At 70.4% G+C, this 112,093-nt stretch carries 104 protein-coding genes, 4 tRNA genes and 2 pseudogenes (2 of these 110 running past the window's edge); 61 read left to right on the top strand and 49 right to left on the bottom strand.

What is annotated here, in order from left to right; translation table 11 throughout:
• Positions 1–179, top strand: partial view of a hypothetical protein gene (locus ABD999_RS29450; RefSeq protein ID WP_271275676.1) — the final stretch only. 298 nt of this gene lie to the left of the window's left edge; the window shows 179 of its 477 coding nt (coding positions 299–477); its start codon lies off the left edge, out of view; it ends in the stop codon at positions 177–179.
• Here ABD999_RS29450 and ABD999_RS29455 read toward each other — a convergent pair.
• From ABD999_RS29455 to sigJ, 4 genes are all read right to left on the bottom strand, one after another.
• Entirely contained in the window at positions 164–1,198 is a 1,035-nt protein-coding gene (locus tag ABD999_RS29455) for an ABC transporter ATP-binding protein (RefSeq protein ID WP_271275675.1), read from the bottom strand. The genes ABD999_RS29450 and ABD999_RS29455 overlap by 16 nt on opposite strands.
• Positions 1,195–2,730 carry an ABC transporter permease gene (locus ABD999_RS29460; RefSeq protein ID WP_271275674.1) on the bottom strand — a complete coding sequence of 512 codons (1,536 nt, stop codon included), beginning with the start codon at positions 2,728–2,730 and terminating at the stop codon, positions 1,195–1,197. Before ABD999_RS29460 ends, ABD999_RS29455 begins: the two co-directional genes overlap by 4 nt.
• A 2-nt stretch (positions 2,731–2,732) precedes the next feature.
• Complete coding sequence (locus tag ABD999_RS29465) at positions 2,733–3,776, bottom strand: iron ABC transporter substrate-binding protein (RefSeq protein ID WP_271275673.1); 1,044 nt, start codon at positions 3,774–3,776, stop codon at positions 2,733–2,735.
• A 72-nt stretch (positions 3,777–3,848) separates the two neighbouring features.
• Positions 3,849–4,724: an RNA polymerase sigma factor SigJ gene (gene sigJ / locus ABD999_RS29470; protein WP_271275672.1), complete on the bottom strand. Its 876-nt coding sequence runs from the start codon at positions 4,722–4,724 to the stop codon at positions 3,849–3,851.
• A gap of 69 nt (positions 4,725–4,793) precedes the next feature.
• On the opposite strand from sigJ, the gene ABD999_RS29475 reads away from it, so the two are divergent.
• Together ABD999_RS29475 and ABD999_RS29480 are read left to right on the top strand one after the other, a co-directional pair.
• The gene (locus ABD999_RS29475) at positions 4,794–5,537 is read left to right on the top strand and encodes an SDR family oxidoreductase (RefSeq protein ID WP_271275671.1); all 744 of its coding nucleotides are present in this window, start codon (positions 4,794–4,796) and stop codon (positions 5,535–5,537) included.
• Between the two features lie 44 nt (positions 5,538–5,581).
• The gene (locus tag ABD999_RS29480) at positions 5,582–6,319 is read left to right on the top strand and encodes a class I SAM-dependent methyltransferase (RefSeq protein ID WP_271275670.1); all 738 of its coding nucleotides are present in this window, start codon (positions 5,582–5,584) and stop codon (positions 6,317–6,319) included.
• Positions 6,320–6,396: 77 nt separating this feature from the next.
• Here the strand turns inward: ABD999_RS29480 and ABD999_RS29485 are convergent, their stop codons facing one another.
• The 4 genes from ABD999_RS29485 to ABD999_RS29500 all read right to left on the bottom strand — a co-directional run bounded on the left by ABD999_RS29485 (position 6,397) and on the right by ABD999_RS29500 (position 10,193).
• A complete protein-coding gene (locus ABD999_RS29485; RefSeq protein ID WP_271275669.1) occupies positions 6,397–7,212 on the bottom strand; it encodes an AfsR/SARP family transcriptional regulator in 816 nt (271 codons plus the stop codon).
• Positions 7,213–7,289: 77 nt separating this feature from the next.
• A complete protein-coding gene (locus tag ABD999_RS29490) occupies positions 7,290–7,991 on the bottom strand; it encodes a response regulator (RefSeq protein WP_219546721.1) in 702 nt (233 codons plus the stop codon).
• Positions 7,961–9,082 carry a hypothetical protein gene (locus ABD999_RS29495; protein ID WP_219546722.1) on the bottom strand — a complete coding sequence of 374 codons (1,122 nt, stop codon included), beginning with the start codon at positions 9,080–9,082 and terminating at the stop codon, positions 7,961–7,963. Before ABD999_RS29495 ends, ABD999_RS29490 begins: the two co-directional genes overlap by 31 nt.
• Positions 9,075–10,193, bottom strand: coding sequence for a sensor histidine kinase (locus ABD999_RS29500; RefSeq protein ID WP_271275668.1), 1,119 nt, complete (start codon positions 10,191–10,193; stop codon positions 9,075–9,077). The genes ABD999_RS29495 and ABD999_RS29500 overlap by 8 nt, the downstream gene beginning before the upstream one ends.
• 163 nt (positions 10,194–10,356) lie before the next feature.
• On the opposite strand from ABD999_RS29500, the gene ABD999_RS29505 reads away from it, so the two are divergent.
• The 5 genes from ABD999_RS29505 (at position 10,357) to ABD999_RS29525 (ending at position 13,330) form a co-directional block, all read left to right on the top strand.
• Positions 10,357–10,485: a hypothetical protein gene (locus tag ABD999_RS29505; protein WP_378525309.1), complete on the top strand. Its 129-nt coding sequence runs from the start codon at positions 10,357–10,359 to the stop codon at positions 10,483–10,485.
• A gap of 94 nt (positions 10,486–10,579) precedes the next feature.
• Positions 10,580–11,326 (top strand): SDR family oxidoreductase, encoded by a 747-nt coding sequence (locus ABD999_RS29510; RefSeq protein WP_271275667.1) that lies wholly within the window; start codon positions 10,580–10,582, stop codon positions 11,324–11,326.
• A gap of 112 nt (positions 11,327–11,438) precedes the next feature.
• Positions 11,439–12,056 carry a hypothetical protein gene (locus ABD999_RS29515; protein WP_271275666.1) on the top strand — a complete coding sequence of 206 codons (618 nt, stop codon included), beginning with the start codon at positions 11,439–11,441 and terminating at the stop codon, positions 12,054–12,056.
• Between the two features lie 5 nt (positions 12,057–12,061).
• Entirely contained in the window at positions 12,062–12,421 is a 360-nt protein-coding gene (locus ABD999_RS29520; protein WP_271275665.1) for a MarR family winged helix-turn-helix transcriptional regulator, read from the top strand.
• Positions 12,422–12,529: 108 nt separating this feature from the next.
• Complete coding sequence (locus tag ABD999_RS29525; protein WP_271275664.1) at positions 12,530–13,330, top strand: PQQ-binding-like beta-propeller repeat protein; 801 nt, start codon at positions 12,530–12,532, stop codon at positions 13,328–13,330.
• Positions 13,331–13,341: 11 nt separating this feature from the next.
• On the opposite strand, the gene ABD999_RS29530 is transcribed toward ABD999_RS29525, so the two are convergent.
• The gene (locus ABD999_RS29530; RefSeq protein WP_271275663.1) at positions 13,342–14,565 is read right to left on the bottom strand and encodes a hypothetical protein; all 1,224 of its coding nucleotides are present in this window, start codon (positions 14,563–14,565) and stop codon (positions 13,342–13,344) included.
• A gap of 172 nt (positions 14,566–14,737) precedes the next feature.
• Here ABD999_RS29530 and ABD999_RS29535 point away from each other — a divergent pair, with 172 nt between their 5' ends.
• Both ABD999_RS29535 and ABD999_RS29540 read left to right on the top strand, forming a co-directional pair.
• Entirely contained in the window at positions 14,738–15,655 is a 918-nt protein-coding gene (locus tag ABD999_RS29535) for an NAD-dependent epimerase/dehydratase family protein (protein WP_271275662.1), read from the top strand.
• Between the two features lie 35 nt (positions 15,656–15,690).
• A complete protein-coding gene (locus ABD999_RS29540) occupies positions 15,691–16,530 on the top strand; it encodes a glycosyltransferase family 2 protein (RefSeq protein WP_271275661.1) in 840 nt (279 codons plus the stop codon).
• Here the strand turns inward: ABD999_RS29540 and ABD999_RS29545 are convergent.
• Genes ABD999_RS29545 through ABD999_RS29555 form a run of 3 tightly spaced genes read right to left on the bottom strand, consistent with a single transcriptional unit; the run spans position 16,413 to position 18,852 of the window.
• A complete protein-coding gene (locus ABD999_RS29545) occupies positions 16,413–16,949 on the bottom strand; it encodes a GtrA family protein (RefSeq protein WP_148035218.1) in 537 nt (178 codons plus the stop codon). The genes ABD999_RS29540 and ABD999_RS29545 overlap by 118 nt on opposite strands.
• Positions 16,946–17,692, bottom strand: a complete 747-nt coding sequence (locus tag ABD999_RS29550; protein WP_271275660.1) for a class I SAM-dependent methyltransferase — start codon at positions 17,690–17,692, stop codon at positions 16,946–16,948. The genes ABD999_RS29545 and ABD999_RS29550 overlap by 4 nt, the downstream gene beginning before the upstream one ends.
• The gene (locus ABD999_RS29555) at positions 17,689–18,852 is read right to left on the bottom strand and encodes an NAD-dependent epimerase/dehydratase family protein (RefSeq protein WP_271275659.1); all 1,164 of its coding nucleotides are present in this window, start codon (positions 18,850–18,852) and stop codon (positions 17,689–17,691) included. Before ABD999_RS29555 ends, ABD999_RS29550 begins: the two co-directional genes overlap by 4 nt.
• A 276-nt stretch (positions 18,853–19,128) precedes the next feature.
• On the opposite strand from ABD999_RS29555, the gene ABD999_RS29560 reads away from it, so the two are divergent.
• The 6 genes from ABD999_RS29560 (at position 19,129) to ABD999_RS29585 (ending at position 25,676) form a co-directional block, all read left to right on the top strand.
• Complete coding sequence (locus tag ABD999_RS29560; protein WP_271275658.1) at positions 19,129–20,361, top strand: ABC transporter substrate-binding protein; 1,233 nt, start codon at positions 19,129–19,131, stop codon at positions 20,359–20,361.
• On the top strand, positions 20,358–21,302 hold the full coding sequence (locus ABD999_RS29565; RefSeq protein WP_271275657.1) for a branched-chain amino acid ABC transporter permease: 945 nt from the start codon (positions 20,358–20,360) through the stop codon (positions 21,300–21,302). The genes ABD999_RS29560 and ABD999_RS29565 overlap by 4 nt, the downstream gene beginning before the upstream one ends.
• Complete coding sequence (locus ABD999_RS29570; RefSeq protein ID WP_271275656.1) at positions 21,299–22,276, top strand: branched-chain amino acid ABC transporter permease; 978 nt, start codon at positions 21,299–21,301, stop codon at positions 22,274–22,276. The genes ABD999_RS29565 and ABD999_RS29570 overlap by 4 nt, the downstream gene beginning before the upstream one ends.
• Positions 22,273–23,001 carry an ABC transporter ATP-binding protein gene (locus tag ABD999_RS29575; RefSeq protein WP_271275655.1) on the top strand — a complete coding sequence of 243 codons (729 nt, stop codon included), beginning with the start codon at positions 22,273–22,275 and terminating at the stop codon, positions 22,999–23,001. The genes ABD999_RS29570 and ABD999_RS29575 overlap by 4 nt, the downstream gene beginning before the upstream one ends.
• Positions 22,985–23,668 carry an ABC transporter ATP-binding protein gene (locus tag ABD999_RS29580; protein ID WP_271275654.1) on the top strand — a complete coding sequence of 228 codons (684 nt, stop codon included), beginning with the start codon at positions 22,985–22,987 and terminating at the stop codon, positions 23,666–23,668. Before ABD999_RS29575 ends, ABD999_RS29580 begins: the two co-directional genes overlap by 17 nt.
• Positions 23,669–23,816: 148 nt before the next feature.
• Positions 23,817–25,676, top strand: coding sequence for a glucuronyl esterase domain-containing protein (locus ABD999_RS29585; RefSeq protein ID WP_271275653.1), 1,860 nt, complete (start codon positions 23,817–23,819; stop codon positions 25,674–25,676).
• Between the two features lie 10 nt (positions 25,677–25,686).
• Here ABD999_RS29585 and ABD999_RS29590 read toward each other — a convergent pair whose 3' ends face one another.
• From ABD999_RS29590 to helR, 3 genes are all read right to left on the bottom strand, one after another.
• Positions 25,687–25,977, bottom strand: coding sequence for a DUF3817 domain-containing protein (locus ABD999_RS29590; protein WP_219546732.1), 291 nt, complete (start codon positions 25,975–25,977; stop codon positions 25,687–25,689).
• Between the two features lie 58 nt (positions 25,978–26,035).
• Complete coding sequence (locus ABD999_RS29595) at positions 26,036–26,590, bottom strand: dihydrofolate reductase family protein (protein WP_219546733.1); 555 nt, start codon at positions 26,588–26,590, stop codon at positions 26,036–26,038.
• A 161-nt stretch (positions 26,591–26,751) separates the two neighbouring features.
• Positions 26,752–28,920 (bottom strand): RNA polymerase recycling motor ATPase HelR, encoded by a 2,169-nt coding sequence (gene helR, locus ABD999_RS29600; protein WP_271275652.1) that lies wholly within the window; start codon positions 28,918–28,920, stop codon positions 26,752–26,754.
• A 285-nt stretch (positions 28,921–29,205) separates the two neighbouring features.
• Between helR and ABD999_RS29605 the strand changes: the two genes are divergently transcribed.
• Positions 29,206–29,859: a DUF998 domain-containing protein gene (locus ABD999_RS29605; protein ID WP_271275651.1), complete on the top strand. Its 654-nt coding sequence runs from the start codon at positions 29,206–29,208 to the stop codon at positions 29,857–29,859.
• A gap of 52 nt (positions 29,860–29,911) precedes the next feature.
• On the opposite strand, the gene ABD999_RS29610 is transcribed toward ABD999_RS29605, so the two are convergent.
• The 6 genes from ABD999_RS29610 to ABD999_RS29635 all read right to left on the bottom strand — a co-directional run bounded on the left by ABD999_RS29610 (position 29,912) and on the right by ABD999_RS29635 (position 32,949).
• Positions 29,912–30,472, bottom strand: a complete 561-nt coding sequence (locus ABD999_RS29610; protein WP_271275650.1) for a fasciclin domain-containing protein — start codon at positions 30,470–30,472, stop codon at positions 29,912–29,914.
• Between the two features lie 168 nt (positions 30,473–30,640).
• Positions 30,641–31,072, bottom strand: a complete 432-nt coding sequence (locus ABD999_RS29615; protein WP_271275649.1) for an SRPBCC family protein — start codon at positions 31,070–31,072, stop codon at positions 30,641–30,643.
• A gap of 19 nt (positions 31,073–31,091) precedes the next feature.
• The gene (locus ABD999_RS29620) at positions 31,092–31,433 is read right to left on the bottom strand and encodes an ArsR/SmtB family transcription factor (RefSeq protein ID WP_148035232.1); all 342 of its coding nucleotides are present in this window, start codon (positions 31,431–31,433) and stop codon (positions 31,092–31,094) included.
• A complete protein-coding gene (locus tag ABD999_RS29625) occupies positions 31,430–31,873 on the bottom strand; it encodes an SRPBCC family protein (RefSeq protein WP_271275648.1) in 444 nt (147 codons plus the stop codon). Before ABD999_RS29625 ends, ABD999_RS29620 begins: the two co-directional genes overlap by 4 nt.
• A gap of 83 nt (positions 31,874–31,956) precedes the next feature.
• Positions 31,957–32,325: a hypothetical protein gene (locus ABD999_RS29630; RefSeq protein ID WP_271275647.1), complete on the bottom strand. Its 369-nt coding sequence runs from the start codon at positions 32,323–32,325 to the stop codon at positions 31,957–31,959.
• 9 nt (positions 32,326–32,334) lie between these two features.
• Positions 32,335–32,949 (bottom strand): TetR/AcrR family transcriptional regulator, encoded by a 615-nt coding sequence (locus ABD999_RS29635; RefSeq protein ID WP_148035235.1) that lies wholly within the window; start codon positions 32,947–32,949, stop codon positions 32,335–32,337.
• A gap of 190 nt (positions 32,950–33,139) precedes the next feature.
• On the opposite strand from ABD999_RS29635, the gene ABD999_RS29640 reads away from it, so the two are divergent.
• The 7 genes from ABD999_RS29640 (at position 33,140) to ABD999_RS29670 (ending at position 41,530) form a co-directional block, all read left to right on the top strand.
• Positions 33,140–34,729 carry an MFS transporter gene (locus ABD999_RS29640; RefSeq protein ID WP_271275646.1) on the top strand — a complete coding sequence of 530 codons (1,590 nt, stop codon included), beginning with the start codon at positions 33,140–33,142 and terminating at the stop codon, positions 34,727–34,729.
• 120 nt (positions 34,730–34,849) lie between these two features.
• Positions 34,850–35,824, top strand: a complete 975-nt coding sequence (locus ABD999_RS29645) for a phosphotriesterase family protein (RefSeq protein ID WP_271275645.1) — start codon at positions 34,850–34,852, stop codon at positions 35,822–35,824.
• Between the two features lie 36 nt (positions 35,825–35,860).
• Positions 35,861–36,814: a phosphotriesterase family protein gene (locus ABD999_RS29650; RefSeq protein ID WP_271275644.1), complete on the top strand. Its 954-nt coding sequence runs from the start codon at positions 35,861–35,863 to the stop codon at positions 36,812–36,814.
• 14 nt (positions 36,815–36,828) lie between these two features.
• Complete coding sequence (locus ABD999_RS29655; protein ID WP_271275643.1) at positions 36,829–37,947, top strand: FAD-dependent monooxygenase; 1,119 nt, start codon at positions 36,829–36,831, stop codon at positions 37,945–37,947.
• Between the two features lie 33 nt (positions 37,948–37,980).
• Positions 37,981–38,886 carry an alpha/beta hydrolase gene (locus ABD999_RS29660; RefSeq protein ID WP_271275642.1) on the top strand — a complete coding sequence of 302 codons (906 nt, stop codon included), beginning with the start codon at positions 37,981–37,983 and terminating at the stop codon, positions 38,884–38,886.
• The gene (locus tag ABD999_RS29665; protein WP_271275641.1) at positions 38,883–39,803 is read left to right on the top strand and encodes an MBL fold metallo-hydrolase; all 921 of its coding nucleotides are present in this window, start codon (positions 38,883–38,885) and stop codon (positions 39,801–39,803) included. Before ABD999_RS29660 ends, ABD999_RS29665 begins: the two co-directional genes overlap by 4 nt.
• An 8-nt stretch (positions 39,804–39,811) precedes the next feature.
• The gene (locus ABD999_RS29670; protein WP_271275640.1) at positions 39,812–41,530 is read left to right on the top strand and encodes a CocE/NonD family hydrolase; all 1,719 of its coding nucleotides are present in this window, start codon (positions 39,812–39,814) and stop codon (positions 41,528–41,530) included.
• Position 41,531: 1 nt separating this feature from the next.
• Here the strand turns inward: ABD999_RS29670 and ABD999_RS29675 are convergent, their stop codons facing one another.
• Both ABD999_RS29675 and ABD999_RS29680 read right to left on the bottom strand, forming a co-directional pair.
• A complete protein-coding gene (locus ABD999_RS29675) occupies positions 41,532–43,802 on the bottom strand; it encodes an SCO7613 C-terminal domain-containing membrane protein (RefSeq protein ID WP_271275639.1) in 2,271 nt (756 codons plus the stop codon).
• Positions 43,772–44,188 (bottom strand): hypothetical protein, encoded by a 417-nt coding sequence (locus ABD999_RS29680; RefSeq protein ID WP_345482991.1) that lies wholly within the window; start codon positions 44,186–44,188, stop codon positions 43,772–43,774. Before ABD999_RS29680 ends, ABD999_RS29675 begins: the two co-directional genes overlap by 31 nt.
• A 654-nt stretch (positions 44,189–44,842) precedes the next feature.
• On the opposite strand from ABD999_RS29680, the gene ABD999_RS29685 reads away from it, so the two are divergent.
• Positions 44,843–45,355, top strand: a complete 513-nt coding sequence (locus tag ABD999_RS29685) for an RNA polymerase sigma factor (RefSeq protein ID WP_271280317.1) — start codon at positions 44,843–44,845, stop codon at positions 45,353–45,355.
• A gap of 5 nt (positions 45,356–45,360) precedes the next feature.
• The gene (locus ABD999_RS29690) at positions 45,361–46,455 is read left to right on the top strand and encodes a CU044_5270 family protein (RefSeq protein WP_271280323.1); all 1,095 of its coding nucleotides are present in this window, start codon (positions 45,361–45,363) and stop codon (positions 46,453–46,455) included.
• A 121-nt stretch (positions 46,456–46,576) separates the two neighbouring features.
• On the opposite strand, the gene ABD999_RS29695 is transcribed toward ABD999_RS29690, so the two are convergent.
• A complete protein-coding gene (locus tag ABD999_RS29695) occupies positions 46,577–46,804 on the bottom strand; it encodes a hypothetical protein (RefSeq protein ID WP_271280318.1) in 228 nt (75 codons plus the stop codon).
• A 411-nt stretch (positions 46,805–47,215) separates the two neighbouring features.
• On the opposite strand from ABD999_RS29695, the gene ABD999_RS29700 reads away from it, so the two are divergent.
• The 3 genes from ABD999_RS29700 to ABD999_RS29710 all read left to right on the top strand — a co-directional run bounded on the left by ABD999_RS29700 (position 47,216) and on the right by ABD999_RS29710 (position 48,490).
• On the top strand, positions 47,216–47,671 hold the full coding sequence (locus tag ABD999_RS29700; RefSeq protein ID WP_271280319.1) for a MarR family winged helix-turn-helix transcriptional regulator: 456 nt from the start codon (positions 47,216–47,218) through the stop codon (positions 47,669–47,671).
• A 73-nt stretch (positions 47,672–47,744) separates the two neighbouring features.
• Positions 47,745–48,065 (top strand): DMT family transporter, encoded by a 321-nt coding sequence (locus ABD999_RS29705; RefSeq protein WP_148035246.1) that lies wholly within the window; start codon positions 47,745–47,747, stop codon positions 48,063–48,065.
• A gap of 44 nt (positions 48,066–48,109) precedes the next feature.
• Positions 48,110–48,490, top strand: coding sequence for a DMT family transporter (locus ABD999_RS29710; RefSeq protein WP_148035247.1), 381 nt, complete (start codon positions 48,110–48,112; stop codon positions 48,488–48,490).
• Here the strand turns inward: ABD999_RS29710 and ABD999_RS29715 are convergent.
• Positions 48,483–49,295: a DUF6114 domain-containing protein gene (locus ABD999_RS29715; RefSeq protein ID WP_271280320.1), complete on the bottom strand. Its 813-nt coding sequence runs from the start codon at positions 49,293–49,295 to the stop codon at positions 48,483–48,485. The genes ABD999_RS29710 and ABD999_RS29715 overlap by 8 nt on opposite strands.
• Before the next feature lie 2 nt (positions 49,296–49,297).
• Positions 49,298–49,900: a DUF6230 family protein gene (locus ABD999_RS29720; RefSeq protein WP_271280321.1), complete on the bottom strand. Its 603-nt coding sequence runs from the start codon at positions 49,898–49,900 to the stop codon at positions 49,298–49,300.
• 243 nt (positions 49,901–50,143) lie between these two features.
• Between ABD999_RS29720 and ABD999_RS29725 the strand changes: the two genes are divergently transcribed.
• From ABD999_RS29725 to ABD999_RS29760, 8 genes are all read left to right on the top strand, one after another.
• The gene (locus ABD999_RS29725; protein ID WP_345482993.1) at positions 50,144–57,694 is read left to right on the top strand and encodes an SDR family NAD(P)-dependent oxidoreductase; all 7,551 of its coding nucleotides are present in this window, start codon (positions 50,144–50,146) and stop codon (positions 57,692–57,694) included.
• A gap of 10 nt (positions 57,695–57,704) precedes the next feature.
• Positions 57,705–58,724, top strand: coding sequence for a 3-oxoacyl-ACP synthase III family protein (locus ABD999_RS29730; RefSeq protein WP_271277103.1), 1,020 nt, complete (start codon positions 57,705–57,707; stop codon positions 58,722–58,724).
• A complete protein-coding gene (locus ABD999_RS29735; protein WP_271277102.1) occupies positions 58,721–60,457 on the top strand; it encodes a fatty acid CoA ligase family protein in 1,737 nt (578 codons plus the stop codon). Before ABD999_RS29730 ends, ABD999_RS29735 begins: the two co-directional genes overlap by 4 nt.
• Entirely contained in the window at positions 60,454–61,422 is a 969-nt protein-coding gene (locus ABD999_RS29740) for an NAD-dependent epimerase/dehydratase family protein (protein WP_148035253.1), read from the top strand. Before ABD999_RS29735 ends, ABD999_RS29740 begins: the two co-directional genes overlap by 4 nt.
• Entirely contained in the window at positions 61,419–62,330 is a 912-nt protein-coding gene (locus ABD999_RS29745; protein ID WP_271277101.1) for an alpha/beta fold hydrolase, read from the top strand. Before ABD999_RS29740 ends, ABD999_RS29745 begins: the two co-directional genes overlap by 4 nt.
• A gap of 98 nt (positions 62,331–62,428) precedes the next feature.
• Positions 62,429–63,727 (top strand): family 43 glycosylhydrolase, encoded by a 1,299-nt coding sequence (locus tag ABD999_RS29750; RefSeq protein ID WP_271277100.1) that lies wholly within the window; start codon positions 62,429–62,431, stop codon positions 63,725–63,727.
• 226 nt (positions 63,728–63,953) lie between these two features.
• Entirely contained in the window at positions 63,954–65,342 is a 1,389-nt protein-coding gene (locus ABD999_RS29755) for a glycoside hydrolase family 43 protein (protein WP_271277099.1), read from the top strand.
• 12 nt (positions 65,343–65,354) lie between these two features.
• Positions 65,355–66,974 carry a glycoside hydrolase family 27 protein gene (locus ABD999_RS29760; protein ID WP_345482995.1) on the top strand — a complete coding sequence of 540 codons (1,620 nt, stop codon included), beginning with the start codon at positions 65,355–65,357 and terminating at the stop codon, positions 66,972–66,974.
• Between the two features lie 53 nt (positions 66,975–67,027).
• On the opposite strand, the gene ABD999_RS29765 is transcribed toward ABD999_RS29760, so the two are convergent.
• Entirely contained in the window at positions 67,028–68,350 is a 1,323-nt protein-coding gene (locus tag ABD999_RS29765) for an extracellular catalytic domain type 1 short-chain-length polyhydroxyalkanoate depolymerase (RefSeq protein WP_271277097.1), read from the bottom strand.
• Between the two features lie 11 nt (positions 68,351–68,361).
• Positions 68,362–69,837, bottom strand: a complete 1,476-nt coding sequence (locus ABD999_RS29770; protein WP_271277096.1) for an endo-1,4-beta-xylanase — start codon at positions 69,835–69,837, stop codon at positions 68,362–68,364.
• A gap of 656 nt (positions 69,838–70,493) precedes the next feature.
• Between ABD999_RS29770 and ABD999_RS29775 the strand changes: the two genes are divergently transcribed.
• On the top strand, positions 70,494–71,162 hold the full coding sequence (locus ABD999_RS29775; RefSeq protein ID WP_271277095.1) for a hypothetical protein: 669 nt from the start codon (positions 70,494–70,496) through the stop codon (positions 71,160–71,162).
• On the opposite strand, the gene ABD999_RS29780 is transcribed toward ABD999_RS29775, so the two are convergent.
• The gene (locus ABD999_RS29780; protein ID WP_271277094.1) at positions 71,159–73,192 is read right to left on the bottom strand and encodes an APC family permease; all 2,034 of its coding nucleotides are present in this window, start codon (positions 73,190–73,192) and stop codon (positions 71,159–71,161) included. The genes ABD999_RS29775 and ABD999_RS29780 overlap by 4 nt on opposite strands.
• 199 nt (positions 73,193–73,391) lie before the next feature.
• On the opposite strand from ABD999_RS29780, the gene ABD999_RS29785 reads away from it, so the two are divergent.
• Positions 73,392–74,492 (top strand): PP2C family protein-serine/threonine phosphatase, encoded by a 1,101-nt coding sequence (locus ABD999_RS29785; protein ID WP_345482996.1) that lies wholly within the window; start codon positions 73,392–73,394, stop codon positions 74,490–74,492.
• 94 nt (positions 74,493–74,586) lie between these two features.
• On the top strand, positions 74,587–75,036 hold the full coding sequence (locus ABD999_RS29790; protein ID WP_271277092.1) for a rhodanese-like domain-containing protein: 450 nt from the start codon (positions 74,587–74,589) through the stop codon (positions 75,034–75,036).
• A 72-nt stretch (positions 75,037–75,108) separates the two neighbouring features.
• Here ABD999_RS29790 and ABD999_RS29795 read toward each other — a convergent pair whose 3' ends face one another.
• Positions 75,109–76,479 carry an AbfB domain-containing protein gene (locus ABD999_RS29795; RefSeq protein WP_271277091.1) on the bottom strand — a complete coding sequence of 457 codons (1,371 nt, stop codon included), beginning with the start codon at positions 76,477–76,479 and terminating at the stop codon, positions 75,109–75,111.
• A gap of 36 nt (positions 76,480–76,515) precedes the next feature.
• Positions 76,516–77,961, bottom strand: a complete 1,446-nt coding sequence (locus ABD999_RS29800; RefSeq protein ID WP_271277090.1) for an RICIN domain-containing protein — start codon at positions 77,959–77,961, stop codon at positions 76,516–76,518.
• Positions 77,962–78,324: 363 nt separating this feature from the next.
• Here ABD999_RS29800 and ABD999_RS29805 point away from each other — a divergent pair, with 363 nt between their 5' ends.
• Together ABD999_RS29805 and ABD999_RS29810 are read left to right on the top strand one after the other, a co-directional pair.
• Positions 78,325–79,635, top strand: coding sequence for an RICIN domain-containing protein (locus tag ABD999_RS29805; RefSeq protein WP_271277089.1), 1,311 nt, complete (start codon positions 78,325–78,327; stop codon positions 79,633–79,635).
• A gap of 33 nt (positions 79,636–79,668) precedes the next feature.
• On the top strand, positions 79,669–81,165 hold the full coding sequence (locus ABD999_RS29810; RefSeq protein WP_271277088.1) for an RICIN domain-containing protein: 1,497 nt from the start codon (positions 79,669–79,671) through the stop codon (positions 81,163–81,165).
• Between the two features lie 27 nt (positions 81,166–81,192).
• Here ABD999_RS29810 and ABD999_RS29815 read toward each other — a convergent pair whose 3' ends face one another.
• Positions 81,193–81,570, bottom strand: a complete 378-nt coding sequence (locus tag ABD999_RS29815) for an EF-hand domain-containing protein (RefSeq protein WP_271277087.1) — start codon at positions 81,568–81,570, stop codon at positions 81,193–81,195.
• Positions 81,571–81,955: 385 nt separating this feature from the next.
• Here ABD999_RS29815 and ABD999_RS29820 point away from each other — a divergent pair, with 385 nt between their 5' ends.
• A complete protein-coding gene (locus ABD999_RS29820; protein ID WP_148035268.1) occupies positions 81,956–82,330 on the top strand; it encodes a YciI family protein in 375 nt (124 codons plus the stop codon).
• Positions 82,331–82,349: 19 nt separating this feature from the next.
• Here ABD999_RS29820 and ABD999_RS29825 read toward each other — a convergent pair whose 3' ends face one another.
• The 4 genes from ABD999_RS29825 to ABD999_RS29840 are packed head-to-tail and all read right to left on the bottom strand — an operon-like array spanning position 82,350 to position 85,935.
• Positions 82,350–83,060 carry a DNA alkylation repair protein gene (locus tag ABD999_RS29825; protein ID WP_271277086.1) on the bottom strand — a complete coding sequence of 237 codons (711 nt, stop codon included), beginning with the start codon at positions 83,058–83,060 and terminating at the stop codon, positions 82,350–82,352.
• 17 nt (positions 83,061–83,077) lie between these two features.
• Positions 83,078–84,613 carry an MFS transporter gene (locus ABD999_RS29830; protein WP_271277085.1) on the bottom strand — a complete coding sequence of 512 codons (1,536 nt, stop codon included), beginning with the start codon at positions 84,611–84,613 and terminating at the stop codon, positions 83,078–83,080.
• Positions 84,610–85,110, bottom strand: coding sequence for a GyrI-like domain-containing protein (locus ABD999_RS29835; RefSeq protein ID WP_148035271.1), 501 nt, complete (start codon positions 85,108–85,110; stop codon positions 84,610–84,612). Before ABD999_RS29835 ends, ABD999_RS29830 begins: the two co-directional genes overlap by 4 nt.
• Positions 85,111–85,146: 36 nt before the next feature.
• Positions 85,147–85,935: an SDR family NAD(P)-dependent oxidoreductase gene (locus ABD999_RS29840; RefSeq protein ID WP_271277084.1), complete on the bottom strand. Its 789-nt coding sequence runs from the start codon at positions 85,933–85,935 to the stop codon at positions 85,147–85,149.
• 208 nt (positions 85,936–86,143) lie between these two features.
• On the opposite strand from ABD999_RS29840, the gene ABD999_RS29845 reads away from it, so the two are divergent.
• Positions 86,144–86,749, top strand: coding sequence for a response regulator transcription factor (locus ABD999_RS29845; protein ID WP_148035272.1), 606 nt, complete (start codon positions 86,144–86,146; stop codon positions 86,747–86,749).
• A gap of 375 nt (positions 86,750–87,124) precedes the next feature.
• Here the strand turns inward: ABD999_RS29845 and ABD999_RS29850 are convergent.
• Both ABD999_RS29850 and ABD999_RS29855 read right to left on the bottom strand, forming a co-directional pair.
• Positions 87,125–88,462 (bottom strand): annotated as a pseudogene (locus ABD999_RS29850) (histidine kinase); the annotation flags it as partial.
• Positions 88,463–88,980: 518 nt separating this feature from the next.
• Entirely contained in the window at positions 88,981–89,712 is a 732-nt protein-coding gene (locus ABD999_RS29855) for an alpha/beta fold hydrolase (protein ID WP_271277083.1), read from the bottom strand.
• Between the two features lie 267 nt (positions 89,713–89,979).
• On the opposite strand from ABD999_RS29855, the gene ABD999_RS29860 reads away from it, so the two are divergent.
• Positions 89,980–90,405, top strand: coding sequence for a hypothetical protein (locus ABD999_RS29860; protein ID WP_219550606.1), 426 nt, complete (start codon positions 89,980–89,982; stop codon positions 90,403–90,405).
• Positions 90,406–91,702: 1,297 nt separating this feature from the next.
• Positions 91,703–91,840 carry a hypothetical protein gene (locus ABD999_RS29865; protein WP_222709223.1) on the top strand — a complete coding sequence of 46 codons (138 nt, stop codon included), beginning with the start codon at positions 91,703–91,705 and terminating at the stop codon, positions 91,838–91,840.
• On the opposite strand, the gene ABD999_RS29870 is transcribed toward ABD999_RS29865, so the two are convergent.
• The 3 genes from ABD999_RS29870 to ABD999_RS29880 all read right to left on the bottom strand — a co-directional run bounded on the left by ABD999_RS29870 (position 91,825) and on the right by ABD999_RS29880 (position 94,298).
• Positions 91,825–92,646 (bottom strand): alpha/beta fold hydrolase, encoded by an 822-nt coding sequence (locus ABD999_RS29870; protein WP_148035276.1) that lies wholly within the window; start codon positions 92,644–92,646, stop codon positions 91,825–91,827. The genes ABD999_RS29865 and ABD999_RS29870 overlap by 16 nt on opposite strands.
• A 372-nt stretch (positions 92,647–93,018) precedes the next feature.
• Positions 93,019–93,094: transfer RNA gene (locus ABD999_RS29875), tRNA-Lys, on the bottom strand.
• A 49-nt stretch (positions 93,095–93,143) separates the two neighbouring features.
• Positions 93,144–94,298: an acyl-CoA dehydrogenase family protein gene (locus ABD999_RS29880; protein WP_271277082.1), complete on the bottom strand. Its 1,155-nt coding sequence runs from the start codon at positions 94,296–94,298 to the stop codon at positions 93,144–93,146.
• 93 nt (positions 94,299–94,391) lie between these two features.
• On the opposite strand from ABD999_RS29880, the gene ABD999_RS29885 reads away from it, so the two are divergent.
• A complete protein-coding gene (locus tag ABD999_RS29885; RefSeq protein ID WP_148035278.1) occupies positions 94,392–94,691 on the top strand; it encodes a PspC domain-containing protein in 300 nt (99 codons plus the stop codon).
• Here the strand turns inward: ABD999_RS29885 and ABD999_RS29890 are convergent, their stop codons facing one another.
• Both ABD999_RS29890 and ABD999_RS29895 read right to left on the bottom strand, forming a co-directional pair.
• Positions 94,692–95,966: an MFS transporter gene (locus ABD999_RS29890; protein ID WP_271277081.1), complete on the bottom strand. Its 1,275-nt coding sequence runs from the start codon at positions 95,964–95,966 to the stop codon at positions 94,692–94,694.
• Between the two features lie 109 nt (positions 95,967–96,075).
• A complete protein-coding gene (locus ABD999_RS29895; RefSeq protein WP_378525304.1) occupies positions 96,076–96,426 on the bottom strand; it encodes a metallopeptidase family protein in 351 nt (116 codons plus the stop codon).
• 33 nt (positions 96,427–96,459) lie between these two features.
• On the opposite strand from ABD999_RS29895, the gene ABD999_RS29900 reads away from it, so the two are divergent.
• The 4 genes from ABD999_RS29900 (at position 96,460) to ABD999_RS29915 (ending at position 98,333) form a co-directional block, all read left to right on the top strand.
• On the top strand, positions 96,460–98,019 hold the full coding sequence (locus ABD999_RS29900) for a metallophosphoesterase family protein (protein WP_148035281.1): 1,560 nt from the start codon (positions 96,460–96,462) through the stop codon (positions 98,017–98,019).
• Positions 98,020–98,092: transfer RNA gene (locus ABD999_RS29905), tRNA-Glu, on the top strand.
• An 87-nt stretch (positions 98,093–98,179) separates the two neighbouring features.
• Positions 98,180–98,254 (top strand) — tRNA-Asp (locus ABD999_RS29910).
• 5 nt (positions 98,255–98,259) lie between these two features.
• Positions 98,260–98,333, top strand: a tRNA-Phe gene (locus ABD999_RS29915).
• Positions 98,334–98,864: 531 nt separating this feature from the next.
• Here the strand turns inward: ABD999_RS29915 and ABD999_RS29925 are convergent.
• From ABD999_RS29925 to ABD999_RS29935, 3 genes and pseudogenes are all read right to left on the bottom strand, one after another.
• Positions 98,865–99,697: pseudogene (locus ABD999_RS29925) on the bottom strand (tyrosine-type recombinase/integrase).
• 75 nt (positions 99,698–99,772) lie between these two features.
• Positions 99,773–101,158, bottom strand: coding sequence for an amidohydrolase family protein (locus tag ABD999_RS29930; RefSeq protein ID WP_271277080.1), 1,386 nt, complete (start codon positions 101,156–101,158; stop codon positions 99,773–99,775).
• Positions 101,155–101,916, bottom strand: a complete 762-nt coding sequence (locus tag ABD999_RS29935) for an Atu4866 domain-containing protein (protein WP_345483003.1) — start codon at positions 101,914–101,916, stop codon at positions 101,155–101,157. Before ABD999_RS29935 ends, ABD999_RS29930 begins: the two co-directional genes overlap by 4 nt.
• A 102-nt stretch (positions 101,917–102,018) precedes the next feature.
• Between ABD999_RS29935 and ABD999_RS29940 the strand changes: the two genes are divergently transcribed.
• Both ABD999_RS29940 and ABD999_RS29945 read left to right on the top strand, forming a co-directional pair.
• Positions 102,019–102,873 carry a helix-turn-helix transcriptional regulator gene (locus tag ABD999_RS29940; protein ID WP_271277405.1) on the top strand — a complete coding sequence of 285 codons (855 nt, stop codon included), beginning with the start codon at positions 102,019–102,021 and terminating at the stop codon, positions 102,871–102,873.
• Entirely contained in the window at positions 102,870–103,340 is a 471-nt protein-coding gene (locus ABD999_RS29945; protein ID WP_271277404.1) for an Atu4866 domain-containing protein, read from the top strand. The genes ABD999_RS29940 and ABD999_RS29945 overlap by 4 nt, the downstream gene beginning before the upstream one ends.
• A 130-nt stretch (positions 103,341–103,470) precedes the next feature.
• Here the strand turns inward: ABD999_RS29945 and ABD999_RS29950 are convergent, their stop codons facing one another.
• Positions 103,471–104,712 carry a chymotrypsin family serine protease gene (locus ABD999_RS29950; RefSeq protein ID WP_271277403.1) on the bottom strand — a complete coding sequence of 414 codons (1,242 nt, stop codon included), beginning with the start codon at positions 104,710–104,712 and terminating at the stop codon, positions 103,471–103,473.
• 471 nt (positions 104,713–105,183) lie between these two features.
• On the bottom strand, positions 105,184–105,891 hold the full coding sequence (locus tag ABD999_RS29955; protein WP_271277402.1) for an alpha/beta fold hydrolase: 708 nt from the start codon (positions 105,889–105,891) through the stop codon (positions 105,184–105,186).
• Between the two features lie 80 nt (positions 105,892–105,971).
• On the opposite strand from ABD999_RS29955, the gene ABD999_RS29960 reads away from it, so the two are divergent.
• The 6 genes from ABD999_RS29960 to ABD999_RS29985 all read left to right on the top strand — a co-directional run bounded on the left by ABD999_RS29960 (position 105,972) and on the right by ABD999_RS29985 (position 110,080).
• On the top strand, positions 105,972–106,943 hold the full coding sequence (locus ABD999_RS29960) for a helix-turn-helix transcriptional regulator (RefSeq protein ID WP_271277401.1): 972 nt from the start codon (positions 105,972–105,974) through the stop codon (positions 106,941–106,943).
• A 1-nt stretch (position 106,944) separates the two neighbouring features.
• Complete coding sequence (locus tag ABD999_RS29965) at positions 106,945–107,103, top strand: hypothetical protein (RefSeq protein ID WP_271277400.1); 159 nt, start codon at positions 106,945–106,947, stop codon at positions 107,101–107,103.
• 196 nt (positions 107,104–107,299) lie between these two features.
• Entirely contained in the window at positions 107,300–108,109 is an 810-nt protein-coding gene (locus ABD999_RS29970) for an alpha/beta fold hydrolase (RefSeq protein WP_271277399.1), read from the top strand.
• Between the two features lie 37 nt (positions 108,110–108,146).
• Positions 108,147–109,031, top strand: coding sequence for an AraC family transcriptional regulator (locus ABD999_RS29975; RefSeq protein ID WP_271277398.1), 885 nt, complete (start codon positions 108,147–108,149; stop codon positions 109,029–109,031).
• A gap of 396 nt (positions 109,032–109,427) precedes the next feature.
• On the top strand, positions 109,428–109,688 hold the full coding sequence (locus tag ABD999_RS29980) for a type II toxin-antitoxin system Phd/YefM family antitoxin (RefSeq protein WP_271277397.1): 261 nt from the start codon (positions 109,428–109,430) through the stop codon (positions 109,686–109,688).
• Positions 109,673–110,080: a PIN domain-containing protein gene (locus tag ABD999_RS29985; RefSeq protein ID WP_271277396.1), complete on the top strand. Its 408-nt coding sequence runs from the start codon at positions 109,673–109,675 to the stop codon at positions 110,078–110,080. The genes ABD999_RS29980 and ABD999_RS29985 overlap by 16 nt, the downstream gene beginning before the upstream one ends.
• Before the next feature lie 331 nt (positions 110,081–110,411).
• Here the strand turns inward: ABD999_RS29985 and ABD999_RS29990 are convergent, their stop codons facing one another.
• Positions 110,412–110,957, bottom strand: coding sequence for an AAA family ATPase (locus ABD999_RS29990; protein WP_271277395.1), 546 nt, complete (start codon positions 110,955–110,957; stop codon positions 110,412–110,414).
• A 587-nt stretch (positions 110,958–111,544) separates the two neighbouring features.
• On the opposite strand from ABD999_RS29990, the gene ABD999_RS29995 reads away from it, so the two are divergent.
• Together ABD999_RS29995 and ABD999_RS30000 are read left to right on the top strand one after the other, a co-directional pair.
• A complete protein-coding gene (locus tag ABD999_RS29995) occupies positions 111,545–111,850 on the top strand; it encodes a hypothetical protein (RefSeq protein WP_148035304.1) in 306 nt (101 codons plus the stop codon).
• A 156-nt stretch (positions 111,851–112,006) separates the two neighbouring features.
• Positions 112,007–112,093, top strand: the start of a protein-coding gene (locus ABD999_RS30000) for a hypothetical protein (protein WP_219543003.1). Its footprint extends 123 nt past the window's final position; only the first 87 of its 210 coding nucleotides appear in the window; its start codon is at positions 112,007–112,009; the stop codon falls past the right edge of the window.

A 112,093-nucleotide genomic window follows, 5' to 3' on the forward strand; every position in this document is an offset into this window, starting at 1 on the left:
TGCCGCACAAGCACCGCAGCGTCCGCGACTGCTCCTACCGGTCGGCGAAGAGCTTCTCGTTCACCGACCGCGACGTCTACCAGGTCGAGCTCAAGGTGTGCGCCGAGGGCAAGCGGGCCAAGCCGTCGGACGTCTGCCTGTACGCCGGCACCTGGAAGACCCTCTACCTCTCCAAGTGATCCGCGCGCCACACCCGGCACGCCCCCTCGACCCGCACCGACACGGCCGAGCCGGCCGCGACCGGGACGGCGTGGCCGGGCACGCGGGCGGTGACGCGGGTGCCGTCCGCCAGCAGGAGCGCGACGGTGGCGTCGTGGCCGTGGAAGTCGTGGCCGGTCACGGTGGCGGACACGCCCGCCCCTTCCGTGAGCACGATCTGCTCGGGCCGCACCATGACCGTCAGCTCGCCCGTACCGCCGGGGTTCCGGTCCGCGGTGACCGGGCCGAGCGGCGTCAGCAGGTCGGGGCCGGTCGCCGTGAGGAACACGGCCTCGCCCACGAAGGCCGCCACCCACGGGTCGGCCGGCTCGCGGTAGAGCTCGACGGGAGGACCGCTCTGCAGGACGCGGCCGTCGCGCATCACCGCCACCTGGTCGGCGACGGACAGCGCCTCGTTCTGGTCGTGGGTGACCAGGATGCCGGTCGCCTTGTCGGCCCGCAGCGCGGCCCGCACGTCCCTGCGCAGGTCGGCGCGGAGTCCGGCGTCGAGGGCGCTGAACGGCTCGTCGAGCAGGATGACGGAGGGCCGCGGCGCCAGGGCGCGGGCCACGGCGACCCGCTGCTGCTGGCCTCCGGACAGGTGGTGCGGCATCCGGTCGCCGTACCCGGCCAGGCCGACCAGGTCGAGCACCTCCTCGGCCCGGCCTGAGCGGCGCTCCTCGCGGGTCAGCCCGTACGCGACGTTGTCCCGTACGGACAGATGGGGGAAGAGCGCGCCCTCCTGCGGGACCGTGACGACGTGCCGCCGCTCGGGCGGCGTGTGCGTGCCCGGCCCGGCGACCACGCGGCCGTCGACGGAGATCTCGCCGGCGTCGAGCCGTTCGAAGCCCGCCACGCACCGCAGCAGCGTGGTCTTGCCGCAGCCGGACGGGCCGAGCACGGCGGTGAGCGTGCCGCCGGGCACGGCGAGGTCCGCCCCGCCGAGCGCGGTCACCGCGCCGTAGCGCTTGACGATTCCCCGCAGGTCCAACTGGCTCATCGTGAAGTCTCCGCGGTGAGTATGCCGGTGCGCGCGGTGAGCAGCCACGCGGGCACCGATGACAGCAGCACGAGCAGCGCCGCGTAAGGGGCCGCCGCCGCGTACGCGGCCACGGTGGTGTGCGTCCACAGCTCGGTGGCCAGGGTGTCGACGCCCGTCGGCCGCAGCAGCAGCGTGGCGGGCAGTTCCTTCATGCAGGTCAGGAAGACCAGCGCGGCGCCCGCGCCGATGCCGGGCAGGACGAGCGGCAGCGTCACCGTGCGCAGCACGGCCACCGGCCCGCGCCCGAGCGAGCGGGCCACGTCCTCCAGCACCGGCGGCGCCTGCGCGGCGGCCCCGGTGACGGCGGCGAGGGCGAGCGGCAGGAACAGGGCGGCGTAGCCGAGCGCCAGCAGCCAGGTCGTCTGGTAGATCGGGTACGCGAGCGTGACCCCGAACGACACCAGCGACAGCCCGATCACCACGCCGGGCAGCGCGTGGCTGACGTAGGCGAGCCGGTCGAGCAGGGTCGCGAGCGGTCCCGGCGCCTTGGCCGTCAGCAGGCCGAGCGGCAGCGCGAGCGCCATGGTGAGCGCGGCCCCGGCGAGTGACAGCCAGAGCGAGTTGCCCATGGCGGCGGCCACCTCCGCCCACGCGCCCGGACGGGAGACGCCCTGGAGCATCCGGAGGCCGAGGCTGAGCGCGGTGACGCCGAGCGCGAGCCCCGCCAGGACGGCCAGCGCGGCGGCGGCGGGCCAGCGGGCCCGCCCGAGCCGCTGCCGGGCCGCGGTCCTGCGCGTGCCGCCGAGGTGCGCGTACCGGGCGCCGCGGCGGCGGGTGACGGTCTCCCCCGCGAGCACCAGCATGGTCAGCACCACCAGCACGGTGGACAGCACCAGCGCGCCGGTGCGGTCGAAGCCCAGGTCGAAGGCGACGAACACGGCCCGGGTGAAGGTGTCGGTGCGCACGATCGACACCGCGCCGAAGTCCGACAGCACGTACAGCGCCACCAGCAGCGCCCCGCCGGCGTAGGCGGGCCTGATCTGCCGCAGCGTCACGCCGGTGAACGTGCGCCACGCGCTCCTGCCGAGCGAGCGCGACACCTCCTGCTGCGACGGGTCGGCGTTGACGAGCGCCGCCGCGACGGGCAGGAAGACGTACGGGTACGAACAGAGGGTCAGCACCAGCGCGGCCGCCCAGAAGCCCTCGAACCCGTCCACCGACGACCGCCAGGCGAACGCGGCGATGTAGGTGGGCACGGCCAGCGGCAGCGCCGCCAGCACCGCGAACAGCCGCCTGCCCGGCAGGTCGGTGCGTACGACGAGGAACGCCGACGCCACGCCCAGGACGGTGCAGGCCACGGTCACGACGGCCGCCAGGCCCACGGTCAGGACGGCCAGCCGGGCCGTCCGGGCGGTGAGCACCTCTTCCGCGATCCGCGCCCATCCGGCCTCGGCCGTCCTGACTGTCAGGTAGGCCACCGGGACGAGCGCGACCGCCACCGTCACCACCGAGAGGGCGAGCAGCAGCGGCCGGCGCGTGCGCGTGCGCATCACTACGGGACGAGCCCCGATTCCTTGATCAGCGCGATCGTGGCCTCCAGCTCGTCGAGGTCGTTGAGGTCCACGTCGGGCGCGGTCAGCTGGTCGAGCGGCGGCACGAACGCGGGCGGGGCGACGCCGTCCACGACCGGGTACTCGTACGTCTGCTCGGCGAAGTACTTCTGCGCGTCCGCGCCGAGCAGGTACGTGACGAACGCCCGCACGTCGGGGTCCTCGGCGGCCTTCTTGAGCACGCCCACCCCGGCCACGTTCACCAGCGCGCCGGTGTCGCCGCCGGGGAAGAAGTGCAGCTTGGCCTTGAGCGTGTCCGGCGTGGTGCCGCGCTCCTTGGCCAGCTCGCCCAGGTAGTAGTGGTTGATGAGGCCGATGGCGATCTTGCCTCCGTCGACCTCCTCCAGGATCGGGCCGTTGCCCTCGCGGATCTGCGGTTCGTTGGCCTGGAGCCCGGTCAGGAACTCCTTGGCCTTCTCCTCGCCGTGCTGGACCCGGATCGCGGTGACGAACGCCTGGAACGAGGCGTTGGTCGGGGCCACGCCGACCTTGCCCTTCCACTGCGGCCCGGTGAGGTCGAAGACCGACTTGGGCAGGTCCGCTTCTCGCACGAGGTCGGGGTTGTAGACCAGGACCCGCGAGCGGGCGGTGACGCCGACCCACTCCTTGCTGCCGGCCCGGTACGTCTCGGGCACCTTGCCGGTCAGGTCGTCGGGGAGCGGGGCGAACATGCCCTTCTTGGCCACCGCGCCCAGCGCACCCGCGTCCTGGGCGAAGAACGCGTCGGCGGGCGAGCGGTCTCCCTCCTCCAGGAGCTGGCCGGCCATGGCGGCGGTGTTGCCGTATCTCGCCTCGACGGTGATGCCACTCTCTTGGCTGAAACGTTCCAAAAGCGGTTTGACCAGCGACTCGCTGCGACCGCTGTAAACGGTGATCTTCTTGTCTCCGCCGGAGGCGGGGTCGCTCTCGGGCGCGCCACCACAGGCGGCCGGCCCGAGCATCAACGCGCTCGCGAGCAGCACGGTCAGAGTGAGGGGACGTCTCATGAGCCGTTAGCTTAGCCTCACCTAATTTTCTTGTCGATGGGTGGGGGCACCCGAAACCACCGTGACCTGGCGTCAGACGCCGGGGACCAGCCGCGACAGGCGCTCGGGGTCGGCGATCACGTCGATGGCCGCGATCCGGCCGTCCGTGACGGTGAACGCCATGATGGACAGCGGCCGGTCCTTCGCCACGACGACCACGCCGGCCGTACCGTTGACGAGCGCCGGCCGGACGAACGGCGAGAACCGCCCGAACGTGACCGCCTGCTCCGCGACCGTTCCGGCGCCGTGGAAGACGACCGTGTGGCGGGCGCGCGCCACGCCGCCGTCGGAACGCAGCACGACTTCGGGGTCGAGTACGGAGACGAGCGCGTCGAAGTCGCCGTCACGGGCGGCGGCGAAGAACGCGTTCACCACGTCGCGCTGACGGGCCGGATCCGGGTCCGGCACCGGAGCCTGCCCGCGCACCCGGCGCCGCGCGCGGCTGGCGAGCTGGCGCGCCGCCGCCGGTGACCGGTCGAGCAGCGGCGCGATCTCCTCGAACGGCACCGCGAACATGTCGTGCAGCACGAACGCCAGCCGCTCGGCCGGCGACAGCGTCTCCAGGACCACCAGCAGCGCAAGCCCGACCGAGTCCGCCAGCAGCGCCTCGTGCTCGGGGTCCACGCCCGACTCCGGGCTGATGACCGGATCGGGGATGCCCGCGCCGAGCGGCTCCTCGTCGCGCCGCTGCCGCGAACGCAGCACGTTGAGACACACGCGGCCCACCACCGTGGTCAGCCACGCCGCCAGGTTGGCCACCTCACCGGTGTCGGCGCGGCTCGCCCGCAGCCAGGTCTCCTGGACGGCGTCGTCCGCCTCGCTCAGCGAGCCCAGCATCCGGTAGGCCACCGCGCGCAGACGGCCGCGTTCCTCCTCGAAACACGCCGTCATCAGCTGGCGCTCGTTCACCGTGTCACATTCCTTCCCCGTCAGGTGTCGGCGTAGTGGACCCCACCCGATGGACTACTGGAGCAAACCATGACATCTCTGATTCTGGTCACCGGCGGCACCGGTACTCTCGGCCGCCTCGTCGTACCGCTCCTGCGGTCCGCCGGCCACCAGGTGCGCGTCCTCGGCCGGCGCGGCGGCGACGTGACCGCAGACCTGCTCACGGGCGAGGGCGTCCAGCCCGCCGTGGACGGCGCCGACACCGTCCTGCACCTGGCGGGCGGCCCCAAGAACGACGACGTGATGACCCGCAACCTGGTCCAGGTCGCCGCGCGTGCGGAGGTGCGGCACCTGGTGCACATCTCGGTGATCGGCGCGGACCGCGTGCCGCTGGCCTGGTTCCGCTACCAGCGGGACGCCGAGCGGGCCGTGATGGACTCGGGCGTCCCCTGGACGATGCTGCGCGCCGCCCAGTTCCACGACCTCGTGCTCAAGGCGGTGACGCCGATGGCCAAGCTCCCCGTGGTCCCGGTCCCCGGCGGGCTCAGGTTCCAGCCGGTGGACGCCCGCGACGTCGCCGCCCGCCTCGCGGACCTGACCGTCGGCCCGCCGTCCGACCTGGTGCCGGATCTCGCCGGGCCGAAGGTGTACGGGATGGGCGAGCTGGTGCGCGGCTACCTGGCGGTGGCGGCCAGGGGCAAGCGGCGGCCGATGCTGCCGGTCCGGATGCCGGGCAAGGCGGGCCGCGCCTACCGGGCGGGCGACAACCTGTCGCTGGAGGCCGAGCTGGGCAAGCGCACGTGGGAGGAGTTCCTGGCCGAGCGGGTGCGCTAGAAATCGTTGGACAGCGCGCGGACGAGCGGGAGATCGTGGGCCGCATGCGACAGGAGGACATCTGGGACGCCGAGACCGCCCGGCGCTACGACACGCCGGGCACCGGCATGTTCGCGCCCGAGGTGCTGGAGCCGACGGTCGGACGCCTGGCCGAGCTCGCGGGCGGCGGCCGGGCGCTCGAGTTCGCCATCGGGACCGGCCGCGTCGCCGTGCCGCTGGCCGAGCGGGGGGTGAGCGTCACCGGCATCGAGCTCTCCCTTCCGATGATCGACCAACTGCGGACGAAAGCGGACGAGGAGACCATCCCCGTGATCGCCGGCGACATGACGACGGCCGTCGCCCCGGGCACGTACACGCTGGTCTACCTCGTCTACAACACCATCTCCAACCTGCTCACGCAGGCCGGGCAGGTCGAGTGCTTCCGCAACGCCGCCCGTCACCTCGCGCCCGGCGGCCGGTTCGTCATCGAGCTCTGGGTGCCCGAGCTGCGCAAGCTCCCGCCGGGGCAGCGGGCCACGGTCTTCCACAGCGAGGCCGGCTACATCGGTCTCGACACCTACGACGTGCTGGCGCAGCACGTCGTCTCGCACCACTTCGAGTTCGACGACGGCAGGCAGGCCCGGCTGTTCCGCAGCCCGCACCGCTACATCTGGCCCGCCGAGCTCGACCTCATGGCGCAGCTGGCCGGGTTCGAGCTGGAGAGCAGGCATGCCGACTGGTCCGGCGCCGCCTTCACCGCCGAGTCGCGTTCGCACGTGTCGGTCTACCGCCTTCCCGGCTGACCGCGGATCCGTTCCGGACGATCTCGCCGGAGCCGTCACGCCCCGGCCCGGGGACGGAATCCCCGACCGCTGACCGGTCAGCGCCGGGCGGTGGTGATGACGCGCTCGGTGAGCGTCATGAGCATGGCCGGGGAGGCGAGGTCCAGCGCCGGGTCGCGGCGGAGCACCGCCTCCTGCATCCGGCGCAGCCCCGGCCCCGGCTCGATGCCCAGGTCGCCGACCATGACAGACCGGGTGTCCCGGTAGACCGCGAGAGCCTCCGACGCCCGGGACGCCCGGTACAGCGCCAGCATGAGCTGGGCCCGGGCCCGTTCCCGCAGCGGGTGGGACAGGGTGTGGGCGGTGAGCATCGGCACCAGCGCGCGGTGGTCACCGGCGGCGAGGCGGAGGTCGGCGTGGTCCTCCAGCGCCATGAGGCGCTCCTCTTCCAGGCGTGCGGCCTCGACCTGGGCCCACGGAGCGGTGATGCCGGTCAGCGCGCCGCCCCGCCAGAGCGTCAGAGCGTGCTGGAACAGCCTGTCGGCAGTCGCCGCCTCGCCCCGGGCCCGCGCGGCGCCCGCCCGGCCGCTCAGCAGCGTGAACAGATGGGCGTCGACGTTCTCCCGCTCCACGTTCAGCCGGTATCCGCCGGCGACGGTCGTGATGACCTCGTTCTCCTGGTGCCTGGAGAGCAGGTCGCGGATCTTCGACACGACGATGTGCAGTTGCTTGGCCGCCGTCGCCGCCGTGCTCTGCCCCCAGACGTCTGCCAGCAGCTGTTCGGCGGGAACCACGTGGCCGGCGCTCAGCGCCAGCCGGGCCAGCAAGCCGACCCGCCGCTCACCGGCCACCTTGACCGGTTCGTCATCCGCCGTGACCTCCCATGGTCCGAGGATCTTGATTTTCAGTGCCATCCGGGCCCCCCTGTGTCGGCCGCAGCTTGATCGCAACTCTAGGGAGGCGGGCGGCGGGCCGGTGTCCGGCGAACGCCCTACAGCGTGGCCTCCGTGTGGTCGAGCGTCTGGTTGAGCTCGGCGAGCGTGATGACGCCGTCGTCGATGGCGCGGGTGACGAGGTCGCTCTTGGTGCGGGCGGCCCTGCCGACGTTGGCGTACTTGACGCGTACGCGCGCGATGTAGGTCTCGACGGTCTTGACGGTGATGTTGAGCTTCGCGGCGACGAGGTCCTTGGACGAGGAGACGAACCACGCCCGCAGCACCTCGGTCTCGCGCTGGGACAGGCGCGGCCGGTCCGGGGACTGGTCCGCGGCGAGCGCCCCGGACAGCGACGGCGCGGTGTAGGGCTCTCCCCGCGCCGCGGCCCTGATGGCCGTCACCAGGTGCTCGGGACCCTCCCGCTTGGTCAGGTAGGCGAGCGCGCCGAGGTCGACGCACTTGATCGCGGTGGCGTCGTCGGTGTGCTGGGAGTAGACGACCACGCGCCTGCCGCTGTGGACCAGCCTGCGCAGCTCGCCGAAGTCCGGCCTGCCGGGGACCAGCTCCAGATCGAAGATCACCACGTCGGCGGCGGCGCCCGGCCCGGTCCACACGTCGGCGAGTCGCTCCCCCGCGTCGATGAGGTCGATCGGCGGCGCGGCCTCGGCGCACCAGGCGCTGACGCCCGCGGAGATGGCCGCGTGATCATCGACGATCACCGCGGTGATCACCTCGTCGCCGGCGCGGTGGGCTGCCATCGGACCTCCATCCATACCGTTTCGTCATTGCGCAGCGTCTCGACCAGCACTCCCGGCGTCGCCGGATCCGGCACGTCCACCTCGCCGCTGTCGGCGACGACGCTCACCGACACCAGGTCCGCGCTGCCCACGACGGTGACCCTGGCCCGGGAGGCGGCGGTGGCGAGCACGGTCAGCACCGGCTCGGTGAGATCGCGCCGGACGGCCACGGGGGGCGTCGGCCACTGCCCGCGCGTGTCCAGCTCCACCTCGACGCCCTTGCGGTCGGCGACGTCGGCGCAGTGGCGCAGCTCGTGTACCAGGGGGTCGGCGACGGTGTCGGTCTCGGCGAACAGCCGCCGCATCCGGGCCGCCTCGATGGCGCACAGCCGCTGGACGGCAGGATCGTCCGGCCGGAGCGAGTTGTCGGCGAACCCCTCCAGCAGCGGGATCGTGCTCGCCGATAGCTCGGTGAACCGCTGCTGCCTGCGGCGGTGCGACGCCGCCGCGACGGCTTCCACCACGCGCACCCGTTCGAGCTCCCGCTGGGCGGTGGTCGCCGCCGCGCTGAGGCCGCGGAGCACGGCCGCGCCCACGGCCACGCAGAGCGGAAAGCCGATCACGGTCACCGAGCCGGTGGCGAACCGGGCCAGGGCCTGCCGGTCGGGCTCGTCGAACAGGAACAGGTGGAGCAGGGCGACGAGCTCGTGAGCGGCCAGGAACCCCGCCGAGGTCCGCAACGGGCGGTCGAGCAGCACGGTGAAGCCCGCCCAGTTCGCCGCGCCGAAGATCCAGTCGGTGGTGGTGGACGTCCGCCCGTCCGGCAGCGTCGCGTACGAGAGAGCGGACGCGGCGAGCACCACGGCGACGGCGGCCCAGCGCAGCCGGTTCCACGGGCGCCGCCGGACCAGCAGCACGGCCTCGCAGGCGAGCACGGCCGCCAGCATCGCGAGAGCCACGACCTGGGCGACCGGCCACTCGTACACGTCCCAGTGGCGCATCAGATTGGCGCCGCCGAGACCGCCGGCTATCGCCACGGCGACGAGCAGCGTCGCTATCCGGAGGCCGCGTTTGAGCTGGGCTCCGGTCCGCTCCCCGGCGGCGTCAGTCATGGCCGGCCGGCCATTCGAGCCGCACTCGGGTGCCCTCGCCCTCGGCGGAGACGACGGTGGCCGTGCCTCCGATGCGGGTCATCCTGCCGCGCACGGACTCGCGGATGCCGCGGCGGTGGCCCGGGACGTCTTCCAGGGAGAATCCCTTTCCCTCGTCGATGATGTCGAGCCGCAGCGACTGGGAGTCCCCGCGCAGGCGGACGGTCGCCCGTGTCGTGCCCGAGTGGCGTCGCACGTTGGTGAGCGCCTCGCGCGCCGCGTCGGCGATGGGCGCCGCGACCCCCGCCGGGAGTGGTAAGCGTGCCGGCAGGTCGAACTCCACGGAGAGCTGAGCGGCGTCGAGGTCGGCCCTGAGCAGGTCGACGAGGTCGGCCGGGCGGGGCGTCCGCCTGCTGTCGGAACGCAGCCTGTCGAGGTCGCGGCGGGCCTGCGGGCCGAGCCAGGCGGAGTCGGAGCGCACCTGCCCGGTGCCGACCATCAGGAGGGTCGTCGCGGCCGTGTCGTGCAGGGCGTTGGCGAGCTCGCGTTCCTCGGCGCGGACGACCGCCGCCGCCTGCGCGGCGGCACGCGCCCGGGCGGCCTCGGCCGCCATCCGGTCGGCCCTGTCTGCGGCCTGCCGCAGGAGGGTCCAGGCGGCTCTGGACAGCGCGGCCGCCGGCACCGCCCAGAGGTTGCCTCTGATCACACTCGGGTCCGGCACCGCCATGGCGACGATGACGGCCGCCCCGCCTCCGGCCACCAGAGCCACGGCGGCTCCCACGGGCAGCGAGGTGTGCCACTGCCACGTCACGCACGCGAAGGTGACCAGGAGCCGTGACCAGCCGAAATTGGTGTCCTCAAGGGCGCCGGTCCAGGTGACGCTCGCAGTCAGGGTCAGCAGGACGATCACGTCGGGGGCGAGCAGCGCGTCCCCCCGGCCCCGGCGCAGCCACCATACGTAGCCGCACGTCCACACCGCCGCGACGGCGACCATCGAGGCGGTGGCCGCGAAGTGCTCCGGGGACGCCCTGAACAGGGCGACAGCGCAGATCGGCACCAGCGTCGCCAGGCGCACGGCGGCCGCGTAACGGCGGCCGAACCGCACCAGCAGCCGTGCCGCTTCCTCCGCCACACCGGTCACCTCGCCCCCACCGCACGCGGCCCTCGTCGTGAGGCAGCCTAATGACTCGGCCTGCCCGGCCGGAACACGTCGATCGACAAGGGCGCCGGTTCACGAGCCCGGCATGATCTCGGGGGACGTCCGGAAGATTCGTCGTGATCGCTACGGCTCCGACATGGCCTTCGTCGCCCGCATGGCGCAGCTGGCCGGGTTCGAGCTGGAGAGCAGGCATGCCGACTGGTCCGGCGCCGCCTTCACCGCCGAGTCGCGTTCGCACGTGTCGGTCTACCGCCTTCCCTCCTGACCGCACAATTTCCCCGGAGTTGGCACGGACTGCGGGCTTGCCTTGTCCCAGGGGCGGGAACCCTGGTTCACCGGGGGACAAGGAAGGCGTTGTCATGAAGATCGTGGTAATCGGCGGGACGGGCCTGATCGGGTCGAAGCTCGTGACCAGGCTCGGCGAGTACGGGCACGAGGCGGTGGCGGCGGCGCGGAACACCGGGGTCGACACCCTCACGGGCGAAGGGCTCGCCGAGGTCCTGTCCGGCGCGGCCGTGGTGATCGACGTGTCGAACTCCCCGTCGTTCGAGGAGAGCGCCGTCATGCAGTTCTTCGAGACCTCCACCCGCAACCTGCTCGCCGCGGAGTCCGAAGCCGGCGTCGGGCATCACGTCGCGCTGTCGGTGGTGGGCACCGAGCGGCTGCCGGACAGCGGCTACTTCCAGGCCAAGCTCGCCCAGGAGCGGCTGATCGAGAAGGCGGGGATCCCGTTCTCGCTCGTGCACGCGACCCAGTTCTTCGAGTTCACCCGGACGATCGCCGACGCCGCCTCCACCGACGGCCGCACCGTACGGATCGCGCCGGTGCTCTACCAGCCCATCGCGGGCGACGAGGTCGCCAAGGAGGTCGGCAGGACCGCGGTGGGGTCGCCGCTGAACGGCAGGGTCGAGATCGCCGGGCCGGAGCAGTTCAGGATGGACGAGTTCTTCCGCGACGCGCTCGCCGCCTGGGGCGACCCCCGCCAGGTGGTCACCGACCCGGACGCTCGCTACTTCGGGGCCGAGCTGCACGAGCGTTCGCTGGTGCCGGGCGAGGGCGCGGTGCTCGGCGAGATCCGCTACGCCGACTGGCCGGGCCGCGTGTAGCCCGTCGGCCCTCGTTTCGAGATTTCTCTTAGTGATTGCGGGCGGATGACCGCGTCCCCCAGGCTCTGTGCACAATAGCCATCGGCCGGGCTCGACCGGCGGCTGGGGGACGATGAACGGGTACTCGGAACTGCAACTCGGACCGCTGGACGAGGTCAGGGCGACGGTGGCGCTGCACCCCGGCGTCAGCCTGCTGTCGCTGGCCGCGGGCAGCGTGGGCGGCCGGCCGCACGGTGTGCCCGGTCACTGGCGGCGCGGGGTGGCCGGCGTGATCGGCGAGGACGCGGCCGCGCTGAAGCCGCTGTTCGACCCGTACTGCTCGATCATCCCCGACTGCCTGACGGCGACGGCCACGATGGTCGAGGGCGACGTCGAGACCTATCTGGAGATGCTTGAGGACCTGGACCCGGCGACCCTGATCAGGGAACTGGAGGCCGAGTTCGGGGCCGGGGCGCCGGTCCACTGGCAGCCCGTCGTGGACCGCCCGCGGGCGTGGCTCCGCGTCTACGCGCGGCTGATGCGCAGGCTGTGGGAGGACTTCGCGCCGACGTGGCACCGCGCCGGCGGGCTGCTCGGCAAGGAGCGCGAGCGGGTGGGCGTCGCGGCGGTCACCGGCGCTCTGGAGGCCGTGCTCACCGGCCTGAACAGCAGGTTCAGGTTCGGCGGCACCTCCATCAGGCTGCCGGACCAGCAGGGCCGGCGGTTCGACACCTGGGCGGCAGGAAGCTGACGTTCGTGCCGGTCGTCTCCGGTCACGGCGCGTGCCTGTTCTCCTTCGACCGGCCGGGGCTGGCGTGGATCGGCTACCCCGTGCCCGCCGTGGGCCTGCTCTGGTCCGGCCACGAGGCGGAGAGCGACGAGAAGGACAGCCTGGCCCTGACGGTGGGCCGGGTGCGCGCCACGATACTGAGGGCGGGCCGGGTGCCGCTCACCATGGGCGAGCTGGCCGGCCTCCTGAGCTGCACCCCGGCCACGGCCAGCTACCACTGCGACCAGTTGCAGGCGGCGGGCCTCCTGGAGCGCGAGCGGCACGGCCGCCACGTGCGCATCGGTCTGACCTCACGGGGCGAGGCCCTGGTCGATTTGATGAGCTGACTGTTAGGCGGGTTTCGAAAAGATCGAATACCCCGTGCCTCTTCCCTAGGTTGTGCCATCGACCGGTGCGTACCGGTCGTGACACCACTCTCCCCAAGGGGCACACCCATGCGTACATCCATGAAGACGGTGGCCGTCGTGGCGCTCGGCGGCGCGCTGACGCTCACCCCGGCGACTGTCGCCGTCGCCGCCACGGCGTCCACCTCCGCCACGACCGTCTCCGCCGCCGGCGAGCTGCTGCGGGCCGGCGAGACCCTCAAAGCCGGCCAGTCCCGGCGCTCCCCCGACGGCCGCTACCTGCTGGTCATGCAGGAGGACGGCAACCTCGTCCTTTACCGGCGCGGAACCGGCAAGGGCCTGTGGAGCACCAGGACGACCGGCTCCCGCAAGGGCGCGTTCGCGACCATGCAGACCGACGGCAACTTCGTCGTCTACGACGCCGCCGGCAAGGCCGTGTGGCACAGCGGCACCACCAGGCCGGGCTCGTTCCTGGCCGTGCAGAACGACGGCAACCTGGTCGTCTACAGCAAGGCGGGCGACGCCGTGTGGGACCGCATGTCCGGCCTGGACAACCTGCTGCGCCCCGGCGACACGCTCCGGCCCGGTCAGCTGCGGCGGTCCACCGACCGCCGCTACCGGCTGGAGATGCAGCGCGACGGGAACCTCGTCCTCTACAGCAGCGCGGACAAGGCACTGTGGAGCACCAGGACCACCGGCTCCCGCAAGGGCGCGTTCGCGACCATGCAGACCGACGGCAACTTCGTCGTCTACGACGCCGCCGGCAAGGCCGTGTGGCACAGCCGCACGACCACGCCCGGTGCCTTCCTGGCCGTGCAGAACGACGGCAACGTGGTGATCTACGTCAGGTCGGGCGGCAAGGCGCTCTGGTCCACGCGCACCGGCCGCTGACGCGGGGGCGGCTACGGCTCTGACATGGCTCCCGTCGGCCGGACGGGCTCGGCGGGGCCGGGACGGGGCGGGTTCCTGGGCGGTAGTGCGGCGATCAGGAAGGGGATGACCACGAGCGAGGACAGGGCCCACACGCTGTGGAACTGCCACCAGCCCATCCCGGTGAACATCTGGACGCGCAGGTAGCCGGCCGCCGCCCAGGCGCTGGTCACCGTGATCACCGGCCAGGTGGCGCGGCCGGCGCGGGCCAGGAGGTAGGGCACCGGCCACATCAGGTACTGGGCGCCGAGCCGGTAGGTCAGGATGAGGAAGACGAGCAGCAGGACCAGGGTCAGGTCGACCGGGTCGGCCCCGCGCCACCACCACCCGGCCGCGAGCAGCCCCGCGACCAGCACGAGCGTGCCGATCCTGCCGAGGACGGACGAGACGTCCTGGTCGCCGCCCGTGACCAGGGCGGTCCAGCCCCAGTCGCCCACCACCGGGCGCGTCGACATGATGGCCTTGCCCAGGTCGACGAGCCCGGTGACCGGCGTGTCCAGGAACACCGCGCTGCTGAGCAGCCACAGCCCGGGAACGGCCGCGGTCCAGCCGAGCACCACCAGGCGGCGCGACCCCGCGACGGCGAGCACCACTCCCGGCACGAGCAGCACCGACCAGTTGGTGCAGGCCACCGACAGGCCGACGAGCACGCCGGCCCAGTGGGCGCGCCCGGCGCGGGCGGCGACCAGCGCGGCCACCCCGAAGACCAGGGTGAGCGGCGGGAACTGGCCGTGGATGCCGCTCACCATGATGCCGAGCGGCACGCACGCGTACTGGAAGCCCCGCAGCGCCCCGCGCTCGCCGGCGAGCTTGGCCACCAGCGGGATCAGCGCGAGGTCGGCCAGCACGGGGACGATCCGGCCCGACCAGTTCCAGGAGAGCCCGATGAGGTCGCCCAGCTCCTTCTGGCCCGCCAGCACGTAGGCGAGGAAAGGCAGGAAGTGCCAGCCGCCGTCGCGCATGTGGGTGGTCGGGTTGCGGCCTTCGAGCACCTCGGCGGCCGCCATCGAGAAGTCGTTGGCGAAGTCGTACGGCTGGGCGGGGTCCTGCGCGGCCCAGGCCATCGCGATGATCCGGAGCACGGCCCCGACCGCCAGCGCCGCCCACAGCGGCGGCGCCCAGCCGCGCCGTTGTGCGGCCAGCGCCAGGACCAGGCCGGCCACAAGGGGAGGGCCCACCACCAGAGCTGGGCTCACGTACACTCCTCCAACTGCCTCGCGGTCGGTCGACAGGACGACAAAGACCGTAGCCTACGCAGGGAGTCCAAGCGTTTGCTGGGAATGCCCTCCGCATCGCCAGAACCGATGCGGGTCCACCCTCCGGATGCCGGTATCGTCGCTGGGACCTGAGGGAAAGGAATGCCAGGAGATGCCGGAGGTGGGCGGGGCCCGCGTGCTCGTCACGGGCGGAGCGGGGTTCATCGGAAAGCGGTTGGTGGCGGCGCTGCTCGCCGAGAAGGCCGAGGTGACGGTCGTCGACCTCAACCCGCACCCGGATCCCGGCGTGGTGTCCGTCGTGGGCGACCTGCGCGATCCCGGGGTGCGCGAGCGGGCGGTGACGGCCGGGCTCGACGCGGTGGTCCACCTCGCCGCCGTCACGTCGGTGCTCCGCTCGGTGGAAGACCCGGCCGGAACGTACCAGACCAACGTCGAGGCCACGGCGGGGCTGCTGGAGCTCGCCAGGGAGCGCGGGGTGCCGCGGTTCCTGCTGGCGTCCACCAACGCCGTCACCGGCGACGTGGGCGGCGTCCGGATCAGCGAGAGCCTGGCGCTGCGCCCGCTCACGCCGTACGGCGCGACCAAGGCCGCGGGCGAGATGCTGCTCAGCGCCTATTCCGGCGTCTACGGCATGCGCACGAGCGCGCTGCGCTTCGCCAACGTGTACGGGCCGGGGATGCTCCACAAGGACAGCTTCGTCCCGAGGCTGATGCGGGCCGCCGCCGAGGGTAGGGGGGTCCAGGTGTACGGCGACGGCGCCCAGCTACGCGACTACGTCCACGTCGACGACGTCGTGCAGGCGATCCTGCTCGCCTGGCGCGAGGACCACGACGGTCCCCTGATCGTCGGGTCCGGCACGTCGGTGAGCGTGCACGACCTGATCGACGCGGCGCGGACGGTCACCGGTGCGCCCATCCCGGTCGAGCACGTACCCGCGAAGCAGGGGGAGATGCCGGCGGTCGTGCTCGACATCTCGGCGGCGAAGGCCCTCGGATATCAGCCTCGCCACGATTTGACCTCGGGAATGGCCACAGTATGGCCGGACTTCACGCCATCTGCAGCAGAATGATCTGCGGCTAAAAGCGACAAACCGGAGGAAGACGCATGACGAGCCCGGAGACACCGGTGGACATCGACGCCGCCGCGATGGCGGAGTTCACCTCGGAATACGGCTCGGACCTGCCTCCCATCGCGATCGTCATCGCCGCGTACAACGAAGAGCGCAGCATCGGCGCCACGGTGAACGGCATCCCGGCGGTCATCGACGGGATGGAGACCGCGACCATCGTGGTCGTCGACGGCTCCACCGACCGCACGGCGGCCGAGGCGCGCAAGGCCGGGGCCATGGTCTGCGACGTCCCCGCGAACCGCGGGCAGGGCGCCGCGCTGCGGCTCGGCTACCGTCTGGCCCGCGAGAGCGGCGCCCGCTACATCGTGACCACCGACGCCGACGGTCAGTACGACCCGGCCGACATCAAGCGGGTGCTCGCCCCGGTGCTGCGCGGGGAGGCCGACTTCGCGACCGGTTCCCGCGTGCTGGGGCGGCAGGAGACCCACGACAGGGTCCGCCGCCTCGGCGTGCACGTGTTCGCGTTCCTGATCAGCCGGTTCACCGGCCAGCGGATCACCGACACCTCGTTCGGCCTGCGGGCGATGCGGGCGGAGGTGACCGGGGCGGTCACGCTCACCCAGCCGCAGTACCAGTCGTCCGAGCTGCTGATCGGCGTGATCTCGCGGGGGTTCCGGGTCGTGGAGGTGCCGGCCACCATGCGACTGCGCGCGGCCGGCACCACCAAGAAGGGCGGCAACCTCGTCTACGGCTACCGCTACTCGCGGGTCGTGCTCGGGACCTGGCTCCGTGAGCGCCGCCGGCCGGCTTCGTCGCCCTCCTCTGCGGGCTCGGCGCCCTCCTCACCCGAGCGGGTGTCGGCGAAGACGAAGTAGTGGAACAGGAAGAACTTCGCCACGAACAGCAGCCCGTAGATCCCCAGGAAGACGGCCCCCACGAAGATCACCCGGGGGCCGTCGGTGTCGAAGATCTGGTGTCCCACCCGGTCGGCGACCCCGGTGCCCCATGACGCGATGACCAGCCCCACCACCGCGGTCAGCCAGTACGGGAGCAGCTCGCGCAGCGGCTTGGGCCGGCCGCGCAGCTTCCAGGCCCACCACCGGTTGAGCACGTAGTTGACGACGGCGCCGAGCCCCCACGCGACCACGGAGGCGGCCGACGGGCCGAGAAGCTCCAGCCCGTAGACCGTCAGCAGCGTGATCTCGCTGACCACGCCCGCCACCACCGAACCGATCGCGTAGCGCCCGAAGATGCGCGGGAGAGCTCCCCGCAGAAGACGACGAACCTGGATCACGACGCCGCGTGCCCCCGGTCGCCGGGCACCCGGAAGACGCCGAGGATCGACTGGCCGAACGGGATCGGCAGAACCCGGTCGAGCACCCGGGTGACCGGGACCAGGACCTTGTCGTACAGGCCGACGGCGCCCGCCTTGGGCGAGCCCGCCTTGCCCAGCCGCACCGCGGCCCACCAGGCGATCCCGCCCAGCAGGTTGACCGGGCGGGACAGCTCCACCTCCAGCCCGGCGCGCACCGCGGCGTCCCTGAGCGTGGCCGGGGTGTAGCGGCGGAAGTGACCGACCTTGCGGTCGAAGTCGCCGTACAGGCTCTGGTAGGCGGGCACCCACAGCACGAGCGTGCCGCCCGGGGTGACCGAGCGGCCGAGGAGGGTGAGGAGGGCGGCGTCGTCCTCGAAGTGCTCCAGCACGTTGATGGCGATCGCGGTCTCGACCGGGCGGTCCAGGCTGGCTCCGCAGGCGAGGTCGAACTGGGCCGCCTCCACCTCGCCGCGGCCGGCGAAGCGGGCCTTCATCACCTTGACCGCGTCGGGGTCGACGTCGGTGACCACGAGCCGGTCCAGGCCGGTGAACTGGCTGGCGAACTCGCCCAGCCCGGCCCCCACCTCCAGCACGCTGCGCCCGCAGTGGGGGGCGATCAGGTCGAACTGGTAACGGCGGTAGCGCGGCTTGTCGTGGCCGCCTTCCTCCCGCTCCGCGGTGCGGCCCGTGGCCCGGGCGAACGCGCCTTCCTCAGCGCTCACCGCCTCTCTCCGCCCAGGGCGCCGCGCCAGTCGACCCGGGGCTGCATGGCGTCGAGGTCGACCCGCTCGGCGTAGCGCTTGGTCACGTCGAACAGCGAGGTGATCAGCGTGTCGGAGAGCAGGTGGGGTTCGAGGCCGAGCTCCACCAGGCCGCTGTGGACGACCTTGTAGTAGTGCTCCTCCTTCTCGACCCTGGGGTTGTCGAGGTTGTTGATCGTCACCTCGTCGGGGAAGCTCCGCGCGACGGTCTCGGCGATGTCGGCGACCGACATGGACTCGGTCATCTGGTTGAACACGCGGAACTCGCCGCGCTCGGCCGGGTTCTCGCAGGCGAGCTGGATGCAGCGGACGGTGTCGCGGATGTCGATGATGCCCCGCGTCTGGCCGCCCTTGCCGTAGACGGTGAGGGGGTGGCCGAGCACCGCCTGGACGACGAACCTGTTGAGGACCGTGCCGAACACCGCGTCGTAGTCGAACCTGGTGGCGAGCCGGTCGTCGAGCGCGGTCTCCGGGGTCTGCTGGCCGTACACGACGCCCTGGTTGAGGTCGGTCGCGCGCAGGCCCCAGATCCGGCAGGCGAACTCCATGTTGTGGCTGTCGTGCACCTTCGACAGGTGGTAGAACGACCCCGGCCGCTTGGGGTAGAGCACCCGGTCCTTGCGCCCCTTGTGCTCGACCTCCAGCCAGCCTTCCTCGATGTCGATGTTGGGGGTGCCGTACTCGCCCATGGTGCCGAGCTTGACCAGGTGGATCTCGGGGTCGATCTCGGCGATGGCGTAGAGCACGTTCAGCGTGCCCGCCACGTTGTTGACCTGCGTGTAGACGGCATGCTTGCGGTCGATCATCGAGTAGGGGGCGGCCCGCTGCTCGGCGAAGTGGACCACGGCGTCCGGACGGAAGTCGCGGATCATGTCGTAGGTGAAGTCCGCCTCCATCAGGTCGCCAATGTACGCCTGGATGGTCTTACCGGTCAGCCGGTGCCAGGTGGAAATCCTGGTTTGCAGGGATTCGATCGGCACCAGGCTTTCCACGCCGAGCTCGAAGTCGTACTGCCGCCGGGCGAAGTTATCGGCGACGGCGACCTCGTGCCCGGTCTGAGAGAGGTGGAGGGCGGTGGGCCAGCCAAGATAGCCGTCACCACCGAGGACCAGAATCCGCATTGACCTGACTTTCTCACTGTGCGACAAGTTCGGGGACATTAATACGCCTATGGGGGTGTATCACACCTAGATGTCAGAGTGTTCCCCCTGCTGTATCCATCACACTCGTACCACATCACCGGTCCTAACCTTCCCGTCTTGCGCCACTTCACAGCAGGTTGACAGGCGCTGGATCAACGGGACAAGTCGCTTGACCGCGGCGCGCGCCTGCTGCCAACATCAGCGAAACAGCGTTCCAGAAGATGGAACCGAGGCAACCCCCCCGAGGACGACGCCATGCGTATCAAGTCCTGTATCGCCATCGGCACGCTCCTGACTCTCTCCCTGACGGCCTGCGGCGGCTCGGCTCCCGGCGGGGCCGCCCCGGCCTCGCCGGACGCGTCGGGCACCATCAAGATCGGCTCCATCCACCCCCTCACCGGCGCCCTGGCCTTCGACGGCCAGCAGATGTCCAAGGCGATCAAACTCGCCGCCAAGGCGATCAACGACTCCGGCGGCATCAAGTCGCTCGGCGGCGCGAAGCTGGAGATCCTGGACGCCGACAGCCAGGGCAAGCCGGAGATCGGCCAGAGCGAGGCGCAGCGCCTCACCCAGGCGGGCGCCGTGGCGCTCGTCGGGCCCTACCAGAGCGCGGTCGCCGCGCAGGTCGCCACGGTGGCCGAGCGGAACAAGGTGCCGTTCGTCATCGACGTCGCCTCCGCCGACGACATACTCAAGCAGGGTTACACCTATACCTTCCGGCTCCAGCCCTCCTCCGACACCCTCGGCAGGTACGGCGCGCGCTACCTGAAGGACCTGGCCGACCGCACCGGGCAGCAGATCACCAAGGTCGCCTACTTGCACGAGCAGACCGACTACGGATCCTCGACGTACGAGTCGTTCACCGACGAGGCGGCCAAGCTCGGCCTCCAGGTCGGCCCGCGGATCACCTACGACGCGCTCAAGGCCGCCGACCTGACCACCGAGCTCACCAAGGTCAAGGCCGCCGGGGTCGACGCGCTCGCGGTCACCGGCTACTACCGCGACGGCCTGCTCACCGCCAAGGCCATCGCGTCGGTCCAGCCCGGCGTGAAGATCGTGCTCGGCGTCTCGCACGGCGCCTTCAGCTCGCCGGTCTTCCCGCGCGACGGGGGCGCAGCCGCGGAGGGCGTCTACGACTCCAACTTCAACTACGACGCCACCAAGCCGGAGTCGAAGGCGATCCTCGACGCCTTCCAGGCCGAGTACGGCGAGGAACTGCGTTTCATCCCCTTCACCTCGTACGAGTGCGTCAGGCTGGTGGCCGCGGCCCTGGAGAAGGCGGCCAGCCGGGACCCGGCGAAGATCCGTGAGGCGCTCGCCGGGATCTCCTTCGACACGCTGATGGCGTTCGACGGCCCCGTCCAATTCGACGAGTCCGGGCAGAACGAGAACGCCACCCCGATCGTCCTGCAAGTCCAGGACGGCAAGGTCGTCCCGGTGCATCCCGCGGCCAAGGCCGTGGCCGAGCCGAGGCCCGCCGCGGAGTGAACCACCTGATCTCGCGCGCCGGCCTGGGCATCCTCGTGGCGGTGGCCGTGGTCGCGGGCGCGTGGGCCCGCTCGGGCAGCGGATCGGTCACCGCCCAGGCGGTGCTGACCGGTCTGCTGCTCGGCGGGGTCTACGCGCTGGTCGCGATGGGCCTGACGCTGATCTTCGGGGTGCTCGACATCGTCAACTTCGCGCACGGCGCCTTCATGACGCTGGGGATGTACGCCACCGCGCTGCTCGCGACCGGCGCCGGGCTGAACCCCTACCTGTCGCTGCTGGTGAGCGTGCCGCTGCTGTTCGGCCTCGGCTACGTCGTGCAGCGCCACCTGGTGAGCCGGACCATGGGCGGCTCGCTCGCCGCGCAGCTCCTGCTGACCCTGGGCATCGCGATGCTGCTGGAGAACGCCCTGCTGCTGGCCTTCTCCGGCGACACCAGGACGGTCGCGGTCTCCTTCGACACCCCGCTGCGCGTCCTCGGCGCGGTGGCCGACCTCAGCAGGGTGCTGGCGTTCGCCGGCGCGATGGGGCTGGCCGGGGCGGTGTGGCTTTTGCTGACGAGGACCAGGCTGGGCACCGCGATCCGGGCGGTGGCCGCCAACCCGGAGGGCGCCTCGCTGGTGGGGCTCGACGTGCGGCGGCTGCACGCGCTGACGTTCGCCGCCGGCACGGCCTGCGCCGGGGCCGCGGGGACGCTCGTGACGCCGCTCGTCACCGTCGAGCCGACGGCCGGTGAGCTGTTCAACATCATCGGGTTCGTCGTCGTGGTGCTCGGCGGTCTGGGCAGCGTTCCCGGGGCGGTGGCGGGCGGGCTGATCGTCGGCCTGACCGAGCAGCTCGGCGGCATCTACCTGCCGGGGCAGAGCCCGCTGCTGGCGGTGTTCGCGGTGTTCGTGCTCGTCCTGCTCTGGCGCCCGCAGGGCCTGTTCGGGAGGCCGGCGTGATCAGAAGGCTCGTCGTGCTCGCGGCGATCGGCGTGGCCCTCGCCCCGCTGCCCCTGCTGCTGCCGCCCGCGCAGGAGGCGGTCGCCGTCCGCGCTCTGATGTTCGCGATGATGGCCGTGGCCTGGAACCTGATGAGCGGGTTCGGCGGCCTGTTCAGCTTCGGGCACGCCGCCTACTTCGGACTGGGCGCCTACACCACCGCGCTGCTGACCGTCGAGCTGGGGCTCTCGCCGTGGCTCGGGCTGCTCGCCGGGATGGCGGTGGCCGCGCTGTTCGGCGTCGTCACCGGCTATCTGGCGGTCCGCTACCGGCTGAAGGGCGCCTACTTCGCGCTGGCCACCTTCGCCTTCGCGGAGATGCTCAGGCTGGCGGCGCTGAACTCCGAGCTCGTGGGCGGCGCGGTCGGACTCACCCTGCCCGTCACCGGCGAGCAGGGGTGGTGGACGCTCCGGTTCGACGTCGGCGACCCCGCGTACTTCTGGGTCGCGCTGCTGCTGACGCTCGCGTGCGTGGCGACGGTGATCGTGCTGCTCGGCAGCAGGGCGGGGCTGAACCTGGTGGCCGTGCGCGAGGACGAGACGGCCGCCGCGGCCGCCGGGGTCGCGGTGGTCCGCCACAAGATCCTGGCGATCGGCGTCTCCGCCGCGCTCACCTCGGTCGCCGGCGGCTTCTACGCCGTCTACTACCTGTTCGTCAGCCCGGACCTCGCCTTCGGGCCGTCGGTGTCGATCCAGGCCATCCTGCCCGCGGTGATCGGCGGCGTCGGCACGGTGTGGGGGCCGCTGATCGGCGCGGCGGTGCTGGCCCCGCTGTCGGACGTGGCCGCGACGGTGGTCCGCACGCCGCCCGAGTTCCTCTCCTTCCTCCAGGGCCGCAGCGGGCTGGACGTGATCATGTACGCCGTGCTCCTGATCGTCGTGGTCCTGGCCATGCCACGCGGTCTGTACGGCGGCTTCGCCAGGAGGTCGCGATGATCCTGCGCATGGAGGGGGTGAGCAAGGCGTTCGGCGGCCTGCGCGCGCTGGACTCGGTGACGTTCGAGGTCGAGCGGGGCACCATCCACGCGGTCATCGGGCCCAACGGCGCGGGCAAGACCACGCTGTTCTCGGTGATCTCCGGCGAGCAGCGGCCGGAGAGCGGCCGGATCCTGTTCGACGGCCAGGACGTCACCGCCCGGCCCGCCCATCTGCGCGCCAGAGCCGGCCTGGTCCGCACGTTCCAGCTCACCCGGCCCTTCCCCGCCCTGTCCGTCCTCGACAACGTGACCGTGGCCGCCGGCGCGCACCTCCGCACCAGGAAGGAGGCCGTCGCCGCCGCGACCGGGACGATCGAGAGGATCGGGCTCGGCGCCTACCTGTCGCGGCCCGCCGGGGAACTGCCGGCCGCCGCGCGCAAGCAGCTGGAGCTGGCCAGGGCGCTGGCGCTCCGGCCGAAGGTGCTGCTGCTGGACGAGGTGCTGGCCGGGCTCACCCCGGCGGAGCGGGAGCCGATGATCACCCTGCTGGGCGAGCTGCGCGCGGAGGGCATGACGCTGGTCCTGGTCGAACACGTGATGCCGGCGGTGATGCGGCTGGCCGACCGGGTGCTGGTGCTTGATCGCGGGAGCGTGCTCGCCGAAGGGGAGCCCGCGGCGATCGCCCGCGATCCCCGCGTCGTGACCGCCTATCTGGGAGAGGACTCCGATGATGCTCTCGCTTGACGGCGTCGACGCCGGATACGGCGGCCTGCGGGTCCTGCACGGCCTGTCGCTGGAGGTCGCGGCCGGGGAGATCGTCGCGCTCGTCGGGGCCAACGGCGCGGGTAAGTCCACGACGCTGCGGGTCGCCTCGGGGCTGCTCAGGCCGACCGCCGGCCGGGTGGTGTTCGACGGGGAGGAGCTGTCCGGGCTGCCGGTCCACGCGGTGGTGCGGCGCGGGCTCGTCCAGGTCCCGGAGGGCCGCGCGCTGTTCGGCCCGCTCACCGTCGCGGAGAACCTCGCGATGGGCGCCTACCACACGGGCGAGCCCGCCGACAGGGTGCTGGAGCTGTTCCCGAGGCTCGCCGAACGGCTGGACCAGCGGGCCGACACGATGAGCGGCGGTGAGCAGCAGATGCTGGCCATCGGGCGCGCGCTGATGACCCGGCCGAGACTGCTCATGCTGGACGAGCCGTCGGTCGGGCTGGCCCCTCTCATGGTCCGCGCCGTCTTCGCCGCGCTCGGGCGCATCCGCGAGAGCGGCGTCGCGATCCTGCTGGTGGAGCAGAACGCGGCCCAGGCGCTGGCGCTCGCGGACCGCGCCTACGTCATCGAGAGCGGGGTCATCACCCTGTCGGGCGACGACCTGGCGGGCGACGAACGGGTGCGCCGCGCCTACCTCGGCCTCTGAACTCGTTTCAGCCGGTTTCCAGAGGCATATCGCCAGCTCATGGATGGATTGCGTGATCGTACGGACCGAAAATTTCGGCTCTTGATTGACATGTTTCGGGAGGATTCTCAGACTGATCACCGACCCCTCACCGCAAGGGAGAGTTCCGGTGATCATCGGGATCCGTACGAGAGCCGTCGCGCTGGCGGCGGCCGTGACGCTCGCGGCCGCCGGGGCCGTGGCGCTGACCTCCGCCGAGGCCGTCGCGGCCGCCGGGGTCGAGGACGAGGGCGCCGACTGCGCGGTGTCCGGCCTGCCCGGCGAGGGGTCCCTGCCCACCGTCTCCCGGCTTCCCGACCCGTTCATGAAGCTGAACGGCACGCGCGTCTCCGCCAGGTCCGAGTGGCGGTGCCACAGGGCGGAGATCAAGGCGCTGGCGGAGAGGTTCGTCTACGGCGAGAAGCCCGCGAAGCCGTCCGGCGTGACGGGGACGGTGTCACGCACCGGCATCACCGTGAACGTGTCGCACAACGGCAGGAGCGCGAGCTTCTCGGCGGGCGTCGACCTGCCGAGCGGTTCCGGCCCGTTCCCCGCCGTCATCGTCCTGGGCGGGCTGGGCGCGGACACGGCCACGATCAAGGCGGCCGGCGCGGCCGTCGTGACCTACGACCCCCTCGCGGTGGGGCGGGAGGGCACGCCGCGCTCCAGCAAGCAGGGCGCGTTCTACAACGTCTACGGCTCCTCCAGCGGTACGGGGCTGCTGGCCGCCTGGGCGTGGGGCGTGAGCCGGATCATCGACGTCATCGAGCAGTCGGGCGGCAGCGTGCTCACCGCCGACGCGACCGGCGTCACGGGCTGCTCCCGGTACGGCAAGGGCGCCTTCGTGGCCGGCGCCTTCGACCAGCGCATCGCCCTGACCATGCCGATCGAGCCGGGCAGCGGCGGCCTCGCGGCCTTCCGCGTGATCCCCGGCGAGAGCGGCGCCCAGCCGCTGAGCAGCGCCTACGGGGAGCAGCCGTGGCTGGGCGACGCGTTCGGGTCCTTCACCGGCAACCCGGCCAGGCTGCCGGTCGACACGCACTCGGTCGTGGCGATGATCGCGCCGCGCGGTCTGTTCGTCATGGACAACCCGCACATCGACTGGCTGGCCGCCAGGTCGGCGAGCGTCGGCGCCCTCGGCGGGGCGGAGGTCTACAAGGCCCTCGGCGCGGAGGCGAACATCACCTACTGGTCCGACGTCCAGGACGGCAACCACTGCGCCACCCGGTCCGAATGGCGCACCCCGCTGCAGCAGACCATCCAGAAGTTCCTGCGGAACACGGGCAGCCACACGGGCTCGATGCGGATCTCCCCCAGCAAGCGGGGCAACCTCGCCGAGTGGCGTGACTGGCAGACCCCGGCGCTCGGCGGCTCCGGCGACACCACCCCGCCGACCGCCCCCACCGGCCTCGCCGCCTCGGGCACCACGGCCACGGGCACGAGCCTGAGCTGGACGGCCTCGACCGACGACACCGGCCTGGCCGGCTACGACATCCTGCGCGCGCCCGGGCCGAGCGGCGGCACGTTCACCCAGGTCGGCACCTCGGCCACGACCTCGTACGCCGACACGGGCCTGACGCCGGACACCACCTACCGCTACCAGGTCAGGGCACGCGACGCCGCGGGCAACACCTCGCCGGTCTCGAACACCGCCCAGGTCACCACGCAGCCCGGCCCGTCCGGCGGGACCTGCGCGGCCGTCCCGACCGTGCAGACCCAGTGGAGCACCGGCTACGTCGTGCAGCCGCTGACCATCACCAACACGAGCAGCTCGACCATCACCGGATGGACGGTGACCTTCACGCTCCCGGCCGGCCACACGCTGACCGGCTCGTGGAACGGCACCGTCACCACCAGCGGGCAGACCGTGACCATCAGGAACGTCGCCCACAACGGCACCCTCGCCGCCGGAGCCAGCACCACCAGCGTCGGCTTCCAGGTGAGCCGCCCGAGCGGCGACGCCCTGCCGTCCGGCTACACCTGCGTCTGAAGGGCTCGGATCAGGACTGCGTCACCATGCGCGACGCCATGCGGCGCTCGAACCACAGCGAGGTGAACGGCGGCACGGCGCACGCCAGGCCCAGCACCACCGTGCCGCGGCTCCAGCCGGCCTCGCGCGCCGCGAGCACCACCCCGGCCGCGTACAGCACGAACAGCGCTCCGTGGACCGGCCCGAAGATCTTCACCCCGAGCTCGGTGGTCTCCGTCACCCACTTGAAGAACATGCCGATCAGCAGCCCTGCCCACGAGCACGCCTCGGCCACCGCAACGATCCTGAACCAGCGCAGCATGCCGCACCCTTTCACCTGGAGGAAGCGCTCACTCTACAGGCTGTAGAGCTGGCCGTGGTCAGGCGCCCTCGGGCTTGTAGACCAGGGACAGCACCCCGGTCGTGAACGTCTGCGACTTGACCAGCTCCAGCGGGATGGCGTCGCCGCCCTCGTCGAACAGCCGCTCGCCCTTGCGGACGGCGATCGGGTGCACCAGCAGGTGCAGCTCGTCCAGCAGCCCGGCGGCCAGCAGCTGCCGGACCACCGAGACCGAGCCGCTCATGGCGATCCGGCCGCCCGGCTCGTTCTTCAGCGCGGTCACGCCCTCGATCAGGTCGCCCCGCAGCTGCTCGGAGTTGCGCCAGGTGAACTCCAGCGACTGGCGCGACACCACGATCTTCCGCGCGTCGCCGAGCGTCTTGGCGAAGTCGGCGTCCTCGCCGCCCGCCGCCTCGCGCTCCGGCCACGCGCCCACGAAGCTGTCGTAGGTCTTGCGGCCCACGAGCACGGTGTCGGCCATGCCCTCCGTCACGGCGGCGCCCATCTCCTCGTTGAAGTACGGGAAGTGCCACTCCGCCGGCTCGTCGATGACGCCGTCGAGGGAGATGAACAGGCTTGCGGTGATCGTCCTCATGACGGTCCTCCGGGGAAGGGGCGGGGCTGTCCGGCCGCGCCGTTCTGTCGTACCGACAGCTTCGCCGGACCTGCTTACGGATCCCTTAAGGCGTCCTGCGGTCCGGCCGTCAGGAGACCGGAAGGGGGGCCGCTTGAGATCCCATAGTGGCGGCCCGGACGTCAGGGGCTCGTGAGGACGACCAGTTGCCGGGTCGCCCTGGTCATCGCGACATAGCGGTCTACCGCTCCTTCGACGCCCTCGCCGAACGCCTGCGGGTCGACCAGGACGACCAGGTCGAACTCGAGCCCTTTCGCCAGCTCCGGAGTCAGCGACCGGACCCGGGACGTCGCCCGGAACGCGGGATCGCCGATGACGCAGGCGGTCCCGTCGGCGTTCGCGGCGAGCCAGCCGTCCAGGATCGAGTCCAGCTCCCCCGCGGACCCGTGCGCGACGGGGACGCCGCCGCTCCGGATGGAGGTCGGCACGTTGGCGTCCGGGAGCGCGGCCCTGATGACCGGCTCGGCCTCCGCCATGATCTCCTCCGGCGTCCGGTAGTTGATGGTCAGCGAGGCCAGGCTGACCCGGTCGAGCCCGACCCGCTCCAGCCGCTCCTGCCACGACTCGGTGAACCCGTGCCTGGCCTGGGCGCGGTCCCCGACGATGGTGAAGCTCCTGGACGGGCAGCGGAGCAGCAGCATCTGCCACTCCGCGTCGGTCAGCTCCTGGGCCTCGTCCACGACGACGTGCGCGAACGGGCCGGCGAGCCGGTCCGGTTCGACGCCGGGCAGCATGCTCTCGTCGACCAGGGCGTCCTTGATGTCCTGTCCGTGCAGCATCATCACCGCGCCCTCACCGTCGTCGTCGGCCTCGATCATGTGGTCGACGACCGCGGACATCCGCTCGCGCTCGGCGGCGAGGGTGGCTTCCTGGCGGCGCCTGTGGCGTGACGCCTCCGGGTCGCCGAGCCGCTGCCGGGCCGCGTCCAGCAGCGGCAGGTCGGACACCGTCCAGGCCTGGGCGTCCGCGCGCCGCAGCTTCCGCACCTCGTCGGGGCTGAGCCAGGGGGCGCACATCCGCAGGTAGGCGGGCACGGTCCACAGGTCTCCGACGAGGTCGGCGGCTTCGATGATCGGCCACGCGCGGTTGAAGGTCGTGAGCAGCCTCCGGTTGCGCAGCAGCGACCTTCGGATCAGGTCGGCCGGGGCCTCGACCTCGTGCCTGTCCACCAGGATCGTGAGCAGCTCCTCCCAGATCCGGTCGCGCGCCTCGTTGTGCGGGGTGCCGGGCTCCGGCGCCTCGAACGCCTCGGCCCAGTCGTCGGCGCTCAGCCGGACCTCGTCCCAGTCGGTGGTGACCGTCATCTCCTCGGTGGGCGGGTTCTCGTAGAACCTGACGGCCGGCTCGATCGCCTTCACCAGGTCCGCGGACGCCTTCAGACGGGCCACCTCCGGGTCGGTCTCGACCCCGGCGGCGGCGCCCTCGGCGACGAGGTCGCGCAGGGTGCAGGTCTGCACGCCCTCCTCGCCGAGGCTGGGCAGGACGTCGGACACGTAGGCCAGGTAGGGCTGGTGCGGGCCGACGAACAGCACGCCGCCCCTGCGGTGGCCGAGCCGAGGGTCGGAGTAGAGGAGGTAGGCGGAGCGGTGCAGCGCGACGACGGTCTTCCCCGTGCCGGGACCGCCGTCGACGACGAGGGCGCCACGGGATCCGGCGCGGATGACGGCGTCCTGGTCGGCCTGGATGGTGCCGAGCACGTCGCGCATCCGGCTCGACCGGTTGCCGCCGAGGCTGGCGATGAAGGCGGACTGGTCGTCGAGCGCGGCGTGCCCGTCGAACCCGTCGGAGGTGAAGACCTCGTCCCAGTAGTCGCTGATCCGGCCACGCGTCCATCGGTACCTGCGGCGGCTCGCCAGGCCCATCGGGTTGGCGTGGGTGGCTCCGAAGAACGGCTCGGCCGCCGGTGAGCGCCAGTCGAGCAGCAGCCGGCGACCCTCGCCGTCCGCCAGGCCGAGCCGTCCGACGTACACGGGCTCGGAGTCGTCCGCGCCGACCATGCGCCCGAGGCACAGGTCGAGACCGAACCTGCGCAGCGCGCGCAGGCGGGCGGACAGCCGGTGGACCTCCAGGTCCCGGTCCAGCGCCGCCCGGCCCTTGCCGCCTGGCGCCTTCCGCGTGGCGTCGAGCCGGTCGGACAGCTCGGCGATCGTCTGCCGCAGGCTCTCGGCGATGGCCGCGAAGTGCCGCTCGTCGCCGGCGATCAAGGCCGGGTCGGCCTTGGGCGCGAGGTTGCCGGGTAGGTCGAACGCGCTGGTGGTCAGCGGGTTCGTGTCAACAGCTCCGAAACGCACGTGCGCCCCCCAAGTTTCCGCAGGTTCTGGCCCCGGCCGACGATTGTGCGGCACGACCCGGGTCTTGCCGCAAGCCCTGGGGTGCGCTATAGGTTGGAAGTGGAAAGGCGCGGATCTTCCCCTTTCCCCTCGTCCGCCGCCTGAGGCGGCTGTCTCGGGCCCTCGCAGGGCCATACCTACCACTGCTCACGGCTGATCGACGTCCTTCTGCCGACCTTGTTGACAAAGGATATTTTTACGTACAAGCTCATTTTTGCAATCAGCCACGACCGATGGAGATCGACCATGTCCTCCGACACCGCCGTTGACCGGCCACCCCTGCGCACGACCCGCGCCCTGCTCGCCTGCGGAGTGGCCGCGGGGCCGCTGTTCGTCCTGCTGATCGTGGCGCAGGCCATGACCCGCGACGGGTTCGACGCCCGGCGCCACCCGCTCAGCATGCTCAGCCTGGGTGATTACGGCTGGATCCAGACGTGCAACTTCCTGCTCTGCGGGGTGCTGGTGCTGGCGTCCGTCGCCGGTCTGCGCCGTACGCTCCGGCCCGGGACGCCGGGCCGCGCCTGGGGCACCTGGCTCATCGGGGTCTACGGCGCGAGCCTGATCTGGGCCGGCGTCTTCCCCACCGACCCGGCCGAGGGATATCCCGTCGGAACCCCTGACGGCCCCGGCGAGGTCAGCTGGCACGGCATGCTGCACAACCTCGCCCCGGTCGGGATGGGCCTCGCGCTGAGCGTGGCGTGCCTGGTGTTCGCCCGCCGGTTCGCCCGCGCCGGTCAGCGTGGCTGGGCTCTTTACAGCGTCCTGGCACCGGTGGCCTACCTCGTCCTGGGGTTCGCCGCGTTCCCCGCGCAGGACTTCCGCCTGATGGTCGTCGGCGGCGCGGCCATCTGGACCTGGGCGGCCGCGCTGTGCCTGAAGTCGATGCCGACCGGAAGATGAGGCGCACGCGGCGCGAGACCGCGCCGCGTGCGCCGTGGGCGTCTGTCCTGCCCTACTGGGGCATCAGGACCTTGTCGATGACCTGGACGGTGGCGTTACGCGTGGGCACGTCGGCGCAGACCACCTTCGCGTCGTTGACCGTGATCTCCTGGCCGGAGGCCTTCGCCGTCAGGTCCCCGCCCTGAAGGGTGGTGAGCGGCGCGCCCTCCAGGTCGGCGGCCATGTGCTTCCCTTGGACGACGTGGTACTGGAGAACCTTGGTGAGCTCTTCCTTGTTCGCCATGAGCTGGTCCAGCTGCTCCTTCGGGACAGCCTGGAACGCCTCGTTGGTGGGTGCGAACACGGTGATGTCCTCGGCGGAGTTCAGCTTCTCTGTCAGGCCGGCCTCCTCGACTGCCTTGGCCAGCGTGGAGAGCTCCGGCACCTGGGTGAGTGCGGTCCCGACCGGCTTGTCGGCGATGTCCTTGAGGCTGCCCTCGATGGCCGCGCACCCCGGGCCTGACGGGCTGCCTCCGTTCGTGGGCTGAGGCGCGGGCGAGGTGACGGACGCGCCGGCGGTACCCGTCACGGTGGCGGCCAGTGTCATGGCCGCGGCGATGAGCAAGTGCTTCACGATGGTCCCCCTGAGATCCTTGGGACCCGCCCGACGGCGGAGCCCGTATGGCGTGCCCGAGATTCCGGACCACGGATTCCCTGATCTCCAGTGTTGAGGAGCTCCGGCCACGGCCAAGTCACCTAGCGCTCAAACGGGGACAAAAGGGGCGTTACTGACTTTTGGCAGTCAGTTCCAGTTGTCGATCTTCACATCGTCGGGGGCCGGGGCGCCCTTCCCGGTTTCGACCAGCGACTTCAGGCTCATGAGGAAGACCGCCCACTTGGTGCTGCAGTGGTGCATGAACTCCACCGGCTCCTTCCAGCCCGCGTGCTTGAAGAGGATGACGGTGTAGTCGTCGGCCCGATCGAGGTCCCAGCCGACGTGCGTGCCGATCCACTCCTCGGGCCCGCCGACCACCTCCCACAGCACGCGCTCGCCGGGGCGGGCGTCGAGGACCTTCATGTCGAACCCGTCGGTCCCGAACCTGAACCGGAGCACGTCGCCCTCGCCCCGGGTGTCGGCCGTCCACCAGCCGGCGAGCCCTTCGACGGTGGTCAGGGCCTCATAGACGTCGGCCGCCGGTGCCTTGATCCCCACTCTGTGCAAGATGTCTGCCATTGCCGGTCCTTCCATGGATTCACTGGTGATCTTTTTCGCGCTGGATCGTCTCGGCGATCCGCTTGATGCGCCGGAGCCTGGCGTCCCATGCCGCCCCCACCGAGGACAGCTGGGCCACGGCGCGGGCGAGCTGCGCCTCGTCCACCCGGTATCTCTTCTCCCGCCCGGCGGGCGCCGCGTGGACGAGGCCGGCGCGGTCGAGCACGACGAGGTGTTTCGCGATGGCCTGCCGCGTCACGGGCAGCCGCTCGCTGAGACTGGTGGCGGTGCCGCTGCCGTCGGCCAGGAGCAGGTCGAGCATCCGCCGACGGGTCGGGTCACCGACCGCGGACCACAGGTCGTCGTCGACGGCGGCGGTCATGGAGCCGACACCAGGCGCGCCGCGTACGCGCCGAGCCGGGGAACGAAGGTGTCCCAGCCCTCGACGTGCTCGCGGTACATCTGGGCCAGCTTGGCGGCCTCCCAGCCCATCTCCCGGAACCCGGTCTCGGTGAGCCGGATCCTCGTGCCCGTGCCCGACGGGGTGAGCTCGAAGGTGACCAGCAGGGATTCGGCGACCTTGCCGTCGGAATAGCACCAGCGGAACGAGAACAGCCGGGGCGGCTCGACCTGGACCACGGTCATCGGGGAGACGACCGCCCTGTCACCCCAGACGAACTCCCCGACGGCGCCGGGAGCCGCCTCGAAGTCGGCGTCGTCCGTCCACCACTGCGAGATGTGCTCGGGACGGCTGACGACCTCGAAGACCACCTCGGGCGAGGCGTCGACGTGGATCTCCCGTTCGATGCTGCCGTACTCCATACGCCCGCTCCTCCTTGACGCGCAACCTTTGGTTGCACGTCAAGTTAGCAGCCGAACCCCCCATCACGCAACCATCGGTTGCGTCAGCCCTCGGCATCCCGGTATCGGTACCACGGGCCCGCCACGTGATCGGCGCCGTCCGGCCGCCCTTGGGGGCTCCTGACATAGCCGTGGGCGCGGTCCCCCAGCCACCCCCGGCCCAGCTCGAAGTAGACCAGGCCGTTCTCGCGGAAGACCCTCTCGAACGTGAGACCGCCGACGGTCCGCTCACCGAGCTCCTCGCCCTCGGCCAGCGAGCGGGCGACCTCCTCCATGCCGGCGACCGAGCCGGCGAAGCGGTCGTCCTCCGTGGGAGCCAGGGCCACGAGCGCGACCAGCAGGAGGGCGGCGGACACCAGCACCGCTCCCAGGTAGGCGGCGCCGCGTAACGCGGGGCCCTGCGTTCGGCTCATGGGGGCAGGCTAGTGGCGTCCGATCGTGCCGAACCAGCTCTCCGTGAGGACGTCCAGCATCTCGTCGCGCTCGACGCCCCAGGTGCCCGGCTTCCAGTGGCGCGCGACGTGGTCGAGCTCGGTGATGGCGACGACGCCGCGGAAGTGGCGGGTGCCGGCGGGGAACCGGCCGGCGCGGTCGAGCCCTTCCTTGATGTCGCCGGTGGCCTCGTTCAGCCACTCGTCGAGGAGCGCGCGGATGTCGGGGTCGACGGCCGCGGCCTCGAAGGCGGCCGTGGTGTAGGGGCGGATCACGTCCCACCGTTCGGAGGTGGACGCCAGCCACGCGCGGATCCGCTCGCGCGAGCCGTCCTCGACCACGTCGACCAGCTCGCGCTCGGTGGACCCGCGCTCGGTGGACGGGGTCCGGTCGAGCGCGGCGTTGAGCCGCTCCGAGATGAGGGCCTTCATCAGCTCGACCTTGGACGGGAAGTACGCGTAGAAGGTCACCCGCGTCGTCCCCGCCGCCGACGCGATGTCGTCGACCGTCGTCGTCGCGTAGCCCTTGGACCCGAACAGGTCGAGACCCGCGTCGAGCAGGAGCTTGCGCGTCATCTCCTTCTGTGCCGCACGGAGCGTCGCCATGCGGCCAGCATAGAGCACCCCGGCCGCCTTCCACTCTCACTGATCGTTCTCAATACGTACCGCTCAAACACTTGATGCAGTGTCAAGTCATATGACACATTGCACGCCAATGAGGTGATCGGGCTCACACGGGTGGCCGATCCCGAGCGCGGCCGGAACCGGTCCGGCCTGTGGACAAGAAAGAACCGCGATGACGCAGACCGCTGCGCGCAAGCAGGGCCACACCGCCACGGTGATCGCCGGCTGCTTCGCCGTCCTCCTCGCGCAGGTGGCGTACTCACTGCCCGGCGCCCTCAACGGCACCTTCCACCAGGAGTTCCAGACCACCGGCGCCCAACTGACCTGGGTCACGGCCGCCTTCGCCATCCCCATGGTCGTCTTCGAGCTGACCACCGGCGTGCTCGGCGACCTGTTCGGCCGCAAGCGGCTGCTGCAGGCGGGTGCTCTGCTGACCGTGGCCGGCTCACTCGTCAGCTACGTCGCCGAGACCGTCCAGGCCCTGTGGATCGGGCAGGCCGTGGCGGGCTTCGGGGCCGCGATCCTCTACCCGATCTCGCTGGCCATGCTGGCCGCGGCCAGCCCGTCGCAGGAGGCCCGGTCCAAGGCCATCGCCGTGTGGGCCGGCTTCCTCTCGATCGGTGCGGCGATCTCCCCGCTGATGGGCGGATGGCTGGCCGAGCAGGGCGACTGGCGGGCGTCGTACCTCGTCGTGGTCGCCGCCGCGGTCGTGTCGATCGTGATCACCCGGTTCGCCGCCGACTCCTCGGCGCCGGAGGGCCGCAAACTGGACGTCCCCGGCCAGGTCACGCTGGCCCTGGGCCTGATCGCCATTCTCTTCGCCGCCACGCAGGGCTCCGAAGCCGGTTTCGCCCGCCCCGAGATCGTCGGCGCCTTCGTCCTGGGCGTCGCGCTCCTCGGCGCCTTCGTCGTCATCGAGCTGCGCACCGAGGTGCCGCTGCTGCACCTCGGCATCTTCGCCAACCGCTCCTACGCGGTCGTCGCGATCGCCACGGTGGTCGGCATGTTCGCGTTCCTCGCGACCTGCTACTCGATGAGCATCTGGCTCGGCGCGATCCAGCACCAGAGCGCCCTGAAGATCGGCGTGCTGTTCCTGTTCATCCAGGGCCCGGCCTTCGTGCTGGTGCCGATCGTCTCCCACCTGATCAGGAACTTCTCGCCCCGCTGGGTGCTCACGGCCGGCTTCTCCCTCATCGCCGTCAGCGGCGTCTGGTGCTCGACCTTCGACGTCCACGACATGGACTGGACGCGGTTCATCGCCCCGATGCTGGCGCTCGGCGTCGGCTTCGCGCTCACCGTCGGCTCGATCACGGCGGTCGCGATCAACACCGTTCCGCTGCGGCTGGCCGGCATGGCCAGCGCCACCACCAACCTGCTCCGCGACTTCGGCTTCGCCCTCGGCCCGGTGCTCATCGCCGCGTTCGCGGTCAGCCGGGCGAACAGCGACATGAGCGCCGGTTTCGGCGGGGCACTCGGCGCGTCCGGCCTCCAGCCGCCGTACACCGACGTCGCCGGAGGGATCGCGAACGGGAGCGGCGCCATGGCGATCAACTCGATGCCGGTCGTGCCCGGCGCCGGTCCGGACATGCCGCCGGTGCCGATGCCCGAGAGCCTGCGCACGCTCGCGCTCGAGTCGCTCGGCAGCGCCTACAGCCTCGCGTTCCTGGTCGCCGCCCTCTGCGCCGCCGCCGCCGCGGCTCTGACGCTGTTCGGGCTCTTCGGCTCGAAGCACGACGCCGACCTGCCCAGTACGAATGGATAGGTAAATTTACGTGACGGACATTTGCTTGACACAATGTAAAACCAGATGCCACGATTCACAGTGCGGGGTGACGCGGTCACTCGCTGAGACCCGAGCTGAAACCCGAAAGGAGTGGCAGTGATGGGCGACCAGACCGACACCGTCAACACCGTCCTCGGCCCGGTTCCCGCGCGGGAGCTGGGTGTCGTCGCGGTGCACGAAGCCCTGCTGTCGGTGTTCCCGGGAGCGGAGCACGCGTTCGACGTCACCCTCGACCGCGCCGAGATCTTCGAGACCCTGGCCGCGAAGCTGACGGACTTCCGCCGCCATGGAGGCGGCACGATCGTCGACAGCACCGGCATGTTCCACGGGCGCGACGTGCGGCTCTACGAGACCCTCTCGCGCGCCACCGGCGTGCACATCGTCGCGTCGACAGGCCAGGGCCCCGAGGAGCTGCTCGGCGGCTACTTCCTGACGCCGCAGACCAACCCGCCGACGCCCTGGCCGGCCGAGAAGTTCGCCGACCTCTTCGCCAAGGAGGTCACCGAGGGCATGGTGGTCCCCCGGGTCGAACGGCGCGGCGCCGCCGGTCTCATGGCCACCGCCGCGACCTCCTCGGGCATGACCGCGACAGACGAGAGCCTGTTCCGCGGCGCGGCCAGGGCCGCCCTCGCCACCGGCGTCCCGGTGTCCATCCGTTACGGCGGCGACGCCGTACACGATCTCGAGGTCGTCCTGGACGAGAAGCTGCCCGCCGGGCGCGTCGTCGTCGGCGGGCTCGACCGCAGGGACGCCGTCGCGGCCGGCGCGCCGCTCGCCGTCGCGGCCCGCGGCGCCTACGTCGCCCTCGACCACGTGGGCACCGAGGACGACGCCCACGTCACCGACGCCGGACGCGCCGCCCTGGTCGCCGAGCTGATCGAGGCCGGCCACCGCGACCGGATCCTGCTCTCCAGCAACGCGACCGGCGTCGCCAAGGGACACCCCGCCAACGACGTGCGCTACAGCCACGTCCTCACCACGTTCGTCCCCCTCCTCAGGACACGGGGCCTCGGCGACGAGGACGTCCGGCGGATCCTCGTGGACAACCCCCGCGACCTGCTGTCGGTGCGCTGAGCGCGACAGCCCGAGAGAGCTTCGAAGGTGAGTGTTGTGTCGAGAGTGAACACCGTCCTGGGGCCGATCCCGGCCGAGGAACTCGGTCTCGTGGCCGTCCACGAGCACATCGGGTACGGCATGCCGGGCTCCGAGCTGGACACGAAGTGGTGGAAGACCCCCGAGCAGCGGTACGAGGAGACCGTCCCGAAGCTGCGCCGGTTCCACGAGTACGGCGGCGGCACCTTCGTCGACGCGACCGGCATCTGCAACGGCCGCGACGTCGACTACTACAGGTCGCTGTCGGCCAAGACCGGCGTGCACATCGTGGCGAGCACCGGCTTCGTCGGCGGCGACACCGCGCTGCCGTTCTTCGCCCGGGCGAGCGTCGGCTATCTGACCGAGCACTTCGTCCACGAGATCACCGTGGGCATCGGCGACACCGGCGGCCGTGCCGGCATCATCAAGGTCGGCGTGAGCCGCGGCGGCCGCATGACGGACCTGGACAAGCGCATCTACCGCGCCGCCGCCCGCGCGGCCCTGGCCACCGGCGTGCCCATCCTGACCCACCTGGCGATCGACGCCGAGAACGCCATCGCCATCTTCACCGAGGAGGGCCTCCCGCTCGACCGCGTCCTGTTCGGGCACGTCGACGACGGGGTGAACGCCGACAAGACCCGTGACACCTGGATCGCGGAGCAGGGCGGCCGGATCGGGTTCGACACCTTCGGCTACGAGACCGAGCTGGAGGACCCGCCCTTCTGGGCCCGTCCGCGCAAGGAGCGGCTGGACCACTTCCTGCGCTTCATCGGTCAGGGGCACCTGGGCAAGGTGCTCGCCTCGGCCGACGCCAACTGCAGCCCGCTGGGCTGGCCGGGCGTGAAGGGCCACACGGTCAACTACATCTTCGAGGACCTCATCCCGGACCTGCGTGCCGCCGGCCTCGACGAGGCCACGATCACCACCATCTTCGTCGACAACCCCGCCGACTTCCTGACGATCCAGAACTGACAAGGACCACAAGCATGCAGCCCTCAGACCTGAAGAACCTGAAGATCGCCGTCGTCGGCGCGGGGTACGCCGGCGCCGCCGCGGCCAAGGCTCTGAGCCTCCTCGGCGCCACCGTCGACGTCTACGAGCAGGCGAGCCGGATCCACGAGGTCGGCGCCGGCATCGGCCTGCGGCCGTCCACCATGGACCGGTTCCGCCAGTGGGGCATCTTCGACGCGATCGCGAAGGTGAGCTCGCCGAGCGACTACTTCGAGATCCTCACCGCCACCGCCGAGCCGATCATCAAGGAGGCTTGGCCGGAGATCGACACCTTCGGCGAGAAGACCCGGCTGATCCACCGCTGCGACTTCATCGAGGCCCTCCTGGGCGTGCTCCCCGAGGGCATGGTCCACCTCGGCCACAAGCTGGAGGGCATCCAGGACGAGGGCGACAGGGCGACGCTGACCTTCGCCAACGGCGCGTCGGCCACCGCCGACCTGGTGGTGGGCGCCGACGGCATCAAGTCGGTCGTGCGCGCGCGGCTGTTCGGCGACAACCGGCCGGTGTTCTCCGGCGAGCACGCCTACCGCGTCGTGATCCCCGTCGGCGACGCCCACGGGATGGCCGTCGACGACAACTTCCGGATGTACATCGGCCGGGGCACGAAGGTCTACTTCCTGCCGCTGCGCCACCGCGACCAGGTCTCGTTCGACATCACCGCCCTGTGCCCCGACAGCACCTGGGCGCCGAAGGTCACCAAGGACGACCTGCTGAAGTGCGTCGAGGGCTTCGACGAGCGGATCGTGAACATCACCCGCGGCCTCGACATGGACGCCGTCAACTGCCGCGCGGTCTACGACATCGACCCGGTCGACACGTGGCACTCCGGCTCCGTCGTCCTCGTGGGCGACGCGGCCCACTCGATGCTGCACCACCAGGGTCAGGGCGCCAACTCGGCGATCCTGGACGCCGGCGCCCTCGCCGACGCGCTCAAGGAGGCCGGCTCCGTCAAGGAGGCGCTGGCGAGCTACCAGGCCGCCCGCAAGCCGGTGACCGACGAGCTTCAGCGGATCTCGCGCCAGGGCTGGACCGAGGACGAGATCAGCGACGTCTTCCCCGGCCAGAAGCCCGCGTCCCAGACGCCCGCGTCGTAGCGCCCACGTCCCGGAACATCCCGAAGGTCTGACATGCCACTGCACCCTGACATCGCCCGCGTCCTCGCCGGCCTGCCGGCGCCGCCTCCCGGCCCGCTGGACCCTGCGGCGATGCGCGCCGCCGAGGAGGCCCAGGTCCCGCCCGTGGCCGACCGGCTGCCGCTCCGCTCCGTCGAGGACCTCACCGCTGGACAGGTCCCGGTGCGGGTCTACACACCGCACGAGTCGGACGCGTACGGCCTGCTCGTCTATTTCCACGGCGGCGCGTTCTTCCTCGGCAGCCTGGACACCCACGACCACGTCGCAAGGTCGCTGGCGAAGGAGACCGGGCTCAAGGTCGTCTCCGTCGGCTACCGGCGAGCGCCCGAGCACGCCTTCCCCGCCGGGCTCGACGACTGCTACGCCGCGGTCCGCTGGGCCGCCGGGAACCTCGGCCGGGAGGGCGCGACGCTGGCCGTCGCCGGTGACAGCTCCGGCGGCACGTTCGCCGCCGCGGTCGCCGGGCTGGCGCGCGACGACGGCTTCGACCGGATCACCCACCAGGTGATGTTCTACCCGTCACTCGATCTCGACTTCGACGTGGACCGCTACGCCTCGCTGCGCGAGAACACCGTCGGCTACGGCCTGGAGACGGCGGGGCTGAAGCCGTTCAACGCCTTCTACCTCGACAGCGGCGCCGACCCCGCCGATCCGCGGGTCTCGCCGATCAAACGCGCCGACCTCACCGGGCTGCCGCCGGCGCTGATCGTGACCGCGGAGTACGACCCGATGCGCAACGAGGGTGAGCTCTACGGCCGGCGGCTCAAGGAGGCAGGCGTGGCGGCGACGGTGAGCCGCTATCCGGGCGCCGGCCACGGATTCGTCCAGCATTTCTCCTGGATCCCGGAGTACCACCGGGTCTTCGAGGAGACGGCCGCCTTCCTGAGAGGCACGTCATGAACGTCCATCCCCTGGTCTCGCCGTGGGGCCGGTTCGGGCTGTACAGCTTCTTCCTCGACGCGCCCGAGCCGGCCGTCGTCGACACCGGGATCGCCTCCTCGCCCGCCGAGGGCATGGCCCCCGCGCTGGCCGCCATCGGGCGGCGCATCGAGGACGTGCGCTGGATCCTGCTGACCCACGGGCACATCGACCACGTCGGCGGCGCCCACGCCCTGTGGGAGCTGACCGGCCGCCGCGCGCGGGTGGTCATCCACGAGGCCGACGCCCCGATGCTGCGCTCGCGCCGGGCGCACGTGGACGAGTACCTCCGGGGCCGGGGCCGCTACCTGAACGACCCGGAGGGCGAGGCCAAGGTGACGGCCGCCGCCGACACGGTCATCTCCGGCGAACTGGAGCCGCACGTGCTGGTCCAGGGTGGTGAAACCCTCTCGCTCGGCGGCGACGTCACCGTCTCCGTCCACGCGATCCCCGGCCACACGCCCGGATCGGTGGCCTACGAGGCCGGCGGCCGGGTGTTCGTCGGCGACGCCGTCCAGGTCCACGGGGCCGCCAACGGCTTCCCCGGCTTCACGGACCCGGCCGCGTACCGCGAGAGCCTGCGCTTCCTGCGCGACGAGATCCGGCCGCGCCACCTCTACCTCGGTCACCCGTACCGGCGCGCGGACGGCACCCCGTACGGCGTCGAGCTCGACGAAGGGCAGGCCCGCGAGGCGCTCCAGCAGAGCCTGGACATCGAGGCACGGGTGAGCGAGGCGGCCCGCCGCTGCCTCCTGGACGGCCCGCGGGAGACGGACTCGCCGTACTCGCCGTTCGCGCCCGTCGCCGAGAGCCTCGGCTACACCGGCGACCCGGCGCTGGAGCCGTCGCCGTTCTTCACGTCGATGCACGGCTACCGCACGCACCTCGACCAGGACTAGGACATCTCATGGCTGACTTCCAGACGATCCACGCAGGCGGGCAGGCGATCGCCGTACGCAAGGACCTGCGGGTGCCGATGCGCGACGGGGTCACCCTCGCCGCGGACGCCTACCACGGCACGGAGGACCGGCCGCGCCCTGCCCTGATCGCGATGAGCGCCTACGGCAAGGAGCTGCAGGCCCTCGCGCTCACCACGCCGCCGCAGCGCCGCCCCAGCCCGATGTGGGACGGCTGCATCGAGGCCGGCGACATCGCGCGCGTCGTCAAGGAGGACTACGTCCACGTCATCGGCGACATGCGCGGCACCGGCGACTCCGGCGGCGTGATGATCGGCAACTACAACGCCGGCGGCGTCCCCCAGGGCCAGGACCTGTACGACGTCGTCGAATGGGTCGCCGCGCAGCCGTGGTGCGACGGGAACGTCGGCATGATCGGCATCTCGTACTTCGGGTCGATGCAGGTGTACGCCGCGGCCGAGCGCCCGCCGCACCTGAAGGCGATCTTCGTCAGCGGCGGCCACTTCGACTTCTACGAGACCACCTACCACGGCGGCATCATGTGGTTCATGCCCAGGGCCGCCCGCGAGGGACGCGGCGGCGACTCCGGCATCGCCCACACCGACGTGCGGTCCCGCATGCAGGAGGTCCACTCCCCCGAGGAGCTCAGGAAGCTCGTCGACGAGCGCCTGCGGGACCCGGACGTCGCCGCGTGGCCGAACCTCGTGCACGTGCTGAGGTACCCGAGGAACCGCGAGTTCTGGTTCGACATCGTGATGAACGACCTCGACGGCGAGTGGTACGAGGAGCGCAACCCCGTCAAGCTGGCCGAGAACATCGACATCCCGGTCTACCTGCAGATCGATCAGGGACGCGGCTGGACCGTCGACGGCCACATCGAGCTGTTCGACGTGCTGAAGGGCCCCAAGAAGCTCGACATCGGCTCCTACCCGCCGATGCAGTCGCGCCCCTGGATCGAGGAGCACGACAAGATGTTCCGCTGGTACGACTACTGGCTCAAGGGCATCGACAACGGCATCATGGACGAACCCGCCGTGAGCGTCTTCGTGGAGGGCTCGCGCGAGGTGGTCACCGCGTCGCAGTGGCCGCCGAAGGAGATCGACTACAGGCCGCTCTACCTGCGCCCGCGCCACAAGCTCTCCCCCGAGCCCGAGCTGATGGGCGCCGAGCACGCCGCCCCGGACGGCTTCTACCAGGCGCCCCTCACGGTGACCGACAAGGTGGAGATCGTCAGCTGGAGCACCGAGCCGTTCGAGGAGCCCGTGGAGCTCATCGGCACCGGCGCGGCGCACCTGTTCGCCGAGATCGACCAGGATGACACGAACTTCATCATGCGGCTGTGGGACGTCGCCCCGGACGGCGGCCGGCAGCTGATCACCACAGGCTTCCTCAAGGCGTCGCACCGCGAGCTGGACGACCGGACCACCGAGGGCAACCCGTACCACCCGCACACCCGCGCCGTGCCCGTGAAGCCCGGCGAGATCGAGGAGTACGTCCTGCGGCTCTACCCGTTCGCGGCGACGTTCCGCCCCGGCCACCGGCTGCTGGTGGAGCTGTCCAACGACGAACCACTGGCCGACGCGCACAACGCGCTGCTGCCGCCGGACGCCTTCCACCTGCCGGTGGGCCGTCCCGTCACGCACAAGATCTACCGCGACGCGGCCCACCCGTCCCGGCTCGTCCTGCCGTTCACCAAGCGTCACGGGTAGGTCAGTCCATCGCTGTCAAGGTGTCACGCAACTTGCGCAGGTCCCGCATGCGGGCCTCGTACGTCGCCCCGACCACCACGAGCAGCAGCCCGCCCACGGCGATCGGAGCCCAGCGCGGCACCACGAGGAGCATCTCCGACACGTACGGGGCCAGCTCCCGCACCGCGACACCGGCGAGCACGACGGCTCCGATCACCGTGGGCGCCCGCAACCGGAACCTGGCCCCGGCGACCAGCACCACGAGCGCCACCACGCCGAGGCCCAGCGACCGCCGCCATTCGGCGTCCGCGTAGACCGCGACCAGGCTGGGCAGCATCGTGAAGGAGAGGCCCGCACCGTACGCCGCCCAGGACCCGGCCGGTGCGCCACGCCGCCGCCACCAGCCGGATCCCAGCAGGACCAGCGAGCACGGCACCGTGTACGCCTCGACCACGGTGACCTCGTCCGCCCCCAGCCGCAGCCACGAGGCCAGCAACAGCAGGACGGCGCCGGTGTACCTGAGACCGCGCGCGCCGCCCTGCCCCGCCCGCAGCGACCAGAGCAGCGCCAGCACACCGGCCACGGCGAATCCCATGCTCGCCGCGACCAGGACGCGCACGCCCAGCGAAAGCCCCGCCGCCACCGCCTCCAGCCCGAGGAACAGCGCGCCGAAGGCCGGCGCCCAGACCTGGAGCTCCTTCGTCCTGCCCGCCAGCGCCATGACGGCGGCCGCCGACGCCAGGACAGGCAGCACGATCAGCGTCGCCGGCTCGCTGCCGAACGCGTACGCCGCCGCCCGCGTCGAGGCCGCCCCGGCGACGAGCGCGCACGCCCCGGCCCACCACGGCGCCCGGCCCAGCGTGGCGGCGACCGCCAGCGCGACGGCCAGCGCCACCTGGACCGCCACCACGGCCGGGTAGGGCATCGCGAAGGCCTGGGGCGCGACGGCGACCATGAGCGCCCCGACCACCAGCGCCCCGCACGCCGCCACCCGCACCGGCCACTTGCCCCCGCCCTTACCCTCGCCTTCGCCCTTGCCCTCGCTTTCGCTTTTGCCCTTGCCTTCGCCTTCGCCCTCGCCCTTGCCCTCGCTTTCGCTTTCGCTTTCGCTTTCGCCACGAGGCACCGCCCTCCCAGCAGTGCCGGGAAGCACCTCCATCACCGGCCGCCCGCCAGCGCCCCACACAGCCGCCACCAGGAGGGCGGCGGCCACCGTGCCCAGCACCACCACGTCCGCAGGCGACGCCGTCGCGAACGGCTGCCACTGCGGTCCGCCCCACGTGCCCGTCCAGAACACGTCCAGCCACGGGAGCGGCGACCCCAGGGTGACCACGAGCCGGGGCAGCAGCGTCAGCGTGACCAGCAACGCCACCAGCCCACCGGTGGCCATGCCCGCGAGCCGTACCCTCCGCCAGGGCAGCCACGTGGCGGCGAGCACCACCGCGAGCGCCGGCACGAGATAGGCCAGGGAGCGCCAGCCCGCGCCCGGACCGGCCAGCGCCGCCTGCGCGGGCGCGGCCACCACGGCGATCAGCGTGAGCGCGGTCCCGGCGGTGACCACGGCGGCCCAGGTCTCCCCCTCGACGTCGCCCTGCCTGGCCAGCAGCCAGATCACGAACCCGCCCAGCAGAGCCAGCGCCACCAGCGGCCCCACCCTCACCAGAGCCTGACCGACGGACGGAGCCCCCAGCGCGTACGTCGTGCCACCCAGCAGAGCGAGCGCGGCGACCCCGCTGCCGGCCAGGGCGGCCGTCACCCGCACCGCTCCCCGGACATGACGGACCAGGGCCGCGTCCAACGCCGCGGTGGCCACCAGCGCGGCGACCAGCCAGGTCCCCGGCAGGCTCCCGGCCAGCAGCGTCAGCACCGGCTGCGCCAGCACCACGGCAACCGGACCGGGCCCGCGGAGCCGGGTGACCCGCGCGTAGGCCACCCCGCTCCGCGGGCCCGACCCAGTCAGCCGGGTGACCCGGGCGTAGGCCACCAGGATGAGCGCGGTGCCCCCGAGCACCCCCGCCGTGTAATGCGACGCGTCGAGGGCGTCGGCCCTGAGGAATCCCGCCTGTCTGGCCGCGTACCCGTCGAGCAGCAGCAACGCGACCGCGAACCCGGCCACGGTCTCGGCCGTCGCGGTGAGCCCGCGCCGCATCAGCACGACCGGCGCGACCATGACCAACGCGGTGAACCCGGCCAGCACGGCCGCGCGCCCGCCGATCCCCAGCCACCCCCAGCTCACCACGGTGAACACCACCGCCGCCACCGTCAGCAGCAGGCCCCCGAGAATGAGCAGCACGTTCTTCGCAGCAGCCTGCGAGACCTCCCGTGGCGCAGCACCAGGCCCCCCGCCCGCGTAACCCACCGCCGGATACGGCGACACCACACCAGCGCGCGGCGCACCGCCGTACGGCGGGACCACACCAGCATGCGGCACACCACCGTACGGCGGGACCACACCAGCATGCGGCACACCACCGTACGGCGGGACCACACCAGCGTGCGGCGCGCCAGCGTGCGGCGCGCCAGCGTGCGGCGCGCCAGCGTGCGGCGCGCCAGCGTGCGGCGCGAGCACTCCGACGTACGGTGGTGTGCCGCCGTGCGGCGGGAGCACGCCAGCATGCGGCGCGCCACCGTACGCCGGCGGCGCCGCGTCCCCGACGGCCTGACCCGCCACGCCAGCATCAGCGCCTGCGCCTGCACCTGTGCCGGTGCCCGTGCCGGTGCCAGTGCCAGTGCCGGTGCCAGTGCCGGTGCCGGTGCCTGTGCCGGTGCCTGTGCCGGTGCCTGTGCCGGTGCCAGTGCCAGTGCCAGTGCCGGTGCCAGTGCCGGTGCGGAGGATGCCGAGCAGGTCCGTGCGGCGGGCTCGCAGCCGCGCCTGCTGGTCCCGCAGCCCGGCGAGAGCCTGGTCCACCTGCCAGAGCTCGTATGCGGCGGGTCCCTGAAGGGTCAGCCCGCACCTCGGGCACCTGGACACCGGCTCCCGGGACCTGGACCTGAACACCGGCTCCTGGGTCCCGGAGCCGGACGCGGACCCGGAGCCGGACCAGGACCCGGAGCCGGAGCCGGAGCCGGAGCCGGAGCCGGAGCCGGAGCCGGAGCCGGAGCCGGGCAGCGGCGCTCCACAGTCCGGACATGTCATGCTTTGATGCACCGATACTCCGCTTCAGGGGTGTCGAGATGACCCATATCTCACACTGGCATCCTTGCGAACCACTGTCACGCGTCCAAGGTGCCCAGGGCCTGATCTGACGGGATCGCCGGCCGGCTTGTAATTTCTGATGGTCTCGGACCACTTCCTCCTGTGAACAGTTCCGGGACACGTGAGGGGTTGGGGCGGTGACGAGCGATCGAGAGCGCTTCACCACCATCTACGACGAATGCCGACAACGCGTATGGGCCTACGTGGTCAGCCGCGCCGGCCGGCAGGTGGCCGACGAGGTGGTGAGCGAGACGTTCGCCATCGCCTGGCGCAAGTTCGACCAGATGCCGCGGAACGCCCTGCCATGGCTGCTGGGTGTGGCGCGCAACGTGCTCCGCGACACCATCAGGGCCGAGGCCAGGCGTGAGGGGATCCAGCGCGAGATGCGCGCGTGGATCACCGCCGACGTGGCCGACCACGTGGCCGAACGCCTGGGCGTGCTCAAGGCCATGGCCAGACTCAGCCAGGACGAACGCGAGATCCTCATTCTCGTCGCCTGGCAGGGCCTGAGTCCGAAAGACGCCGCCAAGGTGCTCGGCTGCTCGGTGCCCGCCTTCCGGGTCCGGCTGCACCGGGCGAGAAAACGCCTGCGTGCCGAGCTCGAATCCCCCATGCTGTCCCATCCCCGGCTCGTCGAGGAGTTGTCGTGAACCCGATGGAAGAGCTGCGTGCCGCCCGCCCGGCCCACCTGACCGGCGGGCCGGTGGACCCGCACACCCGGCAGGCCGAGCTGGCCCACGCCTTCGCCCAGCCCACGCGGGTGCCGCGCCGCGGCAGGAAGTCGCTGACCTGGGGCCTGGGCCTTGGCCTGGCGGGCGCGGCGGCGGCCGCCGTGACCGCGGTCGCGCTGGCCGCCGGTTCGGCCCCGGTCGTGTCGCCGGGAGCGCCGGACGTCGCGGCGCAGCCGGTTACGCTGTCGGCGAGGGAGGTGCTGCTCGTGGCCGCGACCAGCGCGGAGCGCCGGCCCGCCGCCGCCGGAGACTACTGGCACGTCTCCAGCCGCTCCCGCAGTCTCCATCCGGTCAACGAAGGCTTCGTGATCTCCATAGAGCAGGAGAGCGAGAGCTGGGTGGGCGCGGACGAACAGTGGGGCTCCACCCGCGCCCTGGGCGTCAAGCCCGCGACCGACGCCGACCGGGCCGCCTGGGAGAAGGCGGGATCACCGCGAGAGCTGACCCTCGCGGGGCGCAAGCGGATCTCGATCCAGGAGAGCGCGGAGCGGCCGCGCACCGGTCACACGCGGGGCCAGGAGATCTTCTGGCTCGGCCGCAATGTCACCATGGCCGACCTGCGGAGCCTGCCGACCGATCCGGCGGCGCTCAAGGCTGACCTGCTCCGTTTCTACGAGGGCAAGGACACCGAGTCCGGCGCTCCGATGGCGGAGGACGCCTGGCTGTTCCGGGTGACCGAAGGGTTGATCACCGACATGCCGGTGAGCCCGGAGGTGCTCGCGGCGGCCTTCCGGATGCTGGCGGACCTGCCGTCGGTCACCTCACTCGGCCAGGTCACCGACGCCGCTGGGCGCCCGGGCACCGCGATCGCCATCGCGGACATCTCCCAGCGCAAGCCCGGTGACACCGCCAAGGGCGTGGTGCAGGTCCGGCTGATCATCGACGAGAAGTCCGGCCGCGCGCTGGCGCGCGAAAGCGTGGTCGTCAAGCCTGGCGGCCTCCAGGCCGGACTGGAGCCGGGAACGGTGTGGAGCACCCACACCATCCTGGAGACGGGCTGGACGAACGAACACCCGTAGTACGCCACGCCGCGAGCGGCCTGAACGGCGCTCCTGGGTGGCGGCCCTGGACGACGGCCCTGAGCGACGTCCAGGGCGACGGTCCTGAGCCGCGGCCCTGGGTGGCGGCCCTGGGTGGCGGTCACCCGCAGCTCGCCGCGCGTGCGGCCTGGGAGGGGACGCGCTCGATCGCCCGTACAGCGATATCAGGCCGGTCGGCATAGATGTGGTGTCCGCTCTTCTCGGCCGTGGTCAGCTTGCTGTCGCCGGACAGCGTGAGCCACTCGCGTTGTCCGGCGACCCACGCCTTCTCCAGGCGCGGCCCGTACTCGGGGACGGCCGCGAAGTACGGCTGACCGTGCTCGATCACCTCCACCCCTGCTGGACGGACTTCCCGTCGGGGATGACGAGCTTCTCCGGGTTCTGGCCCTGGAACACCGCTAGGTTCTGGGCGCACAGCTCGCGGGCCCTCCGAACAGGACACCGACCGGCCCGCGACCTCGATCTTCCGGGTTCCGGAGAGCGGGCCGGTCTGGGTGGCGGGGGCGAACGGGTCCCGGTTCTCCACCGTGTCGCTGTCGCGGCCGGCGAGCCCCGCACCGACCACAGTGGCGCAGAGCGCGGTCAGCACGGATGCCTCTGCGATGCAAGTGGAGCGGGAAGCGGCCGGACACCGCAACGCCGGCCCCGGAATCGTCACCGCTCAGTGGACATCCGCCGGTAGCTCGCACGGGGGACACGCGGCTTGCGCCGGCGCCAGGTGTCGCGCTACGGTAAGTGCATGCACATGCAGATATATGGTCTCGGGTCGCAGTGGTCCCAGGTCGCGGCGTTCACGTCCGCGATCGACACGGCTCTGGGCAAGTGGCTCGTGGATGTGCATCGGATCGGGCTGACGGAGTATCGGGCGCTGGCCCATCTGACGCAGGCGCCGGACAAGGAGCTGCGGGTCAACGATCTCGCGCAGAAGATCGGCCTGAACCAGAGCTCGGCCACCCGGCTGGTCAGCCGGCTGGAGAGCAAGGGCGTCGCGCGGCGCGATGTCTGCGCCGACGACGGCCGCGGGGTCTATGCGGTCCTCACCCCGGAAGGTGAGGCGCTCGCGCGTGAGGTGCGGGCGTCCTATGACGAGCGCATCGGCGAACTCCTGGCCAGCGCGTCGGCGGAGGCGCCCCACGTGGACGTCCGCCTGCTCGGCACCGCACTACGACAGATCGCGGACGTCGTCACCCCGTGAGCGACGGCGCCCGGCGCGGTGAGATGCGCACGCGTATAAATATGTATGTACATGCAGAGAGATAAGGAACATCATGAGCTGGCTCTATCTGGCGATCGCCATCGTCTTCGAGATCGCGGTCGCGATCAGCGCGAGCAACGCGAAGGGATTCACCGACCTGTGGTGGACCGTCGCCACGCTCGTCACCGGCGGGATCGCCACGTTCTTCCTCAGCCTCGCGCTGCTGACCTTCGACGTCGGCGTCGGCTACGCCCTGTGGACGTCGATCGCCGGGGTCGGGATCGTCATCGTCGGCGCCCTGCTGCTCGGCCAGCAGCTGACCTGGAAGAAGCTCCTGGGCATCGTCGTCGTCATCGCCGGTGTCATCGGCCTGCAGCTCAGCGGTGGCGCATGACCTCCGCGCGTCCCATCAACACCACACCCGGAAGGACTTCTCCCATGACACCCAGCAAGACCGTCTCCTGGCTCGTCCTGCTCCTGGCAGGAGTGTTCGAGGTCGGCTACGCCCTCACCGTGAACGGCAGCGAAGGCTTCACCCGTCCGGGCTGGTCGGTCGTCGCCGTCGTGTTCTTCCTTCTCACCCTGTTCTGCCTCAGCGTCGCCCTGAAGGGCATCGACGTCGGCATCGGCTACGCCGTGTGGGCCGGCATCGGGGCCGTCGGCGCGGCACTCCTGGGCCCGGTGTTCTTCGACGAGGTGCTGACCCCGGCGCGCGCCTTCTGGCTGGCCGTGATCATCGCCGGGGTGGTGTGGCTCAAGCTCGCCGACAGTCCCGCCCTGGAGGACAGGCCCGAGAAGACGGCGGCCGGAGTCAGCTGACCCGCTGCGTCAGCCCTTCGACCCGGGCGCGGGCCGCACGGACGAGGAGCCGGTCGGCCTCGACGTCCGTGACGGTCATGGACGGCAGCGGCAGCGGGGGCGGCGGCAGCTCGGGAGTGAACGTGAGGGCGACGCCGCCGACCCGGGCACGCAGCCGGGTCACGTACATGACGACACCGCCCGACAGCCGCAGCCGGGAGAACCGCTGGTGGACGGCCGCACCGGAACCACGCGTCCGGTGCAGGCCGTCCTCGATCTCGACGGCGGACATGGACAGCTTGAGACGGGGACCGGCGGGCCGGCTCACCACTCCTTCGAACCGGCCGCCCCACAGGGTGAGCCGCGCGGCTTCGAGCCCGGAATCGGCGGGCCCGGAGGGGTGGGGGGCCGGCAGGGCGAGAACGAGAGCCACCGGGACGGCCGCGATCACGCGCAGCGGTTCCTCCCGCCGGCGGGCGGGGCGGCCGTCGGGGCTCCAGGCGCACAGGAGCGCGCCACCCGTGAGCCCGGCGAGCATGCCGAGGCCGAGACCGCCGAGGTTGGACGTGACGAAGGAGCCCAGTGACAGCGCGATGGCGGCGACCCCGAGGAACACCCGCTGCCCGTGCTGCCACCAGCTCAGCAGGCCGGCCGCGACGAGAAGCAGCCCCGCCAGATAGCCGGAGATCCCGGCGACCCCCTGCCGGACCAGGAGCGGGAGCGGCGCGAGCGGCGCCAGCAGGATGACGGCCCCACCGGCGGCCACCCACAGCCCGCCCCAGAAGGGACGGGTACGCCGCCACCGGCGGAATCGGGTGTCAGGCATGGTCAGAAGCACTCGTGGTCGCCGGGCTCGAAGCTGAGCCGCAGCCCGTTGAGCCGGAAGGTGCCGGCGTTGACGGCGTAGGCGGTCTGCCGCAGGCCGGTGATGCGCACGGTGGCCGCCTGCTGGCCGATGTCGCCCGGACGGCCGCCCAGACCGGCGGGGGCGTCGAGGGTGGCGGCGTCGCGGCCGATCTCGATGTCGCCGAACGTCACGTCGCCGGAGAGCTGGTGGAGGTCGATCACGAGGTTCGCGGCCTCCACGGGCCGCTCCCCGTCGCCCGCCCTGACCAGGAACGTGACCGGGCCGACCGGGGTGCGCACGAGCGCCGACTGGCACAGGCCGGTGATCCGCGCCCGGCCGATCACCGAGACGAGCACCGGGCGCCGCCCCTCGGCGGTCGACGCCACGTCTCCGTACTGGGCGAATCCCTTGCCCACGAGCCGGTCGGCCGAGATCTTGAACCGCTCGCCGGACAGCGCGAACGACGCCGCGACACCCCCTTCGCCGGTCACGCCGACGAGGATCGCGGCCGCCGCCAGCGCGGGGACGAGCACCGCGGCGAAGCGCCGCCACCGCGTGCGGCCGAGCCGCATCTCGGCTGACATGGCGCTCACCTTCGCTCGGGCGCGGGACGGGGAAGCCGGAACGAGTGAACCGGCGGGCCCAGTATAGGGACTCTTTGCATAATGTTGACTACTCTCGGCAACATTCCTTACGTTTCCGCGGCGCACCACACCATCCCTTAACAGGAGGCATGACGCTTACCAGCAAGGAACACGAACAGTCGCTGTTCGACCACGTACGGCTGTGATGCCATGGGTGTCGCCGACGAACAGGAAAGGTGGCATATGAGCGCAGGCGGGAACGAGCGGACGTGGCCGGGGCGAGCGGTGGCGATCGTGGGCGTGGGCTGCCAGCTTCCCGGCGGCATCCGCGACCTCGACGGACTGTGGCAGGCCCTGCTGCGCGGTGACGACCTGGTCGGCACCGTGCCGCCGGACCGGTTCGAGGCCGAGCGGTACGTCGACGAGTCCCTCCCGCGCCCCGACCGCAGCTACACGCGGGCGGGCGGCTTCCTCGACGACCTCACCGGATTCGACGCCGCCTACTTCGGGATCTCGCCCAAGGAGGCAGCCTCGATGGACCCGCAGCAGCGGCTGCTCCTGGAGATGGCCGCCGAGGCGCTCGACGACGCCGGCATCGACCCGGCACGCCTGGCCGGGACCGACACGGGGGTGTTCGTCGGCGTCTCCGATCCTTCGTACGGGGTGCTGCAGGCGCTGGAGCCCGGCGGGATCGGCCCCTACTCGATGTCGGGCAGCGCGTTGTCGATCGCGGCCAACCGGCTCTCGTACGCCTTCGACCTGCGCGGGCCGAGCATGAGCATCGACACCGCCTGCTCGTCGGCGCTGCAGGCGGTGGAGCGCGCCTGCCGGGCGCTGGCCGACGGCTCCACGCGGACGGCGCTGGCCGGGGGCGTGAACGTGCTGCTGAGCCCGACCGGGTTCGTCGGGTTCAGCCAGGCGTCGATGCTGTCGCCGACCGGGCGGTGCCGGGCGTTCTCGGCCGACGCCGACGGGTTCGTCCGGTCGGAGGGCGGCGGCGTGGTCGTGCTCAAACGGCTGGAGGAGGCGCTCGCCGACGGCGACCGGATCCACGGTGTCATCGTGGGCGCCGCCGCCAACAACGACGGCCGCACGATGGGGCTGGCGCTGCCCCGTACCGAGGCGCAGGAGGCGCTGCTGCGGCAGGTGTACCGGGAGGCCGGGATCAGCCCGGACGAGGTCGCGTACGTGGAGGCGCACGGCACCGGCACCCAGGCGGGCGACCCGGCCGAGTGCGGGGCGCTGGGGCGGGCGCTGGGCACGGCGCGGTCGGGCGGCCCGCTGCCGATCGGCTCGGTCAAGACGAACCTGGGGCACCTGGAGCCGGCCTCGGGCATGCCGGGGCTGTTCAAGGCGCTGCTGGTGCTGCGGCACGGGACGATCCCGGCGTCGCTGCACGCCTCGACGCTCAACCCGGCCATCGACTTCGACGGGCTCGGGCTGAGCGTCGTCACCCGGCCGCGCCCGCTGCCCGAGACGGGCGGCCGGACGGTGGTGGGGGTGAACTCGTTCGGGTTCGGGGGCGCGAACGTGCACGTGGCGGTGGCCGCACCGCCCCTCCGAGCGGCGCCGGCGCGGCCGGCGGGGGCCGCGCCGGTGCCTGTCGTCGTGTCGGCCCGGGCCGCGGGCGCGCTGCCGGAGGCCGTCGCGCGGGCGGCCGAGCACCTGGCGTCGGTGGACGAGGGTGACTTCTACGACGTGGCCTACACCGCCACCCGGCGGCGCGGCCTGCACCGGCACCGCGCCGTGGTGCTCGCCGCGTCCGCGGCGGAGGCGGCGGGCAGCCTGTCCGGTCTGTACGGTTCGTCGCCGGTGATCGGGGAGGCGGTGGAGCGGGGCCGGGTGGCGCTGGTGTTCTGCGGCAACGGCTCGCAGTGGGCCGGGATGGGCGCCGGCCTGTTGAGTGATCCTGCCTTCCGTAAGGCCGTCGAGGCCGTGGACGACGAGCTGGCGACCCGGCTGGGCTGGTCGGTGCTGGAGGAGCTGACGCTGCCCGCGGACCGGTGGCGGCTGTCGGCGACCGAGCGGGCCCAGCCGCTGCTCTTCGCCGTCCAGGCCGGGCTCGCCGGGATGCTGGAGGCGGCGGGCGTGCGGGCGGGGGCGGTGCTCGGTCACAGTGTCGGCGAGGTGGCCGCCGCGTACGTCGCCGGGGCGCTGTCGCCCGCCCAGGCCGCGCAGGTGATCGCCGAGCGCGGCCTGGCGCAGGCCGCGACACGCGGGCAGGGCCGGATGGCGGCGGTCGGGCTGCCCGAAGCCGAGGCCCGGCAACTCCTGGCCGGTTACCCCGGGGTGGAGGTGGCCGCGGTCAACTCCGACCGCGACGTCACGGTCGCGGGGCCGCGGGCGGCGCTCGGAAGGCTGGGCGGGGATCTGGCGGCGCGCGAGGTGTTCTTCCGCGAGCTGGACGTGGACTATCCGTTCCACAGCGCGGCCATGGACGGGGCGCGCGAGCCGCTCCGGGCGGCGCTGGCCGACCTGCGGCCGTCGCGGACGCGGATCCCCATGGTGTCGACCGTGACCGGCGAGCCGCTGACCGGCGAGGAGCTCGACGCGACGTACTGGTGGCGCAACGTGCGGCGGCCCGTGCGCTTCTCGGCGGCGGTCGAGCGGGTGCTCGCCGACGGGTTCGACGTGCTGGTGGAGGTGGGCCCGCACCCGGTGCTGCAGTCGTACCTGCGCCGCGTCGCGGCCGCCGCCCGCGTCCGCGCCGCCGTGGTGCCGACCCTGCGGCGTGGCGCGGTGGAGGAGACCGCCGCGAGCGCCGCCGTCGGCTCGGCGGTGGCGGCGGTCGTCGCGGCCGGGGGTGACGTCGACTGGGACCGCTACTTCCCGCGGCCGGGCCTCGTACGGTCGCTGCCCGCGTATCCGTGGCAGCGGCAGCGGCACTGGCTGGGCGGCCCGCTGACCTGGGTGCGCACGATCGGCGACCCCGAGATCACGCATCCGTTGCTGGGCCAGCGGCTGCCCGCGCTCGACCCTTCCTGGTACGGGGAGATCGACCAGGTCCGGGTGCCCTGGGTGACCGACCACCGGGCGGGCGGGGCCGCCGTGATGCCCGCGACCGGCTACGTGGAGATGGCGCTGGCGGCGGGCCGGCAGGCGATCCCGGACGCCGCCGAGGCGGTCGAGGTGGACCGGGTGAGCATCACCCGCGCGCTGGTGGTGCCGGGGCCGGGCGCGGAGCCGGTCTGCGCGCAGACGTCGCTGTCCGCCGAGACGGGCACGATCACGGTGGCGAGCACGACGCGGCGCGGGCAGCATCCGCGCGAGCACTTCCGGGCGCGGGTCCGGCCGCTGCTGCGGCCGGCCCCGGCGCCGCTCGATCTGGCGGAGCTGCGCGCCCGCGTCGCCGAGCCCGTGGACGTGCCCGCCTACTACGCGCGGGCCGCCGAGGGGCGCATGGTGTGGGGTCCGGCGTTCCGGGTGCTGACGGGGTTGTGGCGGGCCCCGGGCGAGGTGCTGGGCGCGTACACGTGCCCTGACCAGCGGGACGAGCGCTACCAGGCGCATCCCGTGCTGTTCGACAGCGCCCTGCAGGCGGGCGTGCTGTGGCTGGTGGACGCGCTGGTGGGCGGCACGGGCTACATGCCTGCCGCGATCGGGTCGGTCCGGCTCTGGGGCAGACCGGCCCCGGAAGGTTTCCTGCATGTACGGGAACGTTCCAGTTCTGTCGAGGAGGTGTGCTGGGACATCACGGTCACCGGGGGCGACGGCCGGGTGGCGGCCGAGATGGAGGGGGTCCGGTTGCGCAGGACGCCCGGCCTGCACGCCACGCGGACCGAGCGTTACCACGTCGAACTACGGGCGGCGCCCCGGCCCGGGGAGCCGGCGGACGCCTGGCCGGGCCCCGATCCGGCGGGCATACTCGCGGGGGCTTCCGCGCGGCTGGACGAGGTGCGCTCGGCCTGGCGTGAGCTGCGTTACCCGGAGTACGCGGCCAAGCTGGAAGAGACGTTCGCCCGTACGCTCGGCGCGGCGCTGGCGGCCTTGACCGGCGGTGGCGAGCTGACCGTCGACGATCTGGCCGCCGCCTGCCGGGAGCCGCACCACCGTGCGCTGGTCCGGGCGGCGCTGCCGCTGCTGGAACGGCACGGCGTGCTGGAACGCCGCGGCGAGCGGGGGGTGCGCCTCGCCCCGCCCGCACCGGTCGCGACCGAGCTGCGGGGGCTGGCCGTGGCGGGGGCGGCGTTCCCCGCGCAGACGGCGCTGGCGGTGCGGGCCGGGCTGCGGCTGCGCGAGGTACTGGCCGGGGAGGTCGCGGCCGGCGACGTGCTCGGCTCGGACGGCGCCGGGGAGCTGGTGGACCAGTACCACGACGTGGGGCCGGCGAGCCTGTTCGCGAACCGGCTCGCGCGGGCGCTGGTGGAGCAGGTCGTCCAGGGGTGGCCGGCCGACCGGCCGCTGCGGGTCCTGGAGGTGGGCGCGGGGACGGGCGGCACCACGGTGACGTTGCTGCCGATCCTGCCGGTCGACCGGGTCCGCTACACGGTGACCGACATGGCCGAGCCGGTGCTGGCCCGGCTGCGGCAGCGGCTGTCCGGGGTGGACGTCGCCGAGTTCGGCCTGCTCGACCTGGACGCCGACCCGGTCGGGCAGGGGTGGCCGGCCGGCGGGTTCGACCTCGTGGTGGCGGCCGGGTGCCTGCATCTCGCGCGTGACCTGCCCGGCGCCCTCCGCGGGCTGGGACGGCTCCTCGCCCCGGGCGGCAAGCTGCTCGTCGCGGGACCGCACCGGGCCGGACCGCTGCTGCCCTTCCTGGGGCTGACACCGGAGCTGTGGGGCCCCGGCGCGCTGCCGTCCGCCCAGCGGTGGCCGGAGCTGCTGGCGGAAGCCGGATACGCCGACATCATCCAGACCGGCCCTGAACAGGACCCTGAAGCAGGCGACTTCTCAGCGCTCCTCGCCACCTCCCCCTCCGAGCACATTGCGGAGACAACCGCCGACCAGCTCGCCGACGGCGTGTGGGTGGTCGCTGCGGAGAACGATGGGGATCCGCTCGCCGTCGAGCTCGCTTCGTTGCTGCGGGAGCGGGGTGGGCGGGCGAATGTGGCGCCCCTCGCCGATGATCCCGCCGCGTGGGCGGCCCAGGCCGTGTCGGCGGACGTGGTCACGTTCGCGATCGTCCTCGGCGGCACAGGCCCGGAGGGCGTCGTCGAACGGATCACCCGGCGGGCCGCGGCGCTCCGCGCGATCGCCCTGGCCTGCGAGCAACTGCCGCACCACGTCCAGGTGAGGCTGTGGCTGGTGACCCGCCCATGCGGCGCGCTCCCGGAGCCCGGACCGCCCGGCGACACCGCCCACCCCGAGAACGCCACCCACCGCGAAGCCGCCGGCCAGAAGAGCGCTGCCCAGCTCGAAAACACCGTCAACCCCCTAGAGACCGCCGACCCCGAAAACACCGCCAACTCCGTAGAGACCGTCCACCCTGAAAACGCCGCCGACCCCGTATGGATCATTCATCCCGAGGATGCCGCCACCTGGGGGACGGTGCGGTCGCTCGGGAACGAGCAGCCCCAGTTGGACGCCCGGCGGGTGTGCCTGCACCGTAGTGGGGACGTCCGGCGAGACGCGGCGGGGCTGGTGGCGGAACTGGTGTCGGCCGGGGAGGACGACGAGATCCTCCTCACTCGCCGGGGCCGGTTCACGCCGCGTCTGGTGAGGTCGGCGCCGCCGTCCGTCCCCGCCGGCCGCCGGGGGGCGTACCGGCTGGCGGTGCGTGACCCGGGGCTGTCGTACGAGCTCTGCTGGGAACGGGCCGAGATCCCGGAGCCCGGGCCGGGCCAGGTGCTGATCGAGGTACGGGCGATCGGGCTGAACTACCGCGACGTCATGTTCACGGTCGGCCTGCTCCCGTCGGAAGCGGTCGAGGCGGTCTTCGGCGGCCACGAGCTGGGCCTGGAGTGCGCCGGCACCATCGCCGCCGTGGGGCCGGGCGTCGTCCGGCTGAGGCCCGGCGACCGGGTGATGGCCGCGGGCCCGGTGGGGTTCGGCAGCCACGCGGTGGCCGAGGAGTGGACGGCCGTCCGGATCCCCGACAGTCTCACCTTCGCCGCGGCGGCCACGCTGCCGATGGCGTTCTCGACCGCCTACCACTCGCTGCACGGGTGCGCGCGGCTCCGGCCCGGCGAGACGCTGCTCGTGCACGGCGGCGCGGGCGGGGTCGGCCTGGCCGCGCTGGAGTACGCCAGGCACGCCGGCGCGCGGGTGATCGCCACGGCGGGCAGCGAGGCCAAGCGCGACCTGCTGCGGGCGCTGGGCGCCGCGCACGTGCTGGACTCGCGCAGCCTGCGCTTCGGCGAGCAGGTCAGGGAGCTGACCGGGGGCCGCGGCGTGGACGTCGTGCTCAACTCCCTGGCCGGGGAGGCCATCAGCCGCGGCCTGGAGTGCCTGCGGCACGGCGGCAGGTTCGTCGAGCTGGGCAAGCGCGACATCTACGAGAGCAGGCACGTGGCGCTGCGGCCGTTCGGCGACAACATCGCGTTCTTCGGCGTGGACGTGGGCACCCTCATGTGGAAGGACCCGGCGCTGATGGCCGAGCAGATGACGGCCGCGTTCCAGCACGTGCACGACCAGCGCCCGCTGCCCCACACGGTGTTCCCGGCCGAGCGGGTGGCCGACGCGTTCGCGCTGATGCGGCACTCCCGGCACATCGGCAAGGTCGTCGTCTCCCTCGGTGACCCTGTCGCGGTGCGGTCCCGGCCCACCCGGCGTCCGGCTGCGGGCACGTACCTGATCACGGGTGGGCTGAGCGGGTTCGGCGCGGAGACGGCGCGGCACCTGGCGCGGGGCGGGGTGCGCCGGCTGGCGCTGGTCAGCCGGCGCGGCGCGGACACGCCGGGCGCGGACACGCTGCTGGAGGAGCTGCGCGGCCTCGGCGCGGAGGCCACCGCGCACGCGGCCGACGTGGCCGACCGCGACGCCATGCGGGACATCCTGCGCGAACTGGACGCTTCGGGCCACCCCGTGCGCGGTGTCGTGCACGCCGCCATGCATCTCGACGACGCGGCGCTGGCCGATCTCTCCGACGACCGGATCCGGGCGGTCCTGCGGCCCAAGGTCGCGGGCGCGCTGGTGCTGGACGAGCTCACCGCGGACCTGCGGCTGGAGGCGTTCGTGCTGTACTCGTCGCTGACGACGATCGGCAACATCGGGCAGTCGCCGTACGTGTCGGCGAACCTGTTCCTGGAGGCGCTGGCGCGACGGCGGCGGGCCCGGGGCCTGCCCGCGCTGGCGGTCTGCCTCGGCGCGCTCGCCGGCACCGGCGTGCTGGCGCACGGCACGCAGGCCGAGGCGCTGAAGCGGTTCGGCATCGACTCGGTGGACCCCGCCGTGGCGCTCGCCGCCGTGGACGCCATGCTGGTCGACGGGGCCGACGTGGCCGTGGTGGGCCGCTGCGACTGGGCCAGGCTGCGGCAGACGCTCCCCGGCCTGCGACGGCCGTGGCTGTCGGCGGTGCTGCCGCCCGGCGCCGATCAGGCCCCCGACACCGGCGACCTGCTGTCGGAGCTGGCCGCGATGACCGGCGACGAGGCGCACGAGCACGTCGTCGAGCAGATCACCGCCCTGCTGTCCGCGGTCCTGCTCGTCCCGGCCGCCGACATCGCCCCCGACCGGCGGCTGGACGAGTACGGCCTGGACTCGCTCATGGCCACGCAGCTGCTGCTGTCGATGCGGCACGCGTTCGGGGTGGACATCCCGCCGATGGAGCTGATCCGCGGCGCCGGGACCGTCACCGACATCGCCCGTACGGTGCTCCTCCACCTGGGGCTGCACTCCACGCGTCCGGCTTCCTGAGGAGACCGCCATGGCTTCCGTGCACGCCCGGGTGGCCGGTGTGGCCGCCCACCTGCCCGAGACCACGATGACCACCGCGGAGGTGGAGGACCGGCTCGCCGCCCGCAACCCCGGGCTGGTCCTGCCCCGGGGAGTGATCCACAACGGCAGCGGCGTCCGCCGCAGGCACGTCGCCCCGCCAGGGGAGAAACCGTCGGACCTGGCCGCGCACGCCGCCCGCGCGCTGCTGGACGAGCAGGACCTGCACGCCCGCGACCTCGACCTGCTCGTCTACGCGGGGGTGACCATCGACCTCGTCGAGCCCGCGACCGCGCACGTCGTGGCGGCGAAGCTGGGCGCCGGCTGCCCGGTGTTCGACGTGCGCAACGCCTGCAACAGCGTGCTGAACGCGATCCAGGTGGCGGAGGCGCTGATCGTCACCGGCCGGCACCGGCGGGTGCTGATCTGCTGCGGCGAGCTGCCGACCGCGTTCATGCCGTGGACGCTCTCCGGCGCCGACGAGTTCATGACGGTCGCCGCCGCCTACACGGTGTCGGATGCCGGGGCCGCGCTGCTGCTGGAGGCCGCGGCGGAGCCGGGGGTGCTCGGTCACCGGTTCGCCGCCCAGTCCCACGGGTGGGACGCCGCCACCGTGGCGCTGCGGAACCTGACGTCCGACCCGGCGACCGACTGGCCGGTCATCCGCCCGCTCACCGTCGACGCCATCGGACTGATACGCGGCATCGAGGCGACCGACCACGCCGTCTTCTCCGATCCGCTCGCCGCCCTCGGCCTCACCTGGGACGACTTCGCCGTCGTGTGCGTGCACCAGGCGTCGCTGCCCGCGCTGTGGAAGTTCTGCGCCCACGTCGGGATCCCGCCGGAGAAGGTCGTGGTCACCATCGCCCAGCACGGCAACCTGGTGGCGGCGACGATACCGGTCCAGCTCGCCCAGGCGGTCGCCGCCGGACGGGTGCGGCGCGGCGACCTGGTGGCGTTCGTCGGCCTGGCGAGCGGGTTCAGCGCCGGCACCGTCGTGGTGCGGTGGTGACCCCGGTGCCGGTGAGCGAGCTGGTCACCCGGGCCGAACGCTGGGCCGCCGACCGGCCGGACACCCTCGCCTGCCAGATCGGCGGGCGGGCGCCGCGCTCGGCCAGCTACGGGGAGATGGCGCGATCGGTGGAGGAGACGGCGGCCGCGCTGGCGCTCGGCGGGGTGCGGCCCGGCATGCGGACGGTGCTGCTGGTGCGTCCGGGCGTGGAGCTCGGCGTGCTGGTGCTGTCGCTGCTGCGGCTGGGGGCGGTGCCGGTCATGGTCGATCCGGGACTGCCGTACGCTGCCGTCCGGCGGTGCCTGGAGCGGGCCGCGCCGGAGGCGTTCATCGGGGTGCCGCTCGCCCAGGCGGCCCGGCTGGCCCTGGGCTGGGCCCGGCGCACCAGCCGCGTCGTCATCACGGTCGGACCCCGCCGCTTCTGGCCGGGACCGACCCTCGCCACCCTACGAACCGCCGCCCGCGACCTGACACGGGACTCGCGAGCCGCCGCGCCCGCACCGACCCCGGACCCGCATACACCAGATCTGCGAGTCACCGACGCCGGACCGACCCCGGACCCGCGAACCGCCGCCCGTGGCGCGGTGCCGGGTCTGCCGGCGCCTGGGCCCGGTGATCTGGCGCTGATCGCGTACACCTCCGGTTCGACGGGGCCGCCGAAGGGGGTGCCGTTGCGGCACCGGCACCTGACGGCGCAGCTCGACCTGCTGGCCGGGCTGGAGCTCATCCGGGCCGGCGCACCCGTGCTGTCGACGTTCATCCCTTTCGCCCTGGGGGCGGCGGCGCTGGGCGCGACAGCCGTGCTGCCCGATCTGGACCCGCGGCGCCCGCTGCGGTTCGACCCCGCGGCGCTGGCCGCGGACATCCGCCGGTACCGGGTGTCCACCCTGTTCGCCGCGCCCGCCCTGCTGGACCGGCTGGCCCGGCACTGCGTGGCCCGCGATCTGGTGCTGGACTCGCTGGAGACGGTGGCGGTCGCCGGGGCGCCGCTGCCGCTGCCGACGCTGGACCGCGTCCGCGCCTGCGTCCCCGGCGCGGCCCGGGTGCTGTCGGTGTACGGGGCGACCGAGTGCCTGCCGGTGGCCGCGATCGAGGGCGCCGAACTGGTGGCGGCGCACGCCGCGCACCGGGGGGCCGGGACATGCCTGGGCCCGCCGCTGCCCGGGGTCGAGGTCCGCGTCGTCGGCGTCACCGACGGGCCGATCGCCCGGTGGGACGAGAACCTGACGGTGCCGCCCGGCACCGTCGGGGAGTTCGTCGTCTCCTCCCCCGCCGTCAGCGATCCCTATCTGGACGACCCGAGGGCCACCGCCCTGGCCAGGATCCCGGACGGCGACCGGGTCTGGCACCGCATGGGCGACCTGGGCCGGCTGGACGAGCACGGCCGGCTGTGGTTCGCGGGCCGCAAGTCCGAACGCGTCCGCGCCCCGGACGGCGACCTCTACACCGACCACGTCGAGACACTCCTGGCCGGAGTGCCGGGAGCGCGCCGCGTCGCCCTGGTGGGCGCCGGCCCACGCCCCGTCCTCGTGGTGGAGCCCGAGCCCGGCTTCCGGCGCGACCTCGTACGGGCCGGGATCCTCGCGGAGGCCGCGCGGCACCCGCGCACGGCGGGCCTGCGCGAAGTGCTGTTCCACCGCCGCTTCCCGGTGGACGCCCGGCACAACAGCAAGATCCGCCGGGACGTGCTCGCCGCCTGGGCGGCCCGGCGGTCGCGCGGAGGCCGCCGGTGAACGTCCTGGTCACCGGGGGCGGCGGGTTCCTCGGCCGCGCCGTGTGCCGCCGCCTGGTCGCGCGCGGCGACACCGTGCGCGCTCTGCACCGCCGCCCGCGTCTCGAACTGGACGCGCTGGGCGTCACCCAGTACCTGGCCGACATCCGCGACCCGGCGGCCGTCCGCGCCGCCGTCGACGGGTGCGAGGCCGTGGTCCACTGCGCCGCCAAGGCCGGGGCGCACGGCGCGTCCCGGGACTTCGCCGAGGTCAACGTGCACGGTACGCGCAACGTGGTGGACGCCTGCGCGGGAGCCGGGGCCCGGCTGGTCCACGTGTCGTCGCCGAGCGTCGTGCACAACGGGCGCGACCTGGACGGCGTGGACGAGTCCGTCCCGTACGCCACCCGGTTCACCGCGCCCTACCCGCGCACCAAGGCGGCGGCCGAACGGCTCGTGCTGGCCGGGCCGGCGCCGTCCGTCGCGCTGCGCCCGCACCTCATCTGGGGGCCGGGCGACCCGCACTTCCTGCCCCGGTTCGTGGCGAACCGGCACCGGCTGTGGCTGCTGGGCAGGGCGGACAAGACCATCGACACCGTCTACGTCGACAACGCGGCCGACGCCTGCGTGCTGGCCCTCGACCGGCTGCGGCCCGGGTCGCCGCTGTGCGGGCGGGCGTACTTCATCACCCAGGGCGAGCCGTGCGGTTTCGGCGTCTGGGTGAACGCGCTGCTCGCGGCGGCCGGGCAGCCTCCGGTGCGGCGGCGGCTGCCCGCCGGACCGGCGATGGCGGCGGCCGGGATGCTGGAACGGCTGGCGGCGCAGGGCGGCTGGGAGCCGCCCCTGACCCGGTTCCTGGTGGAGCAGGCGTCCACGGCGCACTGGTTCGACATCTCCGCGGCCCGCCGCGACCTCGGCTACCGGCCACGCGTGAGCATGGCCGAAGGGCTCGCCCGCCTGACCGCCCACCTCTCGGAGTCCCCGTGACGCGTTTCCCCGGCTACCCGTTCGCCTCCCGCTGGCACGCCCACCCCGGCGGGCTGCGCCAGCACTACGTGGACGAGGGGACGGGTGCCCCGGTGCTGTTCGTGCACGGCAACCCGTCCTGGAGCTACCTGTGGCGGCGGCCGATCCTGGCCCTGCGTGACCGGTTCCGCTGCGTCGCTCCGGACCACATCGGCATGGGGCTGTCCGACAAGCCGGCCGCCCGGGAGTACGACCACACCTTCGCCTCGCGCGTCGACGACCTCGACGCGCTGGTCGGGCACCTCATCGCCCACCGGGGCGCCCCCGAGCGGGGCTGGACGCTCGTCATGCACGACTGGGGCGGGCCGATCGGCATGGCGTGGGCCTGCCGCCACCCCGGGCGCGTCGCCCGGCTCGTCGTCCTCAACACGGCGGCCTTCCCCAGCCCGCACGGCGAGCGGGTCCGCCTCCCGCTGCGGGCGCCGCTGTGGGTGCTGCGCCGCACCCGGCTCGGCGCGCGGCTGTTCCTGCGGCACAACCTGTTCGCCCGCGGCGCGACCTGGCGTCCGCTCGGCGTGCGCCGCCGCATGCCCGCCGACGTGCGCGCCGCCTTCCTCGCCCCGTACGACCGGCCCGAGCACCGGGTGGCCGTCCAGCGGTTCGTGCACGACATCCCGCTGCGGCCGGGCGACCGGGCGTGGCCGCTCCTCGAAGGCACCGGCCGGCGGCTCGACCGGTTCGCCGGGCTGCCGGCCTTCGTCGGCTGGGGGCTGCGCGACCCGGTCTTCGACCCCGCCATGCTGGCCGAGTGGCGGCGCCGCCTGCCCCACGCCAGGGTCGAGGTCTGCCGGCGAGCCGGCCACTACCTCCTGGAGGACGCCCACGAGCGGTTCGTCCCCGCCATCCGCGCCTTCCTGACCGAGACGTAGCGCGGCGGGAGGCCGAGTGCGTCCGAACCCCTGTCGGCCACCTCGGCCGGAGGACTTCACTGGGGACCTGAACTGATTACGGATGATCGGAGGTCCTCATGCGGCTCCTCGGCCGGCTCTTCCTGGCGTTCACCGCGGCCACAGTCTGTCTGCCCACGGCCGGCGCGGCGGCGGCCACCGTGGCCCCGGCGCCCGTGATCCGCGCCGACTTCCCCGATCCGGACGTCATCCAGGTCGGCTCCACCTTCTACGCCTACTCCACCAGCAGCCGGCCCGGCCGCATCCCGGTCGCCAGCGCCCCGTCCGCCACCGGCCCGTGGACCGTGCGCGGGGACGCGCTGCCGGCCAAGCCGTCCTGGGCGGGCGACGGCGGGTTCTGGGCGCCCGACGTCTCCCGTCTCCCCGACGGCCGATACCTGATGTACTTCACCGGCCCGAGCACCGCCACCGGGCGCATGTGCGTCGGCGCCGCGACCTCGGCGAACCCGCTCGGCCCCTTCCAGCCGGCCGGCGGCTCGCCGCTCGTCTGCGACGCGGACGAGGGCGGCGACATCGACCCGTCCAGCTTCGTCGACACCGACGGCAAGCGGTATCTGCTCTACAAGAACGACGGCAACGCCGTCGGCCGGCCCACCATCCTCTGGCTGCAGCAGGTCGCGGCCGACGGCGTCACCTTCGTCGGCGGCCGCACCGAGCTCATCCGCGACGACAGGCCCGAGGAGGCCGGCGTCATCGAGGCGCCCGTGCTCGTCAAGCGGCCCTCCCAGTACGTGCTCTTCTACTCGGGCGGCTCCTACACCGGCAACAGCTACTTCACCGGCTACGCCGTGTCCCCGTCGCTCACCGGGCGCTACACCAAGGCGTACCGGCCGCTGATGACGACCGCCACCTTCGACGGAGCCGTACAGGGACCCGGCGGGACCGACGTGCTCGGCGACCGCGCCTTCTTCCACGGCTGGGTGGGCGACGCCCGCCACCTGTACACCGCGGCGCTGGGCTGGGCCGGCGACTATCCGGTCGTGCGTGGCAGCCGCGTACGGTACGAGGCCGAGCGCGGCTCGCTCAACCGTGCCACCGTCCGCACCGGCGCGGCCGGGGCGTCCCAGGGGGCCGTCGTGGCCAAGATCGACCATGCGGACAGCTGGGTCGACGTCCGGGTGTTCGCGCCGGTCGCCGGGGCCTACACGGCGCACGTGGCCTACGCGGCCGGTTACGGCGACGCGCAGCACCTGATGACGGTCAACGGGACCACGCGGTTCACCCTGGACTACCCCGACCGCGGCTGGGACAACTGGACGCAGGTTCCGGCCCGGCTCAAGCTGAACGCCGGCTGGAACACCCTGCGCCTGCAGCACCGGACGCGCTGGGCGGAACTGGACCACATCGAGATCGCCTGATCCACGGGCCGGCCGCACCGTCACGTGAAATTTTCACGTGACGGTGCGGTCACGTGATCCCTTTTCGGACGGAACCGCAGGCCGGGAAGCGTCCAGGCGACGACGCCCACGCGGCGGGGATCGCCTCCGTTGACGCCCGCCGGACCATCGGATGTACTCCGCGACGACGCACCCCACGATTTGATGTTAGCGCTAACACTCCACGAAGCCGCCCCGAAAGGACCCCATGAGACCCGCGCGATCACGCCGCCTGGCCTGGATCATGAGCGTGCTCTGCATCATGTCCCTGCTGCCCGCGACACCGGCCATGGCGGACAACCCGATCGTCCAGACGATCTACACCGCCGACCCGGCGCCGCTCGTCCACAACGGCCGCGTCTACCTCTACACCGGCCACGACGAGGACGGCTCCACGTACTTCACGATGCGCGACTGGCGCGTCTACTCCTCGACCGACATGGCCAACTGGACCGACCACGGCTCGCCCATGAGCCTGGCCACCTTCACCTGGGCCGACGCCAACGCCTGGGCCGGCCACGTCGCCTACCGCAACGGCAAGTTCTACTGGTACGTCCCCGTACGGAACCGGAGGACCGGCGGCATGGCCATCGGCGTCGCGGTCGGCGACAGCCCGACCGGGCCGTTCCGTGACGCGCTGGGCCGCCCGCTGGTCGAGAACAACGAGATCGACCCCAACGTCCTCATCGACGACGACGGCCAGGCCTACCTGTACTGGGGCAACCCCCGGCTCGCGTACGTACGCCTGAACAGCGACATGATCTCCTACTCCGGCGGCATCACCTACATCCAGCTGACCGGCGCGGGATTCGGCACGCGCAACGGCAACCCCAGCCGTCCCACGCTCTACGAAGAGGGGCCCTGGGTCTACAAGCGCAACGGCCTCTACTACAACGTGTTCGCCGCGGAATGCTGCTCGGAGTTCATCGCCTACTCGACGGCCCCCAGCGCCACCGGGCCGTGGACCTACCGGGGGACGATCATGCCTCGGCAGGGCAGCAGCTTCACCAACCACGCCGGGATCGTCGACTACGCCGGAGGATCGTACTTCTTCTACCACAACGGCGCCCTGCCGGGCGGCGGCGGTTTCACCAGGTCAGTGGCCGTGGAGAAGTTCACCTACAACGCCGACGGCAGCATCCCGACGATCAACATGACCACCGCCGGTCCGCCTCAGGTCGGCACCCTCAACCCGTTCGTCCGGCAGGAGGCCGAGACCGTCGCCTGGGCGTCCGGGGTGGAGACCGAACCCTCCAGCGAGGGCGGCATGAACGTCGGCTACATCGAGAACGGCGACTACCTGAAGGTCAAGGGCGTCGCCTTCGGCAACGGGGCCACCGCTTTCACCGCCCGCGTCGCCTCGGCCACCAGCGGCGGCCGGATCGAGCTGCGGCTCGGCAGCGCCACCGGCACCCTCGTGGGCACCTGCGCCGTCAACGGCACCGGCGGCTGGCAGAACTGGACCACGATCACCTGCCCGGTGTCCGGCGCGACCGGCACCCGTGACCTCTACCTGCGTTTCGCGGGCGGCGGCGGCTACCTGTTCAACGTCAACTGGTGGCAGTTCACCGGCAGTGCCCTCCCTTCGACCCCCTGAGGAGCGATCTCCATGAACGGGAAACGAACCCGCGCGCTGCTGACCGCAGTGGCCCTGGTCGTGGCGCTCACCCCCGCTACCCAGGCGCAGGCGCTGGAGAACGGCGTGGGCCGCACCCCGCCGATGGGGTGGAACACCTGGAACACCTTCGGCTGCAACATCAACGAGACGCTGATCCGCCAGACCGCCGACGCGATGGTCTCCTCCGGCATGCGCGACCTCGGATATCAGTACGTCGTCGTCGACGACTGCTGGTTCGACCCGGCCCGCGACTCCGCCGGAAACCTGCGGGCCAACCCGTCGAGATTCCCGAGCGGCATGAAGGCGCTCGGCGACTACCTGCACGCCCGGGGCCTGAAGTTCGGCCTCTACCAGGCACCCCTGGACCGCACCTGCGCCCAGTACTTCGGCGCCTACCCGGGCGCCACCGGCAGCCTGAACCACGAGGTCCAGGACGCCCAGCAGTTCGCCGCCTGGGGCGTCGACTATCTCAAGTACGACTGGTGCTCCCCCACCGGCACCATCGACGACCAGGTCCGCACCTTCGCGAAGATGCGCGACGCCCTGGCGGCCACCGGCCGGCCGATCCTCTACAGCATCAACCCCAACAGCATCCACGAGAAGACCGGCCCGCAGCGGAACTGGGGTGACGTCGCCAACATCTGGCGTACGACCGAGGACATCACCAACGTGTGGAACTCCGGTCAGACCAACGGCTACCCGATGGGCATCCAGAACATCGTCAACGTCAACGCGCCCCTGTCGGGCTACGCCAGGCCGGGACAGTTCAACGACCCCGACATGATGGTGGTCGGCCGGGGCGGCATGACGGACACCGAGATGCGCAGCCACTTCGCCCTCTGGGCGATCATGGCCGCACCGCTGATCGCGGGCAACGACATGCGGAACATGGACTCCGCGACCGCCACGATCATGAAGAACCAGAACCTGATCGCCATCAACCAGGACCCGCTCGGCCTCCAGGCCACCCAGATCAGCAACGACGGCACCCGCCGTGTCCTGGCCAAACGGCTGAGCAACGGCGACGTCGCGGTCGCGCTGTTCAACCAGGGCGGCGGCACGACGACGATCAGCACCACCGCCTCGGCGATCGGCCTGTCCGGCAACTCCTTCAGCATGCGTGAGGCCTGGACGAACGCCGTCACCTCGACGACCGGGGCCATCTCGGCGAGCGTGCCGTCCCACGGCACCGTCGTGTTCCGGGTCAGCGGCGGGACGCCCAACCCCGTGTCCCGGATCCAGGGCGTGGGGTCGGGCAGATGCCTCGACGTCACCGGAGCTTCCCAGGCCAACGGGACCCGGGTGGCGATCTGGGACTGCCATGGTCAGGTCAACCAGCAGTGGACCTCCACGGCAGCCGGCGAACTGCGGGTCTACGGGAACAAGTGCCTCGACGTGAACAACAACGGCACCGCCGACGGCACCAGCGTGATCATCTGGGACTGCAACGGCCAGAACAACCAGAAGTGGCGCTTCAACACCGACGGAAGCATCACCGCGCTCGGTGCGAACAAGTGCCTGGACGTGCCGGGCAACGCCACCGCCAACGGCGTCTACCTGCAGATCTGGACGTGCAGCGGCGCGGCCAACCAACGGTGGACCCGCCTCTGAGCCATGACCCGGGTCTGGGCGATCCACAAGAGACCGCCCAGACCCGGGGTGCGTCACGCGGCGCCCAGGCTCCACCGCTGGTTGGCGCCGCCGTGGCACGAGTAGAGCTGGAGGCGGGCGCCGTTGCCCGTCCCGGCGGCGTCCAGGCACAGCCCCGACTGCACGCCGACGATCGACCCGTCAGAGTTGACGCGCCACTTCTGGTTGGCGCCGCCCCAGCACGAGTAGAGCTGGACGCCGGCTCCGTTGCCCGTCCCGGCGGCGTCGAGGCATTTGCCGCCGAGGCCCCGCAGTTCCTGGGACGAGGTGAGGGCCCACCGCTGGTTGGCGCCGCCGTGGCAGTCCCAGAGCTGGAGCCGCGTGCCGTCGGCGGTGCTCGAGTTCGGCACGTCCACGCAGCGCCCGGAGGCGACGCCCCTGATCTGGCCGTCGCCGCCAGGGGTCGGCGTCGGCGTGGGACCGGCGCCGTCGAGGCCGAAGAACCGGATCGCGTGCACGGCCATCCCGGGATGCGGCAGATTGTGCCCGGCTCCGCTGATGGTGTAGGCCTCGACCTGGCCGGTCCCGAAGACTCTGCGCGTCCACCCCGATTGCGGGTTCGTGGTCGAGGTGGGCGTCCGGCTCACCCCGTGCACGTCGGTCCACTGGTCGACCTCCTTCTGCAACATGCTGAAGTTCAGCACGTCGTCCGCGGTGCCGTGCCAGGCCATCAGCCGGGGCCGGGGACCGGTGTAACCGGGGTAGGCGCCGCGGACCAGGTCGCCCCACTGCTGCGGAGTCCGGTCGCCGCAACCGGGCGGGCCGAGACAGCCGAAGGGCACACCGGCGAAGGGAGCGCCGGCCTTGAACACATCGGGATAGGTGGCGAGCAGGTTGACGGTCTCCATCGCCCCGGAGGAGAAGCCGGTGGCGAACACCTTCTCGGGGTCGCCGTTGTGGCGCTGCACGACGTAGTTGACCATCGACACGATCGACACGGGGTCGCTGCCGCCGCCGTGCCGGAGTGCTTCGTCCGACCACACGTCGAAGCAGTTCGACAGGCCGTTGGCGCTCTTGTTGGCCTGCGGGTAGATGACGACGAAGCCGTGCCGGTCGGCCAGGGACGCGAACTCCGTCTGCTGGTGGAAGTCGGTCGCCCGGCCGTTGCAGCCGTGCATCGCCACCAGGATGCCGGGACGCGCGGCCACGTTGTCAGGGACGTAGAGGTGCATCTGGATGTTGCCGGGGTTCGCCCCGAAGTCGCCGATCCTGGTCAGCGTCGCCGCACTCGCCTGGGGCGCCATGGCGACGCAACCGGCCAGGACGGTGATCACCGCGGTGACCACGGCGGCGATCACCGTCCCTGACCCGATCGGCACCTGCTGGTGCCGTCTCATGATCTGACCTCCTAGCCCCGGTTCCAGGACCACTTCTGGTTGTCGCCGCCCCAGCAGGAGTAGATCTGGAGCTGGGTCCCGTTACCGGTGCCGTTGTTCACGGCGTCGAGGCACAGATTCGACTGGACTCCGACGATGGAGCCGTCCGAGTTGACGCGCCACTTCTGGTTGTTGCCGCCCCAGCAGGAGTAGATCTGCACCCTGGCGCCGTTGCCGCTGCCGGCGGCGTCCAGGCACTTGTTGCCGTAGACGCGGATCTCCTGCGCGGAGGTGTAGGACCACTGCTGGTTGGAGTTGGAGTGGCAGTCCCACAGCTGGAGCTGCGTGCCGTCGGCCGTCGAGGCGTTCGGCACGTCCACACACCGCCCGGACGCCACACCCCGGATCTGTCCCACGGTGCCGGGGGTCTGCGTGGGCGTCGTGGTCGGGTCCGGGTCGGGGTCCGGGTCCGCGTTGTTGAGCGCGTTCAGGACGGAGTTGTACGCGGCCTTCTTGTTGCCGTTGCCGTCGAAGAGCAGCGCGCTGGCGCCGGCGCCGAGCCAGGAGTCGCTGTCACGGACGCCCCAGACCGTGATGCCGGTACAGCGCGGCACCGCCAGGCAGTCGTTGACGACGTTGGCGTACGTGGTGGCCGAGCCGCCCTGGATGTCCAGCTCGGTGATCTGCACGTCGACGCCCAGGGCGGCGAAGCTCTGGATGGTCGTGCGGTAGTTGCTGTTGTAGGGGCTGTTGCTGTTGAAGTGCGACTGCAGGCCGACGCAGTGGATCGGTACGCCGCGCTGCTTGAAGTCGCGGACCATGTTGTAGACGCCCTGCGTCTTGGCCCAGCTCCAGTTGTCGATGTTGTAGTCGTTGTAGCAGAGCTTGGCGGACGGGTCGGCGGCCGCCGCGGTGCGGAAGGCCACCTCGATCCAGTCGTTGCCGGTCCGCTGGAGGTTGGAGTCGCGCCGGCCGCCGGAGTTGCCGTCGGCGTAGGCCTCGTTGACGACGTCCCAGGCGTAGATCTTGCCCCGGTAGTGCCCCATCACGCCGTTGATGTGGTCGATCATCGCCTGGCGGAGGTTGCCGCCGGAGAGCGACTGCATCCAGCCCGGCTGCTGGTTGTGCCAGGCGAGGGTGTGGCCGCGTACCCGTTTGCCGTTCTGCACCGCCCAGTTGTAGATCCGGTCACCGGCGCTGAAGTTGAACTGCCCCCGGTTGGGTTCCGTGGCGTCGATCTTCATCTCGTTCTCGGCGGTGATCATGTCGAACTCGCGGTTCGCGATCGTCGTGTACTGCTGGTCGCCCAGCTTGCCCGCGGCGATGGCCGTGCCGAAGTACCGGCCGCTCTGCTGGGCGGCGGCGGCGAGCGTGCTCTCCGCCGCATCCGCGGGAACGGACACCATCAGCGCCGCGCCTACGATCCCCAGGGCGCCGACGGCGCCCACGATGCCGCGGAGGACACCGAAACGTTCGTACGCGGACGAAGGTAAAGCCTTCAAGCCCATGCCTGACTCCATACTGAAGTTACGGAACGAGGGATGTGCGGGAACCCCGGCGGACGACGCCGCACCCCAGGCCGGAGGCGCACACCACGATGGCGTCATGACCGGCGGCCCTGGCCGATCACCACATCAGGCAGGACCGACCGCCTCGGAGATCAGTGTGGGAACGTAACCGAAACATGTCAACGTTTTCACGAAAATTTCGGAACGCCCGACGCGGGGTAGATGCCTGACCGCGGCTGCCATGGAGCCACGGACACCAGGAGCGATATCGTACGAGCACCCCGCGACGGCGGAGATGAAACTTTCACCCATCCCCGCAACTTACGGACCCGCAGACCTGCCCCGACACCCACCGGACACGTCGCGCACCAGACCACCACCCCTTGACGACACCCGGCGTGTTGTATTTACTCGCCGCCATCACCACCGGAAGACGCCGGAGTGCGAAGGAGGACCAAAGCGCGGAATGTGAGCGCTAACAAAGCCTGGGCGGCACCACACGCCCAGACCATTCGGCGCCCGCCGGTCCGCCTTACTCATGGAAGGCAGACCGGCCGGGCGAATTCGCGGCCTGACCCGAAGCCGACAGCTCAGATGTGGCACTCTGGGGTCCACCGGACTTCGAAGGAACATCTGACGGCGATGGGAATGCTCGGATGAGCCAGACTCGACAAGATGGCGACCAGGCAGACCCTTCAGGCCACTACTACGGCGATCCCAGTCAGCAGCCATCGAGAAAATGGACCAAGGAGACCATCCTCGCGGTCCTGTCGTTAGCCCTCGCGGTGACCGTCCTGTTCTTCGGTGATGGATGGTTCCGCGGCGAGGACGACCCACCGCCGGCGGCCGCGACCACCAGCCCCTCGGCTCACCCCGCCAGCACGGCCCCGAGCAGCTCGGCTCCGACGCCGAGCCAGACCCCGTCACCAGAACCGTCGGCAGCGCCTTCCGTCCGGTGGACCGGAGTCGTGCGCCTGGGCGCCGGTGTCGACCTCGACCAGCTCCCGCCGACCATTCGCACATCCGACGAGAACGCGGACATCGCTGAATCCTCGTCCTTTTTCGTGAGTTCGATCGCAGCGCACGAACAGTCCCTCGCCCCGTGGAGCGACTCCACCGCGCCCACCCGGCAGCAGTGCGTCGAGGCACTTTCGACCCAGGGCACGACGGAATGGGGCGAGTCAGGCAAGGAAGAGGTGGAGACCGGAGCGATCTTCTGCCTGCGGACCTCCGAAGGGCGCATCGCGGCGATGAAGATGAAGGACGACTCGTACCACAACATGCGGGCGACCGTGAAGGTCTGGGACCCGGCCGACTCGCTCTAGCCGCGATCCGCTCTGGGGTCGGGTTCGCCTCGTCGTACGGCTCCCGGGGCCCGGCGGAGGGGCCGGCGGGTCAGGCGGCGGGTGAGCCGGCGGGAGGACGGCAGCTGCCAGGGGACGCTGATGATCACGACGCCGGGGATGAGCATGAGCCGGCTCCTGAGCCACAGCGTGGTCCGGTTGTGCAGCAGGCTCTCCCACCATCGTCCGACGCTGTACTCGGGGATGACGACGTAGATCACGTCACGCGGGCTCTTCCGTACGAGGGAGCGGACGTAGGCCGTGATCGGGCGGGTGAGCTCGCGGTACGGCGAGTCCAGGACCTTCAGCGGGACGTTGATGCCCGAGGTGTCCCACCGCCTCAGCAGGTCCTGGGCGTCCTCGCGGTCGATGGCCACCGTGACCGCCTCCACGTGGTCGGCCCGGAGCGCACGGGCGTAGCCCAGGGCGCGCACGGTCGCCGCGTCCATCCGGGGAACCACGACCATGGTGAAGACCCGCGCGGGGGCGACGGACTCCTCGATCGGGTCGGTGACGGCGAGTTCGGTGGCGAGCACGTCGTAGTGCCGGCGGATGCCCCGCATCAGCGACCACAGCAGCACGCCCGCGGCCAGCGCCAGATAGGCGCCCTCGGTGAGCTTGGTGGCCAGCACGATGATCAGGACCAGGCCCGTCGTCAGGGCCCCCACGGCGTTGATCGTCCGTGCCAGCCGCTGGTGGCGTCGCACTCCGGCGTCGGACTCGACGGCCAGCGCCCGGCCCCAGTGGCGGACCATCCCGGCCTGGGACAGGGTGAAGGAGGTGAAGACGCCCAGGATGTACAGATGGATGAGGTCGGTCACCGATGCGTGGAAGACCCACAGGAGCGCGGCCGCGATGGCCGCCAGGGCGATGATCCCGTTGGAGAAGGCGAGCCGGTCCCCGCGCATGTGCAGCTGCTCGGGCAGGTAACGATGCCGGGCCAGGAGCGAGGCGAGGAGCGGGAATCCGTTGAAGGCCGTGTTGGCGGCCAGCACCAGCACCAGCGCGGTGGCCGCCTGGACGACGAAGAACCCCACGCTGTCGTGCCCGCCGAAGACGGCGGCGGCCAGCTGGCCGATCACGGTGCGCTGGGGCAGGTCCGCGCAGTCCGGGCCGGTGCCGCTGAACTGGCAGGGGTCGGCGGCGATCCGCACCTGGCTGATCAGCGCCAGCGCCGTGATCCCGGCGAACATCGTCGCCGAGATCAGGCCCATGACGGCCAAGGTCGTGGCGGCGTTGCGGGCCTTGGGGCGGCGGAACGCCGGCACCCCGTTGGAGATCGCCTCCACTCCGGTCAGCGCCGTGCAGCCGCTGGAGAACGCCCGCAGGATCAGCACGGTCAACGTCAGGCCCGTCAGCTGCTCGTACCCCGCCTCGGGACGGAGCTGCCACCCCGCGGACTCGGCCACCGGCGCGTTCCCGGTGACCCAGCCGAACAGACCGGTCGCGCACATCACCAGCACGGCCCCGATGAACAGATACGTCGGTACGGCGAAGACGCGGCCGGACTCCCGTACCCCGCGCAGGTTCACCGTGGCGAGCACGGCGACGAGACCCACGGCCAGGCTCACCCGGTGTTCGTGCAGGCCGGGGAACGCGGAGACGATGTTGTCCACTCCCGCGGCGACCGAGACCGCCACGGTCATCACGTAGTCGACCAGCAGGGCCGCGGCCACCACCAGGCCGGCCGTCGGGCCGAGGTTGCCGGAGGCGACCGCGTACGACCCGCCGCCCCCGGGATAGGCGCGGACCACCTGCCGGTAGGACACGACCACCACGACCAGCAGGACGATCACCGCCGTGGCCACCCAGGACGTCAGATGCAGGAAGGCCAGCCCGGCGACCGAGAAGACCAGCAGGATCTCCTGGGTGGCGTAGGCCACGGACGACAGCGGATCGGACGCGAAGATCGGCAGCGCCAGCCTCTTGGGCAGCAGCCTCTCGTGCAGCTTTTCGCTGCGCAGCGCCCTGCCGACCAGCAGACGCTTCACGACTTCCGCAAAGCCGATCACGGGGAGAGCCTAGGCACGCCACCACCGAATGTCATCGCGACGTCACGAGAGGTGAGCGACTGGGATGAAAGCCTTTCCCAAGACCTGTCCATCTACCTTTTGGCCCCCGTATCGGAACATGTAGACAGAAACTGTGAGATATGGGGGAAACCCGCATCTTCGGGGGCGTCTCTCACTGCAACGGAATCACGCGCTGGCGGTGATTCCGCTGGCCATGATCGTGGTCATCACGGTCGCGGACCTGCTGTCCCCCAGCGACATCCACTTCGGAGCTCTGCTGGTGGCGGCCCCGGCGATCACGGCCTCCTTCGCGGGAGCGTGGTTCACGGGGGTGATCGGGCTTCTCGCGATCACGGGCGAGATCATGATCGGCGTCCATCACAACCGCCTGGGCACCGAGAACATGCAGTCGGAGCTCATCGCCATGATCGCGGTATCGGCGTTCGTGGTGGTCTTCTGCCTCATCCGGGACCGCGAGCGGCGGGTCCTGGTGCAGGTGCGCTCGGTGGCCGAAGCCGCGCAGCGGGCTCTGCTGCGGCCACTGCCGGAGTCGCTGGGCACGCTCCGGCTGGCCTCCGTCTACCTGGCCGCCGCGGCGGAGGCCCGGGTCGGCGGGGATCTGTACGGTGCCGTACGCACCGTGAACGCCACCCGCCTGATCATCGGCGACGCCCGGGGCAAGGGCCTCACCGCCATCTCCGACGCCGCCGCTCTCGTCAGTGCCTTCCGCGAAGCCGCCCGCCGGGGCCTGTCCCTGCCGGAGCTCGTCGCCGACCTTGAGGACAGCGCCGGGTTCAATCCGTACGATTTCGCCGGGGAATGGCCGGCAAGCGAGGAGACCTTCGTGACCGCGGTCGCCCTCGACATACCAGACGACGAACCGGTGCTCACCCTGGTGAACTGCGGCCACCCGCCGCCGCTGCTGGTGCACGCCGGGGAGGTCACGCCGCTGCAGTGCGAGAACCCGGCGCCACCGCTTGGTCTGGGGGACCTGTGTGACCACGGGTACGCCGTCTGCTCGTTCCGGTTCGACGAGGGCGATCTCCTGCTGCTCTACACCGACGGCGTCACCGAGGCGCGCGACGCCGCCGGGGTCTTCTACCCGCTGGCCGACCGGATCGGCGCCTGGACGCAGGAAGCCCCGGAAGGGCTGTTGAAACGGGTGTGCGACGACCTCCTCACCTATACCGGCGGACGTCTCGGCGACGACGCCGCCATGATCGCGATACGCCGCATGCCGGTCGCGGACAGCGGCGGCGCGTACGGACCGGCCGCCACGAGCGGCGCGCGCGCGTTCTGAGGCCCCGCGCGGGTAACCTTGTTGATCGTCAAGGTGGCGGGTCCGACTCCCGTCCGCCCGCGCCGACCAGGGAGCTTCGATAGACATCGACGAGGTGCTGGCTCAGGCCCGCACGGGGCTGCGCCGCCTGAGCCCACCCCAGGCATGGTCGGCGGCGGGCCGGACCGACAGCTTCATCGTCGACACCCGGCCCGCTTTCCAGCGCTGCGCGGGAGAGGTCCCGGGCGCCATCGTCATCGAGCGCAACCAGCTGGAGTGGCGGCTGGACCCCCGGTGCGAGGCCCGCATCCCCGAGGCCGAACACGCCCGCATCCAGTGGATCATCCTGTGCGACGAGGGATACTCCTCCAGCCTCGCCGCCCGCTCGCTCCAGGACCTCGGCCTCCACCGCAGCACCGACGTGATCGGCGGCTTCCAGGCATGGCACGCCGCGGGGATGCCGATCGTCCTCCGCGAGCCGCCGACGTCTCCCCGGCGCCCGGGCGAAGGCCCGTCGGCCATGGAGACGGCCGCCGTCGAGAAGGCCCTGCCGCAAGGCGCCTGACAGATCCTCGACGGATCCCCACCGGCGCTGACCGAGGGCCGGACTCCCCGGCGGGACTCCGGCCCTCTGGTCTCAGCCGGTGACGCGGAAGGTGGCGTCGGCCCGAGCGGTCGTGGTGCTGACCGGGTCGATCCTGAGCAGGTAGTCGGCGTGCCGCAGGTAGCGGTCCGGGAAGTTGTACGACTGGAACGACGCCGCCGACGAGTCGGCCAGCCCGGCCACCCGCCGGAACGTCGCGTCGGCCCGGAACGTCGCGCTGCCGTCGTTCCGCGCCAGCACGAGGTCGTAGTTGTAGTGCCGCAGGTAGTAGCCGGGCAGGTTCGCCGCCTCGAACGACACGTACGCGCCGCCCGTGTCGGCCAGCCCCGGCACCATCCGCCACTGCGCGTCCGCCGCCGGGCTCACGTTCGGGTCGATCCGTACGTCGTAGTCGGCATGCCGTACGTACCGGTCCGGGAAGTTGTACGACTGCAGCCGATTCGCGGCGATGGTCGGGGTGCCGACCCCGGCGCTCGTCTGCGTCACCCGGCGGATCGTGCCGTCGGCGTTGTAGGACAGATACTCGAGCGCGATCGACCGCTTGTAGTTGCCACCGCCGGCGCGGGCGTTGCGGTGGTAGGCGATGTACCACTGGCCGTTGTACTCGGCCATCGAATGGTGGTTGGTGTTGACGTTGACGCCTTCGAGGATGACGCCCCGGTAGGTGAACGGGCCCAGCGGGCTGCTCGCCGTGGCGTAGGCGATCTGACCCGGCCAGCCCGTGGAGTACGAGTAGTAGTAGACGCCGTTCCTCTTGTGCATGAAGCCGGCCTCGGCGAAGCCGCTGCCGCCGCTGATCGTCACGTTCTGGATCGCGCCCGTGGTGGAGATCATGTCCGAATTCAGGCGGACCACCTTCGGCGCGCGGGCGCCGCCGAAGTACAGGTACGCCTGCCCGTTGTCGTCCACGAACACCGCCGGGTCGATGGGCTCCTCACCGGTGTTGGCGTCCCGCCCCTTCTCGATCAGCGGGGTGCCGCGGGGGTCGCTGAACCCGCCGGTGGGCGACGTGCTCCTGGCCACGCCGATCCTGGTCCGGTCGGTCGGCAGGTACAGGTAGTAGTACCCGTTGCGCTGGGTCGCCGAGGGCGCCCACGCGTACCGCGTCGCCCACCCGAACCCGCCGACCGAGAACGGCGCGCCGTGGTCGGTCCAGTTCACCAGGTCGGCCGACGAGTACACCCGCCAGGCGTTCGAGTCCCAGTACGTGCCGCTGTTGCTCTCGTCGTCCGTGGTGTAGACGTACACGCGGTTGTTGTAGACGTGCATCGACGCATCGGCGGCGAACCGGTTCACGATCGGGTTCGACGCCTGGGCAGGCGCGGCGGGTCCGGCGACCAACGTCGCCGCCACCAGTGAACACACCGCGAGCAGGCGCGCCGCGGCGAGTGCGAGTCTTCTCATGGCATGGCTTCCTGGTCATGTCGCTACGGCCGAGGATCAGGATTGGGTACGGGACCACTGCTGGTTGGTGCCGCTGCCGCAGGTGTACTGCTGGATGTCGGCGCCGTCGGCCGTGGACGCGTTGACGACGTCCAGGCACTTGCCGCTGTGCCGTGCGACGATCCGGAAGTAGCTCCCGGTGGCCTGCCACTGCCATTGCTGGTTGGAGCCGCCGCCACAGGTGTACTGGATGACGTTGGCCCCGTCGGCGGTCGAAGCGCCGGCCACGTCCAGGCACTTGCCGCTGTTCTGGTTGACCAGCCGGTGGTAGCCGCCGCCGATGTCCTGGAACTGCCATTTCTGGTTCCCGCCGCCGTTCCACGGATACTGCTTCACCTCGGCGTTGTTCGCCGTCGACGAGCTGACGACGTCCATCACCTTTCCGCTGCCGCGCCCGGTGATCCGGTAGTACGGGGAGGTGCCGCCGCCGGAGACGACGCCGGTGGCGGCGTCGATGGTGATCTGGGGATACCAGGTCAGGCTCATGCTGGTGGCGGACGGGAACGTGATCGGCAGCCAGACGTACTGGGAATCGTTCACCGGCCCGCCCCAGGCCCCCGCCCAGCGATCCCCCATGTACAGGTAGCTGGTGGTCGACGAGCCCTGGATCGGCAGCACGTACGTCGGCTGGGAGCTGAACGTCGTGCCGTCGCCGACGTTGGTCCACCCGGTCCATGGACCGGAGATGCTCGACGCGGTCGCGTATCGCGCCTGGTTCGGACTCCACCCGGTCGCCCCTGAGGTCAGCAGGAAATAGACGCTTCCTCGTTTGAACATGGCCGGGGCTTCCCGGTGGGCGTCGTTCCAGAAATTGCCCACCAGCGTGCTGACGTTCAGATAGTCCGTCGTGAGCCGGTAGATGTGCAGGTCGTAGTTCTCGTCCGCGGCCGAGATCATGTAGGCGGTGCCGTTGTCGTTGAAGAGCGTGATGTCCCTCGACATGTGCCCGAGCGGACGGAAGCTGCCGTGGTAGGTGTACGCGCCGTCCACGGTGGCGGAGGAGGCGACGGCGGCGCGGGCCTCGCTGTAGTCGGTGCCGTTCTCCTTGTGCATCCACATGACGAATCTGCCGGTGGAGCTGTTGTAGATGACCTTCGGCCGCTCGATGTTCGCGACGTTGAGCTCGGGGTGCGACGACTGGGTGAGGACGTCGTTGCGGAACTCCCAGTTCCGCAGGTCCGTGGACCTGTAGACCGAGACCGCCCGGAAGGTGTTGTCGGGATTGCGGTTCTCCCCGAACCAGTAGTAGTAGCCGCCTTCCCGCAGCACGCCGCCGCCATGGGCGTGCAGCGCGTTGCCGCTGGTGTCCAGGAACTGGGTGCCGTTGGTGATGGTCACCGGAGCCGCGCCGGCCGGGGCCGCGGTCGCGGCATGGCCGACGACGGCACCGGCGAGCAGGAGGATGGCCGCGAGCGAGCGGCGTAAGCTCACGAGTCGGTTCATGCTGATCACTTCCCTCTGTTCCGGCGGTTGGCGTGGCGACCGGGTGTTCCACGGGGGCACAATGTTTGCGTTAACATCACCACCGGCCCGAGGGTCACATGCATGTTTACGGCGTGTTTTCCCACATGGAAAAGGCTGACAGCCCGGTTGTCAATACCTCGCCACGAGACGATTCCGCCTGCGGTCAACCGTCCACGAATGAACGGGGTATTGACCGGCTCGACATGAGCGAACACACTGATGTAACGCCGACGTAACGACCGCACTCCCGCGCACGCTTGGCGCACCGACCACCATTCGACGCCTTCGTGAATGGATCAGCATGATGTTAGCGCTAACAATTCATGGCGAGGGAATTCACCCGTGAACAGACGACTGAAGGTCAGACGCTGGTTGGCCCGGCTCTGCCTCGTGGTGCTCACCGCCGCCGCCGCCGGGGCGTCGGTCGCCTCACCCGCACAGGCCGCGCCCGGCTACGTCTACACCACGTTCAAGGGAGACGCCGCCGCCGACCAGGAGCTCTGGGTCTACTCGTCGGCCAACGGCACGAACTTCGGCGTGCTGGCCGACACGAACTACCGCGGCCCGTCCGGCGTGCTGCGCGACCCCAGCATCATCCAGCACAACGGGCTCTACTACATCGCCCACACCGTCGAGTCATGGACCACGAACTCCACCCACTTCAACATCGCCTCCAGCCCCGACCTGGTCAACTGGACCCACGTGACCAGCGTCAGCTCCGGCGTCGCCAACACGCGCTTCACCTGGGCGCCCGAGTTCTACGTCGAGGGCGGCACCGTCCGGATCATCGTGAGCATCGCCCAGACGACGTGCTCCAACTGTTTCCGTCCGTACATCTTCACCGCCCAGAACGCGTCGCTCACCTCCTGGAGCGGACCGGCGCAGATGGGTGGTCTCGGCTACAACTACATCGACACGTACGTGGTGAAGTCGGGTAGCACCTATCACGCCTTCACCAAGAACGAGACTTCCAAGTACATCGAGCACTGGACCAGCACGAGCCTCACCAGCGGGTGGAGCAACCAGGGCCAGTTGTGGAGCTCGGGCTACGAGGGACCGGCCGTGTTGCGGATGAGCGACGGCTCCTGGCGCATCTGGATCGACAAGTACACCAACGGCGGCATCTGGACGGCCACCAGCTCGAACCTGAACTCCTGGTCGGGCCTGAGCCAGATCACCTGCCCCGGTTGCCGCCACGGCACGATCCTGCCGGTGGCCGACGTGCCCGCCCCCGCGCCGGTCCACCGCGTGACCAACCGCAACAGCGGCAAGGTGGTGGACGTCGTGTCGGCCTCCACCGCGAACAACGCCGAGATCAAACAGTGGACCTGGAACGGCGGCGGCAACCAGAAATGGGAGTTCCAGGACGCCGGCGGCGGCTACTTCCGCGTCGTCAACCAGAACAGCGGCAAGTGCCTGGACGTGGCCGGCGCTTCGACCGCCGACGGGGCCAACGTCATCCAGTACACCTGCGGCGGCGGCACCAACCAGCAATGGCAGTGGCAGGCCACCGGGAGCTACTTCCGGATCGTCGCACGGCACAGCGGCAAGTGCCTCGACGTCGTCGGCTCCGGCACCGGCGACGGCGCCGACATCCAGCAGTACGCCTGCGGCAGCGGCACCAACCAGCAGTGGAGCCGCACCCAGGTCTGACCCAGGAATTCAGATCCAGTGATTGGGCATGCCATGAGACTGATCAGCTGCTTATCCTCGGGAAACACCCGGTCGTCACGCCGGTCGCTGATCGCCCTCGTGGTGACGGCGCTCACCGCGGCGGCGAGCCTCGTCATCCCCGCGTCGCCGGCCGCTGCCGCCACCAGCCAGTTCAGGGGCATGAACTGGGCCGTGCTGGGTGACAACTTCAGCACCGGCACGCTCGTCCTGCACGGCCTGAGCCAGTCCGACAGCAACGCGACAGTACGGGCGAAAGCCAACGCCCTCTACGACGACATGGCCTCCACCATGGGCGTCAACACCGTCCGGCTGCCCATCAACACCCACACCGTGGCCAACACGACCTGGTGGAACGCCTACCGCGGCGCCATCGACGCCGCCACTGCCCGTGGATTCAAGGTCATCCTCGCGTACTGGGAGGACGGCGCCGCCTCCGGCGGCAGAATCACCGACCTCGCCGCGTGGAACACGATGTGGTCCAGCGTGACCAACACGTACGGCTCGAACGGCAACGTCTACTTCGAGCCGATGAACGAGCCGCACGGCTACACCTCGGCGGAGTGGCGCGACGTCGCGGCGAACTGGCTCGGCTATCACACCTCGGCGGTGCCCGGCCGGGTGCTCATCGGCGGCACCGGCTACAGCCAGGACCTGCGGGACGTCTGCAACGACAGCCGCTTCAACGCGACGCTGCTGTCCTTCCACCACTACGCCTTCTTCTACAGCGCGATGACCTACGACGCCTTCCGCAGCCACATCCAGACGCGTCTGGGCAACTGCGCCTCCCGCGCGGTCGCGACCGAGTTCGGCGCGCCGATGGCCACCGGCCTCGACTACGGCGACGCGAACAGCACCGACAACTTCGTGCGCCACATCCGCGCCATGGCCCAGGTCATGCGGGACAACCAGATGGGCGGCACCTACTGGCCCGCCCTCGGCGGCAAACCGACCGGAACCAGCGGCTACGACCACTACTCGATGTACGGCCTGACCGGCAGCGGCACCGATCTCGGCCTGACCGTCCGCAACCCCTCCGGCGCCGACCGGATCCGGTACGCCTGGGGCGACGCCGTCGGCCCCACTCCCCCGCCGACGTACTACCGGATCGACGTGCGCCACAGCGGCAAGGCCATGGACGTCCAGCAGCCGAACACCGACAACGGCGCGCGCGTCGGCCAGTACACGTACGGCGGCAACGCCTGGCAGCAGTGGCAGTTCCAGGACGCCGGCAGCGGCTACTGGCGCGTCGTCAGCCGCCACAGCGGGAAGTGCCTCGACGTGGTGAGCGCGTCGACCGCCGACGGCGCCGAACTCATCCAGTACACCTGTGGCACCGGCACCAACCAGCAGTTCCAGATGGTCGCCAACGGCAGCTACTTCCAGCTCCGGGCACGACACAGCGGCAAATGCGTGGACGTACCGGCCGCGTCGACCGCGGACGGCGTGATCCTCAAGCAGTATCCGTGCAACACCGGCACCAACCAGCAGTGGTCACGCACCAACGTCTGACGATCGCTCGAGACCTGTTCCTAGGAATCAGGCCGCGGGAGGTATCCCGAAGACGTGGCTTCCGGGCGCCGCAGGGTCGTCGCCCACCCAGAACTCTCTCCAGTGGCGGATGAACTCCGTACGGGAGACGGTGCCGTCACCATCGGCGTCGAGTCGGACGAACACGTCGGTGGTGTCGGTGGGGCTGCCGTTCCACGCCTCGATCATGCGTTGGTACTCGGCCGGCGAGATCCGGTCGTCGCCGTCCTCGTCGATGGCCTCGAACATGGCCTCGGCGGTGGCGTCCACGGCGTCCGGCGTCCGGCCGAGCAGATCCACCACGGTGAGGACGTCGTCGAGCGTGACCGACTCGGGGTCGCGGGAGCGCTCGGCGAGCGTTCCCCACCAGCCATGCATGATCGCCATGAGGTGCTCCTCATCACCGGCCGCGCGGATGGACGCCCAACGCCCCGCTAGGGCATCGAAATCGCTCTCGCGCAGCACGCCGTCACCGTCGACGTCCATCGCACCGAAAACGAGTTGCACCTTGCCCCGCTGAAATGTGCTCGCCATGCCCCGATCGTCCCCGGCCTCACGCCGGGCAACTCCTGTCGCAACGGTTCCCTCCCCTTCTGCATAAGGTGACGGAATCATCGCTATGAGTAACCGGCTGAACATGAATATCTCACTGGTGTCCGATGAAGAGCGCACTACACAACCCTCGGATGAAGCGGCAATCTGAGGCAGGAGCTAGACGCCCCGACGAACTTCGACATGAAAGAAAACGGCCTGCCGAGCTGAGAGAAGATCGATGAGATTCATGATCATTCGCCGGGCCGGGGCAGACACCGAGGCGGGCTTTCCACCCGGCCGCGAGTTCGCCGCCAGACTGCGGGTCTATGACGAGACCCTGATCAGGGCCGGAGTGCTTCTGACCGCCGGGAGGCTGCGTCCAGAGAGCCTGGTGGCGCAGATCGCGCGTCACGGTGGCGAGGCCGTCGTGACTGCCCGGCCATCGCTCGACACTGAATGGATCGCCGGATTCTGGCTGATCCAAGCAAAGGACAGAGCGGAGGCCGTCGAGTGGGCTCGCCGTGTTCCTGTGCCGGGCCGGCGAGTGGGCGTCGGGGTAGAAGTATGGCAGTGCGCATCGAGGCCCTGGCGTGACTCGCCGGAATGCCTCTGATGCGCACTGAGCACGAAGCCTATTGAGACCCGGCAGATCGTTTCGCCGCTCCCATGTAATGCGCTCTGAGGTCGCTGCCGAGGTGTTCGACGGCGTAACGCAGGGCGGTGCGGGGCATCGTTGCGGCGTGCCGGTCAAGGAAGGCGAGCAGGCGCGCAGGCTCCCGCTTGCCGGCCTCGCGGATCCATCCGCCGTAGGCCTTCTGCACCAGTTCAACAGGATCATCGGCCAGGATCTCGGCGATGCCGAAGGTGTCGCCGAGATCGTCGTGCCGGATGAAGTAGAAGGTGGCGACAATGGCGGTGCGCCGCTCCCACCACTGCGGGGAACGGGCCAGCGTATACAAAGGGGCACGCGACTTGTCGTACAGATAGCCTCCGACGACATGGGGCGCGGCCAGGTCCACCAGGTCCCAGGTGTTGATGCGATCGTGGCGGCCCATATAGAGGTCGTACAGCTGCGCGCGACGCGACTGGGGCGTGCGCTTGCGGCGGGCCTGCTTGTCCATGATGCTGCACGCGCCGACCCTGACCTCGTGCACGTCGCGTTCGAGGAGATTGGCGATCTCGTCCGGAGGCATGTCGATGAACTCTCTGGCGAGAGCGAAGACGTCGCGCATACGGACACCGAGCACGGCGCCCTGCTCTGAGATACGAACACGGCGCCCTTCCGGCACTGGCAGGGCCGTCAATCGCTCGGTGAAGACGTCACTGGTGGGGAGGGCTGTCATGTCGTTCTTCCTACCCTCTACTGGGCGGCAGGCGGTCCGAAGGGTGGGATGCGCCGCAGGGTCGTCAACGCCAGCACCGCGATGCCGGCGAATGCCAGCGCACACACCGCCGCTGTGACGTTGAGGCCGGAGGCGAACGCGTCGCGTGCCGAGCTGATCAGTGCGTCGCCGATGCCGGTCGGCTGTCGCTGTGCCACGGCCACCGCCTCGGCCATGGTCTCGGCGGCCGCTCTGCCCGGCGCCGTGTTCGCCAGCGCCGGGGGAACCTCGACCGCCGATGTGTAGATCGCTGCCCCGAGGCTGCCCAGGACGGCGATGCCGAGGGCCACGCCGAGTTCCCCGCTCATGGACTGCATGGCCGAGGCGGAGCCGGCCCTCTCCGGCGGCGCGGCAGGGACCACGAGACGTCCGGCCAGCGGACCGACCGGGCTGACGCCGACGTAGACCACGGTGAATCCCAGCAACAGGATCGCCGGCCCGCCGCCGGGTGTCACTTGCGTCAGGACGACCATGCCTGCGGAGGCGATCGCCGCTCCGGCCGCCACCACGTGGGCGGGACGTACCCGCTGCGCGATCCCCTGGCTGACGAAGATTCCGATGACGAGGCCGAAGGTCGGCACCAGCATCCACAGGCCGGCCGCCAGCGGACTCAGTCCTTCCACCGACAGCAGATACTGGGCCACGAAGAAGCCGCTCCCGCTCTGCAAGGCGCCGACCAGCAGGGAGATCAGCAGCGCGCCTCTCACCTCCACGATCCGGAAGAGCCCGAGGTCCAGCATCGGGTGCGCCAGCCGGCCCTGGCGCACCACGAACACGACACCCGCGAGGGCCCCTGCCAGCGTGAGCGCGACCGGACCGGGCGACCAGCCGGATTGAGCCAGCTCCTTGAGCCCGTAGACCAGCGGCAGAACCGCCACCAGGGACAGCACCACACTCACTGGGTCCACGCCGGGCGCGCCCGGGTCCCGGCTCTCCGGCAGCAGCCGGGGACCCGTGACGACCAGCAGCAGCATCACCGGCACCGCGACGAGGAAGGCCGCACCCCACCAGAATGCCTGCAGCAGCGCTCCTCCTACGAGGGGTCCCAGGGCCACCCCCGCCGTCAGGGCCGACGCCCACACCGAGATGGCGACGCCCAGTTGTCGCGGGTCGCGGAACATGCCGATGATGAGCGCGAGGGTCGAGGGCATGATCGTGGCGCCGGCGACCCCCAGGAGAGCGCGCGCGGCGATGAGCACCTCCGTCGAGGGGGCGTACGCCGCGAGTGCCGACAGCGCGCCGAACGCGGTCGCCCCGAGCAGCAGCAGCCGGCGACGGCCGATCCGGTCCCCCACGCTGCCCATGGTGATGAGGAAGCCCGCGATGAGGAAACCGTAGATGTCGGTGATCCACAACTGCTCGGTCGCGCCGGCACCCAGATCCACGGTGATCTGAGGCACGGCCAGGAACAGCACGCTGATGTCCAGCATGGTCAACATCGTGGGCAGACACAGGACGGCCAGCGCGAGCCATTCCCGGCGGCCCGCCGTGGACCTGGCGATCATGTCTGTCATGCGCTGTTGAGGGGTTGGACGAGCTGAGTGCGCCATGTGGACGGGGCCGGCCACGCCGCGGGATCAGGGCGGTGAGCGAGGTCGATCCAGGTGTAGATCTCCCACGCGCCGCCCTCCGGCTTGTACGGTGCGGTCCGCGTCCACGCCTGCAGCCGGTCGTAGGCGCCGCCCAGCCGGTCGTGCGCGCCGAGATGCCAGGTGGTGACGGCCGGCCCGCCGGGAAGCTCGCCCATGGCGACTTCTCCTCGGCTCGCGGCCACACCCTGCACCGGAACACCGACCTCGACGTCGGTCTCGACGTCGCCGAAGGCGTGATAGCGCACGTACGGCGGCCCGGCCGGGCGCACGCCGTGCTCGCCGAGGTGAGCCCACAGCGCCGCCAGGATTTCTGCCTGGGTCCGGGGCAGCTCGGCGACCGGGACCGTGCGACGCACGCTGATGACGGGCTGCGGGGCGACGGTTTCGAAGGCGACGGTCTCGTCGTGTCCGTGGTTCATCGTTCTCATCTCTGCTCGAGTGCCTGGCTGGAAGGGTCAGCTGGGGAAGATGCCGCTGGTGGCGTTGACGAAGGCGCCGGTGATCGCGCCGGCCCGGTCGGAGACCAGAAAGGCGGCCGTCTCGGCGACATCCGCCAGCCGTGGAGCGCGGCCCAGCATGCTCAGCCCACTGATCACCCGGTCGATGTCCTCGGCTGACATGCCGGAGGCCCGCCGCGTGGGATTGTGCTCCAGGAATCGCGGGGCGAAGCTCTCGGGCAGGCCCGCCGTCCACAGGCCCAGCACTCGCACCCCGCGCGGGCCCACCTCGGCGGCGAGATTGCGGATGAAGGTGTCGGTGGCGGCGTCGGCCGGGCCGCTGGCCCCCATCATCGGGCTGCCGTGAGCCGAGCCGCTGTTCAGTGTCAGAATCACGCCATCGCCCTGGTCGGCCATCACCCGCGCGGCGGCCCGGGCGGTGACGAACGCCGCCGTCAGACCTGCGGTGATGGGCCGGACGAAGTCGTCGGTCGCCATGTCGATCAGCGGAATGCCCTGCACATCGCCACGCGAGACCAGGTTCACCGACACATCGACCGAACCGGCCAGCGTTCGCACCTCCTGTACGTGCTCGTTCACCGATCGCTCGTCCAGCGCGTCCAGCACGGCTACGTGAGCGCTGCCGCCCGCGGCCTCCACTTCGGCCGCCGTACGCTCAAGCGGCTTCCGGGTCCGTCCCACCAGGAACACCCGCGCGCCCTCCCGGGCGAAGGTCAGAGCGAATGCGTTGCCGATCGGCCCGCTGCCGCCGTAGATGACGATGTTCTTTTTCGCCAGCAACATCATCGATCCTTTCAGTGATTTCAGGTGTACCGATGTGAGCTTCCCCCGGCAGCAGGTAAGGAGGTAAGTGCGCTGATCACCAGCCCTTGATGAATACGTCACGGAGGCGCCTGTGAGTCAATCAAAAGGTGATGCAATTCGCCTGGCAGCGAGGCGCTAAAATCAACGTGTCAATACTGAAGTCACCCAGCCTCTTTCGTCGGGGACGGATATGATAAGAATCATCATTGCGGAAGACGTCCGAATTCTGCGTGACACCCTTGCCGCCGTCCTCGGCCTTGAGGACGATTTCGATGTCGTCGCCACCGTCGAGCGGGGGGACGACGTGGCCGGGACCGCCGCGCGCCTACGCGCCGACGTGGCCCTTCTCGACATCGAGTTGCCCGGCATCGACGGCTTGACCGCCGCCGCCCAGGTGCATGAGCTGCTGCCCTCCTGCCGGGTCCTGATGCTCACCGGCATGGCGCGGCCGGGCTATCTGCGTCGCGCCCTGACCGCGCAGGTGGCCGGCTTCCTCCTGAAGCACTCGCCGCCGGAGGATCTGGTGAAGGCCATTCGCAAAGTCGCCGCCGGTGATCGTGTGGTCGACTCTTCACTCGCGATGAGGGCGTTGGAGACGATGACCAGCCCTCTCGCCGAGCGAGAAACCGACGTGCTGCGGATGGCCGCCACCGGTGCGGAGCCTCAGGAGATCGCCGCCGCTCTGTCTCTCAGCCTGGGCACCGTCCGCAACTATCTCACCTCCGCGGTCGTCAAGCTGAGTGCCAGGAACCGCATCGACGCCATCCGCATCGCCACGGACGAGGGCTGGCTCTGACCCGTCGTCGAGCGGGATCTCCGTGGTGAGGACATGAACGTCACCGACGACGCGCCGGTCCGACGACCCGTGCAGGACGCGCACGCGAGCGGCGAAACTTTCCATGCCGAGGCCCTGGCTCCCGGCACCCGCCCCCGCACCATTGTTCGACAGCGCCAATCGGACGTGATTCCCATCGCGCTCGATACGGACTTCGCACCTGTCACCGCTGCTGTGCCGCAGGATGTTCGTGACGCCCTCGCGCAACAACGCTGCCAGCTCTGTCTGGAAATGAGCGGACATCGGCACATGGGTGTAGTGGGCACGCACGTCGAAACCGCCTGCCAGCAACAGGGACCGGGCCGACTCGAAGGCTTCCGCGAGAGACTCCTGCCGGTAACCGTGTGCAACGGTCCGGATGTCGTCCAGGGCCTCGCGTGCGGCGGCGACGCCTTCGGCCATCTCACGTTCGGCACGCTCCCTGTCCACCGTCAGCAGTCGTCCTGCCAGGCCGGCCTTGAGCACGACGACCGACAGGCTGTAGCCGAACAGATCATGGAGGTCACGAGCGAAACGCAGGCGCTCGCGAGCCACTTCCGTGCGCGCGAGCGCCTCTCTCACACCACGCAACTCGCAGGTCATCCGCGCCATCCGCGCCAGGCCGTAGACGACCAGAGCGCGCTCGCCACCCCACACCACCCGCGAGAGCTGGTCGAACACGTCGGCCTCGCCCAGGCCGCCACCCCACAAGAGATACACGGCGTTCTGCACAAGCAGGAGCCCCGTGGCCGCCCAGCGCAGCCATCCACGCAGCAATATCAGGGTGAGCCCCGGCAAGAAGGCAACGACGTGCCACGCCTGCAGACCGTAGAACGCAACGGGAACGAACGCGATGACCGCCTGGATCAGCAGCGTCCAAGGCCAGTGCGGAGGCCGCCCTCCAGTCCCGTCCATCAGACAGTGCCACAGATAGAGCGCGGTGAAGGACACCAGCAGCAGGCCGAACGCCCATCCTCCGGCGGCGGAAAGCCCCGCCTCGACCGCGAAACGCGCCGACTCCGGGACGATCATCAGGCAAACGGTGACACCGCCGAGGAAGTGCACGTACGCCGGGCTCATGTCATCGGCCGGCGGCCGGACCCGGGCATGCGAGTCGCGACGGGCGTGTGACATCGCCCTGGTCTCATCGAGCGTGGACCGAGCCGTATCCAGTGCCCGCTCCAGCTGGCCGCGGGCTTGCTCGGTGCCGGTCGAGGCCAGCATGGCCTCGCCCGCGGCGATCACCGTACGCAAGCTGTTCCCCACCCGGCCGTTGAGCTCGTCGGCGAAGGCCCGGCGCTCCCGCGTCACCTCGGCGGCAGCCAGCTCAGCACGGGCGTCGTACCTGTCGGCAACCAGATCGGCCACCCGGACGCTGCCGTACAGCGCGATGGCGACGAACGCGGTATGTCCGAAAACCAGATTCGCCACCTCGCCCGGAGAGGCATCGACCGTCCACCAGGACCATCCCTGCACCGCCAGCACGCCGGCGAACCCCGCCCAACCGAGGCGGACCGGCCTGACCAGCAGCAGGACCGCGGCCGCCAGGAAGCCGGAAGTGCCGCACCAGGAGCCGGCCTCCCAGATCAGGCCGACGCCCGTAAGCGCGGTCTGAGCAAGCAGCGACCAGCGCCAGCCTCGCGGCCGTCGCCCACGCGCCGGCAGCACGCAACTGTACAGATACAGCGCGAACATCGTTGCCTGGGCGCCGATCCCGGCCGCGAGCAGAACGCCGGGCGGCTCGTTCGCGAGAAGGCCGGCGAGACCACCGAGCGCGAATCCCACGCCGACGACGACGGCCACACAGCGCGCCAAGCGCAACGCGGATGCCGGCTCCGCGAACTCCTTGTCCCCTCGGCCGTCGGCGAGTTCTGATTGGTCCTGGCCGTCCACCGGTACGCCGTTGTACGCGAGCACGTTGCCCCTCCCACGCGTTCTGAGGACTCGGCATTCCTCATGTCCTGCTCTTGCTGACGCGTCGAGCGGCCAGGGCGCGGATCGACATCCCGCCCGCGTGCGGAGTGGCCGCGGTGATCACCCTCGGAATCACCCGCAGGTGGCCCGGCACGGTTGCGGCGGCCCTGGCGGCTTGGCAGGAGGCGGCCCTGATAGCCGTGGGCCAGGGTGCATTGCCGCTTACGTCGCCCGATTCAGCTTGGGCGTGTTGGTCCCGGGAGGCAGCGTGATGGCGCGGAAGCCCAAGAACAGGACACTCACATTCTGTCGGCCAGAATCTCAGCGAACAGGTCCGGGCGCTGCAGGGGTATGCCATGGCCGCATTCCGGCACGAAGGTCATTTGGCTGCCCGGAAGGGAGTCGTGGATGTTCCGTGCGGAGTCGTGCATGAGCTTCCGCTCGTGCTCGCCCACCATCACCAGCGCCGGGTTCTTGAAGTCGGCCCAGCCGGTGGGAAGGGTGAAACGGATGTTCTCGCCGACGCTCGCGAGAAGAGTCTCACGGCTTGTGCGAGCGCTGTCGCGAAGGTAGTCGGTCAGGAGTTCGTCCGGGATGAACAGTTGCTTCGCCTGGAGCTTCGCGAACCACCGTTGCCGTGCGAGCGGTGCGGTCGCGCCGAGGAGCCCCAGGGTCGCCTGCGGGAACGGAAGAGGCTTCGCCTGCGCGCTCACGACGACGGCACTGGTGACGAGATCAGGCCGGGTAGCGGCGAGGAGGATCGTGAGCTGCGCACCCAACGAGAACCCCGCGACCATCGCGCCGCCCGGTGCGCGCTCTTCCAGGACCCTGGCCACGGCCTGGGCGGTCATCTCGTGTGACCGATACGCTTCCTCCGCACTGCGTCCGTGACCGGGCAGATCGGGAACGATCACTCGGGCTTTCGCTCCGAGCCGCTCCAGCGTCGGTCGCCACATCCATCCCGCGACGCCGCCACCGTGCAGTAACAGAATAGGAGGAGCGTGTGCGTCACCGGCCTCACGGACATACATGCCCCCCATCCTCCCACTGCCGACCAAACCGGACGGGTGTAGCTCTTCCGCAGTGACTGATCGATCAAGCCGTGAGGGAGTATCCGTCCTGGTAGCCGCTCCGGTGGACCCGTTCGTGTTGCCGGGCGAGGTGAAAACGCCAGGAGTCGTGGAGATCACCATTGGCGATCAGAGCGCGGAGCTTCAGGCGCGACGGCTGTGGCGGCCTGCGCAGCGTGGTGATGACCTGGCCGGTATGCCCGGGCCGGCAGTGCCAGGGCGTGCCCGGTGTTCTTCCTGTCGCAGATCGGTCAGGCGGTAGCGCTTGTCCTCCCTGTGGAAAACGCGCTCAAAGTGTTCGCCCTTGTCGCTGCCAAGGGAGTCATCGTCGACACCCGGGCGATTCTTCGTGGCTCGATGTCCATAGGATGGCGTCGGCAAACCGCGAAGAGCCTTGCTCTTTATCGAGTGTCGTTCACTTCCTGGCTGGTCCTGCTTTCGGCCGTCTTGGGGATAGCGCCGTCGCGGTCAGGCGCGGTCTACGGCCTGTTCTTCGCCGTTCCGCTTATCATTTCGGTTACCGCCGGTGATGTTTCAGCTCTCGGCAAGAGAGCGATGGACCGCTGGTGGCACTGCGTTCGTTACGCACAGGCGCTCGGCGTGCTCGTCATGGTCGCAATATCGGGATGGATGGCTTCCGCATGGCTGCTTTGAACTACCGAACCGCTACCGCCATAACGCTCATGTCATGCGGAACCATAGCTGCGTTGAGCCTGACGGCCTGTTCGCAAGGAGGGGCGCGCACGGAGGCCACAGATGCCGCCACGGCACCATGTGATGACACGGTGCGCGATCGCGTGGACATTCCCGGAAGCGATGGCCAGCCAGGGGTAGGCGCAACCGACATCTGGTTCGTCGCTCCTGTGTCAGGAGGTTGGAGTTCCTCGGCCGTGCGGGTCCCGGAGGGCTATCAGATCAAGCGTCCACTATGGACGACCGGCACGAGGCTTCCCACGGTTACCGTTGAAGAAGTGGCGGGTGACAACGTGGGCTCGGCTCAGCTGATGCCTACGGCGGACGGCTTGCCGGGCCCCATACCGGCGTCGTTGCAGTTCCCTTCACCAGGTTGCTGGCGTGTGGTGGCGAAAACGGAGCGTGGAGAAGCTCGCATCTTCATCAGGGTGCAAGAGGGAGACCGGTCCTGAAGGACGTTCGATTCGGTGAACGGTTTCGTGTTCTGAGCTGCCATTCATTGAGGTAATCCCAGCAGGCGCGTTTCGGCCCTGATCTCTCACGATCGCGACCGAGCCCTCTTGGGGTCGAGTTGATCAAAGTGTCGGGTGCCGGCTTCCGGGGCGAGACTCTGCTTCCCCGGTGATGGCGGGTGTGGAAGGGTGGCTCATGGCCTGGCTCCTGGAATGGTCACAAAAACAGCACTCCGATGATCTTGGGCAGCATGTCGCTGTAACGAATGGGTGAGCGGCGCGTGGGGGACTCCCAGCGGTCCGGCAAGAGATCAGCAGCATCAACAATGCCGGTGCCATCAAGCTGGACAAGGCCAAGCGGCCCCAGGCTCTGGTGTGGACCAAGCAACGGGGGGAGACATTCGTCGCCGAGTTCGCCGAGCGCCTGGCGGCCGTGAAGGCGGAGAAGGGCGGCAAGAAGATCAGCGCCGTACGGGTCCGGGAGGCTCTCGAACTGCCGCCGTCACCCGTGATGGTCTGGACACCGGTCCAGCTCGGCGCATTCCTCGACGTCGCGGCCCAGCATCGGCTGTACTCCTTCTTCCCCCTCATTGCTTTCCGTGGCCCGCGCCGTGGCGAGGGTTGTGGCGTCCGGTGGGAGGACCTCGACACGAACGAGCGCACGCTGGTCGTGGCGAAGCGACTCGCCCAAGTCGGATGGGAGTTGGAGGAGGGCGAGGCCTGCCGCCGATCCGTTTGCACGACCTACGGCGCTGCGCAGCGACGCTCGCTCATGCGGCCGGCGCCGACACGAGATGGTGTCCACGATGCTGCGCCACGGCTCGACGATTCTGACCGAGAACACGTACACGACAGTGCTTCCGGAGCTGGCCCACGAGGCAGCCCGGCGCTCGGTGGGCCGCGTCGGAAAATCCAGCGGCTCACCCGTTCAGGCCTTCCTGTGATGTCGGCGGCAGCCCAACACCTCATCGACCGCCTGAATAATGATCTCGGGTTGCTCGAACGGAATCTGATGACTGGCCCGCTCGGCGACCATCACTTGCCCATGTGGGGACTGGCTGGCCAGAGCGCGATGGTCGGCGTTCAGATGCTCCAGATGCGCTTTGGGCATGCGCGGCCGCTTGCCTGCCGTGATCACACGGATGGGCACAGGCGGCAACCCGCTCTCCTGACGCGCCTGTGCAGCCTCGTTCATGGCATTCTGCATCCCGGCCAGGGTGTCGGCCAGTTCGCGCAGCGACCGCGCATCGGTGCCGCCGAACATCGCACGCAGACGGAGCAGCCTTGGGGCTAGGAGGAAGGAGAGGGCGCGTACGAGCGCCGAGCCCGGCGGTGTTCCGCTGGCGGTCGGATCCACGAAGACCAGCCCCGCCACATCAGTGGGATGGCGGGCGGCATAAAGCTGGGTCACGAGCCCACCGTAGGACCAGCCCACGAATACCGCCGGCAGTTCAAGGTGCAGGGCGCGAAGAAGCCTACGCAGGTCGTCGGCCATCTCGGTGACGGTACGGGCCTGCGATCCGCCGGAGCGGCCGACGCCGGCCCGATCGTAGGTCACTACAGTGACACGCTCGGCCAACGCGAGTTCCAGTTCCTCTCCCCAGGTTCCCACGCCCTGGCCTGAGCCACCGCATTCGAGAACCACTGTGGGGCCTTTCCCGCGGACCTGGGCGCATAGTGCATGATCGCCTAGGTCGATCAGTACCGGCGTCGGTACATCGTTGTTTCCGGGTTTCTCATCCCTTCCCATGACGTCAACTTAGATTGACCAGCGCGTGGGCGTCAACTGTTGTTGACGATTGAGTTCGGAGTGAGTGTTCTGGAGTCATGCGGCGGCAGGGCGGTGGTCGACGCGTTTGTTGGGTTGCGGCGTGGCGGGCGTGCGGCGATGCCCCGCGCCATCGCTTGACTGGCTGCGGCTGCACGACTTGCGACCTGCCTGCGCGTCCTACCTTCTGGCAAGCGGGGCGTCCCCTCGCACGGTCATGAAGACACTCGGCCACAGCTCGGATGATCTCCAGCACGATCAAGGGCCGGACTCCCTCCACGGGAATCCGGCCCTCTTGGCTGTAAAACTGGTTGTACGACTCCACCCGACAAGATCAAGGAGAGACGTAATAGCTGGTAGGGCGCCCGGGGCTCGAACCCGGAACCTACGGATTAAAAGTCCGCAGCTCTGCCAATTGAGCTAACGCCCCCTAGCAACAGCCAAGCGTACCGAGGTTACCGCCAACCCCGCGACGCCCTTTACCGGTATGCCGCCAGCCCCGTCAGCGCCTCGCCCAGCACCAGGGTGTGGATCTCCTGGGTCCCCTCGTACGTGAGCACACTCTCCAGGTTGTTCATGTGCCTGATCACAGGGTACTCCAGCGTGATCCCGTTGCCGCCGAGAATGGACCGGGCCTGCCGGGCGATGTCCAGGGCGGAGCGCACGTTGGCCATCTTGCCGAAGCTGATCTGCCGGGGCTCAAGCTCACCCGCGTCCTTCAGTGCCCCCAGGTGCAACGCGGTCAGCCCCGCCTGGGCCAGCCCCACGTACATCCACGCCAGCTTCTCCTGGGTCAGCTGGAAGGCGCCGATCGGCTTGCCGAACTGGACGCGGGTCTGGGCGTACTCGACGGCCGCCTCGACGCAGGCTCGCGCGGCGCCCACCGCCCCCCACAGGATCCCGAAGCGCGCCTCGGACAGGCACGACAACGGCCCCTTCAGCCCTCGGACCCCGGGCAGCACGGCCGACTCGGGCAGGCGCACGTCGTCGAAGTAGAGCGATGACGTGACCGATGCCCTGAGGGACAGCTTCTTGTGGATCTCAGGGGCGGAGAAGCCCGGGGTGTCGGTGGGGACGACGAAGCCGCGCACGCCGTCGTCGGTCTGCGCCCACACCACCGCGACGTCCGCGACGGATCCGTTCGTGATCCACATCTTGGAGCCGTTGAGCACCCAGTCGGAGCCGTCGCGCTTGGCGTACGTGCGCATGCTCGCGGGGTCGGAGCCGTGGTCGGGCTCGGTCAGGCCGAAGCACCCGATCGCCTCACCGGCGGACATCCGGGGCAGCCATTCCGATTTCTGCTCGTCCGACCCGTACCGCCAGATGGGGAACATGGCCAGCGAGCCTTGCACCGACACGAACGACCGCAGCCCCGAGTCGCCGGCCTCCAGCTCGCGGCAGGCCACCCCGTACGAGGTCGCGTCCGTGCCGGCGCAGCCGTAGCCCTGCAGGTGCATGCCGAGCAGGCCGAGCGAGCCGAGCTCGGGCGCGAGCTCGCGCGCCGGGAACGTGGCCTCCTCGAACCAGTCTCCGACGTGCGGCAGGACGCGGTCGGCGACGAAGGAGCGGACGGTGTCGCTGATCAGCCTCTGGTCACCGTCGAGGCGGTCGTCCAGGCGCAGCAGATCGTCCATGACGTGCTCCTCTCCTCGTTATAGGGGGCTACCAGGGTTCTACCAGGGGCAATCCTGATGTGCGAATGCCAGGGTTGAGGGCAGTCTTGAGTCATGAGCGAATATCACAGCAGCAAGCAGTTGCGCAGGACCCACAAGGGCCGGATCCTCGGCGGCGTCTGCTCCGGCGTCGGCGAGTACGTCGGCATCGACCCCAACATCATCCGCATCGGCCTGGCGATCGTCACGCTCTTCGGCGGCCTCGGCATCGGCGTCTACGCGATCGGCTGGCTGCTCCTGCCCGAGGAGGGCAAGGACACCTCGATCGTGCAGGACCTGCTGGCCAAGCAGCAGCAGAAGAGCAGCAGCACCGGCAGCCCCTGGACCGAGGACGACCACAAGCCGCGGCAGTGATCAGGCAGTGGCCTGCGCGCGCATCCTGGCGCCGCGCGCGTCGGCCCAGATCACGGTCAGCACGACGGCGGCCGTGAAGCCGGTGATGCCCGACAGGGCGACCACCGGCTCGGGCCCGAGTCGTTCGGCGGCGTAACCGCCGATCAGGATGGCGATCCCCTGCACCGCCATCAGGCCGGAATGCACCAGGCCGAACGCCTGACCGCGCTGGCCGTCGGGCACCCGCTGGACGAACGCCGCGTTCGCCGCGAGCTGGTAGGCACCCCCGACCCCGGATAGAAACCATGCCGCCAGCACCACCTCCAACGGCGGCCGCATCGCGGTCACGACGAGCGGCGCGCAGCTCAGCATGGCCAGCCACCCCATCAGCCGCAGCCTGCCCGGCGGCGAGACGAACCGGCTGAACAGGAACGCGCCCACCACGGTGCCGGCCGGCATCGCCGCCATCAGCAGACCGGTGATCACCGGGATGGGCATGACGCCGGTGTAGAGCGCGACCGCGTACGGCACCGCGATGCCTTCGGGCAGCACGTAGAAGCCGCACAGCCAGGCGAAGAGCACGAGCGTGCGCAGCTTGCGGTCACCGAAGACGAGTCTGGCTCCGGCTCTGGTCATCGCCCACATGGACGGCCTGGCTCCGGGACGGCCCGGAGCGGGCCGCCGCCGCACGCCGGTGACCAGGATCAGCGCCGACGCCAGGAAGGTGGCGGCGTTCAGGGCCAGGGCGCGGTACGGGCCCATGGCGGCGATCATCGCGCCGCCCGCGGCGAAGCCGAGCATCTGCACGGCCTGGTTCGTCATGTTCTGCAATGCAGAGCCGACCACGTACCGGTCGCCTGCGAGCACCTCGGGCAGCACGGCCGCGCGCGCGGCCGAGAACGGCGCGCTGAGCAGCACGACGAGGAACACCAGCGCGCACAGCACAGGGAAGGGCATGAAGGGCAGCGCCATCACGCACACCAGCCCGGCCCGCAGCAGGTCGCAGACCAGCATCACGCCCCGGCGCGCGAACCGGTCGGCCAGCCCGGCCAGCAGCGGCCCGCCCAGGATCGACGGCAGGTAGGTGAGCGCGTAGACGGCGGCGGTGGCCAGCGCCGACTTGGTGCGGTCGTAGACGAGAACGGCCAGCGCCACCTGAGCGAACTGGTCACCGAGCAGCGACAGGCCCTGTGCGTACCAGAGCGCTCTGAACTCTTTGACGGCGATGACCTCGCCATAGGTGGCCTGGCGCTCAGTGGATCGCCTGTGCCGCCCCGTCAGCCGTCGCGCCCGCATGGCCCCCACTGGACTCCGCTGTGCCTGACTCACAGTGTTGAATATGTCACCTAAGGTGCCCGATCAATCGGCAACGTGCAACCCAAAGCAGCGCGTCCTGTGCAAAGAGTTACCAGCCCAGCTCGTGCAGGCGGGCGTCGTCGATGCCGAAGTGGTGGCCGATCTCGTGAACCACCGTGATCCGTACTTCCTCGATCACTTGCTCTTCGGTGTCACAGATCTGACAGATCGGATTGCGGTAGATCTCGATCCGGTCGGGCAAAACGGCTGAGTACCAGTCGCCGCGCTCGGTGAGAGGAATGCCGGTGTACAGGCCTAGCAGGTGGGGTTCCGGTGGATCGTCGACGACGGTCACGACGACGTTGCTCATGACCCGGGTCAGGTCGGGCGGGATCGTGTCCAGCGCCTCGGACACGAGCTCATCGAACTTCTCCGGCGAAACCTCGATCACAATTGTCATTCTGCCTCTCGGCTCGGGTATCCAAGAAAGCGTATGAACTTCTCGGACGTGCTCAAAAAGGTCATCCAGTCGAGAGTGACCAAGGCTGCGGCGGTGCTCCTGGTGGCCGCGGCCGGCGCCTGGCTGGGCATTTTCCTGAGCGGCACCGTACGAGCGCAGATCGGCCCGGTCGAGACCGGCATGACCGTCCGGCCGTCGTGGACCGGCGAGACGATCGTGGACGCCAGCCCGCTGGGCACGCTCACGTTCCGCAGCCACGACGCGCCCCTGACGCTCCGCATCACCCTGGAGAACATCGACCAGGAGCGCGCCCGCCTCCTCCTGGAGGACCCCAGGCTGACCGACCGGCTGCCCGGCATCATCGAGCGCGACCTGATGGACGGCGTGGGCGAGCTCGCGATCCGCTCACTGCTGTGCGCGGGCGCCGGCGCGCTGCTCGCGGTCCTGATGGTGTTCAGACGCCCGCTGGTGGCCCTGGCGGGTCTGATCGCGGCGTCGGTGGCCCTGGCCGGCACGGGGATGTTCGCGGTCCGTACGTTCCAGCCGAGCTCGCTCGTCGAGCCCCGCTACTCCGGCCTGATCGCCGCCGCGCCCTCCCTGGTGGGCAGCGCGGAGGCCATCGTGACCAGGTTCGAGTCGTACCGCGCGCAGCTCACCAAGCTTGTGACGAATGTCTCAAAGCTGTACGAAGCCGTCTCGACCCTTCCTCTGTACGACGCCGACGACCGGTCCATCCGGGTCCTGCACGTCTCCGACATCCACATCAACCCGATCGCCTGGAACGTGATCCGCTCCCTGAAGGACCAGTTCTCCGTCGACCTGATCATCGACACCGGCGACATCTCCGACCACGGCACGCAGGCGGAGAACAAGTTCGTCGAGGAGATCGGCACCCTGGGCGTCCCCTACGTGTTCGTACGCGGCAACCACGACTCCAAGGCCACCCAGCGCGCGGTCGCGAAACAGAAGAACGCCATCGTCCTCGACGACAAGATGCGCAACGTGGAGGGCCTGGACATCTACGGCCTCGGCGACCCCCGCTTCACCCCCGACAAGACCACCGCGGTCAACCCGGACCCCGCCTCGATGGAACAGTTCGGCCGCGACCACCGGGCCGCCGTCGAGGACGCCGACCTCGTCGCCGTGCACGACGACATCGTCGCCCGCGGCTTCTCCGGCACCACCCCGCTCGTCCTGTCCGGCCACGCCCACGTCCGCAAGACCACCATGCTGCCCACCGGCACCCGCGTCATCGTCCAGGGCTCCACGGGCGGCGCCGGCCTGCGCGCCCTCGAACACGAGGAACCCACCCCCGTCCAGGCGTCCGTTCTGTACTTCGACAAGGAGACGAAACGCCTGCAGGCCTGGGACGACATCACCCTCGGCGGCCTCGGCGAGCAATCGGTGTACGTCCAACGTCACGTGGAACCCGACCCGGCACGTACAATCTCCCCAGAGCCAACGAGCGCCCCGTCGCCATCGGGAACGGTCAACGGCCCGACCACGCCGGCCAACGGAATGCCGCTTTGGCATGAGGGGCGATCGTCCCCTATGCTTCAGAGGTCTCCGACGGAAGGCGACAGGGAATCCTGAGCCCCCATCGTCTAGCGGCCTAGGACACCGCCCTTTCAAGGCGGCGGCACGGGTTCGAATCCCGTTGGGGGCACTGCGAGCGCGAAGCGCACCGCGAAACGGATGGTCTGAGGCCACCGGGGAGCTGGTAAGCTAAGCGAGCGCAAAACGAACGAAGCAAGGTCCTGTAGAGCAGTTTGGAGTGCTCGCCACCCTGTCAAGGTGGAGGTCGCGGGTTCAAGTCCCGTCAGGACCGCTCTAGGTCAGGTAGCTCAGTTGGTACGAGCGTCCGCCTGAAAAGCGGAAGGTCGGCGGTTCGACCCCGCCCCTGACCACATCAACTGACCAGCAAGAATGCCCCGTAGTGATCATCGCTCCGGGGCGTTTCTGTGTCTGCTGACGGCAACCCTGACGGCAACGTCCTCTACCTGTAGCGTCGCGAGCAGTTGAGAGATCCCCAGAGATTCCCGCGCGACTTGCGGGACATGTGGGCATAATGTGATCCATGGGAGGGCGCGCGCGCCGCCGGAACCGGCGGCCCACACAGCCGCGGCCTGTCGATGCCCTCATACCGGGTCTGGCTGCGATGGGGGCCGCAGCCGCTGGCTTCGATGAAGCGCCCACGCCATCCCAAATAGGGTTCATGCTCCTCTCCGGTGGCATGACCAGTTGGATCGCCTGGCGCGGGGCACGGTGGAGACACGACGATAAATCGTCGCCCAAGCGTGGTGTTGCCCTAAAAAGTCCTAACAAGCTAAGTTGCGCTAGCCTGCCCGAAAGCAGGAGGTTGACAGCTCTGGCGGCTTGAAGTCCCAGGTCACAGAGCTAAGGGGCCTTCCCGAGTGAGGGAAAACCCCTTAAGACTTCTATTGGAGTGAATCTCCGAGCCGTCGACGTGCTTTTCGTTTCTCATCGAGAGAAGCATGGGCATAGATCGTCATGGTGACCTCGATGTCGCTGTGGCCGACGATCTCGGGCACGATGTGCGGCGGGACGCCGAGGTCCAGGAGGAGGCTCACGCAGGTGTGCCTCATGTCGTGAAGGCGTATCTCACCGAGGCCGGCGGCCTGACGGACGGCTCCCCAGCTTCGGTGGGGATTGTCGGGTTCCATCGGCGTTCCCGCCGAGACGGGAAGACGAGCCCGTGATCCTCCCAGTCAGGCCAGGCGTCTGACCCCTCGGCGAACTGCTGCCTACGGTGCTCCTTGAGAGCATCGACACAGATCACGGGCAGCGGGATCGTGCGTTCGGAGTTCTCCGTCTTGGGACGGACGAACCGGAGCTCGCCACCGACGCGCTGGAGAGTCTGGACCACCTCCAAAGTGCCCGAGTCGAGGTCGACGTCCTCCCAGCGAAGGCCGAGCAGTTCCCCGCGCCGCAGGCCGAGGCAGAGCGCCAGAACGTACAGCGCGTGGAACCGATCCTCACGAGATACCCTCAGCACTCGTCGCGCCTGCTCGGTCGTCAGACCATGGTTCACCTTGTACGAGGGCACGGAGACCGTGACGAGCTTCGCGACGTTCCGCGGAATGATCTCCTCACGTACGGCCCGTTCGAGTGCATTCCGAAGGACCGCGTGGATGGACTGGATCATCCGTGTGGACAGATACGACCCCGCAGCATTTCGGAGCCTCAAGGGCGCAGCAGGTGAGCCGCTCACGGGAGGCGTCCCATCCGTGCTTGCTTGCAGCACTGGCATTCCTTCCGGACGCGGTTGATGAAGACCCGAACGTCTCGCTACCCGTCGGCGGAATCAGGCCGGGCGCTCAGGACATCAAGCGGCCTGCCGACCGGTGATGGCGTCGACCGAGTCGTGCACCTGGGTGCGCAGGTCGTCCACGTCGACGCCGACGAGGCGCCCGGCCCACTTGCGGACGCGACCGGCGACCCAGACCGAGGTGATGTTGCCACGGTCGGCACCGAGCACGAGAGTCCCGACCGGGTCGTGCAGCGGCATGGTGTTGAGGTCCTCCGCGTCGACGACGATGAGATCCGCCTGCTTGCCGGGTGTGATGGACCCGGTGGTGTGGTCGAGCCGGAGCGTTCGGGCGCCGGACAGCGTCGCGAAGTCCAGGACGTCGCGTGTCGTGATGCGTACGGGCTCGTTGTCGGTGCCGTAGGCGGCGTGGACGGCGCGCATGCGTTGGACGGCGAGCAGGGTGCGCATCTGCGTGAACATGTCCGACGCGAGCGCGACCTCGACATCCACCGACAGACCGGGCCGGATGCCGTGTTCGAGCGCCTCGTCGACCGGTGGGACGGCGTCTTCGAGGCCAATCTGCATGTCGGAGGTCGGCGCGAGCGACACGGTGACGCCCGTGTCGCGCATCGCGGACCACGCGTCGCCGGACAGGGCCGTCGAGTGGATCGACTCGATGTGCGGTCCGAGCAGTCCCTCTCGCTCCCACCGCACGATCGCCTCGGACGCCGCCGCCCCGAACATGACGTCGAGGCTCACTCCGATGCCGAGGTCCGCCGCGACCCGAGCCAGGTCGTGGCCGTAGGCGAGGCGTGCCCCGGCGATATCAGGGGTGGCGAGAGCGGCGAGTCTCAGCGTGACCAGCTGGTCGTCGGTGGAGAAGTAGGTCGTCCGAAGTCGTGCCAGGTCGTGCGGCCACTGCTGGTCCCAGTCGCCGAAATGCGGGCTCATCGACGCGTGTACGCCGCGGATGCCGGATTCGAGCAACGCGGTGATCGCGGCGTCGGAGTGCTCGCCGGTTCGGGAGTTGTGGGAGAAGTCGAGCATCGTGGTGATCCCGCAGTCCAGCGCCGTGAGCGCCGCCAGGCGGGTTCCGACGTACATGTCGTGCGGCTGGTACAGCGGCGCGACCTGCATGAGCGTGGACTGGAGATAGCCCGCGAGGTCGTTGACGTCGGGGATGGTGCGCCGCATCTGGGCCTGCCAGGAGTGCCGGTGCGTGTCGACGAACCCGGGGGCGACGATGGAACCCGACACGTCGATGACGATCGCGTTCGCCGCCGTCAGGCCGCGGCCGACCTCCGCGATCCGATCGCCGCGCAGGAGCACGTCGGCGTCTTCGAGCGTCCCCAGTACGGGGTCCACGGTCACCACGGTACCGCCGGTGAGCAGGACCAGACGGTCCGGATCACGCTCGGCGGTGGTGAGCGTTTCGAGGGTGGGCAGGAGGTTCTCTGTCATCGGACGTCCTTACGGCGCATCGTGTAGCCGGCGTGGTGCAGGGTGTCCCCGTCGAATTGGCCGAAGGCCCAGAATCCGAGGTCGTCGAGATAGTCGATGCGCTCGCCGTCGATCCAGTAGCGGCCTTGGTACGCGTGCGCGCGTCCGCCGCGGGTCTCGTCGTAGCGGCCGTCGGCGGTCAGCTCCTGGTGCAGGAAGTCCTCGGTGTCGATCCAGACGCCGACCCGGTCCGGGTCGACGCGGCCCGCGACGCCTGCGTCGGCGTCCGTCGTCGCGGGGTGCCGCGACGACGGGGCGAGCACGGTCCCGCCCCATGCGATCGGCACGCCGTCACGCAGGACCGCGCGCAGCCGCCCCGGATCGGTCAGCGAGGTACGCAGCGCCGTGGGCAGGTCCGGCGCGTCGGCGTCGTCCAGGACGGCGAGGTGCGCCGGGACACCCGGGGTGAGCGTGCCCGAACCCGCTGTGCCCGGACCCTCTGTGTGCGGGGCGTACGCGAGCATGGCGCTGATGTCCAGGACGGCGGGGATGATCGTGGTACCCGTGGCACGGATCACCACGGCGTTGTCGTCTTCGGCGGCGGTGATGATGCCCGGGCCGACACCGACGACGAGTCCCGCGCCGATCAGCACGTCGGCGTGCTCCATGGTCCCGATGACCGGGTTGAGGGTGTGCACGGTGGCATCGGTCAGCAGCAGTGGACGAGCGGCGCCCGTGAGGACGGCGTCAAGGTCAGCGGAAGTGAAGATTTCGGTCATGCGTTTGATTGTTGACAGGGCCTGGTCAGGGGAGAAGGCCGTGTTCGTCCTGGGTGCACTGGGACCAGGCTCCCGGCCGCGGGGAAACATAGCCTGGTCGGCATGACAACCTCAAGACTGGGTGACTACCTACAGGCCCGGCGCGCGCAGGTGGCGCCGCCCGATGTCGGTCTGCCCGAGGACGGGCGGCGGCGCGTCCCCGGCCTGCGCCGCGAAGAGGTCGCGATGCTGGCCCGCATCAGCGTGGACTACTACCTGCGGCTGGAGCAGGGGCGTGAGCGGCGGCCATCGCCGCAGGTCCTGGACGCACTGAGTGACGCTCTGCTGCTGGACGACGACGGCCGGCTGCACCTGTACCGAATCGGGGGCGTGATCCCGCCCCCACGCCGGCAGGGCAGCATCGAGCAGGCGGCCCCCCAGTTGCTGGCATTGGCCGAGCTGTGGGACCGCACGCCGGCCCTGCTCCTGGGACGGGCCTACGACGTCCTGGCCGCGAACACGTTGGGGCGCGCGGTCTTCGACCACCTCCAACCCGGCACGAACCTGCTGCTCACGATTTTCCTCGACCCGTCGGTTCGCTCGTTCTACATCGACTGGGAGAAGGCCGCGGCCAATGTGGTCGCGGGATTCCGTTTCCTCGAAGGCGCCTGGCCGCACGACCCGAGGATCCAGGAGGTGCTGCGGACTGCCATGGAGAACAGCCGCGAGTTCACCGACCTCTGGCGGCGGCGGGACGCACGCGGCAAGAGTGACGCCGCGAAGGTCCTGCTTCATCCCGATGTCGGCGAGCTGACCCTGCAGCTACAGGCCTTCGACGTACGCTCCGCTCCAGGGCAGCAGTTGATCGTCTACCACGCTCAGGAGGGCACCCGGACCGCGAACGCGCTGCGTCTGCTCGGCTCGCTGACGGTGACTCGCTCCGGAGACCGGGACGATATGCGAGGGAGGACCTCGTGAAGACCCGCCTCGAAACCATGGTCGGCGGCATGGGCGTCGCCGTGTTCCTCGCCGGAGGTCTCGCCGCGTGCTCCGCGGGGCCGGACAGCGAAGGACTCGCAGGCCCTGACAACGCGGCGCAGCACGGCCGGCAGGAGACGCCGTCACCCGCCACGGCGACAGCACGGACACGCCCGGACGAGAACGGAGAGGCGTCACCGCACCCGTACGTCGGAATGTGGGTGACGGCCGACGGGCACATCCGCCAGGAGCTGCTCGCGAACGGCCGCTACGACGAGGCCCGCGGAGAGCGGGAGAGCGCCTACACGGGTTCCTATGTGGTCTCCGGGACCCGGATCGAGTACGCCGACGACACCGGATTCAGCGCGGACGGGACGTTCGACGGAGACGTACTGCACCACGGGGGCTACCTCTTCTACCGAGAGGGCAGCGACGCGCACCGACGAGCCGAGGAGGAACAACGGTGACGAACAGGGCACGGGCGGCGACGACGACGATCGGCACACCCGTCCTGCTCATCACCACACCCGACGGTTTTCAAAGAGCGTTCTTCGGTCCCGCCCGCGTACCCGTTCGGCCTCTCGTCAGGTCGAGGCGTCAGCCGGTCATGACGGCGATTCCCGGGAATGCGGAGGTCGCGTTGCTCCACGGCGCGTAGTACAGCCGCCAGGAGCAGACCCGGCCGGTGACGACGTAGCCGGTGCAGGGCACCTGAGCACTGGTGTCGATGAGGGAGATGACCCCTACCGCGTACTGCTGGGTGATGCCGGACGGTTCCGGAGTCTCCACCGGGCCGCCGCTGTCGCCCTGGCCGGCCGCGTTCTTGTACGTCGGACTCTCGACGCGGACCAGGCCACGGAAGGTGTCTCTGGGACCCAAGATCGTGACGTTGATCGCCTTCACCTGGCAGAGGCAGACGGTGCCCGAGTAGGCGCCGGAGGTGCAGAGCCACATGCCCACGTAGGAGGCGGAGGTGCCGACGACCGGGTTGCTGAACTCCGGGGGTGTGGCGGCGGGGTCGTTGTTGTAGACACGACCGGCGGTGTTCGCGCGGATCAGCATCACGTCGCGGCTGGTGTTGGCATAGGCGATCGGGCCGATCACCTGGCCGGTCGGGTCGGTGGCCGTCTGCCCGACGCTGCCGCAGTGGGCCGCGGACAGCATCCAGCTCACCCCGCCGAGAGTGACGGCGAAGCCCGTCGAGCAGCCGAGCCCGGTGCCGGCGTTGCGCCAGGCCGCGCCGCCCAGCCAGGGTGCGTCGCCGTTCCAGCGGCTGGCCGGGGCCGGCGTGACGCCGGCCTCCACGGTGACCGGCACCGCCGAGCCGGCGACCTTCGAGCGGGTCAGGCCGTGGTCGGCGCCCGAGACCGTCAGGCCCGAGCCGTCGACGTTCGGCGCGATCGAGGTGATCGCGCCGCCGGAGGCGCGAACCAGGCGGTTCATCTCGCTCTCCAGTTCCCGGGCCGAGTAGGCCGCGGGCAGGACACTGACCGGGACGTCCCGGCGCAGTCGGCCGACCAGGTCGTCGATGCGCTCGGGGGTGTCTCCCTTCCAGTAGACGCGCAGTTCACGGTTCTCCGGCGCCGCGACGATGCCGGCGAACCCGGTGTCGCCCCGCGTCTTGACGGCGGCGGTGACGCGGTCGGCGGCCTTGACCAGCTTCTCCTGGGTGGCCACCAGATCCTTCCAGGAGGCGAAACCACCCGGGACCTCGGCGGTGTCGGCGGCGTCCTTGACGGCGGCGGGGGCCGCGGTGGCCTGGACGGCGCCCACTGCGACCATGGCGAAGGCGACTCCCAGCGCCACTGCCAGGCGTGCGGTGATTGGGGGGATTTTCACCGGAGGCTCCTCTGTGCTTACTTGAGGGGATGCCTCCGATATTTCATGTGTTTACGGGGCAATCAATAGCTTGACATCGATTTATAGAGTGGTAAATTAATATAGTCAGACAGCTTTGTGATCCCGAGGAGTTCCCCACGGCGCAGGCCGAGGCAGAGCGCGGTGTCGACGCTTCAGCTGCGCGGGGGAAGAGCGGTTCCTGCTGGGTGCGGCGGTATCGGACGTTCGGACTGCGATGGCTGCCACCGACGTGCGCGGAGGAGACGGCCCGCCGAACAACGCCGCACCCGCGATCGTGGCGATCGCTGTGACTGAGTTGCTTGTCGGCGTGGAGATGGCCTCGATGTGGCCGACGGCCCAACGATCAGGCTTTCGGGGACGACGTCTCGCGTTGATCCCTGGCCCGCTTGTTCACTGAGGTTCGTCCGCGTCACCACGTAAGGCTTCTCACGAGGGTGAACGAGGAGATTGTCAGAGCAACGCGGCGAGGTCCGCCGGTCGCGTGAACATCGGCCAGTGGCCGGTCGGCAGCTCGACGAAGGTCCATTGGGGTGTGCCGAGCTCGGCGAAAGCCGGATTCCCCGAGGCGATCAGCTCGCGAATCACCGCCACCGGCATCGTCGAGGCGACCATGGTCTTCGGCGTCGCCGGGATCCGCCCCGGCCGCTGAACCGACTGGGTGACCGCGCCCCACGGCTCCGCCGTCGCCTTCGCGCTGATCTGCGCCCAATACTCCTGGGTCAGTCCGGCGAACATCCCCTCTCCCTCTTCGAAGGCGGGCGGGTCGAGCGCACAGCCGTCCCCGACCTGAGCGCGCCAGGCCTTCTGCGTGGCCTCGTCATTGAAGTCGATCACCGCCACACCGGACGGCAGCGGCGCGGTGTCGACATAGACCACCCGGCTGAGCCGCTCGGGATGCCGGTCGGCGACCGCGGTCACCGGGACATTCGCCCCGCTGTGCCCGACCAGGACCACCTCCTCCCATCCGTCCATCGCCGCGAGGATGTCCAGGACATGGGTCTCCACGCCGACCTCCGGCGACAGCTCCCCGGCCCGCTCCGCCAACCCCGTCAGGGTGACCGCCCGCACCTGGTGTCCCGCGGCGCGCAGCTCTTGCGCCACCTCGTCCCAGGCCCAGGCGCCGAGCCAGAAGCCGGGAACCAGCACGTAGTTCGCCATCTCATCGTCCTTCCAGTGAGCCGACGTCGCTACGCTAAAGCTGATAGCGGACAGAACCCGCCCGGATTAAGAGGTGACCTGTGTCATATCCGGCGACCCGGATGCTGGCGATGCTCGAACTGCTCCAGGCACACCACGAGCTGGGCGGCCGCGACCTGGCGCAGCGCCTCGGTGTGGACGAGCGGACCGTCCGGCGCTACGCCGCCCGGCTCGCCGAACTGGGCATCCCGGTCACCGCCGAGCGCGGCCGCTACGGCGGCTACCACCTGATGCCCGGCTACAAGCTGCCCCCGCTGATGCTCACCGACGACGAGGCCACCGCCGTGGTTCTCGGCCTGCTCGCCGGACGCCGCCTCGGCCTCGCCGCCGAGGCCACCGAGGCCGCCTTGGCCAAGATCCGGCGGGTGCTGCCGATCACGCTACGGGAACAGGTCGGCGCGCTGGAGGAGACCTTGGGCTTCACCCTCGCCGAACGTGCGGCGCCGACACCCGCGAGCCGGGCCGTGCTGACCCTGGCCGCCGCGATCCGCGACCGCCGCCGGGTCACCCTGCGCTACCGCTCCTGGAAGGGCGACCAGACCGAACGCGAACTGGACGGCCACGGCCTGGTCTTCCACTCCGGCCGCTGGTACGTGACCGGTCACGACCACCGGTCCGGCGAGACCCGCACCTTTCGGCTCGACCGGATCTCCACCGTCGTGCCGGGGGCTGCCTCCTACGAGATTCCCGAGGAGTCCGACCCGGTGCGGCAGGTGACCGCGTCGCTGGCCCAGGTGCCGTACGCGCACGTCGTCGAGGTCGTCCTGCACGTTCCCCTCGCCGAGGCTGCCCGCCGCGTCCCGCCGTCGGTGGCCACCCTCACCGAGGCCCCGGACGGAGTCCTCCTGCGGATGCGGGCCGAGTCCCTGGACGGCATGGCCGCCATGCTCGCCGGGCTCGGCTTCCGGTTCACGATCGTGTCGCCGAGGGAACTGCGGACCGCCGTCCAGCGCCTGGCCGAGCGCCTGCTGACCTTCGGCGCCGACGGCGACCGTCAGCCGACATGCCACTGAGGTGCGACCCGGGACGGAGCCGAGTCGCACCGCGCTGAACGGCACCGACCACCGCAGTCATGACGAGCGGAACACAGCGATCGGCGCCTACGTACGCTGGCACAACGCCCAAGCCCAGCCCAAGACGAACAGCCGCTCGCCGTGGCTGGTCATCCGGTGACCATGGCTGCGGTGACACAGCGCTGACAGCAACGTCCCCACACACCGACGCATCCGCGCCACCGTCCCCACGCGCCCTGCCCGCGGGCACGCAGTGCTGGTTGATCGATCGTGCCCCATGCTGGTCCGTCGGTCGTCGAGCCTGCGGGAACATTCGTCCAAGACTGATGGTCGAGCGTCCGTGCATAGTCCCGTGCATGAGTAAGTACGAGTTCGAGCGCTCGCATCGGATGCACGTGATCCACAACGGCCCGCGACAGGCGCCGCCACTGCTGCTCATCCACGGATCGGGGGCTTCGGGCGCCTCCTGGAGCCCGATGGTCCCGGAACTCGCCGGCCACCATCACCTCATCCGGGTCGACCTCCCAGGCTGCGGCCAGTCCCCGCCCGCGCCATCGTACGAGGTGCCCGACCAAGCAGTCCGGGTGGCGGCGGTGCTCGACGACCTCGGCCTTGGTCCCGTCGCCGCGGTGGGGCACTCCAGCGGCGGCTACGTCGCCACCGCGCTGGCAGAACAGCGCCCCGACCTGGTGAGGTCGCTCGTGCTGATCAGCACCGGCCCGAGTCCCGATGCGCTGCTTCCGCAGCCGTTCATCCTCCGGGTCCTGTTGGGCCCGCCTCTCGGTCCCTTGTTGTGGTCGAGGCGTTCGGACGCGATGATCCGCAGAGGGCTCAGCGCGACGGCCGCTCGCCCGGTGCAGATCCCGGACGACATGGTCGCCGAACTGCGAGGGATCTCCTACCGCGTGTTCAGGACGGTGCTGCGCCGAAACAGCGCGTACATCGCCGAGCGAAGCGTGCCCGAGCGTCTGGCCGCCCTCCAGGTACCGGTTATGGTGATCTTCGGCGCCGCCGACCCCCGCTGGAAGCCGTCGTCGGCGCACCAGTACGACGCGGTGCCCAGCTCCCGGGTCGAACTGCTGCCCGGCGTCGGGCACCTACCCATGTTGGAAGCCCCCGAGACGACCAGCGAACTGCTGCTGGACTTCACGGGAACATGCCACTGACACCAGGCCCGCGATCCCTGACGCCTAGAGTGGTCATGTGCTGTCGACAGGGGCACCACCCGACTGGGCGCAGGTGGAGGTCGCCGTCCCGCGCCCATCAGGTCGGCTGCCGGGGATCAGCATGGCCGGGTTCCATCACCGTTCCCCCGCACCCGTCGACATCGCCATGGTCGCGCACCCGTCCGTCACCTTGCTCGTCGATCTGAGCGACGGAGAAGGCATCGTCTACGACATCCACGGCCGACGCGAGCGCGGCAGTGTCGTCGTCGGGCTCCTCCCAGGCGATTTTCGAGCAACCGGCCGAGGAGTCGGACAGTGCCTCCAGATCCGGTTCGAGCCGGTGGCGGCGGCCGCGGTGTTCGGCGCATCGATCGAGCTCACCGGGACGCTGGTAGCCCTTGAGGATGTCTGGGGTCGCGACGCCGAGCAAGCCGAGGACAAGCTGCGCGCCGCTTCGTCATGGGACGAACGGTTCACGATCGTGGCGGACATCCTCGGCTGGCGGCTGCGCGCCCGCCCGCCGGTTCATCCGGAAGTCGCCTACACCTGGCGGCGGACGCTCACCAGCCGGGGGCGGGTGCGAGTCGACGGCCTGGCGGACGAGGTCGGCTGGAGCCGCAAACGCCTGTGGTCCCGATTCCGGTCCCAGCTCGGCATCACCCCCAAACGCGCCGCCCAACTGGTGCGCTTCGACCACGCCGCCCACCTTCTCGCAGCGGGTAACGCCGCCGCCGGCGTCGCCGCCGAGAGCGGCTATGTCGACCAATCCCACCTCCACCGTGAGGTCAAGACGTTCGCCGGGCTCACGCCCACGGCCGTGGCCGCCGCGCCGTGGCTCGCGATCGACGACGTTGCGTGGCCGGCCTCATCGCCAAACCGGAGCCCTGCGAAGAATGGCGAACGCAGCCCCGACCTTCGTTGAACAGCCTGCCTACGAAGATGCGGCTTCCACGTGCTGCGTGGACGGCACGGTGCGACTGTAAGAACTGGATCACTAGGCCCCGCAGCCAAGCTCGTAAGCAAGTGTTCTGCAGAGGCCGTGACGATCGCCGACTTCGGTGCCTGCCGTACCTGGCTAGGGCGATCGCCTGCTGGGCCCTCCTCCGTCGACCTCCAGGCCGCGGTATGTCAGCAGGACGATCGCCACACCTGAAAAGCGGAAGGTCGGCGGTTCGACCCCGCCCCTGACCACCTCATCTGACCAGCAAGAATGCCCCGTAGCGATCATCGCTCCGCGGGCGTTTTGGTGTCCGCTGACATGGAGGGTCGTCATCGGTTCGGCTGGCTCATCCTCATGGGATCAGATAATCTGATATCTATGAAGGTGATGACTGCCACTGAGGCGTCTCGAAGCTTTGCGTCGGTGCTCGACGAGGCCGAGCGCGGGGAGACAATCGTGGTGACTCGCGGTGGGAAGCAGATCGCTGTGATCGGGCCCGCACCGACAGCGCCGGGGCGTATGGTCAAGGCGTTTTTGGCAAGCAGAGCCGGGACGTTGGACGCCGATTTCGAAGCTGACGTGGCGGCGGCCCGCGAGGCGATCGACAGCGAGATGAGGGGCACATGGCCCGACGCCTGATCCTTGACACCGGTGTGCTCATTGCGGCCGAGCGAGGCAAGGCATCCGTTGACGCGGTGATAGGAGACGCCGATGATGTTGCGATCTCGGCGATCACTGTGGCCGAGCTGCTCGTCGGCGTGGAGCTGGCCGATGCGGCACGACGGCCCGATCGGCAGACCTTTGTGGACCAAGTTCTCGCGTTGATCCCTGTTGAGGAGTACACGACGGACGTCGCCAGAGTCCATGCCCGTCTGATGGCGCATGTCCGACGAGAGGGGAAGTCGCGAGGCGCGTACGATCTGCTGATCGCGGCTACGGCCGCGGCCACCGCGAGAACGGTGCTGACGATGGACGCGTCGGCCGCGTTCGACGATCTCCCCGGCGTGAGCGCTCAGGTGGTTCCTCGCTGAATACCGACGGCAACCCTGATGGCAACGTTCATCACCGTAGCCATACGTGAGGCACCGTTGACGGCCTTCGACCTCCAGGCCGCGGCATGTCAGCAGGGCGATCGCCGCACCTGAAAGCGGAAGGTCGGCGGTTCGCCCCCTCCCCTGACCACCTCATCTGACCAGCAAGAATGCCTCGGAGCGGGTGAGCTCGCGGGGCGTTGTGGCGGAGTGACGATCAGCTGAGGCGTCTTCCAGCTTGCCGAGAGCCTATTGGCTGAGGTGGAAGTTCGGCCTGTGGCAAGCTGAGCGGTCCGCTGGCAGGACAACATGCGCAGAGTCCGCGGGCTGGTCAAGATGCGGCTTCGAGCAACTTCTTGACCGTCGCCACCCGGTCCGGCAGCGGGCCTGGAGCGATCGGCACGCACTCGTAGCCGAGTGAGGTGTAGGTGTCCTGGTGGATCTGCTCGAATCGCAGCGACTCCTCAAAGGTGATCGATCGCGCGTCGGTTGGTGTGACGAACCCGAGGCTCTGAACGAAGAACACCTTCTTGGCGTAGATCTGCTGAGCTTGGATGCGTTCCAATTCGTGGGACAGAGCCGGAGAGACAGGATGGCCGAGGTAAGTGGCCAGGGCGTAGGTGCAGACGGGCGATCGATCGTAGATCTGTACATCACCGGGAAGGGCCGCGGCCTGTTCCTGCCGTCGGCGCTGCAGGGCGGCGATCGCCCCCACGAAGGACGGCTTCGTCCACGGCTCGGGTTCACCCCGAGCCTGCTCCAGGGCGATGACGTCCGTCGCGGCCTCTTCGACGACGGTGTAGCCGTCACACTCCAGCCAACGCAGGATCGTCGTCTTCCCGGCTCCAGGGGTGCCGGTCAGGATGTAGCGCTTCATCGACCGCCTTCGTATGTCTCGGACATGGACGCGGCCCAGCCCGCTTTGTCAGATGGTGTGATCGGCGGTCATCCGGAGGAGGAGATCCCGAGTTCCGGCCCGCGACAGGAGCGAGGGCCTCAATGATCCGTGCATGAGGACAAGCCTCTGGACCCTCTTGGCCGCACTCTACGTGAATCCCGAGCTTGCTCGCCAACATGTTCGTAACCATGCCGACGAACAAGTTGCTCTGACGAACGGGTTTCGCCGCAGTGACTGGTTGGGAAGTCGACGTGGAGATGGCCGATGCGGCCGAGGCGCTCAATCGGGAGGCTTTTGCGGACGGCGTCCTCGCATTAGCTGCCCGCTGTTCCCCTTGTCCTGGATGACTTCCGACGGCGGGATGAAACTTACATCATCGGGTGCGGGAACCGGCCCGTACGAACAATCAAAGGCTGACTCCCCAAAGTGCCCTTGGCCATGCGTTTCACCGTGAGGATAACGGCCGCCGGATTCTTATTGACGAAGTGGCCGATACCGCCGCTAGATCGATATGCGCTAAATCTGTTTTGATCGATATCAAATGCCCGTCCCTCGTAAGGAGAAGCATGCAGAAAGTCAGTTGGCTCCGCCGGCTCGGTCTCGTCTCAGCGGTGGTGGCGGTCGGCCTGGCGACCGCGCCCATGGCCGCGCACGCCGATGGCTATGACACTCCCCGCAGCGCCACTGCTCGGGGGGCGGGCAACACCTACGCGGCCGGGTTAGCGGCGGCCGAACAGCGGGCTCGACAAGACGTCCTCGCGGTCGGCCACGACTGCACCCCTGGGACCTATAGCACGCTGTTGATCTATTCCTCTCCAGGTGGCGGCACATGGGTCTTCGAGTCCACCCATAACGCGATGTGCGTCGACTGATCACGTTGCCGCGGATCGGCGGTTCGGCCCCGCCCCTGACCACCTCATCTGAACAGCAAGAATGCCCCGTAGCGATTGTCGCTCCGGGGCGTTTGCGTTGTGTTGACGGCAACAGGTGGTGGCATGTGCATCTGTGCGGCTGCCAGAATTCCCGGTGTGAGCCGGACCGATAACACCATGCCGCTACGCATTCAGGAGCAGGACGGCCGCCGTTTCAGGCATGACGTCGGCGGGTCCTATGAG

This window comes from Nonomuraea ferruginea, assembly GCF_039540635.1.
In the GTDB taxonomy this organism is placed as follows: Bacteria; Actinomycetota; Actinomycetes; order Streptosporangiales; family Streptosporangiaceae; genus Nonomuraea; species Nonomuraea ferruginea.

What these genes read in the sequence shown, in the direction of transcription:
- ABD999_RS29455 (WP_271275675.1), bottom strand. Translation starts at nt 1,198, where the DNA reads ATGAGCCAGTTGGACCTGCGGGGAATCGTCAAGCGCTACGGCGCGGTG.
- ABD999_RS29460 (WP_271275674.1), bottom strand. Translation starts at nt 2,730, where the DNA reads ATGCGCACGCGCACGCGCCGGCCGCTGCTGCTCGCCCTCTCGGTGGTG.
- ABD999_RS29465 (WP_271275673.1), bottom strand. Translation starts at nt 3,776, where the DNA reads ATGAGACGTCCCCTCACTCTGACCGTGCTGCTCGCGAGCGCGTTGATG.
- ABD999_RS29475 (WP_271275671.1), top strand. Translation starts at nt 4,794, where the DNA reads ATGACATCTCTGATTCTGGTCACCGGCGGCACCGGTACTCTCGGCCGC.
- ABD999_RS29480 (WP_271275670.1), top strand. Translation starts at nt 5,582, where the DNA reads ATGCGACAGGAGGACATCTGGGACGCCGAGACCGCCCGGCGCTACGAC.
- ABD999_RS29485 (WP_271275669.1), bottom strand. Translation starts at nt 7,212, where the DNA reads ATGGCACTGAAAATCAAGATCCTCGGACCATGGGAGGTCACGGCGGAT.
- ABD999_RS29490 (WP_219546721.1), bottom strand. Translation starts at nt 7,991, where the DNA reads ATGGCAGCCCACCGCGCCGGCGACGAGGTGATCACCGCGGTGATCGTC.
- ABD999_RS29495 (WP_219546722.1), bottom strand. Translation starts at nt 9,082, where the DNA reads ATGACTGACGCCGCCGGGGAGCGGACCGGAGCCCAGCTCAAACGCGGC.
- ABD999_RS29505 (WP_378525309.1), top strand. Translation starts at nt 10,357, where the DNA reads ATGGCCTTCGTCGCCCGCATGGCGCAGCTGGCCGGGTTCGAGCTGGAG.
- ABD999_RS29510 (WP_271275667.1), top strand. Translation starts at nt 10,580, where the DNA reads ATGAAGATCGTGGTAATCGGCGGGACGGGCCTGATCGGGTCGAAGCTC.
- ABD999_RS29515 (WP_271275666.1), top strand. Translation starts at nt 11,439, where the DNA reads ATGAACGGGTACTCGGAACTGCAACTCGGACCGCTGGACGAGGTCAGG.
- ABD999_RS29525 (WP_271275664.1), top strand. Translation starts at nt 12,530, where the DNA reads ATGCGTACATCCATGAAGACGGTGGCCGTCGTGGCGCTCGGCGGCGCG.
- ABD999_RS29535 (WP_271275662.1), top strand. Translation starts at nt 14,738, where the DNA reads ATGCCGGAGGTGGGCGGGGCCCGCGTGCTCGTCACGGGCGGAGCGGGG.
- ABD999_RS29540 (WP_271275661.1), top strand. Translation starts at nt 15,691, where the DNA reads ATGACGAGCCCGGAGACACCGGTGGACATCGACGCCGCCGCGATGGCG.
- ABD999_RS29555 (WP_271275659.1), bottom strand. Translation starts at nt 18,852, where the DNA reads ATGCGGATTCTGGTCCTCGGTGGTGACGGCTATCTTGGCTGGCCCACC.
- ABD999_RS29560 (WP_271275658.1), top strand. Translation starts at nt 19,129, where the DNA reads ATGCGTATCAAGTCCTGTATCGCCATCGGCACGCTCCTGACTCTCTCC.
- ABD999_RS29575 (WP_271275655.1), top strand. Translation starts at nt 22,273, where the DNA reads ATGATCCTGCGCATGGAGGGGGTGAGCAAGGCGTTCGGCGGCCTGCGC.
- ABD999_RS29580 (WP_271275654.1), top strand. Translation starts at nt 22,985, where the DNA reads ATGATGCTCTCGCTTGACGGCGTCGACGCCGGATACGGCGGCCTGCGG.
- ABD999_RS29590 (WP_219546732.1), bottom strand. Translation starts at nt 25,977, where the DNA reads ATGCTGCGCTGGTTCAGGATCGTTGCGGTGGCCGAGGCGTGCTCGTGG.
- ABD999_RS29595 (WP_219546733.1), bottom strand. Translation starts at nt 26,590, where the DNA reads ATGAGGACGATCACCGCAAGCCTGTTCATCTCCCTCGACGGCGTCATC.
- ABD999_RS29605 (WP_271275651.1), top strand. Translation starts at nt 29,206, where the DNA reads ATGTCCTCCGACACCGCCGTTGACCGGCCACCCCTGCGCACGACCCGC.
- ABD999_RS29615 (WP_271275649.1), bottom strand. Translation starts at nt 31,072, where the DNA reads ATGGCAGACATCTTGCACAGAGTGGGGATCAAGGCACCGGCGGCCGAC.
- ABD999_RS29620 (WP_148035232.1), bottom strand. Translation starts at nt 31,433, where the DNA reads ATGACCGCCGCCGTCGACGACGACCTGTGGTCCGCGGTCGGTGACCCG.
- ABD999_RS29625 (WP_271275648.1), bottom strand. Translation starts at nt 31,873, where the DNA reads ATGGAGTACGGCAGCATCGAACGGGAGATCCACGTCGACGCCTCGCCC.
- ABD999_RS29630 (WP_271275647.1), bottom strand. Translation starts at nt 32,325, where the DNA reads ATGAGCCGAACGCAGGGCCCCGCGTTACGCGGCGCCGCCTACCTGGGA.
- ABD999_RS29635 (WP_148035235.1), bottom strand. Translation starts at nt 32,949, where the DNA reads ATGGCGACGCTCCGTGCGGCACAGAAGGAGATGACGCGCAAGCTCCTG.
- ABD999_RS29640 (WP_271275646.1), top strand. Translation starts at nt 33,140, where the DNA reads ATGACGCAGACCGCTGCGCGCAAGCAGGGCCACACCGCCACGGTGATC.
- ABD999_RS29645 (WP_271275645.1), top strand. Translation starts at nt 34,850, where the DNA reads ATGGGCGACCAGACCGACACCGTCAACACCGTCCTCGGCCCGGTTCCC.
- ABD999_RS29655 (WP_271275643.1), top strand. Translation starts at nt 36,829, where the DNA reads ATGCAGCCCTCAGACCTGAAGAACCTGAAGATCGCCGTCGTCGGCGCG.
- ABD999_RS29660 (WP_271275642.1), top strand. Translation starts at nt 37,981, where the DNA reads ATGCCACTGCACCCTGACATCGCCCGCGTCCTCGCCGGCCTGCCGGCG.
- ABD999_RS29665 (WP_271275641.1), top strand. Translation starts at nt 38,883, where the DNA reads ATGAACGTCCATCCCCTGGTCTCGCCGTGGGGCCGGTTCGGGCTGTAC.
- ABD999_RS29670 (WP_271275640.1), top strand. Translation starts at nt 39,812, where the DNA reads ATGGCTGACTTCCAGACGATCCACGCAGGCGGGCAGGCGATCGCCGTA.
- ABD999_RS29680 (WP_345482991.1), bottom strand. Translation starts at nt 44,188, where the DNA reads ATGCTGGCGTGGCGGGTCAGGCCGTCGGGGACGCGGCGCCGCCGGCGT.
- ABD999_RS29690 (WP_271280323.1), top strand. Translation starts at nt 45,361, where the DNA reads ATGGAAGAGCTGCGTGCCGCCCGCCCGGCCCACCTGACCGGCGGGCCG.
- ABD999_RS29700 (WP_271280319.1), top strand. Translation starts at nt 47,216, where the DNA reads ATGCACATGCAGATATATGGTCTCGGGTCGCAGTGGTCCCAGGTCGCG.
- ABD999_RS29705 (WP_148035246.1), top strand. Translation starts at nt 47,745, where the DNA reads ATGAGCTGGCTCTATCTGGCGATCGCCATCGTCTTCGAGATCGCGGTC.
- ABD999_RS29710 (WP_148035247.1), top strand. Translation starts at nt 48,110, where the DNA reads ATGACACCCAGCAAGACCGTCTCCTGGCTCGTCCTGCTCCTGGCAGGA.
- ABD999_RS29715 (WP_271280320.1), bottom strand. Translation starts at nt 49,295, where the DNA reads ATGCCTGACACCCGATTCCGCCGGTGGCGGCGTACCCGTCCCTTCTGG.
- ABD999_RS29720 (WP_271280321.1), bottom strand. Translation starts at nt 49,900, where the DNA reads ATGTCAGCCGAGATGCGGCTCGGCCGCACGCGGTGGCGGCGCTTCGCC.
- ABD999_RS29725 (WP_345482993.1), top strand. Translation starts at nt 50,144, where the DNA reads ATGAGCGCAGGCGGGAACGAGCGGACGTGGCCGGGGCGAGCGGTGGCG.
- ABD999_RS29730 (WP_271277103.1), top strand. Translation starts at nt 57,705, where the DNA reads ATGGCTTCCGTGCACGCCCGGGTGGCCGGTGTGGCCGCCCACCTGCCC.
- ABD999_RS29750 (WP_271277100.1), top strand. Translation starts at nt 62,429, where the DNA reads ATGCGGCTCCTCGGCCGGCTCTTCCTGGCGTTCACCGCGGCCACAGTC.
- ABD999_RS29755 (WP_271277099.1), top strand. Translation starts at nt 63,954, where the DNA reads ATGAGACCCGCGCGATCACGCCGCCTGGCCTGGATCATGAGCGTGCTC.
- ABD999_RS29760 (WP_345482995.1), top strand. Translation starts at nt 65,355, where the DNA reads ATGAACGGGAAACGAACCCGCGCGCTGCTGACCGCAGTGGCCCTGGTC.
- ABD999_RS29765 (WP_271277097.1), bottom strand. Translation starts at nt 68,350, where the DNA reads ATGAGACGGCACCAGCAGGTGCCGATCGGGTCAGGGACGGTGATCGCC.
- ABD999_RS29770 (WP_271277096.1), bottom strand. Translation starts at nt 69,837, where the DNA reads ATGGGCTTGAAGGCTTTACCTTCGTCCGCGTACGAACGTTTCGGTGTC.
- ABD999_RS29775 (WP_271277095.1), top strand. Translation starts at nt 70,494, where the DNA reads ATGAGCCAGACTCGACAAGATGGCGACCAGGCAGACCCTTCAGGCCAC.
- ABD999_RS29795 (WP_271277091.1), bottom strand. Translation starts at nt 76,479, where the DNA reads ATGAGAAGACTCGCACTCGCCGCGGCGCGCCTGCTCGCGGTGTGTTCA.
- ABD999_RS29800 (WP_271277090.1), bottom strand. Translation starts at nt 77,961, where the DNA reads ATGAACCGACTCGTGAGCTTACGCCGCTCGCTCGCGGCCATCCTCCTG.
- ABD999_RS29810 (WP_271277088.1), top strand. Translation starts at nt 79,669, where the DNA reads ATGAGACTGATCAGCTGCTTATCCTCGGGAAACACCCGGTCGTCACGC.
- ABD999_RS29815 (WP_271277087.1), bottom strand. Translation starts at nt 81,570, where the DNA reads ATGGCGATCATGCATGGCTGGTGGGGAACGCTCGCCGAGCGCTCCCGC.
- ABD999_RS29820 (WP_148035268.1), top strand. Translation starts at nt 81,956, where the DNA reads ATGAGATTCATGATCATTCGCCGGGCCGGGGCAGACACCGAGGCGGGC.
- ABD999_RS29825 (WP_271277086.1), bottom strand. Translation starts at nt 83,060, where the DNA reads ATGACAGCCCTCCCCACCAGTGACGTCTTCACCGAGCGATTGACGGCC.
- ABD999_RS29830 (WP_271277085.1), bottom strand. Translation starts at nt 84,613, where the DNA reads ATGACAGACATGATCGCCAGGTCCACGGCGGGCCGCCGGGAATGGCTC.
- ABD999_RS29835 (WP_148035271.1), bottom strand. Translation starts at nt 85,110, where the DNA reads ATGAACCACGGACACGACGAGACCGTCGCCTTCGAAACCGTCGCCCCG.
- ABD999_RS29840 (WP_271277084.1), bottom strand. Translation starts at nt 85,935, where the DNA reads ATGATGTTGCTGGCGAAAAAGAACATCGTCATCTACGGCGGCAGCGGG.
- ABD999_RS29845 (WP_148035272.1), top strand. Translation starts at nt 86,144, where the DNA reads ATGATAAGAATCATCATTGCGGAAGACGTCCGAATTCTGCGTGACACC.
- ABD999_RS29855 (WP_271277083.1), bottom strand. Translation starts at nt 89,712, where the DNA reads ATGTATGTCCGTGAGGCCGGTGACGCACACGCTCCTCCTATTCTGTTA.
- ABD999_RS29865 (WP_222709223.1), top strand. Translation starts at nt 91,703, where the DNA reads ATGCTGCGCCACGGCTCGACGATTCTGACCGAGAACACGTACACGACA.
- ABD999_RS29870 (WP_148035276.1), bottom strand. Translation starts at nt 92,646, where the DNA reads ATGGGAAGGGATGAGAAACCCGGAAACAACGATGTACCGACGCCGGTA.
- ABD999_RS29880 (WP_271277082.1), bottom strand. Translation starts at nt 94,298, where the DNA reads ATGGACGATCTGCTGCGCCTGGACGACCGCCTCGACGGTGACCAGAGG.
- ABD999_RS29885 (WP_148035278.1), top strand. Translation starts at nt 94,392, where the DNA reads ATGAGCGAATATCACAGCAGCAAGCAGTTGCGCAGGACCCACAAGGGC.
- ABD999_RS29890 (WP_271277081.1), bottom strand. Translation starts at nt 95,966, where the DNA reads ATGCGGGCGCGACGGCTGACGGGGCGGCACAGGCGATCCACTGAGCGC.
- ABD999_RS29895 (WP_378525304.1), bottom strand. Translation starts at nt 96,426, where the DNA reads ATGACAATTGTGATCGAGGTTTCGCCGGAGAAGTTCGATGAGCTCGTG.
- ABD999_RS29900 (WP_148035281.1), top strand. Translation starts at nt 96,460, where the DNA reads ATGAACTTCTCGGACGTGCTCAAAAAGGTCATCCAGTCGAGAGTGACC.
- ABD999_RS29930 (WP_271277080.1), bottom strand. Translation starts at nt 101,158, where the DNA reads ATGACAGAGAACCTCCTGCCCACCCTCGAAACGCTCACCACCGCCGAG.
- ABD999_RS29935 (WP_345483003.1), bottom strand. Translation starts at nt 101,916, where the DNA reads ATGACCGAAATCTTCACTTCCGCTGACCTTGACGCCGTCCTCACGGGC.
- ABD999_RS29940 (WP_271277405.1), top strand. Translation starts at nt 102,019, where the DNA reads ATGACAACCTCAAGACTGGGTGACTACCTACAGGCCCGGCGCGCGCAG.
- ABD999_RS29955 (WP_271277402.1), bottom strand. Translation starts at nt 105,891, where the DNA reads ATGGCGAACTACGTGCTGGTTCCCGGCTTCTGGCTCGGCGCCTGGGCC.
- ABD999_RS29970 (WP_271277399.1), top strand. Translation starts at nt 107,300, where the DNA reads ATGAGTAAGTACGAGTTCGAGCGCTCGCATCGGATGCACGTGATCCAC.
- ABD999_RS29980 (WP_271277397.1), top strand. Translation starts at nt 109,428, where the DNA reads ATGAAGGTGATGACTGCCACTGAGGCGTCTCGAAGCTTTGCGTCGGTG.
- ABD999_RS29985 (WP_271277396.1), top strand. Translation starts at nt 109,673, where the DNA reads ATGGCCCGACGCCTGATCCTTGACACCGGTGTGCTCATTGCGGCCGAG.
- ABD999_RS29990 (WP_271277395.1), bottom strand. Translation starts at nt 110,957, where the DNA reads ATGAAGCGCTACATCCTGACCGGCACCCCTGGAGCCGGGAAGACGACG.
- ABD999_RS29995 (WP_148035304.1), top strand. Translation starts at nt 111,545, where the DNA reads ATGCAGAAAGTCAGTTGGCTCCGCCGGCTCGGTCTCGTCTCAGCGGTG.